The 82,640-nt window shown below is 41.4% G+C and carries 77 protein-coding genes, 1 tRNA gene, 1 other RNA gene and 1 pseudogene (1 of these 80 cut by a window edge); 26 read left to right on the forward strand and 54 right to left on the reverse strand.

Translation table 11 applies throughout. The features are described 5' to 3' along the window. Positions 1 to 37: the beginning of a RidA family protein gene (locus MKI79_RS03555; protein WP_241570692.1), read on the reverse strand. It extends 332 nt beyond the left edge of the window; only the first 37 of its 369 coding nucleotides appear in the window; it begins with the start codon at positions 35 to 37; its stop codon lies beyond the left edge, outside the window. A 252-nt stretch (positions 38 to 289) separates the two neighbouring features. On the opposite strand from MKI79_RS03555, the gene MKI79_RS03560 reads away from it, so the two are divergent. Then, the gene (locus tag MKI79_RS03560; protein WP_241570693.1) at positions 290 to 1,948 is read left to right on the forward strand and encodes an acyl-CoA synthetase; all 1,659 of its coding nucleotides are present in this window, start codon (positions 290 to 292) and stop codon (positions 1,946 to 1,948) included. Positions 1,949 to 2,053: 105 nt separating this feature from the next. Here MKI79_RS03560 and yjgA read toward each other — a convergent pair whose 3' ends face one another. The 9 genes from yjgA to mazG all read right to left on the reverse strand — a co-directional run bounded on the left by yjgA (position 2,054) and on the right by mazG (position 9,133). Beyond that, positions 2,054 to 2,587, reverse strand: coding sequence for a ribosome biogenesis factor YjgA (gene yjgA / locus MKI79_RS03565; RefSeq protein ID WP_241570694.1), 534 nt, complete (start codon positions 2,585 to 2,587; stop codon positions 2,054 to 2,056). Positions 2,588 to 2,589: 2 nt separating this feature from the next. After that, the gene (locus tag MKI79_RS03570) at positions 2,590 to 2,859 is read right to left on the reverse strand and encodes an HPr family phosphocarrier protein (protein ID WP_241570695.1); all 270 of its coding nucleotides are present in this window, start codon (positions 2,857 to 2,859) and stop codon (positions 2,590 to 2,592) included. After that, positions 2,856 to 3,707, reverse strand: coding sequence for an RNase adapter RapZ (gene rapZ, locus MKI79_RS03575; protein ID WP_241570696.1), 852 nt, complete (start codon positions 3,705 to 3,707; stop codon positions 2,856 to 2,858). The genes MKI79_RS03570 and rapZ overlap by 4 nt, the downstream gene beginning before the upstream one ends. Before the next feature lie 161 nt (positions 3,708 to 3,868). Beyond that, the gene (panC, locus tag MKI79_RS03580; protein ID WP_241570697.1) at positions 3,869 to 4,711 is read right to left on the reverse strand and encodes a pantoate--beta-alanine ligase; all 843 of its coding nucleotides are present in this window, start codon (positions 4,709 to 4,711) and stop codon (positions 3,869 to 3,871) included. Positions 4,712 to 4,762: 51 nt separating this feature from the next. Further along, the gene (panB, locus tag MKI79_RS03585; RefSeq protein ID WP_241570698.1) at positions 4,763 to 5,569 is read right to left on the reverse strand and encodes a 3-methyl-2-oxobutanoate hydroxymethyltransferase; all 807 of its coding nucleotides are present in this window, start codon (positions 5,567 to 5,569) and stop codon (positions 4,763 to 4,765) included. A gap of 113 nt (positions 5,570 to 5,682) precedes the next feature. After that, positions 5,683 to 6,252: a 2-amino-4-hydroxy-6-hydroxymethyldihydropteridine diphosphokinase gene (folK, locus tag MKI79_RS03590; protein ID WP_241570699.1), complete on the reverse strand. Its 570-nt coding sequence runs from the start codon at positions 6,250 to 6,252 to the stop codon at positions 5,683 to 5,685. Next, the gene (gene pcnB / locus MKI79_RS03595; protein ID WP_241570700.1) at positions 6,249 to 7,754 is read right to left on the reverse strand and encodes a polynucleotide adenylyltransferase PcnB; all 1,506 of its coding nucleotides are present in this window, start codon (positions 7,752 to 7,754) and stop codon (positions 6,249 to 6,251) included. The genes folK and pcnB overlap by 4 nt, the downstream gene beginning before the upstream one ends. Positions 7,755 to 7,887: 133 nt before the next feature. Beyond that, positions 7,888 to 8,379, reverse strand: a complete 492-nt coding sequence (locus MKI79_RS03600) for a ComEA family DNA-binding protein (protein WP_241570701.1) — start codon at positions 8,377 to 8,379, stop codon at positions 7,888 to 7,890. Beyond that, entirely contained in the window at positions 8,366 to 9,133 is a 768-nt protein-coding gene (gene mazG / locus MKI79_RS03605) for a nucleoside triphosphate pyrophosphohydrolase (RefSeq protein ID WP_241570702.1), read from the reverse strand. Before mazG ends, MKI79_RS03600 begins: the two co-directional genes overlap by 14 nt. Before the next feature lie 168 nt (positions 9,134 to 9,301). Here mazG and MKI79_RS03610 point away from each other — a divergent pair, with 168 nt between their 5' ends. Beyond that, positions 9,302 to 10,072: an SDR family oxidoreductase gene (locus MKI79_RS03610; protein ID WP_241570703.1), complete on the forward strand. Its 771-nt coding sequence runs from the start codon at positions 9,302 to 9,304 to the stop codon at positions 10,070 to 10,072. A gap of 45 nt (positions 10,073 to 10,117) precedes the next feature. On the opposite strand, the gene MKI79_RS03615 is transcribed toward MKI79_RS03610, so the two are convergent. Beyond that, positions 10,118 to 10,834, reverse strand: a complete 717-nt coding sequence (locus tag MKI79_RS03615; RefSeq protein ID WP_241570769.1) for a glutamine amidotransferase — start codon at positions 10,832 to 10,834, stop codon at positions 10,118 to 10,120. 37 nt (positions 10,835 to 10,871) lie between these two features. Then, on the reverse strand, positions 10,872 to 11,519 hold the full coding sequence (locus MKI79_RS03620) for a class I SAM-dependent methyltransferase (RefSeq protein ID WP_241570704.1): 648 nt from the start codon (positions 11,517 to 11,519) through the stop codon (positions 10,872 to 10,874). A 193-nt stretch (positions 11,520 to 11,712) separates the two neighbouring features. Between MKI79_RS03620 and MKI79_RS03625 the strand changes: the two genes are divergently transcribed. Together MKI79_RS03625 and MKI79_RS03630 are read left to right on the forward strand one after the other, a co-directional pair. Next, entirely contained in the window at positions 11,713 to 13,236 is a 1,524-nt protein-coding gene (locus MKI79_RS03625; RefSeq protein WP_241570705.1) for a fumarate hydratase, read from the forward strand. Positions 13,237 to 13,499: 263 nt separating this feature from the next. Next, on the forward strand, positions 13,500 to 14,027 hold the full coding sequence (locus MKI79_RS03630) for a DUF2059 domain-containing protein (RefSeq protein WP_241570706.1): 528 nt from the start codon (positions 13,500 to 13,502) through the stop codon (positions 14,025 to 14,027). Positions 14,028 to 14,125: 98 nt separating this feature from the next. Here the strand turns inward: MKI79_RS03630 and MKI79_RS03635 are convergent, their stop codons facing one another. The 6 genes from MKI79_RS03635 to MKI79_RS03660 all read right to left on the reverse strand — a co-directional run bounded on the left by MKI79_RS03635 (position 14,126) and on the right by MKI79_RS03660 (position 19,322). After that, positions 14,126 to 14,911, reverse strand: coding sequence for a DUF2846 domain-containing protein (locus MKI79_RS03635; RefSeq protein ID WP_241570707.1), 786 nt, complete (start codon positions 14,909 to 14,911; stop codon positions 14,126 to 14,128). 172 nt (positions 14,912 to 15,083) lie between these two features. Further along, positions 15,084 to 16,397 carry an ATP-dependent Clp protease ATP-binding subunit ClpX gene (gene clpX, locus MKI79_RS03640; RefSeq protein ID WP_241570708.1) on the reverse strand — a complete coding sequence of 438 codons (1,314 nt, stop codon included), beginning with the start codon at positions 16,395 to 16,397 and terminating at the stop codon, positions 15,084 to 15,086. Positions 16,398 to 16,424: 27 nt separating this feature from the next. Then, positions 16,425 to 17,030, reverse strand: a complete 606-nt coding sequence (gene clpP, locus MKI79_RS03645; RefSeq protein WP_241570709.1) for an ATP-dependent Clp endopeptidase proteolytic subunit ClpP — start codon at positions 17,028 to 17,030, stop codon at positions 16,425 to 16,427. Between the two features lie 350 nt (positions 17,031 to 17,380). Next, positions 17,381 to 18,460, reverse strand: coding sequence for a DUF475 domain-containing protein (locus tag MKI79_RS03650; protein ID WP_241570710.1), 1,080 nt, complete (start codon positions 18,458 to 18,460; stop codon positions 17,381 to 17,383). A 103-nt stretch (positions 18,461 to 18,563) separates the two neighbouring features. Further along, complete coding sequence (locus tag MKI79_RS03655; RefSeq protein WP_241570711.1) at positions 18,564 to 19,034, reverse strand: Lrp/AsnC family transcriptional regulator; 471 nt, start codon at positions 19,032 to 19,034, stop codon at positions 18,564 to 18,566. A 135-nt stretch (positions 19,035 to 19,169) separates the two neighbouring features. After that, the gene (locus MKI79_RS03660; RefSeq protein ID WP_241570712.1) at positions 19,170 to 19,322 is read right to left on the reverse strand and encodes a hypothetical protein; all 153 of its coding nucleotides are present in this window, start codon (positions 19,320 to 19,322) and stop codon (positions 19,170 to 19,172) included. 388 nt (positions 19,323 to 19,710) lie between these two features. Here MKI79_RS03660 and MKI79_RS03665 point away from each other — a divergent pair, with 388 nt between their 5' ends. The 3 genes from MKI79_RS03665 to MKI79_RS03675 all read left to right on the forward strand — a co-directional run bounded on the left by MKI79_RS03665 (position 19,711) and on the right by MKI79_RS03675 (position 23,073). Continuing rightward, complete coding sequence (locus MKI79_RS03665; RefSeq protein WP_241570713.1) at positions 19,711 to 20,310, forward strand: ANTAR domain-containing response regulator; 600 nt, start codon at positions 19,711 to 19,713, stop codon at positions 20,308 to 20,310. Beyond that, positions 20,301 to 21,353, forward strand: a complete 1,053-nt coding sequence (locus MKI79_RS03670; protein ID WP_241570714.1) for an ABC transporter substrate-binding protein — start codon at positions 20,301 to 20,303, stop codon at positions 21,351 to 21,353. The genes MKI79_RS03665 and MKI79_RS03670 overlap by 10 nt, the downstream gene beginning before the upstream one ends. A gap of 457 nt (positions 21,354 to 21,810) precedes the next feature. Next, on the forward strand, positions 21,811 to 23,073 hold the full coding sequence (locus MKI79_RS03675) for an FAD-dependent oxidoreductase (RefSeq protein ID WP_241570715.1): 1,263 nt from the start codon (positions 21,811 to 21,813) through the stop codon (positions 23,071 to 23,073). A gap of 113 nt (positions 23,074 to 23,186) precedes the next feature. On the opposite strand, the gene moaA is transcribed toward MKI79_RS03675, so the two are convergent. From moaA to MKI79_RS03710, 7 genes are all read right to left on the reverse strand, one after another. Continuing rightward, on the reverse strand, positions 23,187 to 24,224 hold the full coding sequence (gene moaA / locus MKI79_RS03680) for a GTP 3',8-cyclase MoaA (RefSeq protein ID WP_241570770.1): 1,038 nt from the start codon (positions 24,222 to 24,224) through the stop codon (positions 23,187 to 23,189). A gap of 121 nt (positions 24,225 to 24,345) precedes the next feature. Continuing rightward, a complete protein-coding gene (gene mobA / locus MKI79_RS03685; protein WP_241570716.1) occupies positions 24,346 to 25,062 on the reverse strand; it encodes a molybdenum cofactor guanylyltransferase in 717 nt (238 codons plus the stop codon). Beyond that, on the reverse strand, positions 25,037 to 27,844 hold the full coding sequence (locus MKI79_RS03690; RefSeq protein ID WP_241570717.1) for a nitrate reductase: 2,808 nt from the start codon (positions 27,842 to 27,844) through the stop codon (positions 25,037 to 25,039). The genes mobA and MKI79_RS03690 overlap by 26 nt, the downstream gene beginning before the upstream one ends. 91 nt (positions 27,845 to 27,935) lie before the next feature. Continuing rightward, on the reverse strand, positions 27,936 to 29,540 hold the full coding sequence (nirD, locus tag MKI79_RS03695) for a nitrite reductase small subunit NirD (protein WP_241570718.1): 1,605 nt from the start codon (positions 29,538 to 29,540) through the stop codon (positions 27,936 to 27,938). 52 nt (positions 29,541 to 29,592) lie between these two features. Then, positions 29,593 to 32,133, reverse strand: coding sequence for a nitrite reductase large subunit NirB (nirB, locus tag MKI79_RS03700; RefSeq protein WP_241570719.1), 2,541 nt, complete (start codon positions 32,131 to 32,133; stop codon positions 29,593 to 29,595). Positions 32,134 to 32,261: 128 nt separating this feature from the next. After that, positions 32,262 to 33,623 carry an MFS transporter gene (locus MKI79_RS03705; RefSeq protein ID WP_241570720.1) on the reverse strand — a complete coding sequence of 454 codons (1,362 nt, stop codon included), beginning with the start codon at positions 33,621 to 33,623 and terminating at the stop codon, positions 32,262 to 32,264. Between the two features lie 524 nt (positions 33,624 to 34,147). Beyond that, on the reverse strand, positions 34,148 to 34,975 hold the full coding sequence (locus MKI79_RS03710) for a PhzF family phenazine biosynthesis protein (RefSeq protein WP_241570721.1): 828 nt from the start codon (positions 34,973 to 34,975) through the stop codon (positions 34,148 to 34,150). 291 nt (positions 34,976 to 35,266) lie between these two features. Between MKI79_RS03710 and MKI79_RS03715 the strand changes: the two genes are divergently transcribed. Further along, positions 35,267 to 35,437 carry a hypothetical protein gene (locus MKI79_RS03715; RefSeq protein WP_241570722.1) on the forward strand — a complete coding sequence of 57 codons (171 nt, stop codon included), beginning with the start codon at positions 35,267 to 35,269 and terminating at the stop codon, positions 35,435 to 35,437. Between the two features lie 79 nt (positions 35,438 to 35,516). Here MKI79_RS03715 and MKI79_RS03720 read toward each other — a convergent pair whose 3' ends face one another. The 3 genes from MKI79_RS03720 to omp38 (MKI79_RS03730) form a co-directional block, all read right to left on the reverse strand. Next, complete coding sequence (locus tag MKI79_RS03720) at positions 35,517 to 36,620, reverse strand: OmpA family protein (protein ID WP_241570723.1); 1,104 nt, start codon at positions 36,618 to 36,620, stop codon at positions 35,517 to 35,519. Positions 36,621 to 36,819: 199 nt separating this feature from the next. Further along, a complete protein-coding gene (gene omp38, locus MKI79_RS03725; protein ID WP_241570724.1) occupies positions 36,820 to 37,899 on the reverse strand; it encodes an outer membrane protein Omp38 in 1,080 nt (359 codons plus the stop codon). A 238-nt stretch (positions 37,900 to 38,137) separates the two neighbouring features. Beyond that, on the reverse strand, positions 38,138 to 39,241 hold the full coding sequence (gene omp38 / locus MKI79_RS03730; protein WP_241570725.1) for an outer membrane protein Omp38: 1,104 nt from the start codon (positions 39,239 to 39,241) through the stop codon (positions 38,138 to 38,140). Positions 39,242 to 39,735: 494 nt separating this feature from the next. On the opposite strand from omp38 (MKI79_RS03730), the gene MKI79_RS03735 reads away from it, so the two are divergent. Both MKI79_RS03735 and MKI79_RS03740 read left to right on the forward strand, forming a co-directional pair. Then, positions 39,736 to 40,251 carry a GspH/FimT family pseudopilin gene (locus MKI79_RS03735; RefSeq protein WP_241570726.1) on the forward strand — a complete coding sequence of 172 codons (516 nt, stop codon included), beginning with the start codon at positions 39,736 to 39,738 and terminating at the stop codon, positions 40,249 to 40,251. A gap of 146 nt (positions 40,252 to 40,397) precedes the next feature. Next, complete coding sequence (locus MKI79_RS03740) at positions 40,398 to 41,573, forward strand: thiolase family protein (RefSeq protein ID WP_241570727.1); 1,176 nt, start codon at positions 40,398 to 40,400, stop codon at positions 41,571 to 41,573. A gap of 64 nt (positions 41,574 to 41,637) precedes the next feature. Here MKI79_RS03740 and MKI79_RS03745 read toward each other — a convergent pair whose 3' ends face one another. From MKI79_RS03745 to MKI79_RS03760, 4 genes are all read right to left on the reverse strand, one after another. Next, the gene (locus tag MKI79_RS03745; protein ID WP_125280282.1) at positions 41,638 to 42,108 is read right to left on the reverse strand and encodes a VOC family protein; all 471 of its coding nucleotides are present in this window, start codon (positions 42,106 to 42,108) and stop codon (positions 41,638 to 41,640) included. A gap of 208 nt (positions 42,109 to 42,316) precedes the next feature. Then, entirely contained in the window at positions 42,317 to 42,802 is a 486-nt protein-coding gene (locus MKI79_RS03750) for a DUF934 domain-containing protein (RefSeq protein WP_241570728.1), read from the reverse strand. Then, the gene (locus MKI79_RS03755; RefSeq protein ID WP_241570729.1) at positions 42,795 to 44,438 is read right to left on the reverse strand and encodes a nitrite/sulfite reductase; all 1,644 of its coding nucleotides are present in this window, start codon (positions 44,436 to 44,438) and stop codon (positions 42,795 to 42,797) included. The genes MKI79_RS03750 and MKI79_RS03755 overlap by 8 nt, the downstream gene beginning before the upstream one ends. Before the next feature lie 208 nt (positions 44,439 to 44,646). Further along, a complete protein-coding gene (locus tag MKI79_RS03760; protein WP_241570730.1) occupies positions 44,647 to 45,765 on the reverse strand; it encodes a CaiB/BaiF CoA transferase family protein in 1,119 nt (372 codons plus the stop codon). Positions 45,766 to 46,077: 312 nt separating this feature from the next. Here MKI79_RS03760 and MKI79_RS03765 point away from each other — a divergent pair, with 312 nt between their 5' ends. The 3 genes from MKI79_RS03765 (at position 46,078) to rpsI (ending at position 48,090) form a co-directional block, all read left to right on the forward strand. Next, positions 46,078 to 47,109, forward strand: coding sequence for an AraC family transcriptional regulator (locus MKI79_RS03765; RefSeq protein ID WP_241570731.1), 1,032 nt, complete (start codon positions 46,078 to 46,080; stop codon positions 47,107 to 47,109). A gap of 153 nt (positions 47,110 to 47,262) precedes the next feature. Continuing rightward, positions 47,263 to 47,691 carry a 50S ribosomal protein L13 gene (gene rplM / locus MKI79_RS03770; RefSeq protein WP_092619377.1) on the forward strand — a complete coding sequence of 143 codons (429 nt, stop codon included), beginning with the start codon at positions 47,263 to 47,265 and terminating at the stop codon, positions 47,689 to 47,691. Positions 47,692 to 47,703: 12 nt separating this feature from the next. After that, positions 47,704 to 48,090 (forward strand): 30S ribosomal protein S9, encoded by a 387-nt coding sequence (rpsI, locus tag MKI79_RS03775; RefSeq protein ID WP_092619374.1) that lies wholly within the window; start codon positions 47,704 to 47,706, stop codon positions 48,088 to 48,090. Positions 48,091 to 48,326: 236 nt separating this feature from the next. Here the strand turns inward: rpsI and MKI79_RS03780 are convergent, their stop codons facing one another. After that, on the reverse strand, positions 48,327 to 49,130 hold the full coding sequence (locus MKI79_RS03780) for an alpha/beta fold hydrolase (RefSeq protein WP_241570732.1): 804 nt from the start codon (positions 49,128 to 49,130) through the stop codon (positions 48,327 to 48,329). Positions 49,131 to 49,293: 163 nt separating this feature from the next. Next, entirely contained in the window at positions 49,294 to 50,337 is a 1,044-nt protein-coding gene (gene sppA, locus MKI79_RS03785; RefSeq protein ID WP_241570733.1) for a signal peptide peptidase SppA, read from the reverse strand. 155 nt (positions 50,338 to 50,492) lie between these two features. On the opposite strand from sppA, the gene MKI79_RS03790 reads away from it, so the two are divergent. Next, entirely contained in the window at positions 50,493 to 51,446 is a 954-nt protein-coding gene (locus tag MKI79_RS03790) for a lysophospholipid acyltransferase family protein (RefSeq protein ID WP_241570734.1), read from the forward strand. Here MKI79_RS03790 and MKI79_RS03795 read toward each other — a convergent pair. The 3 genes from MKI79_RS03795 to MKI79_RS03805 all read right to left on the reverse strand — a co-directional run bounded on the left by MKI79_RS03795 (position 51,393) and on the right by MKI79_RS03805 (position 56,165). Continuing rightward, on the reverse strand, positions 51,393 to 53,996 hold the full coding sequence (locus MKI79_RS03795; RefSeq protein ID WP_241570735.1) for a DNA internalization-related competence protein ComEC/Rec2: 2,604 nt from the start codon (positions 53,994 to 53,996) through the stop codon (positions 51,393 to 51,395). The genes MKI79_RS03790 and MKI79_RS03795 overlap by 54 nt on opposite strands. Positions 53,997 to 54,202: 206 nt before the next feature. Further along, complete coding sequence (gene lolD / locus MKI79_RS03800; RefSeq protein ID WP_241570736.1) at positions 54,203 to 54,937, reverse strand: lipoprotein-releasing ABC transporter ATP-binding protein LolD; 735 nt, start codon at positions 54,935 to 54,937, stop codon at positions 54,203 to 54,205. After that, on the reverse strand, positions 54,930 to 56,165 hold the full coding sequence (locus tag MKI79_RS03805; RefSeq protein WP_241570737.1) for a lipoprotein-releasing ABC transporter permease subunit: 1,236 nt from the start codon (positions 56,163 to 56,165) through the stop codon (positions 54,930 to 54,932). The genes lolD and MKI79_RS03805 overlap by 8 nt, the downstream gene beginning before the upstream one ends. 25 nt (positions 56,166 to 56,190) lie before the next feature. On the opposite strand from MKI79_RS03805, the gene MKI79_RS03810 reads away from it, so the two are divergent. Beyond that, on the forward strand, positions 56,191 to 56,790 hold the full coding sequence (locus MKI79_RS03810) for a PilZ domain-containing protein (RefSeq protein ID WP_241570738.1): 600 nt from the start codon (positions 56,191 to 56,193) through the stop codon (positions 56,788 to 56,790). Positions 56,791 to 56,813: 23 nt separating this feature from the next. Here the strand turns inward: MKI79_RS03810 and MKI79_RS03815 are convergent, their stop codons facing one another. The 3 genes from MKI79_RS03815 to MKI79_RS03825 form a co-directional block, all read right to left on the reverse strand. After that, a complete protein-coding gene (locus MKI79_RS03815; protein WP_241570739.1) occupies positions 56,814 to 57,716 on the reverse strand; it encodes a DMT family transporter in 903 nt (300 codons plus the stop codon). A 50-nt stretch (positions 57,717 to 57,766) separates the two neighbouring features. Next, complete coding sequence (locus tag MKI79_RS03820) at positions 57,767 to 58,246, reverse strand: YaiI/YqxD family protein (protein WP_241570740.1); 480 nt, start codon at positions 58,244 to 58,246, stop codon at positions 57,767 to 57,769. A gap of 78 nt (positions 58,247 to 58,324) precedes the next feature. Beyond that, positions 58,325 to 59,089, reverse strand: a complete 765-nt coding sequence (locus MKI79_RS03825; protein ID WP_241570741.1) for a 3-hydroxyacyl-CoA dehydrogenase — start codon at positions 59,087 to 59,089, stop codon at positions 58,325 to 58,327. Between the two features lie 200 nt (positions 59,090 to 59,289). Here MKI79_RS03825 and MKI79_RS03830 point away from each other — a divergent pair, with 200 nt between their 5' ends. Continuing rightward, positions 59,290 to 60,231, forward strand: coding sequence for a hypothetical protein (locus MKI79_RS03830; protein ID WP_241570742.1), 942 nt, complete (start codon positions 59,290 to 59,292; stop codon positions 60,229 to 60,231). Positions 60,232 to 60,478: 247 nt separating this feature from the next. Here MKI79_RS03830 and serC read toward each other — a convergent pair whose 3' ends face one another. After that, positions 60,479 to 61,558, reverse strand: coding sequence for a 3-phosphoserine/phosphohydroxythreonine transaminase (gene serC, locus MKI79_RS03835; RefSeq protein ID WP_241570743.1), 1,080 nt, complete (start codon positions 61,556 to 61,558; stop codon positions 60,479 to 60,481). A gap of 504 nt (positions 61,559 to 62,062) precedes the next feature. On the opposite strand from serC, the gene MKI79_RS03840 reads away from it, so the two are divergent. Both MKI79_RS03840 and MKI79_RS03845 read left to right on the forward strand, forming a co-directional pair. Then, positions 62,063 to 62,359 carry a hypothetical protein gene (locus tag MKI79_RS03840; protein WP_241570744.1) on the forward strand — a complete coding sequence of 99 codons (297 nt, stop codon included), beginning with the start codon at positions 62,063 to 62,065 and terminating at the stop codon, positions 62,357 to 62,359. A gap of 334 nt (positions 62,360 to 62,693) precedes the next feature. Next, entirely contained in the window at positions 62,694 to 62,933 is a 240-nt protein-coding gene (locus tag MKI79_RS03845) for a hypothetical protein (protein ID WP_241570745.1), read from the forward strand. A 90-nt stretch (positions 62,934 to 63,023) separates the two neighbouring features. Here MKI79_RS03845 and rnpB read toward each other — a convergent pair. The 3 genes from rnpB to coaD all read right to left on the reverse strand — a co-directional run bounded on the left by rnpB (position 63,024) and on the right by coaD (position 64,277). Next, positions 63,024 to 63,387: RNase P RNA component class A (rnpB, locus tag MKI79_RS03850), an RNA gene on the reverse strand. Between the two features lie 73 nt (positions 63,388 to 63,460). After that, entirely contained in the window at positions 63,461 to 63,715 is a 255-nt protein-coding gene (locus MKI79_RS03855; RefSeq protein ID WP_241570746.1) for a YfhL family 4Fe-4S dicluster ferredoxin, read from the reverse strand. Positions 63,716 to 63,785: 70 nt separating this feature from the next. Beyond that, positions 63,786 to 64,277, reverse strand: a complete 492-nt coding sequence (gene coaD / locus MKI79_RS03860; RefSeq protein WP_241570771.1) for a pantetheine-phosphate adenylyltransferase — start codon at positions 64,275 to 64,277, stop codon at positions 63,786 to 63,788. A 199-nt stretch (positions 64,278 to 64,476) separates the two neighbouring features. On the opposite strand from coaD, the gene smpB reads away from it, so the two are divergent. After that, positions 64,477 to 64,953, forward strand: a complete 477-nt coding sequence (gene smpB / locus MKI79_RS03865; protein ID WP_241570747.1) for an SsrA-binding protein SmpB — start codon at positions 64,477 to 64,479, stop codon at positions 64,951 to 64,953. A 178-nt stretch (positions 64,954 to 65,131) separates the two neighbouring features. Here the strand turns inward: smpB and MKI79_RS03870 are convergent, their stop codons facing one another. From MKI79_RS03870 to queA, 3 genes are all read right to left on the reverse strand, one after another. Then, positions 65,132 to 65,710, reverse strand: coding sequence for a LemA family protein (locus MKI79_RS03870; RefSeq protein WP_241570748.1), 579 nt, complete (start codon positions 65,708 to 65,710; stop codon positions 65,132 to 65,134). Positions 65,711 to 65,928: 218 nt separating this feature from the next. Next, a complete protein-coding gene (locus MKI79_RS03875; RefSeq protein ID WP_241570749.1) occupies positions 65,929 to 67,011 on the reverse strand; it encodes a hypothetical protein in 1,083 nt (360 codons plus the stop codon). 32 nt (positions 67,012 to 67,043) lie between these two features. Next, entirely contained in the window at positions 67,044 to 68,093 is a 1,050-nt protein-coding gene (queA, locus tag MKI79_RS03880) for a tRNA preQ1(34) S-adenosylmethionine ribosyltransferase-isomerase QueA (protein ID WP_241570750.1), read from the reverse strand. Positions 68,094 to 68,288: 195 nt separating this feature from the next. On the opposite strand from queA, the gene MKI79_RS03885 reads away from it, so the two are divergent. Continuing rightward, positions 68,289 to 68,375, forward strand: a tRNA-Leu gene (locus tag MKI79_RS03885). A gap of 235 nt (positions 68,376 to 68,610) precedes the next feature. Then, positions 68,611 to 68,946, forward strand: coding sequence for a TIGR01244 family sulfur transferase (locus tag MKI79_RS03890; RefSeq protein WP_241570772.1), 336 nt, complete (start codon positions 68,611 to 68,613; stop codon positions 68,944 to 68,946). A gap of 274 nt (positions 68,947 to 69,220) precedes the next feature. Here MKI79_RS03890 and MKI79_RS03895 read toward each other — a convergent pair whose 3' ends face one another. Continuing rightward, positions 69,221 to 71,206 carry an Ig-like domain-containing protein gene (locus MKI79_RS03895; protein WP_241570751.1) on the reverse strand — a complete coding sequence of 662 codons (1,986 nt, stop codon included), beginning with the start codon at positions 71,204 to 71,206 and terminating at the stop codon, positions 69,221 to 69,223. Positions 71,207 to 71,402: 196 nt separating this feature from the next. On the opposite strand from MKI79_RS03895, the gene MKI79_RS03900 reads away from it, so the two are divergent. Both MKI79_RS03900 and MKI79_RS03905 read left to right on the forward strand, forming a co-directional pair. Next, positions 71,403 to 72,788: a dihydrolipoyl dehydrogenase gene (locus tag MKI79_RS03900; RefSeq protein ID WP_241570752.1), complete on the forward strand. Its 1,386-nt coding sequence runs from the start codon at positions 71,403 to 71,405 to the stop codon at positions 72,786 to 72,788. Between the two features lie 81 nt (positions 72,789 to 72,869). Continuing rightward, positions 72,870 to 73,406, forward strand: a complete 537-nt coding sequence (locus MKI79_RS03905) for a lytic transglycosylase domain-containing protein (RefSeq protein ID WP_322111810.1) — start codon at positions 72,870 to 72,872, stop codon at positions 73,404 to 73,406. A 2-nt stretch (positions 73,407 to 73,408) separates the two neighbouring features. On the opposite strand, the gene MKI79_RS03910 is transcribed toward MKI79_RS03905, so the two are convergent. Together MKI79_RS03910 and MKI79_RS03915 are read right to left on the reverse strand one after the other, a co-directional pair. Continuing rightward, complete coding sequence (locus tag MKI79_RS03910; RefSeq protein WP_241570754.1) at positions 73,409 to 73,918, reverse strand: methylated-DNA--[protein]-cysteine S-methyltransferase; 510 nt, start codon at positions 73,916 to 73,918, stop codon at positions 73,409 to 73,411. A gap of 110 nt (positions 73,919 to 74,028) precedes the next feature. Then, the gene (locus MKI79_RS03915; protein WP_241570755.1) at positions 74,029 to 76,209 is read right to left on the reverse strand and encodes a TonB-dependent receptor domain-containing protein; all 2,181 of its coding nucleotides are present in this window, start codon (positions 76,207 to 76,209) and stop codon (positions 74,029 to 74,031) included. A gap of 198 nt (positions 76,210 to 76,407) precedes the next feature. On the opposite strand from MKI79_RS03915, the gene MKI79_RS03920 reads away from it, so the two are divergent. Together MKI79_RS03920 and aspS are read left to right on the forward strand one after the other, a co-directional pair. Then, positions 76,408 to 77,193: a DUF4184 family protein gene (locus MKI79_RS03920; RefSeq protein WP_241570756.1), complete on the forward strand. Its 786-nt coding sequence runs from the start codon at positions 76,408 to 76,410 to the stop codon at positions 77,191 to 77,193. Between the two features lie 104 nt (positions 77,194 to 77,297). Continuing rightward, entirely contained in the window at positions 77,298 to 79,082 is a 1,785-nt protein-coding gene (gene aspS, locus MKI79_RS03925; protein ID WP_241570757.1) for an aspartate--tRNA ligase, read from the forward strand. A 75-nt stretch (positions 79,083 to 79,157) separates the two neighbouring features. Here aspS and MKI79_RS03930 read toward each other — a convergent pair whose 3' ends face one another. Next, positions 79,158 to 79,853 carry a YidX family protein gene (locus tag MKI79_RS03930; protein WP_241570758.1) on the reverse strand — a complete coding sequence of 232 codons (696 nt, stop codon included), beginning with the start codon at positions 79,851 to 79,853 and terminating at the stop codon, positions 79,158 to 79,160. A 238-nt stretch (positions 79,854 to 80,091) separates the two neighbouring features. On the opposite strand from MKI79_RS03930, the gene MKI79_RS03935 reads away from it, so the two are divergent. Next, entirely contained in the window at positions 80,092 to 80,892 is an 801-nt protein-coding gene (locus MKI79_RS03935; protein WP_241570759.1) for a prohibitin family protein, read from the forward strand. A gap of 72 nt (positions 80,893 to 80,964) precedes the next feature. Here the strand turns inward: MKI79_RS03935 and MKI79_RS03940 are convergent, their stop codons facing one another. The 3 genes and pseudogenes from MKI79_RS03940 to MKI79_RS03950 all read right to left on the reverse strand — a co-directional run. After that, complete coding sequence (locus tag MKI79_RS03940; protein ID WP_241570760.1) at positions 80,965 to 81,237, reverse strand: type II toxin-antitoxin system RelE/ParE family toxin; 273 nt, start codon at positions 81,235 to 81,237, stop codon at positions 80,965 to 80,967. A 57-nt stretch (positions 81,238 to 81,294) separates the two neighbouring features. Then, complete coding sequence (locus MKI79_RS03945) at positions 81,295 to 81,519, reverse strand: ParD-like family protein (RefSeq protein WP_241570761.1); 225 nt, start codon at positions 81,517 to 81,519, stop codon at positions 81,295 to 81,297. 459 nt (positions 81,520 to 81,978) lie between these two features. Beyond that, positions 81,979 to 82,563 (reverse strand): annotated as a pseudogene (locus MKI79_RS03950) (hypothetical protein); the annotation flags it as partial. Positions 82,564 to 82,640 lie beyond the last annotated feature (77 nt).

Here is an 82,640-nt window from a genome sequence, read left to right on the forward strand (position 1 = left end):
AAAAGCGCTTTGAAACGTGTAAGCGTTGTACCGTCATATTGAGAAATATCCAATCATTTTAATCATCATCTTCTCTCATGGTAACAAGTCATCTCATGACGCAACAAGCCTACACCCATCAAATTTTACGTTTAGTCACGATCTCGAAAAAATCCATATCAATCTGTTGTATTGTTTTAAAACCTAATCAGAGAACTGATTCGTTTTTCTCGACTAAAGTCGCAGTGAGTAATTGCACACATACTTTTACCCTTATTGACATGATTAAAAACCACTTAAGGGAATCATAATGGTGAAGGCTTATGATGAGTTACCGAAAACTCCTGCCAACTTTGTAGCACTCTCTCCACTGCGCTATTTAGAGCGTGCATCGTATATCTACCCCGATCAAGATGCCATTATTCATGGCGATCGTCATATCTCATGGCGTCAGACCTATCAGCGTTGCCGACAATTTGCCAGTCAGCTGAAAAGTCTTGGTATTGAGAAAAATGATACGGTATCTGTATTACTTGCCAATGTCCCTGCAATGATTGAAGCACATTTTGCAGTACCGATGATTGGTGCGGTGCTCAACACCTTGAACACTCGACTGGATGCCAAAACTTTAGCTTTCATGCTCGAACATGCAGAATCTAAAGTGCTATTGGTCGATCCCGAATTTCGCCAAGTCGCCGTTGATGCCTTAGCGATTGTTGCAGAACGTCAGCCTGCACAAAAAATCGTGGTGATTGATGTCTTTGATGCCGAGTTTGACGGAGAGCAAATTGCAATTGGTCAGTTCGAGTTTGAAACATGGATTGCCGATGGTAATACCAACTTTGAATGGCAACTGCCTGCGGATGAATGGGATGCGATTAGCCTGAATTACACATCGGGTACCACTGGCAATCCTAAAGGTGTGGTCTACCACCATCGTGGCGCATACATCAATGCCGCCAGTAATATTATCGCTTGCGGTATGACACCACGTGCTACCTACCTGTGGACATTGCCACTTTTTCATTGTAATGGCTGGTGCTTTGCATGGACGATGGCTGCCAATGGTGGTACCAATATTTGTCTGCGAAAAATTGATCCTGCGCTGATTTTCCAGTTAATTGAACGCCATCAAGTCGATTATTTCTGCGGTGCGCCGATCGTGCTGTCAATGCTCATCAACGCCCCAAAAGATCAACAAATCAATATTCAACATGCTGTCGAAGTGATGGTCGCTGGTGCTGCACCACCTGCAGCGATTATCGAAGGCATGCGCAATCTCGGTATTAACGTCACGCACGTTTATGGGCTGACCGAAACTTACGGACCTTCGGCACTGTGTGCTTCACAAGCAGGTTGGAGCGATTTATCCATTCAAGAACAAGCCAAACTGCATTCCCGCCAAGGCGTGCCATATCCACTGCAAGATGGTATGAAAGTTTTAGACCCTGAAACATTACAGCCTGTCGCTCATGATGGAGAAACCATGGGCGAAATCATGTTTCGTGGCAACATTGTCATGAAAGGCTATCTCAAAAACCCTGAAGCAACCGCCGAAGCCTTTGCAGGTGGTTGGTTCCATACAGGTGATCTCGCCGTCTGTCAGCCTGATGGTTATGCAAAAATCACCGATCGCTCCAAAGATGTCATTATCTCAGGCGGTGAAAACATCTCCTCGCTTGAGGTGGAGGAAGTGCTCTACCGTCATCCTGCGGTGATGACAGCTGCTGTGGTTGCTAAGCCTGATCCCAAATGGCAAGAAGTGCCTTGTGCTTTTATCGAGTTAAAGCAAGGCGTGGAAGTGAGTGTGGATTACTTGCTTGCGCACTGTCGCAATGAATTGGCTCGTTTTAAAGTGCCCAAAGAGATTGTGATTACGGAGATCCCAAAAACTTCGACAGGTAAATTGCAAAAATTCATTCTGCGGGATTGGGCGAAGGAGCGTGCTCAAGCTGAGTTTGGAGAATAGCGCCATCTCCTAATGATTTAAAAAATTGAATCACTGAAAAACAATAAACCCTGAAATGATTCGGGGTTTATACTGTATTGAGCATTCAAATCGGCGTTGGTAAATTTACTCAGAAATTAACGCTACTTGTTGCACATAGTTAATTATATTTTGTTTTAAGCTATTTAAGGTATCTTCATCGACGCCTTGCTGTGCATCACGTTGATAGCGTAGCACATGCTGTCTTAAGGTATGGCGTTCTGCTGCATTATATTGTTTACAGAACTCATTAATCGCTGAATCACCTTGCTCAATAATCCGATCAACCCAACGCATCAATTGTGCTTGTTTTTTTGCACCCTGCTTTGGCACTAAGAAACTCAGTAGCATGGTTTCATCTTCATTTCTGAGCAGTTTGCCAATACGTTGAAATTGGCGACGGCGTGCTTCAAAAGAACTGATACTTTCCAATTCTAAAAATGCATCGACTAATCGTTCATCAACAGGCAATTTTTGCAGTTGTTTTTTCGGCAATTCTGCCAGTTGCTCGGCAAGTGCTGCCATACGTTGCACATGGCGTTTCTGTTCCGACTTACTGGCTCGACCTTCGAGCAAATCTTCAAAATCACCTTCGGTATAAGGGCGTTGACGTCTAGCCATGATTATTCGCCCTCGTGAAATTTTGCAGCAAAAAGTGCTTTGATTTCTTCGCAGGCTTTTTCTTCATCCGTACCATCAACCACGAGTCGCAAGGTCGTTCCTTTGCCTGCACCGAGCATGAGCAGGGACATGATATTCTTGGCATCAATCAGTTCTTTGCCTTTACCCAACTGAATATTGGAGCGATATTTACTCGTCACCTCGATGAGTTTCCCCGAAGCACGTGCATGTAAGCCCAATTTATTGATTACGTCTAAACTCGTGTCGATCATGACCAGTGTTTCATTTCCCGATGCAATACCTGAACCGACCATTTTGCCTTAAGCGCTTTCTCAAGTCTATCGACAAAATATACCGAGCGGTGTTGACCACCCGTACAGCCTAACGACACTGTAATAAAGTGACGATGCCCTTGGCTAAAAATCGGCAACCATTTTTCTAAAAATTGATAAATATCGTCATACATGGCATTGACCGTATCATCAGATGCCAAAAATTCCTGCACCTGTTTATCTAAACCTGTATTACTCCGTAGCGTATTATCCCAGTGAGGATTGATTAAGTGCCTTAAGTCAAATACATAATCTGCATCCAAAGGTACGCCATGTTTAAAGCCGAACGACTGTAAAATAACAATGAGCTTATCGCCCTGACCAAGTTTCACGGACAAGGTATGACGAAGTTCATGTACGGTTTTATTACTGGTATCTATCGTCATCGTTGCACGTCGATAAACTGAGTACAGCAAATCCTCTTCAACTCGGATACATTCCGTCAATGTTTCATAACGGTGAGCCAAAGGATGTGGCCGCCGAGAAGAAGCATAACGTGCAACTAAGACTTCTTCTCTAGCTGTCAGATAAAGTACATCAACTGCACCAATCTTCCTTAACGCATTTAGAACATCTTCAATAGAAACTTGTTCTGGTTGAAGGCTACGAATATCTAGACCTAATGCAAGCTGATCCATAGCCTGATCGGCACTAAGCTTACTGACAATTTCAGGCACTAAAGACAACGGCAAATTATCAATGGTATAAAAGCCTAAATCTTCTAGAACCTGCAACGTCGAAGTTTTTCCTGAACCCGAACGACCTGTGACAAGCAATATCTGTTTCATGGTAATGGTTTCATCGTAAAATCTGTGTGATAACTCGTTTCTGTTGTCGTACTGCGATATTTATATTTTTCTCACATTGCTAAAATATCAGCCCAAACTCAAAACTGTGTTAGTTTTTTGCACAATTCATTTACAGAAAGTTTAGCTTAAGAAAATTGAACTTAAGAATACTTCACCACAAGATTATCAATCAATCGTGTATTACCAAGTTTGGCAGCAACGAATAAAACAATATCTTGATCAAACGCATTCACGGCTTCTAAATCAGGCGTCAAAGCTTCAACGTAGTCAATTTCAAAACCTGCTTTCGTTAAATTCGCTTCGATACTTGTCAAAACTTCTGCCAAGGGTGTTTTTTTACGCAAGGCCTTTTCTGCATCCGTCAAACTTTGATAAATTTTCGGTGCAACTTTGCGTTGCAAGTCAGTGAGATAACCATTGCGTGAACTCAGTGCTAGACCGTCTTCTGCACGAGCGATCGGCACACCAACAATATCAATTGGAAAGCTTAAATCTCGTGTCATCTGACGAATCACTGCCAGTTGCTGCCAATCTTTTTGCCCAAAAAATGCCGTATCAGGTTGCACAATATGAAAGAGCTTGGTGACGACTGTCGCCACACCATCAAAATGTCCTGCACGAGAGCGACCACAAAGCACCTCTGTAATTTCACCCACCACCACTGCTGTACGACGTGGTAAATCGCCATACATCTGCTGAACTGATGGTGCAAACAGCACATCACAACCCACTTCCGCCAAAAGCTGACTATCAGCTTCTAAAGTTCGAGGATAATTATCAAAATCTTCATTTGGACCAAATTGAATTGGATTGACAAAAATACTGACCACGACCACATCACACAGCTTTTTCGCCTCACGGACAAGGTTGAGATGACCTTGATGCAGATTCCCCATTGTCGGCACAAAGCCAATGGTTTTACGAGCCAATCTTGCAGGAGATAGCGCAGCATTCAAACTTTGTATTGTGGTTTCAGTCTTCATTATTTACTCAATTTATTCTGTTCAAAATCTACTATCCAAATGATAAAGCGACTAGAGCTCAACTTGGAAAGTATGTTCTTTTGCTGGGAATGTCTTATCCAATACCGCTTGATGGTAGGCTTTAATGGCATCAACGATTGCATTCTCCCCAGATTGCTCTCGCATAAAGTTACGCACAAAACGTGCCACTCGACCAAAGGTTAAACCTAACATATCTTGGATCACCAAGACTTGACCGTCGGTATCCACTCCTGCCCCAATACCAATCACTGGTACTGCAAACTGCTCTGCCACTTCCTTTGCCAAAGCCGCAGGCACGCATTCTAATAATAGCAAAGCAGCCCCTGCATCAACAACTGCCTGACAATCTTCCAAAAGCTGATCTGCCGCAGAGCGTGTTTTCGCTTGCAACTTATAACCGCCAAAGACGTGTACCGACTGTGGCGTTAGACCTAAATGCACACAAACAGGCACACCATTTCGAGTTAAACTACGTACCGTATCCGCAAGCCATGCTCCACCTTCGATCTTCACGGCATGTGCACCGACTTGCATAACTTTTCGTGAATTGATTAAGGCATCTTCGACCGTGGCATAGCTCATAAACGGTAAATCTGCCATGATAAAAGCATGCGAATTGGCACGAGCAACATTTTGCGTATGATAAACCATATCTTCAATATTGACAGGTAAAGTCGAATCATGCCCCTGAATAGTCATGCCGAGCGAATCACCAATCAAAATCGTATCGACTTCTGCAACTTCTAAGGCTTTGGCAAAACTCGCATCATAACAAGTCAAACATGAGAACTTGCGACCTTCTGCTTTAAAACGTCTTAAATCAGTCAGACTAATCATGTGGCTCTACCTCTATCGCAAAAATCGTATATTTAAATATCGCTTATCTAAAATCATATGCCATGAATATTATCTTGGCATGTCAGGAATCATGAAAATAACACAACTTAAGTTTACTTCTCAGCAACTTTAAACAACTGATCATGAAACCATGCTTTCTGAATCGCATTCTGGTCAGGCAAATCAGAAATCGCAAGTGCTGTTGGATTTTGAACACATGGCAAATCAGATAATCTGACTTCGCAAATCGTCGCCTGTCGCAACACATCAAGCAATGGTAACAGCACAAAATCACGTTCCATTAATCCGACGTGTGGTACATTCAATCGCGGATGCTGTATCTGAACTTGATCGTATAACAGCAAATCCAAATCCAGTGTACGCTCGCCCCAATGGCGTTTGCGTACACGTCCTGCATCGAGTTCAATGGATTGTAATTGATCTAACAAATCTAAAGGCGATAATGTAGTAACCAATTCAACCACTGCATTGAGATAATCAGGTTGATCTTGAGGACCCATCGGCGGACTAGCGTACAGACGAGATACTCGAACTTGACCTATCTTAGATAAAGCCTCAATCGCAAAACGCAAATAAGCAAGCCGATCACCAAGATTGCTCCCTAAACCAATATAACAAATGTGATGTATTTGATCTTGGTTCGAGTAAGTTGATTTAATCATCGTGTAGGTCCAAACACTACTTGCGATAAATCACGTTGTACACGGCGACGACGTGTAATCGGATGGCTGTTTTGGTTTGTACCGAAATCATTTGAGCGTTGATCAGCTGAATTATTCGCATTGCTTCTAGAACCATTTTGCTTTTGCGTAGAAAAGCCTTGATCGGTAGGATTGTTGTTAGACGCACCATTACGCTGTTTGGCTCGGCGTGCAGCTCGACGATTCACTTCCGTTTCCAAGACTAAAGGTACAAATTCTTCAGGTTCATCTGCTGTGGTCTTTTTATGCTGACGATTGAAGTTACGCTTATAGCTAGCAATGGCTTTTTCTTTTTGATCATTGCTGAGTTCTTGGAATTGCTCCCACCACTCGCCCATGCCTTGTGTTGCAGTATCACCCGACTGCTCACGCAGTAATAGAAAGTCAAATCCTGCACGAAACTTGGCATGTCCTACCAGACTCATAATGTGTTGTGGCTTTGGTCTGATCAATCGAGATTGCATCTCCCATACTTCACGGATAAAAGTTTCCGCAAAACGAGGAATAATGGTACGTGAAGCTTGACGTTTTAACACATCAATACCAGCTTGGGCACGGGCTTCCGCCTCGACCACACCACGACTACGATAAAAATCAGCACGTTCTAAATAGGCTTCCCACAGCAATACTGCATAGAAAAATGCAGGATTAATTGATTTGCCAATTTGAATACGTTGATCGGTATTGAACGCCGCACGCTGCATAAAGGTGGTAATTTCAGGTTTTACATCAGCGAACATCTGACGCCAAATATGAAACTTAATCAGCAATGGGAGCAATTGCTCCAAACGTCCCATCGAGAACATTTTTTGCGACTCATCATAGAGACGATGTGGCGACACTTCACGCAATTGCTGTGCACAGGCTTCATCAAAAATTTTGAGAATACTTTGATCAATCTGAAAACCGAGTTTGGCAGCAAAACGTAATGTACGAAGCATACGCACTGGGTCTTCTTCAAAGCGTTGACGTGCATCACCAAGTAGTTTTAATTTCTTATTTTGAATATCGCTATAGGCATTGCAAAAATCGAGCACGATACCGTCACGTGGCTGATAGTACATCGAGTTAATGGTGAAATCTCGACGTGCAAAATCCTGCTCAATCGTGCCCCAATTATTATCTCTTAGAATCATACCTGATGCGCTAGTCACGGCTTTTTTCGGTGGTGCACGGAAAGTCGCCACCTCGATCATTTCTCGTCCAGAATGTACATGTGCCAACTCAAAACGACGACCAATAATACGACAGCGACGACCAAATACTTGTTTGATCTGCGCAGGCGTCGCATTGGTCACCGCATCGAAGTCTTTTGGATGCTCACCGAGCATCAAATCACGCACACCACCACCAACGATATAAGCGTCATATCCCGCTTTGGTAAGGCTATCAATAATGTCTAAAATGGCAGGGCTGAGTTGTGAAGTGGATAGTCCACATTTAGAGGCACGCAAAGTTTGCAAAGAAGCTGGCTCCAGATTGGAATTTAGCTAAAGGTCGATCAAAAAATTACGCCTTCATCATAGCTTTATCTACGTTAAAGGGCAATTTCTTTATCTATCAATTACTAAAATTTAAGCTGTTCTGTTATTTCGCTTAATGTTTTAATCGGATTCTGGAACGATTTTTTGCCAAAGTTTTCTCACCGATGCCCTTGACCTGTATCAACTCATCCTCTTTTTTAAAATCGCCATGTTGCTTTCGATATTGCACAATGGCTTGGGCTTTTTTGCGTCCAATACCATCCAATTTTGCCGTGATTTCTTGTGCAGTGGCTTGATTGATATTAATCGACACTGCCTCACCAAGTCGTTGTGGCTGTATTTGAGTTATGGTCGAATCTGCAACTTGCGGTGTCGTTGTATGTTGCGGTGTGGTCAATAAAGTCTGCGGTGCACTTTGAATAATTGTCGATTGAGCGTGCTGTTCCATGAGGCGCTGATCCATTAAACGTTGGTCAATCCGCTCTTGTCGAGCTTTCCATTGCTCAAAGCTTAAAGTGGTTTTGGCATGCACTATCCCTGCAAATAAACTACAGAATCCGAATAACAGTACAATAATTTTTAAGCAGAATTTACTGACGTTCATGTGCTTTGGCTTCATCCCAAAGTTGATCAAGCTGTACCAAATCACATTGCTCTGGTGTCAGATCTTTCTGTGCTAAAGCTTGCTCAATATAGGCAAAACGATTGCGAAATTTGGCAATCGTACCATGCAAAGCCTGATCACAGTTTTGATCGAGCTTGCGACCAACATTAATCATGGCAAAAAGGCAATCGCCCAATTCTTCTTGAATGTGCTGAATATCACTGGTTTTTGTGGCTTCACGAAGTTCTTGTAATTCCTCATCAAGCTTTAGCCAAGCACCCTCAACATCTGCCCAATCAAAATTCAGCGTGGCCGCATACTGTTGAATATTCTGAGCTTGATCAATACTTGCACCTACTTTTACTTTCTCTAATCGACTGATAGGCTTTTGCTGCTGTTGCTTTTCTTGTGCCTTAATCTGTTGCCAAATCTGATTGACACCATCCTCATCCAAATTTTGAAAATTCGGATCAAAGACATGCGGATGACGGCGAATCAATTTTTCTTTCAATGTATCAACCACATCTTGAAAATCAAATGCACCCTGCTCTGCGTACATTTGCGATTGAAACACCACTTGCAACAGTAAATCACCTAGCTCTTCTTTGACGTGCTCCACATCCCCTGAGCGAACAGCAGCATCGACCTCATAAGCTTCTTCAATGGCATATTTCGTCAGACTTTCAGGCGTTTGTTTCTGATCCCACGGACATTCTCGCCTGAGTGTTTGCATCAATTCTAATAAATCTTGCATTTTTCTCTAACACCATCTCTAATTTTTTTGGTCTTTTGGGGATTCTACTTTACGTCAATTCTGCCCAACTTAAATTGTGATTTTGACATTGTTTCCACATCATCTTCTATGCTAAAACGATCCTAACAATCAATGACATTGACTATTATCAAGACGGATCATCATATCATGGCAAAACGGATTTTTATTTCAGGTGCCGCTCAAGGCATAGGTGCAGCTATTGCCACATTTTTCCATCAAAACAAATGGATTGTTGGCATTTATGATCTTGATCAAGTAAAAGCACAAGCCCTAGCTCAATCGCTCGGCGATGGCGCTTTTGCAGGTGAGCTCAATGTCATTGACTATGCTTCTTGGCAAAATGCTTTGGCTGACTTCGTCAAGCATAGCGGTGGGCTTGATATTTTGGTGAATAATGCAGGGATCTTATATTCTGGTGCATTTGAAGATACACCAATCGAGGCACATCACCGTACAGTCGATGTCAATGTCAAAGGCGTGCTGAACGGCTGTCATGCTGCACTCCCATATCTCAAACATGCAAAAAATGCTCGAGTGATTAATCTGTCTTCAGCTTCAGCGATCTACGGACAAGCAGATTTAGCATCCTATTCAAGCAGTAAATTTGCTGTCCGTGGTATTACCGAAGGGTTGGATATCGAATGGCGCAAACACGGCATTCGTGTTTTTGATGTGATGCCTCTATTTGTACAGACCGATATGGTGACTGACATGGATGCAGGATCTATCAAAAATATGGGCGTCAACTTGCAACCGAATGATATTGCCAAAGCCGTGTGGAAACTCGCAACAGGACATACATTGCTTAAAAATACCCATCACCCAATTGGCACTTCGACCAAATGGATGTACCGTTTAAGTGCGATGAGTCCACAACTGATCAATCGACTGAGCAATATTTATCTCACTCGTAGATAAGTAAAATATTGAAAATTTGGCGTGCTTTTACTTTGGTATTTTGAGTCACTGTAAAAGCACATCAAATTCCTCAAGCCATTCCCTTAACAGTTTTTCACCCGCTTGCGCTAATGTCGCACCAAATCGTTGATTATCTGCACGTAGCTTTGGAATATCAATTTTGGCGTGATTGAGCTCACTACAATGCCCAATTAACCATTGCTCAAAACGGTTTGTATCCGCTTCAGGGTGAAATTGCATCGCTAAAATATGTTTACCCATCGCAAAGGCTTGATGCGGATAATGCTCAGAACTTGCCAAAAGTGTGGCACTTTTTGGTAAATCAAAAGTATCACCATGCCAGTGTAATACATTCACATCGTGTAAGTGTTTGAGTGGACTTTCAAAACCTTGCTCACTGAGTTGTAAAGTAGACCAACCGATTTCTTTGACATGCCCTGCATAGACCTTAGCACCACTTGCCACAACCAACAATTGTGCGCCCAAACAAATGCCTAATGTGGACAATTGATTTTGAATACGATATTTCAGCCCATCAATCTCTTGCTGTAAGTATGGATAAATATCCGTTTCATAGACACCGATAGGACCACCTAATACCACTAGAATGGAATCATCCGTATAAATCGTTTTCGGAATATCTACACCTGCATGATAATAATGAATCTCAAAACCTTGCGACTGAAACACCTTGCCAAAACTGCCCAAATCTTCAAAAGCAAGATGTTGGATCACGTTGATATATTTTTTGCTTTCCATCATTTTATTCACAGCATCACTCACAAACTATTTTTTAGGGCTAAATTTTCTGCGCCAACCACACGGTATGCCCTGCACAATCAGCATCGTTAGCGACCATCTCTAGGACTAGAAAGTCGTGTTGCGCCAACAATTCACGATACTCATCAGGCGACAAACTCGCATGGTATAAGGTTTCGCCAAACATTTCCCCAATCGCTTCACCCTCACTAGGACCAGAAGTAAACATTAACATCGTGCCGATTTTGGAAAATTGCTGAAACTGGGTAAACATCTGCCGTTGATCATCCGCAGTCAGATGAAAAAAACTATCCCATGCCAAGATACCATCGAAAATAGAATCCGTGTTGTGACTAACATTTTCATTAAGCTGAACATTTCTCATATCGCCAAGAATCCAGCGATGATTCGGATAATTCTCCATCGGAAAATTTTGCTGTGCCATTTCCAACATCACTTCGGAACTATCCACACCAGTGATTTCACAACCTTTTTCGCTTAAATAACGTGCAATCGGCACACCTGAACCACAGCCTAAATCCAATACTTTTGCATTGCTCGGCAGTTTTTCACAAAAACGATCCAACCAAGACTGCTCATACAAATATTCGCCTCGCAGCTCAGTCCACGCTCGTCCGTATTTGCGGTAAATGTCGATGATATTTTTTGCAAGATGTTGATTGCTCATACAGTTTCATCAATTTCTTTAAATAGCTGATTACAGCGTATTGTGCCACTCATGACTATATCGGCTATTTTATTAAACGTTTTTCATTAATATACGCCGACCTTTAGCGCAGTTCACCCATTTTTTCACCACAAGGCGGTGAATTTCTCGTATAATTTCCCCCGCTAGCTACCTGCCCGCAAAAGAGATTTATATGACGACCATTATCAAACAAGATGACTTGATCACTTCGGTCAAGGATGCCCTGCAATTTATTTCTTACTATCATCCCCAAGATTTTATCCAAGCCATGAGCCGTGCTTATGACCGTGAACAAAACCAAGCGGCAAAAGATGCGATTGCGCAAATCTTGATTAACTCTCGTATGTGCGCAGAAGGTCATCGCCCAATCTGTCAGGATACTGGTATTGTTAATGTCTTTTTAGAAGTTGGTTTGGATGTCAAATTTGACTTGACTATGAGCCTAGACGACGCGGTGAATGAAGGCGTGCGTCAAGGTTATTTAGAAAATACCAACGTACTTCGTGCATCTGTTTTGGCTGATCCTGCATTTGGTCGTAAAAATACCAAAGACAATACGCCTGCGGTGATTCACTACAAACTCGTCCCAGGCAATACCGTTGATATTACTGTGGCTGCCAAAGGTGGCGGTTCGGAAAATAAATCAAAACTGGCGATGCTCAATCCATCTGACTCAATCGTCGATTGGGTATTGAAAACTGTCCCAACAATGGGCGCAGGTTGGTGTCCGCCGGGTATGCTCGGTATCGGTATCGGCGGTACAGCAGAAAAAGCTATGATGCTCGCCAAAGAATCGTTGATGGAAGAAATCAACATGGACGAGCTACTGCGCCGTGGCCCTCAGAACAACATCGAAGAACTTCGTATTGAAATCTTTGAAAAAGTAAACGCACTCGGTATTGGTGCACAAGGTCTAGGTGGATTGACCACTGTCCTCGACATTAAAATCAAAGATTATCCATGTCATGCCGCAGGCAAACCAGTCGGTATGATTCCAAACTGTGCAGCGACTCGTCATGCACATTTCACTTTGGATGGTTCTGGCCCTGCACATATCCAAGCGCCAAAACTTGAAGACTATCCTGAAGTGACTTGGGATACCTCAACCTCGAAGCGTGTCAACTTGGATACCATTACCCAAGAAGAAATGAATGCGTGGCAACCGGGTGATACATTATTGCTCAATGGTACGATTTATACAGGTCGCGATGCAGCGCACAAACGCATGGTTGATATGCTGAATAAAGGCGAAGAACTCCCTGTAGACCTCAAAGGTAAATTTATTTACTACGTTGGCCCTGTCGATCCTGTACGTGATGAAGTGGTCGGTCCTGCAGGTCCTACGACTGCAACTCGTATGGATAAGTTTACTCGTCAAGTGCTTGAAGCAACTGGTTTGTTCGGCATGATTGGTAAAGCGGATCGTGGTCCTACCGCAGTGGAAGCAATCAAAGACAACCAAGCGACTTACTTGATGGCAGTTGGCGGTGCGGCGTATCTCGTGTCTAAAGCGATTCGTGAAGCAGAAGTCGTTGCCTTTGCTGATCTTGGTATGGAAGCCATCTATAAGTTTGTGGTGGAAGATATGCCTGTATCTGTGGCGGTGGATGTCAACGGTACATCGGTACATGCGACAGCACCGAAAATCTGGCAAGCGAAAATTGGAAAAATTCCAGTGGTGGATGCAGCGAACTAATTAGTTCAAGCCATTTGGAACATCATAAAGCACGACTTCGGTTGTGCTTTTTTATTCTCCTTAGATGCTCAAATGACAACGAATCCAAAAATGTTAAGTTACGAGAACGGATAAAAAACAGCATAAAAATGAGATTAATGGATGAAATCACCGCTTATCAGCTTATTTAGGTCACATCTCTAGAAAATAATTGTACTTTGATCACATTATGCTATGTTGGAATTCATAGCAATTGCTTTTGAATCTCGAAGAAGGAACAGGTCATGCTGGGAATTAAGCCTCTAAATTTTGTCTTATTACTCACAAGTGTATTCATTACACCTACGGCAATTGCCACTCCTGCAAAAGCAAGCTCTGTAGAACATCTACTACAGCTTTCAGAAGTAGATGTTGTCATTCAAAGCACTTTGGCTGAATTACACCCTCATTTTGAAGCAGAATCAGAAAGTATTATTTTGAGAATAACAGGCAGTGATCAACTTGATGCACAGCAACTCATTGCATCACAAGAGATCGCTCAATTGCTTTTTGATACCACTAAGCAGATCATGACTCAGCCTCAAGTGAAGCTCAAAATCAAAGACATTATGCAAACCGTCTATACTGAGGAAGAAGTGCAGGCTTATATCAAGTTCTTGAGTACGCCTGAAGGCCAATCTATCAATCGAAAAGAAACAGAAATCGTCAATCAAATGCAAAACTACTTTCAGAGCCTCGCAGAAAATAGCTTCCATACAGCGAACTTTGAACAGAAGCTTGAAGGTGTCGTGACACGGTTAATGCAACCATAAGCCATATCACCCATAAGCTAGACCACTCTAATCATTACATTGACAAAAAAGACGCCTCGGCGTCTTTTTTATCTTCTATAACTTTTAGACTCTAGAGCTTACCAAGTCAGCGGATTCCATATCTTAAATGGCTTACGCAATACGAGGCGTTCTTTGTCAGAGAGCTCATCCTCATCCACTTTTTGATATTGACCTTGATGAATATTGCCCGCTAACGCTACAGGCTCAATATCATCATATTTGACAAAACTAATTCCTGGGGATTTCAGCTGTGTTTCCATGATTTCACGCAAACCAAGTTGCTCTGACATCAGATAAAATGGTTTTTTATAGCTACCACCTGTACGGAAACCTTGCTCTTCATATTTAATATAATAAGTCTGCCCTGCCTCTACATCAAAGTCGAGCAACTTCGGTTTTTGAAAATGCATATTCATTAGAGGATGACTTGAACTGAGGCGATAGCTTCCAGCAGGGAGTTCAACCCAATAATAGTGGTTATTAATCAAGCTTGGAATACGTTTTCCATTTAAGAAAAAGTTTGGCGCTGCAATTTCTTGTCTATTCCACTGCGTATATGGTCGATACAAATAGACCATTGCTGCTTCAGGATGGCGAATATTGACAGGCTGAAAGCTTTGACCCGGCGTCTGATTGACCCACGCACCCAATGAAAATCCACCAACATGGTATTGCTCAAGCAAACCTGGCTCTTTACTCAAATCCACATCGGGTAAAGTTGAATTATTTGGGGCTTTGTCAGTGGTTACTTCTTCCTTATGGTTTTTATGCCACAACTTATTCCACAGCGACGAATGCTCTTTCCCCGTTGATGCACATCCCACCAACGTGGAGGCACTGATGACAATCCATAGATAACGCATGACTTCCCTCTAGCGTGCTTTTCTTTTTTTAATCTTAAATGGCTTTTTAAATTTGCCACGACACCAACATCAATGTGGTTGTTGCAAGCTTAACATTTCGAGTTTATTTTGCAAATAAAAAACGCATGAATGGATCATGCGTTTTTCAAACTTCAATTTAAATCGTAGAGCATTAAGCTGATCGCTGATCGTTAACTACTTTCAAATCAACTGCCTTATCTGCTTCGCTCTGTGCTGCTTTTGGCAAGCGCTGTTTGTCAAGAACTGGCTTAGCATGATCACGAATCACCTCTTCGGTCACCGTGACTGTACCAATGTCTTTGCTACTTGGTAGATCGTACATGGTATCAAGCAAAACATTTTCTAGGATCGAACGCAGACCACGTGCACCTGTTTTACGCTCTAATGCTTTCTTCGCAACAGCACGTAATGCTTGATCTTCAAACACCAAATCAACATCTTCCATCTCGAATAAATATTGATACTGACGGGTGAGTGCATTTTTTGGTTCTGTGAGAATTTGCATGAGTGCAGCTTCATCAAGCTCTTCCAAAGTCGCAATGACAGGCAAACGACCAATAAACTCTGGAATCAAACCAAACTTGATCAAATCCTCTGGTTCAACTTCACGGAATAATTCGCCAAGCTTTTTCACTTCGTCCTTTTTCTTCACTTCTGCCGTGAAGCCAATACCACCTTTTTCATGGCGTTGTTGAACGATCTTATCTAAGCCAGCGAATGCACCACCACAGATAAACAAGATATTCGACGTATCGACTTGGATAAACTCTTGCTGTGGATGCTTACGCCCACCTTGAGGTGGAATCGAAGCCACTGTACCTTCGATCATTTTTAACAAAGCTTGCTGTACGCCCTCACCCGATACATCACGAGTAATGGATGGATTTTCAGACTTACGGGTAATCTTGTCGATTTCATCAATGTAGATAATGCCTTTTTGTGCTTTAACGACATCATAATCCGCTTTTTGCAGTAACTTTTGCACGATGTTTTCAACATCTTCACCGACATAGCCTGCTTCGGTCAATGTCGTCGCATCTGCCATCGCAAATGGAACGTCCAATAAGCGAGCAAGCGTTTGCGCAAGCAAAGTCTTACCTGAACCTGTAGGACCAATCAACAAGATATTACTTTTTGACAACTCAATATCAGGTTTCGCCCCTGCTTGTTGCGTAATCTTCAAGCGCTTGTAATGGTTATATACTGCGACGGACAGTGTCTTTTTCGCCCAGTCTTGACCAATCACGTATTGATCCAAAGCCTCACGAATCTCTTGAGGTTTTGGCAATGGACGTGAAGCCCAATCACCTGACTCAACTTGTTGACTGGTTTGCACCAAATCAAGACAGACATCGACACATTCATTACAGATATAGGCATCTTCGCCAGCAATTAACTTGCCGACTTCTGATTGCGCTTTACCGCAAAATGAACAGCTTTTTTGTCCTTTCGTTGTTTCGGACATAGACACTCCAAATTCGTTCGATCAGGGTTATGGACGTTTGCTGAGTACTTGGTCAACAAGTCCATAGTCTTTAGCAGCTTGTGCAGTCATGAAGTTGTCACGATCTGTATCACGTGCAACAGTTTCATAGTCTTGATCACTATGTTCTGCCATCAAGCGATTTAAACGCTCTTTAATATATAAAATTTCACGGGCATGGATTTCGATATCAGAAGCCTGACCACGAAAGCCACCCAACGGTTGGTGAATCATTACTCGAGCATTCTCAAGGCAATAACGCTTACCCTTTGCACCTGCATTCAATAAGAATGCACCCATAGATGCCGCTTGCCCCATGCAATAGGTCACCACATCTGGTTTGATAAATTGCATCGTATCATAGATCGCCATACCAGCTGTGACCGAGCCACCCGGTGAGTTGATATAGAGATGGATATCTTTATCAGGATTTTCCGCTTCTAAAAACAACATCTGTGCCACGATTAGATTCGCCATATTGTCCTCAACTTCACCAGTGAGGAAAATCACACGCTCTCTTAATAGACGAGAGAAAATATCGAATGAACGTTCTCCACGTGAAGATTGTTCAACCACCATTGGAACGAGCGCATTATCAACACTTGGGACATACATGAGAATATTATTTCCTTTAATCTTTATGTAGCGATGAATGCTGTATATGCGTCTAGATCTGCAAAATTCAAGTCATTCATGTTGTTCGAATCTTGCAATATAACTTTGAATACAGACTTCATCAAGCACTGCCCTTTATTTCCGTGCAAAAATAATGCAGGGCTTACATTTTGATATACTTTTTCAATGTCAATTTCTGATTCCTATTTTTATCTTAGCTGTTGAATGATGTAACAAATAGCATCTTATCTAGTCCTAAAACAAAAAGAGCACCGAAGTGCTCTTTTCTGATAAGTCAAATTGACCTAGATTCGACTGATCACGATTTGATCTAATATTAATAGCCAGTATTAGCTACTGAGCTTGGCTTGCTCACGCTTTCTATACGCAATAGATGAGAAGACCGCCCAAACAATAAAGATGATCCCGATCAAGCCTGTCACCAACTCAGGCACATGCACACCTGTACCACTTGCGAGCATAATCACTGCCAATGCACCGATCGCATAATGCGCACCATGCTCAAGATAGATATAAGCATCAAGCGTGCCTTTATCGACAAGATAGATGGTCATCGAACGGACAAACATCGCACCGATCGCCAGACCAAGCATGATAATCACCACATCATTAGTGATCGCAAAAGCGCCAATCACACCATCAAAGCTAAACGAAGCATCAAGTACTTCGAGATAGATAAATCCACCCAAACCACCTTTCATGATTGCCTTGCCAACTTCAGCGTTGCCATTGCCTTCTTCACCTTTCTCAGGACTTCCTTCAAGCAGATGACCAATGACTTGTACGCCAACATAGACCACAATGCCCCAAATCCCTGCCATAATCACGACCAGTTTTTGTGTTTCAGGCACTTGCCCAGCCAAGATGATCAAAGCGATTAAGGAAATAAACACCGATACCGCAGGAATGCTACCGAAGTGAGCGGACTTACGTTCAAGCCAATGGAACCAATGTGTATCTTTCTCATCGTCAAACATGAAATTTAAAAATACGAGAAGTAAAAACATGCCACCAAAAGCAGCAATCTCAGCATGATGCGCCATCAGCTTTGCAGAATATTGATCAGGGTCGTTGAGGGCTAAACGTGCTACTTCCATCATACTCATGTCCGCAGTAACGCCAACGATAAGTAGTGGGAAAACCAGTCGCATACCGAACACAGCAATCAAAATACCAACGGTTAGGAATAGCATTTTCCAAAATGGATCCCAACCCTTGAGCACAGAGGCATTGACCACCGCATTATCAAAAGAAAGAGAAACTTCCATCACCGCAAGAATCGCTGTGATCGCCAACGCCTTGAGCATGGTTTGTACACCTGCTTCTGCACCGTGGGTATATCCCCAATAGGCTGAAATCGCTAAGCAGATGATGGTAAAAATAATTGAAAAACGAAAATGTTTAAGCATATTGTTTGCCTACAAACAATTCTAAGAAAATTGCCTGCATCATACACTACTACTACTTTTTTTAAATCTACTGACTCAAACTTCGTCTATAAAATTGTGCAAATTAAATTCGTTGCAACAACCCTGTCGCATTTAGCACATCATATTTTTTAATGACGAAACTGGAATGGAGCGCCACCACATTGTCGATCTTACCCAATCGCTTGAGTAGCACATCACTATAATTATCCATATCTCGGGCAACAACTTCGAGTAGAAAATCTGCCGACTGACCTGTGATCAAAAACGCATTAGTCACTTCGGGAATGTCTTCAACTGCTGCCAAAAACCGCTCAAAAGTTTCACTATCATGACGGCTTAACGACACTTGCAAAATAGCATGTAGACTAAAGCCAAGTTTTTGATAATTAATTTCACGTTTGATCTTGCCAATGATCTGACGATCCATCAAATTTTTGATACGACGATGTACCGAGCTCACCGATAGATGAATCCGTTCTGACAATTCATTCAGATTCATATCCTCATGACTCAATATTTCGATGATTTGCTTATCGTATTGGTCGAGTTCCATGACGGCTCCGTATATGGGAAAAGTGAATTTAAAAAAATGGTTTGCGATGCCGAATACTAATATGAAAAAGACATCATTGCTTTATCGTTATTGATGATTTGGAAGATCGCTAAAAATTTAAAATATTTTGGGATTTTAGAGGGAGTCTAAAGTATAGACTTTATCTTCTGATGCAAATGCACTGGTCTGTGACTGATCGAATTGCTTGTGGCAAATCGCTTGCTCAGTTGCGTCGTGACTTTTTGAGTCATTGCACCATATAAGTTGTGCTATTTTGGTGCGACGCATTCCCTCCACACCCTGAAGACTAATGTATCAATAACTGATTTAAATTATTTCTCGATTTTTTAAACTTTACCAGTGTTTTCGGGAATATATTTGCATTCATTTACTATTTATTAAAATATTTTCTATTTTTATCGTTATTTATCACTTTTTTACCAAAATTCCACCTATTGTGAACGCTATTTTTCCTTAAAGTAAGAAATTAAAATAGGAAGTGTTCCAAAACATGATTTGAATAAAAAGTGATACTGCGCACGGTTCTAAAATTTTGCAATACAAAAAGTCAATTTAAGGCACAGCTTTTGCTTATCAAAAGTGAAGTTTTACCCTATATTTGCTACAGATTTTTAATACTTAATCAACTCAATTCAATTAGCCAACTTATTTTGTCATGTCTAAACTCAAAGTCGTACTGATCGACGATCATCCAGACCGAGCAGAATATGTCGCCAAAACACTAGAACAACAATCGTTTGAAGTGGTTGGTTGCTTTCTCTCCTCCCAAACCAGTTTACTCAATCTAGAGTCACTGGATGCAGACGTGATTTTGCTCGATATGGATCATCCACATCGTGATGTCGTGGAAAGTTGCGTGATGAATTCAAACTTACCGATTGTTTTATTTACCAAGAATACTGACCGTCAAACGATTCATAGTGCGATTGATGCAGGTGTCACAGCGTATATTGTTGATGGTATTGATAATGAGCGCTTACATGCGATCTTAGATATTGCGATTGAACAATATAAGCATCATCAAAAACTCCTCAAGGATCTGAATGAGGCCAAAAGCAAACTTGCCGATCGCAAAGATATTGATCGTGCGAAGGCACTACTCATGCAACTGCACAATATTGATGAAGAAGATGCGTATAAACGCTTGCGCAAACATGCGATGAGCCATCGTATTACTTTGGGTGAGGCAGCACGGCATTTTTACGAAGCCCTATCATTGATCAATCACACCGATCAGGAGCCACCATGTCAGTAACTCAATTTGAATCAGAACAAAATACTGCTGACATGTTAAAGATCGGTTATTTACCGCTCGTCGATAGCATCGCACTACTTTGGGCGCAGCATCGTGGTTATTTTTCTGCGGAAAATTTAACTGTTGAATTGGTCAGAGAAACTTCATGGGCGACCTTGCGAGATCGTTTGGCATTTGGCATGTTGCAAGCAGCGCATTGCCTTTCACCGATCGTCGCCAGTGCATGTAGTACCGCAGATGATATTGGCATTCCGATGCGCACCGCTTTAGTGCTTTCGCATAACACCGCAAAAATCAGCCTAAAACGTGAACTGTATGATGAATTAGCCATTCAAGCGAATGATTTACCCCATCAAAGTGCAGCGAAATTTGTCGCTAAATCAAATGAAATGACGCATAAATTAGCACAAGTCTTCCCTGCGTCATTGCATCATTTTACTTTGCGAGAATGGCTACGCCTTGCCGATCAAGACTTTGCACATCAATGCAAACTTGCCACTTTGCCACCGCATTATATGCTTGATGCCATTGATCAAGGTATGATTGATGGTTGTTGCGTCGGTGAGCCGTGGAATAGTGTCGGTGCAACCAAGCAAATCTCAAAAGTGGTGTGTCGTTCGCAAGATGTGATTCCAAGTATTGCCGATAAAGTGCTTGCAGTGACCAGTGAGTGGGCAACGCAACATAGCGAAGCGCATCAAGCAATGATTCGTGCCTTAATAAAAGCACAGCAAGATTTGTCAAAAAAAGAAAATAGTGCAGTAGCCTATCAACTGCTACAACAGTTTGACATTATCGACACTGCGTTTGATTCATCGCTTGATCCTGCATTTGGTTCAGCAACACTACAACAAGATGTTGAATTATTAATTCTGCAAATCCATCAGCAAAATATGCAACCCAAAGCCACAGATTTTGATTGGATATTGTCACAGCTCAAGGCATGGCTGCATGCAGATTTAGACGCTGGAAAATTTCAGGATTATAGTTTGCAGTGTATTGATTTGGCGTGTTATCAAGAGGTGTTGAGTAGTTTAAATTAGGTCTGTTCATTTTCTAAATTCAGCCTAAGTTCGATGAAGTTTGTATTGTACATAGTCGAAAAGGAAAAACATTTTAGGCAAGGTCTTGCGGTGTATACTTATATTTCTGGATTAACCTTCGGTTCGACTCACTTTTCTTTCGGGAAAAGTAAGCAAAACCATTTGTCAGCCGCAAACTCGGTCATACTCTAAAATTTATCCTATACCTTGAAAAACGTCATTTTGCTAAAGTTGTTCTGCCCTCGAACAATGCGACTGACGCTCCCACGAATCAGATAATTTTTACTCATCTTATGTCGAACTGAGGTTAAATTTCATAAAAATATGTTTAAAAATTATTGAGATGACATAGCTGTCTTCCATCATCTTTTTTGGGTAAGATGTCTATCTTTGTAAAATACTCATTTTATAAATATGACGGTATTAAGCTGTATTCATAAAAAACGGATAGATAACAATGAAAGTTGCCATTATCGGGGCAGGAACAGCAGGATTAGCATTGGCAAAAATGTTGATTCATCAAGATATCGAAGTCACTCTATTTGAACAAGCACCGACCCTCGATCCCGTTGGTGCAGGTCTATTACTCCAACCCTCTGGACTTGCGGTACTAGCCCATCTCGGCATTTTGGAAGAAACACAGAAGCTCGGTGCAGAAGTCACAGGCTTAACAGGTCAATTGCCAAATCAACAGCTAATTGTCGATAGCCATTATACCCAAGCCGATTCAAGATTTTTTGGCATTGGTATCCACCGTGCCACTTTATACCATGTACTAACGCAAAGTTTAGCGAATGAACGCCAACTCACTTGGCGATTTCAACATGAAATCACACATCTCGAAGACACAGGCTCACAGGTCATCGTAAAAGGTCATTGCAAAGATCAGCCTTTTGATGAGGCTTTTGACGCAACCATTATCGCCAATGGTGCACGTAGCCGTTTGCGCCCTGCACAATGGGTCAAGCTAGACAAACCTTATCCGTGGGGTGCAGCGTGGACGATCGTGCCTGACTGTGTATATGGCGATCCAAAAATTTTGCACCAATTCTATGACAGTACTTCGACGATGATGGGAGTTCTACCCACTGGAAGCTTGCCCTCTGATCCGCAAAGGCGATTATCAAGTATCTTTTGGAGCTTACCGACAGGTCAGTTCGATACATTTGCACAAGCACCTTACACAGCATGGTTAGCTAAAATTCAAAGCCGTTGGTCAGACCTTGCAACGTGTTTAGAAGCCGTATTTAAAGACAATCAACCGCAATGGCTGAATGCCCAATACCGTGATGTTGTTATGTCCAAATATGGTCAAGGTCGTATCGGTGTCATTGGTGATGCCGCACATGCGATGAGTCCTCAACTTGGGCAAGGGGCGAACATGGCGTTGCTGGATGCTTGGGCTTTAGCACAAAGTTTCAACAAAGCGAGAACAGCAAAAGACATGGATTGGCACGTTGTTTGGCAACATTACCACGAACTTAGACACTCCTCGATCAACATGTATCAACTGATGAGCCGACTACTCACACCGTTGTATCAATCAGATCTGTGGTGGGCAGGCAGTTTACGAAATATTATGTTTTCTTGGATGAATCAGATTCCATATTTTCAAAAGCAAATGGCTTTCACAGTATCGGGATTAAAAACAGGTGCGTTTGGTCAGATGAGCTATGATGAGATTGCAAAGCCGATGCAGTCTTCAGATAAAGAACTCTAGCCTTCTATAGCCGAAGAAATTTATTTCTGATACAAGGCAACCGAACGAAAGTGTACATATAGTACAGCGAGTGAGGTTAACGCTGTAGCAGATTAAATTGCTTTGGCTATAGATTAGCCGCCGATGGCATGCATGGTAATTTTGCGAAGTGGCGCACGCTGTTTACTGACATAGCCTGCCTCTTTGTACCAGACCACGGTTTTAATCGTGTCGATGATCTCGTTTCGTAGCGCATCATCTTTATTTTTCTGATATTGCTCTAATTTATCTTTAAAACTTAAACCTTGATCGCTAAACAAACAGGTAAATAACTCGCCTGTGGCAGTCAATCGCAAGCGATCACACTGCTGACAAAATGGATTAGAAATCGTTGAGATAATCCCAATTTTATAGGTTTGTTTTGAAAAGTTTTCTTTAACTGCATCATTTAAATTTTGAATTACAAATTGCTTTGCAGGCTCATGATCTTGGGCAATTGCGGTGATCTGAAATTCTTTTTCCAGTGTGCTCAGAATGTCTTGTTCACTGACCACCCAGTCCTTTTGCCACAGTGCATCACCATCGAGTGGCATATATTCAATAAAACGTACACTGACCTTCTGCGCCATTCCCCATTTGACCAAAGGAATGATTTGATCATCATTGATGCCACGCATCAGCACGGTGTTGATTTTGATTTTTAAACCGACCGCTTGTGCAGCAGTAATGCCTTGTAAAATTGGTTGTAGAAATTTTTTAGTGAGTTGTTGGAATTGTTTGGCATCTAAGCTGTCCAAACTAATATTCAAATCATCTAAGCCTGCACGTTTTAAACCTTCTGCATATTTGGCGAGATAATGCGCATTGGTGGTCATCGAGATACGCTTTAAGCCTTTGGCACGCAAGCGACTTAGGTCGTTGATAAAATGCACCACGCCTTGACGCATTAATGGCTCACCACCTGTAATGCGAATACTTTCAATGCCCTGCTCAACCATCAATTCGCAAAAGATATACAGCGCTTCAAAAGAAAGAATATCCTTTTTTGCCAACCATTCGGGATGCTCAGGCATGCAGTACTGACATTTAAAATTACAACGATCAGTCACGGAAATACGCAATTTTCTTTTTTCACGACCAAACTGATCCACCAAGTTTGCATTGCTACGCACTTGTCGCTTTGGCGATTGATCATATCTAGACACGATCTGTGTTTGCAAATCAGTCAACACTTTTACTCATATTCTCAAAGAAAGCAACGCATCGGTTCAGCACGCTTTGACTTAAAATTGGCTAAGGAAGCCTGATGTTTAATTCTGCCCACGCATTAATACTATGTGGTTGCGCACTGTCATTCGTTAATTTTAACACAGAAAATTTAAGCGATTTAAACAGTCGGAATAAGCTACGTTGATCTTGCGCCAAGCTTTGCGCAAGGTGCTCACTAACAGAACGGTGCATTAAACAAAATGGATAGAGGGCCTGCCCATCAATTTCTGCATAACAGAGTTGACTTTGATCTTTCGCAATTTGCTCAGAGAACTGCTCAAGCAATTGATTTGGAATATAAAACAAATCGCATGGCACAAACAGTATCCAATCTCGTTGACTATACAGCCATGCGCTGTGTATCCCCATCATCGGGCCTTGGAAGCCTTTTTCCAAATCAGAAAAAATCCCAATCTCCGCATCTATGGCTTGATAAATTTCACTATCTCGGTGGCTATTGACCCACAGTTTTTGCACTTGTGGTTTGAGATTTTCCCTCAGTCGATCAAGTTGACGACACTGTCCATCAAAGCATTGCAGTAGTTTATTACACCCACCCATTCGAGTTGCTTGACCGCCTGCGAGAATCACCGCATCGGTATTGGCAATGATTTTTTTTGCAACATCATTTTTTGTAACATCACTTTTTCCAATTTCATTCGGAACAAAATTGGTTGCAAGATCAGAAATTTGATTTTCATCAGATCGCTTGTGATCAATTGGCTTCGTTGGACAATTCACTTTCACGCTCCGACTGACATTGTTTAATCAAACCACGGATTTCAGGTAAGCATGAACCACAGTTTCCACCTGCTTTTAGACACGCTGTGACTTGTTTTTCATTGGTGAGATTTTTGGTTTTAATGGTTTCAATAATACGGTTTTTACCGACTTTAAAGCAACTACACACCAATGCACCTTCATTATTCGCCTGACCGATTGGCATACCAGCGAGTAACGCACGACGATGCAAAGCACTCAGACGATTGCGACTAAACAGCCCAGCCAACCAATCCCGATCAGGTAAAAACTCACGAGGTGCAAGATAGAATGCCGCCATCAAACGATCTTCACGTAGCACCACGACATGCAAGGTGTCGGTATGTACATCTTCATACATCAGCCACTCATCATTTTCGGCATCATACGGCAGTAAATCTTGCAGTTTATTGGCGACGTGCAGACTCTCGGTACGATCGACAATTTCAAAGCGAATTGCTTGTGCCGTTTGGATTTTAACCCACCAAGTAAAGCCTTCTTTATCCCACTGATTTTTATCACAGCCTTTCGCTTTATCACTAGGCGCATTTTCCATCCACTCTGGACGTACATACAGCACACCTTGCCAACGTCCATAAAATGGCTGAATCATCACTGGCGTATGCTTAAACTCAGGCTCACCTGAAATCGCATCGACCACAGGATTGACCACCGCACCAACTCGTGCATCGGAAGCGACTTGATCATTCCAATGAATTGGTACAAAAATCTGTCCACGGCGTACTTTGGTCGAGAACTGACCACGAACGATACAACGTCCCCATTCCGAACGGACTTCGACCAAATCAAACTCTTTAATCCCGAACTTGAGCGCATCTTGTGGATGAATCTCACAATATGGCTCACTGCGATGTGTAGAGAGATTGGCGGACAATCCTGTACGTGACATGGTATGCCATTGATCACGAACACGACCTGTATTCAAAATCAGTGGATATTCTGCATTTGGTTTATTTTTTGGTTCGATATTTGGCGTGGCAATAAATTTTGCTTTGCGATCTGCATGACTGAAAATCCCATCGCCATAAATGCGTGGCGTACCCTGCTTGTCCGCATAGACAGGCCATTGAATCGGTTTCAGCGCATTGTATTCGGCTTGGCTAATGTAACTTAAACCTTGCAGATTGAAATAGCGAAATGCAGGCAAGCTTTCACGCTCAGAAGCAAAACCATTACCAATCGTTGAGAGTTTGGAGTGTTCTAAGAAAATGTCATAATTCGAATTAAAATCAAAGCCTTGCCAACCAAGTTTTTGTGCCACTTGGCTCACCGCCCACCAATCCGCCTTGATGGTTTCAGGCACAGATAAGAAAGCATTTTGACGTGAAATACGACGTTCAGAATTAGTCACTGTGCCGTCTTTTTCGCCCCACGCTTGCGCAGGCAACAACACATCGGCAAAGTCCGTCGTATCGGTATCCTTGCAGACATCGGATACCACCACAAATTCACATTTTTCCAAAGCTCGTTTGACTTGGTCACTATTCGGCAAACTCACCACAGGATTGGTCGCCATGATCCAAATTGCTTTAATTTTTCCTGCTTCCACCGCTTCAAACATATCTACAGCTTTTAAACCGACCTTTTGTGCGATGTGTGGACTTTGCCAAAAGTCTTGCACCAGTTGCTGATGCGTTGGATTATCAATATCGAGATGCGAAGCAAGCATATTTGCCAAACCGCCGACTTCACGTCCGCCCATCGCATTCGGCTGCCCCGTCATGGAAAATGCACCCATGCCCTCGCCTGTCACACGACCAGTAAGCAGATGACAATTGATAATGCTATTGGCTTTATTTGTGCCTTGACTGGACTGATTTACGCCCATTGAGAACAGCGTAATGACTTTCTTGGTTTTGGCGAATAGTTGATAAAACTCAAGCAACTTTTCAATGGCAATGCCTGTTTCCGAAGCGACAAAATCGAGGTCTTGCTCGGCTTGACTGACATCGAGCACACGATCCAATTGCGTGGTATGCGCATCAATAAAGGCTTGATCGGCATAACCCTGTTCATTGAGATATTGCAATAAACCATTAAACAGGCAAATGTCTTGACCAATCAAAATCGGCAAATGTAAATCCGCCTGTTCACACGTTGCAGTAAATCGAGGGTCGATGACCACGACTTTTAGATTGGCATTTTCTGCTTTGGCCGCCATGATGCGCTGAAACAAAATCGGGTGACACCATGCCGTGTTTGATCCGACCAAGACGATGAGCTCAGCTTGTTCAAAATCTTGATAATTACCTGCAACGATATCTTCACCGAAAGCACGTTTATGCGCCGCTACCGCAGAAGACATGCAAAGGCGTGAATTGGTGTCGATATTGCCTGTGCCGAGATAGCCTTTGACGAATTTATTGACTACATAATAGTCTTCGGTCAACAGCTGTCCTGACACATAGAACGCAACACTTTCACGTCCATATTGGTCGATACATTGACGAAATTTATCGGCAATCAAATCCGTGGCTTGATCCCAAGATGTTTGCTTACGCGCTGCACCTCGCCCAAGTTGTGGCGTGATCAAACGATGCGACATACCTACGGTATCAGCGAGATTACTACCTTTGATACAGAGCTTGCCTCGATTGGCAGGATGCGACACATCCCCGACCACTTGTAGCCCTTTGGCAGTTTGCTGTGCAGTCACGCCACAACCTACACCACAATAAGGACAAGTCGAATGCACGATTTCATTGCTTGAAATCGTTGGGATGAGCTGTGCAACTTGATTCATCTTTGCCATTCTCCAAAATTATACGGATTCGTAATCTGTTGATCTTAAAAACCAAATTGGAGTAAGTACCAATTTGGCGATGATCAATCTCTTAGCTTGCTTGCTTCAGAGCGAAATCTCGTCCAAACAACAGCTTATTACGGATTTGGTGAATCGGTGTTTGGTCGCTGATCAACTCCGCATACCATGCACCATCTTCGGTATCACCGAACAATACCGCACCGATCACTTTGTCATTTTGGATAATTAAGCGTTTGTAGATTTGACGCTTTTCATCATTAAGCACGATATCTTCACAGTCTTCGGTCGCTTCAATATTGCCTGCCGAGAACACATCAACACCACTGACTTTAAGCTGTGTCGGTGTCGGCAAAGTTTTAAAGGTCAAGCTACCATGTTCTGCCAAGTGTGTTGCACAAACAAAGGCTTGTCCCCAAAGTGGCTCAACCAAACCAAAGACGCTACCACGATGCTCGATACATTCACCGATCGAATAAATACTTGGGTCAAAAGTCTGCATAGTATCATTGACCACCACGCCACGATTGCAACGCAAGCCTGCACTTTGCGCAAGATCGGTATTCGGGCGAATCCCGACCGCAAATACTACGAGGTCGGCAAGAAGCTGTGTGCCATCAGCAAGACGCACGCCAACGACTTTACCATCTTGTCCGAGAATTTCTTGAGTTGAGGCTTCAGTGATGATTTTAATGCCTTTTTCATGGATACTTTGACGCAACATTTGACTGGCACGTAGGTCGAGCTGACGCTCCATGATACGATCCATCAGATGCAATACGGTGACATTCATACCACGTTGTTTCAAGCCATATGCTGCTTCAAGTCCAAGCAAACCACCGCCGATGACGATGGCATTTTGCTTGGTTTGGCTGATCTCGATCATTTTATTCACATCATAAATGTCACGGAAGCTCAGCACGCCATCGAGATCATTACCTTTGATTGGTGGCATAAATGGTTTTGAACCTGTTGCCAAGATCAAACGGTCATAATCTACGGCTAAACCTGATTCGGTGATGACTTGCTTTTTACGGCGTTCAACTTTCACCGCTTTGTCCCCTGCGATGAATTTGATGCCTTTCTCCGCATACCATTCAGGTGCATGCAACATGATTTGCTCAATGGTTTTTTCCCCTGAAAGCACTGGCGAAAGCATGATACGATTGTAATTGCCCCACGGCTCTTCACCAATCACGGTGATGTCATACATCTCAGGTGCCATATCGAGTAAATCTTCGAGGCAACGCATGCCTGCCAAACCATTCCCCACGAGGACGAGTTTCATCCGATCACGTTGCAATGCCACATTGGTTAGATACGTTTTTTGTGCTTCAGGATAAACCCACACTTCACCATCAACGATCTTGGTTGGAAAGACTGGTAAACTTTGACTGCCATCTTCCAAACAACGCCCTGTCGCCAAGCTAAAATGTTGCTTATAAATCGGCGATGCGATGACACGCTCGCCCAAAATATCGCCCAAAATGCCACGTGACATGACATTGGCACCACTAAATGGATCGTGGTTGGAGAGTGCATAAATACGCTTTTCATTGCCAACACGGAACATGGCAACTTGTTGCTCGCCGATCAGTGCGCAAACACCTGTGTTTGGCTGGATTTGATCGAGCAAACACACTTTTTGCCAATCTAAACCTTGCTTCATCTCTGACATAATAATTTCCTTCAATTCTTAAATACTTTTCGCTAACTCGAATGTGTTCACTTTATACAGACGTTACTGCAATACGTTTTGCATCACGCTCTTGTGCATTCATTGGACGGATTTGACCACGCTCAGGCGTAAACTGAATGTGCGGATCAGCTTGATCAGAGTTAATAAAGGTTTGGAAACGGGCACGGACTTTTGGATCAGTGACTGCAGTATTCCATTCGTCTTGATAAGTATTCACCACGTGTTGCATACGATCTTCAAGCTCTTGTGCCACACCAAGCGAGTCATTCACCACCACATCTTTGAGGTAATCCAAACCACCTTCAAGGTTGTCACGCCATACGCTAGTCCGTTGTAGACGATCGGCAGTTTGGATATAGAACATAAAGAAGCGGTCGATATAACGAATCAAAGTATTAGTATCTAAGTCAGATGCAAGCAATTCTGCATGGCGAGGTTTCATACCGCCGTTACCGCAGACATAGAGGTTCCAACCTTTTTCAGTGGCGATGACACCGACATCTTTACCTTGTGCTTCGGCACATTCACGCGTACAGCCAGATACTGCCATTTTTAATTTGTGCGGAGAGCGCAAGCCCTTGTAACGGTTTTCCAAGAAGATCGCCAAGCCCACAGAATCATCCACACCATAACGACACCATGTACTACCGACACACGATTTCACTGTACGAAGTGATTTGCCGTAGGCATGCCCAGACTCAAAACCTGCAGCGATCAATTCCTCCCAAATCGTTGGTAATTGATGTACTTGCGCACCGAACAAATCGACACGTTGACCGCCTGTGATTTTGGTATATAAGCCATATTTCTTGGCAATTTGACCGACAGCGATCAAGCCATCTGGTGTAACTTCACCACCCGCCATACGTGGTACGACTGAGTAAGAACCATCTTTTTGAATGTTACCGAGGAAATAGTCATTACTGTCTTGTAAGCCTGCGTGTTCTTTTTGCAAGATAAAGTCATTCCAGCAAGATGCAAGAATATTCGATGCGGTTGGCTTACAGATATCACAACCCAATCCATGACCGTGTTTTGAAATCAGCTCATCAAAAGAACGAATTTCATTGACACGTACCAAGTGATACAACTCTTGGCGAGAGTACGGGAAATGCTCGCAAAGGTGGTTGTTGACCGTGACACCTTGACGTTGTAATTCCGCTTTCAGCACTTGGGTGACTAATGGCGCACAGCCACCACATGCTGTCGCCGCTTTGGTACATTTTTTCAATGCGCCAAGTGAGGTCGAACCATCGGCAATCGCACTACACAAATCTGCTTTCGACACGTTATTACATGAACATATCGTTGCAGAATCAGGTAACAGATCAACACCTGTGCCACCTGATGATGCGACATTGCTACCGCCGTATTGTGGCACGATCAAGCTGTCTGGATTTTCAGGCAAATCCATGTCGTTGAGCATCATTTGTAGCAGTTCGCTATATTCTTTTGCATCACCAACTAGGACTGCACCGATTAATTTCTTGGTTTCTTTATTGATGACGATTTTTTTATAGACTTGTGCATGGTCATCATTATAGAAATAACTTGCTGCAGACGGGTGATTAGCATGTGCATCACCGATTGATGCGACATCGACACCCATCAACTTGAGCTTGGTACTCATGTCTGCACCAGCAAAGCTGTTGGTCTCTTCTTGCATCACATGTTTGGCTGCGATACGTGCCATGTCATAACCTGGTGCAACCAAACCATAGATTTTGCCCTGCCACAGTGCACACTCACCGATCGCATAGATATGCTCGTCAGAAGTTTGGCAGAAGTCATTAATCACAATACCGCCACGCTCGCCAAGCTCCAGCCCTGACTGACGTGCCAACTCGTCACGTGGACGAATCCCTGCGGAGAAGACGATCAAATCTGTTTTCAGCTCTGTGCCATCAGAAAACTTCATGCTATGAATGAAGTCATCTCCATCCTCAATCGCTTGAGTGGCTTTTTGGGTGAGAACTTCAACACCTAAATCTTCAATCTTATTGCGCAGAACTTTAGCGCCAAGATCGTCAATTTGCACTGCCATCAAGCGAGGTGCAAATTCCACCACATGTGCTTTTAAGTCCAAATCAACCAGTGCTTTTGCCGCTTCTAGACCAAGCAGACCACCACCGATCACGACACCATTTTTTGCCGTTTGACTTGCAGCACGGATCGCATCCAAGTCTTCAATGGTACGGTAAACAAAGCAGTTTTCACGATCATTACCTGGAATCGGCGGGACAAATGGATAAGAACCCGTAGACAGAATCAACTTGTCATATGGGACTTGTTGACCTGATTTTGTCGTCACGACTTGCGCTTCACGATCAATCGCAATCGCTTGGGTATCCAAATGCAGATCAATCCCATAGGCATCCGCAAAATCTTGACGAGCAAGCGACAAGTCTTTTGCCGATTTCCCAGAAAAATATTCAGAGAGATGGACACGGTCATACGCCAAACGTGGTTCTTCTGCGATTACCGTAATCTCAACATCATCGTTCACATATTCAAGCACGCCTTCCAAGAATTTGTGCCCAACCATACCATGACCAACAACTACTAATTTCATGGGAATTTCTCCGCGTTATTTCTACTATGTATATTTGCTATCTTTGGCTTCGATCAACTGACTATCTGCTTCATCACTTCAAGTCAGTTGACCTCTGCTATTTTGGCTATTGAGGCTAAGGTTTATGCTTAGGCCTCTGCAATTGCGTTACGTTCCGCAATCGCTTGTTCAAATAATTTTTGCTCTTTGGCTTTGTGCTCTGGGCTAAAGCGGATGAACAATACTGATACACCTGCAACCAGCACCAACACCCCGATGACCATCAGTGCAGTTTGAATATCCACCATACCTTTGAGCAAGAAACCTGCTGCCACCGCACCGACATTACCACCTGCACCAATGATCCCAGCTACACCACCTAATGATTCACGATCAATAAACGGTACCAGTGCATAAGTTGCGCCACATGCCATGTGAGTGAACAAACCAAAGATTGTCATCATCATGATCGCCGTCCACACCGTAGACATTTGCGAGAAAAGAATCAGGAAAATCCCTTCACCCAAGATCATGATGAGTAATATTTTGGTACGACCATCCAAACCTTTACCGAGCGCAACTTTGTCAGAAATGATGCCACCTAGAGCACGAGCAAACAGCGCAAGCAAACCAAAGATACCTGCTGCTAGACCTGCTTCTTTTAGACCGAGATTAAAAGTATCGACGTAATACATTGCAGCAATGTTATGGATAAAGATTTCCACACCAAAACATGCACCATAAGTCAGGAACAGAATCCACACACGGTAGTTCGATGCAGCTTGTTTTAAGATACCCATGCTACTTTTCTTACCACTACCAGTTTCCATGCCCATTGCACGAAGCTCTTTATAGTCACCTTGTGGGCTATCTTGAGTAAGCTTCCAGTACATGATGCCAACGATGACCATCAAAATACCTGGTACCAATAACGCTGCTCTCCAACCCCAAGCCGCATCTACACCAACCATGATCAAAGCAGCCATTAATAAAGGCATTAACGCTTGCGTCGCACCACCACCTGCATTACCCCAACCCGCAGTTGCTGCATTCGCAGTCCCGACGACATTTGGTGCAAACATCACACTGGTGTGGTACTGGGTGATCACAAAGCTCGCACCAATCGCACCGATCAACAGACGGAAGAATAAGAATGATTCGTAGCTATTTGCAGCAGCTACACCAAATACAGGAATACTTCCGATCAGTAATAAAGCAGTATACGTGCGACGTGGACCGTATTTATCAGTCAATGGACCAATGATTAAACGAACGAGAATGGTGATCGCCACTGCAGCGATATTGATATTGGCAATCTGATCTTTGGTCAGATGAAATTCACCTGCAATGACTGGCATCAATGGCGCGCAAGCAAACCACGCAAAGAAACAGATAAAGAATGCAAGCCATGACATATGGAAAGCACGCATTGCGGGAGTGGAAAAACTAAACAGTTTAATGGATGTTGCTTTTTTTGCAGACAAATCTACAGATGGGAAAGTAACAGACATAATGGCGTCCCCTGAACTAAACATAAATTAATGCAGTAATAAAACTTAAAACCACATATTCGCTTGTCAGAACGGGCGCCATTGACCGATGCAGTTTGGAGTCATCTTTGACTTATCATATGTAATGCAATAGCCATGCCAGAATTTATTTTTTTAATTTAAAAAGTGATTTTCCCAATGAAAATAAAATATAAATATCTGTTTTTGTTTAAATTAAAATAAAAAAAATAAATTTCTATTGGTTTAAAAACCACAAGTTCCTTTTTCTCCACGTAATAGCGAACACATAAATGCTCACAACTTCATCAGTCAAAATCCCATCGTCAACTTGATTGTTTATTTATTCTTATCTTTGCTTACTAACACTCACCTTAAATTTAATTATATGCTGAATTGCACCCTTTTCGTGCAACACAAAGCAAAGCCACAAAATCATACTTTAGATTCAATTTGCATAGAATCCAATTTTACGCATCATTTTAGAGCAACCTAATGCACCACCCATTGAATTAAACATACTGAGCTTAATTCGCAATATTAATCTCAGCAATCATATACAGCCTTGCATAGCCCGCAACTTCCATGCGCTCATCATCTAGGATTTTGCAATATAGCGTTCCGCCTCGTTTTGAGGCTTGATAGGCAACAAGCTCTTGTTTATTAAAACGATCCGCCCAAATCGGCACAATTCCAGTATGAATCGAACCTGTCACAGGATCCTCATCAATACCCATTGCAGGCGCAAAATAACGAGAAACACAATCTACATGCTCATGATCTGCACTGGCTGTGATTGCCACATCACGATTAGATGCTGTAATCGCAGTTCGTAAATTGCCCAATACTTTCAGTTTGGCAAAATCAGGCTGCTCATCCAAGACATCTTGCACAGACTCATATTCCACAATATAAGCTTGTGGGCTGAGATAAACCGCTTTAAATGGCTTAGTTAAACCTTCACGTAACAACTCAGGATAATTATCTATACGTTCTGCACGACGAATCGGAAAATTCATATGAATCTTGCCATCAATAGCTTGATGTACAATAAATTCACCCAATTTACCCACATGAAAAATGATTTGTTGTAAGTCTAAATCAAGCTGAAACAAAATACTGGCACTCGCCAAAGTCGCATGACCACAAAAATCAACTTCTGCAGCAGGTGTAAACCATCGAATCTCAAAGTTTGTCGTATCTAACCTTTTTACAAAAGCAGTTTCCGCAAGGTTATTCTCCATCGCAATATTCTGCATGACAGATTCATCAAGCCATTCCTCCAAGATAATCACTGCCGCAGGATTCCCCTTAAACAACTTTTGGCTAAAAGCATCGACTTGATACATTTTCATGATGACAACCTACTATTTTCATACACATTTGTATCCCACTATATCGGCTTTTATCACTGGTGAGGAGCTTGTTGATTGACAAGTTGTACTTATAGATTAAAATGCGCTCATCTTACGCTGTCTTTAACATTCTTTTAAAGGAGATCGTTATGCTATTAACCCAAGAGTACACATTTAACTAATTCAGCATACGTCGGTATAGGACATATGTTGTATCCAATCAACGTCCGAATGCCAAGACTATCCTTATCTAGCATTCGCTAGATTTTTTATTTTTGGAATGATTAAAAAATGAAACTGAAAGATATGCCTAAAATCAAATCACGTAATCCTGTTGCACTATCACCGCTTTTGCACAAAAGTGGTGTCTTTGAAACTGAAAAACCACAGGCGACTCATCGACGTGAACGCATGGCATCGAAACATCAGCTTCGTAAAACTGATTGGCAAGCTGATAAATAAACTTAATAATTACCAAACTAAAAAAGCAACCCGAGGGTTGCTTTTTTACTTCACATCTATGGTCATTCAACCAATATGATTATTGACCCGGCTGTACAACAACTTTTTTAACACCAGTAATCTGCAATGTTACACGGCGGTCTGGTTGTAAGCATGCTTTCAATTCAGCAGTTGCTTTAGTACCAGTACAGTTCGTGGTTACAGGTTGAGATTCACCCGCACTGTTCACGTTCATTTGAGTTTGAATACCACGACTCGCAAGATATTGTTGTACAGTTTGCGCACGCTTCATACCAAGATTGTAGTTGTATTTTTCAGAACCCAAACGATCCGTATGACCAGTTACATCGATACTATTAATCGTCGTGTAGTTACCATTCACAGCGTCAACAACTTGATCCAAAGTTGCACGACCTTGTGGTAACAAGTCAGAAACTGATGAACCATCAAACTTAAACAATGCGTCAGCAGCTAGGTTAATCGTTTCTTGCTCAACACGTGGTGCTGGCGCAGGAGCAGGTGCTGGCTCTGGAAGAGGTTCAGCTACAACAGCAGGCGCATCAGGCTTCAAATGACCACCCAAAACAACATTCAAACCAGCAAGTGCTGTATAGTTCCAAAACTCTTCATCAGCATTATATGTAGCACGAGCTTCTGTACGTAGTGACAACGCATCATTGAAGCGGTAGAACGCACCAATACCGGCGTTACCCAAAGTACCTTCTTCCTTTAAACCACGACCAGTACGACCCAATGTCGCTTCATCCGCACCATCAAAATCATACTTGTAATGACCAGCACCCAAAAGTACATAAGGCTTAAACTTACTGTCATAATCTTTAGTAATCAAATCAGACGTCACATAAAAGTTACCATTGATTTGACTTTGAGTGTATTCAGCGCCGTTGATTTGCTCACCACCAAGTTCGATATCACCATTTACTTGATTATATTCAGCTTCAAAACCCAACCACGGCGTAAGCTCTACACCAAGTGCAGCACCAACGAATAAATCGTCTTGGATTTCTGCTGCGCTTGTTAAATCACCTTTTTCCCCAGCATTATTATGCTGAGTATCTTGGAAAGTATAACCAAGCATCAAAGGTGTTACGGTAACTCCTGCATTCGCAGCGGCAAATGGGAGCGCTAACATCAAAGCACATGTTAAACGATTTAAGTTCATATCCAACTCCAGAAAATACATACATAAATTAGAAATTAGGTGCACAAAAAATATATTTTTACTTCTATGATGTAAAAACAAAAAAACCTAACTAATTAATAATATTTAATATATTTAATACAACTAATTTTGTCTGTAATCGTTCGATACAAAAAAAGCAACCCGTAGGTTGCTTTTTATTATAATTTAGTTAATGAAATTATTGACCTGGTTGAACCATGATCGTACGGCTACCTGTGATCGTAGCGAATACACGACGGTTCATTGCGCGCCCTTCAACAGTAGCGTTATCTGCAATCGGTTGATCCCATGCAAAGCCTTGAGTACTTAAACGATTAGCATCAACACCAAACTCATTGACAAGTGCAGACTTCACAGAATCAGCTCGCGCGAGCGAAAGACGCTCATTTAATTTACGCGGACCTGTATTATCAGTATGGCCTTCGATTTGAGCGGTTGCATTTGGATATTCAGCTAACTTCTCTGCTACTTTTGCAATCTCTGGTTTATATTGTGGTTTAATATTTGACTTATTAATGTCAAAGAATACACGAAGTTCCATCTTAAGATCTTCGATTATTTCCTGCGGTTGCTCAGGCTCTGGTTGAACAACTACTGGTGCTGGCTCAGGTACTGGCTCAACTTCAACCACAGGAGCAGCTGGTTTTAAATGGCCACCGAGCACAACCTGCAAACCTGCTAAAGCTGTATAATTCCAAAACTCTTCATCTGCATTATATGTCGCACGAGCTTCGGTACGAAGTGATAAAGCATCATTCAAGCGATAAAATGCACCAATACCAGCATTACCCAAGGTACCCTCTTCTGTCATACCTCGACCAACTCGACCCAAGTACCAATCTGGAATACCTTCAAACTCATACTTATAGTGCCCTGCACCTAAAAGCAAATACGGCTTAAAGCTACTCTCATAATTTCCAGTTAATAAATCAGATAAAATATAAAAATTACCATTGATTTGACTTTGCTTGTATTCTGCACCATCAATTGGCACACCCCAAGCTTCCAAGTCACCTTTGACTTGGGTATATTCAGCTTCAAAAGCCAACCATGGCGTCAACTCTAACCCCAAGGCACCACCAACAAATACATCATCTTGAATTTCGGCTAGATTTGTTAAATTACCATCTCCCCCACCATTATTACTCTGAGTATCTTGAAATGTATATCCAACCATAGGGGTAACAGTAACACCAGCATTTGCTAATGCGAATGGTGCTGTCAATAACACAGCAACTGCGAGTTGATTCATTTTCATAGCTCTTTCTCCAAATCCTTAATACAAAAAAAACTTCATTACTGAGATTCTATATACCTTACAATCTCACTATCTAATAATTACACTGAACATAAATTTTCTTATTTCATTACAAATTCAGCAATCATCTTCAATATAATAAATATATTTTTTACATATGTAAATTTTTGATAAAAAAAAGCAACCCGAGGGCTGCTTCTTTTATATATCTGTAACATTATTAATTACAGACACAAATTTATTGACCAGGTTGAACCACTACTGTACGGCTACCAGTAATCGTAGCGAATACACGACGGTTCATCGCACGACCTTCTTTAGTATTGTTGTCAGCGATTGGTTGATCCCAAGCAAAACCTTGAGTGCTCAAACGGTTCGCATCAATACCAAATTCGTTAACCAAAGAAGATTTCACAGAGTTCGCACGAGCAAGTGAAAGACGTTCATTCAACTTACGTGGACCAGTGTTATCAGTATGACCTTCAATTTGTGCAGTTGCATTTGGATATTCGACCAATTTCTCAGCAACTTTAGCAATTTCAGGTTTGTACTGTGGTTTGATATTTGACTTGTTGATATCAAAGAACACACGAAGTTCCATCTTAAGATCTTCAGTGATCTCTTGTGGTTGTTCTGGTTCTGGTTGAACAACAACTGGAGCTGGCTCAGGAACCGGCTCTACTTCAACTACTGGCGCAGCTGGTTTCAAGTGGCCACCAAGAACAACTTGAAGTGCTGCCAAGCCTTGACCTTCCCACCAATTGTTGTCGAAGTTATGGATAGCACGAGCCTCAGTACGTAGTGTCAAAGCATCGTTCAACTGCCAAAGTACACCTGCACCCAAGTTGCCAAGCGTGTCATATGTACGACGATCAAAACCAGGGTTATCTACAGTGATACGTGAATGACCAACACCGATCAAACCATAAGGCTTGATTTTGCTGTCATAGTTACCAGTAAATACGTCAGTAGTTGCAATCGCATTCAAGCTAAGAGTTTCTTGCTTAGCTTCCCATGGTTGACCAAAAGATGTAGCAGCTTCATTCGCAGCAGCATCTGGTTTAGTTTGTTGGTATTCAACTTCAGCTTGTAACCATGGAGTCAATTCTGCACCAATCGCAGCACCAACAACCAAATCACTTTGAAGCGCAACACCGGAACCATTAGTACCAGTAGGTGTAGTTCCGCCATCACGGCTCGTCAATACTTCACGTTGTTTATCTTGAGTATCTTCAGGATACCAGTGATAACCAAGCATTAAAGGGGTAATTGTAACACCAGCGTTTGCAGCTGCAAACGGAGTTGCAACCAACATAGCAAGAGCAATACGACTCATTTTCATGGAATGCCTCCAGATTAAACATTTTGTTGTGTAACACAAGCCTAAAACTTTGTTTTCTGTGCATAGTATATACACATTTTCATATGTTTTTAAACGGCTTGCTTAAAATTTTACAAAAATTGGACATTAAACCTGAATGTCACAACTAATTTGTCAACAGTATTGACAAACTTTTTTACAATTACCATTGTTTTTTGGTAACTCACAATGGATTTTGATACATCCACTGTTCGCAGTCTAGTGCTATTTAAATGCTTTTTCTATATTTTTTTATGAAAGTTTGATTCATATCATGGTTTTTTTGTAACTTTTTAGTTGAGTTCTTTTTTGTAATTGAGAATACTTCACATCCCAAAAAATCCTGTTATAATATATTTTATTTTAAGAACTTTACGATTCAGCATCACAAAATATTAACTGAAATCAATAAACACATTATTCATTAACTTTTAATTTACAAACTTACATATAAAACAAGGTAAAAATAGACATCCATGCGTAAATTTCAAATTGGTATTACAATTTTTGAATTCATTGTAACTGTAATAATCATCGCTGTGCTTTCAACCATTGCTATTCCACACTTTAAAAGTATCCTTGCAAACCTCGAAGCTAAAAAAGTTAACTCTACATTACACACCCTTGTTCGAGATAGTAAACATCAAGCTTACACATTTAAAAGACGAATTGGTATTTGTGGTAGTTCCAATGGATTTAACTGTGAAAATAATAGTTGGTCAAAGAAAATCATCATATTTCATGACAAAAATATGAATCGCATCTTAGATTCAAGTGAAGCTACACTTAGAGCAATCAATTTGGATCTTAAGTATGGTGAATTACAATGGAACGGCTTCAATGGAAGCACTTTATTTTTTCAACCTGATACAGGTCTACCACGGGGATCCAACGGGCGATTCACCTACTGCTCTCACTCACACAACCAGCATTACAAAATCTTGGTTAGTATGATGGGACACTCTAGAACAGAAAAGCTTCAGAGTTGTTAATACTTAATTGTAGGATTCTAACGGATTGTTTCCAATCTTTTCAAAGTGAACCTATAGTTTCGCTTTATTTTTGTACCTTAATTTAAAATGACTTATAGTTTCGTCATCTTTTTATAAGTCACTAGATTTTACACAGGAGTTTATTCATGTCTGACATCGTGATTGTCAATGGTGCTCGTACCGCAATGGGCGGTTTTCAAGGCAGTTTAGCAGGTGTTACTGCACCTGAGCTTGGCGCAGTATCGATTAAAGAAGCGATTGCTCGTGCAGGTCTTCAACCAACTGATATCGAAGAAATAATCATGGGCTGTGTATTGCCTGCGGGTCTAAAGCAAGGTCCTGCTCGTCAAGCAATGCGTCAAGCTGGACTTCCAGACTCTACTGGCGCAGTGACCATTAACAAGCTTTGTGGTTCAGGGATGAAAGCCGTGATGCAAGCTGCTGATATGATTAAAGCAGGTTCTGCAAATATCGTCGTTGCAGGCGGTATGGAATCTATGACTAATGCACCTTACATTCTACCAAAAGCACGTGGTGGCTACCGTATGGGACATGGTGAAGTGAAAGATCATATGTTCTTTGACGGTTTAGAGGATGCAGAAACTGGTCGTTTGATGGGTTCATTTGCCCAAGACATGGCAAATAAAAAATCGTATAGCCGTGAGCAAATGGATGAATTTGCGATTCGTTCGTTGAAACGTGCACAAACGGCTGTGACTGAAGGTTATTTCGCTGATGAAATCGTTTCTGTCACCGTTTCCACACGTAAAGGTGATGTGGTCGTTGATAAAGATGAGCAACCTTTCAATGCCAATATCGATAAGATTCCAACACTTCGCCCTGCTTTTGCCAAAGACGGTACCATCACCGCAGCAAATGCAAGTTCGATCTCTGATGGTGCGTCTGCATTAGTATTGACGACTGCTGATAATGCAGAAGCAAAGGGTTTAAATCCGTTGGCAAAAATTATTGCTTACGCATCAAACTCACAGCACCCATCTGAGTTCACCATTGCTCCAGTTGGCGCAATCCAAAAAGTATTGAATCAAACAGGTTGGGATGCAAAAGACGTTGACCTTTGGGAAATCAATGAAGCATTTGCAATGGTTGCGATGTGCCCGATTGATGAATTCAAACTTGATATTGAAAAAGTCAATATCAACGGTGGTGCATGTGCACTTGGTCACCCTGTCGGCTCTACAGGTTCACGCATTATCTTGACGTTAATCCATGCGCTTAAACGCACAGGTGGCAAGAAAGGTATTGCAGCACTGTGTATCGGCGGTGGTGAAGCAACTGCTGTGGCGATTGAATTGCTTTAATTAAAAACTCTAAACAGAAAATCCCGCAAACTAATGCGGGATTTTTTTATTCGTGACTCAAAATTTATAACACAATATCTTGGCTATCATGTGTCGCATCAAGCTGACAATTCACCATCCATTGCACGCCAAATTGATCAACAAAAGAACCAAATAATGCACCCCAAAAGGTTTTTTCTAAAGGACACTCAATATGACCATGCACCGACAATTGATTGAATAGGCGACGGGTTTCAGTTTCATCATTGACGAGATTGATGGAAATATAATGATTGTTACCTTGAATAAATCCTTTGGCGTTATTTCCACAGAAGGCTTCCATATAGTCAGAACCCATCAGCTCAGTATGTTCGTTAAGTGGCAGTGACACATGCATAATAAAGTTGCGTTCTTCCTCAGTTAAGTTCACACCATCTTCGGGTGGCATATCACGATAACGGGTCATATTCGAAAATGTGCCACCAAAAACTGATTGGTAAAATAAAAACGCAGCTTCGGTTTGCCCCTTGAAGTTTAAGTAATGATTGAGTTGCATTGTTATATCCTCACGTTCCCTAAGTTAGATTTTTCAAAATTGTATAAACAATATACGATGTGTTCATGTAACATCCTATCTTTGAATTGTTATCCGATTATTATTCAATTAGATAGAATTGCGTTATTCAATTAGATAGAATTGCGTTGTCTATCACAAAAAATCCCGCATCAAGGTGCGGGATTTTTATAAACAGCATGAGTTACTTTTAACGGCTGGTTTGGTAGCTTGCTTCACTTACCGCCGTTGAGGCTTGATAAGGATGGGTAAAATCATTTAAACCTGCCACAGCTTCTTGAATATCCTTACCCTCTTTAATCACAAAGCTATCAAAACCTGAACGCTTTAGATAATTCAGCACATCTTTAAAAACATCACCGACTGCACGCAATTCACCTTGATAGCCTTGACGGCGCAGTAACGCTGCAAAAGAGTAACCACGACCATCGCCAAAACCTGCGAAATCAATAAAAATCGCCTCGAGTTGATCCAGTGGGTATGCTGTTGTTTCAGGTGAATCTTCCGCAGTCAAAAATAATGCTTTTTTCCCTGAAACATTCGGTAATTGATCAAGTTGCGCAACGGTTAGTACCACATCACCTTGTGGCAACTGTCCTTCTTCAGAAACTTGCTGAAAGGTATTCTCAAAAATACTGCCATCTTTGCCGAGCACAGGCTGAGTCAAATTAAGCATAAGCGCGCTCCTTAAATGGTTGAATGCCGACACGACGATAAGTGTCGATGAAGTCTTCACCTTCACTACGCAAATCTAAGTAGGTATTTAAAATTTCTTCCACGACATCTGGAATCACTTCGGCAGCAAAAGATGGCCCTAAAATATCACCAATTGAAGCATCATGGTCTGCATGCCCACCTAAAGTGATTTGGTAAAATTCGGCGCCTTTTTTATCCACACCTAAAATCCCGATATTACCAACGTGGTGATGACCACAAGCATTCATACAACCTGAAATATTCAAATCCAGTTTACCAAGATTATAAATGGTATCCAAATCATCAAAACGGCGTGAAATAGCTTCTGAAATTGGAATAGATTTAGCGTTGGCAAGTGAACAGAAATCACCCCCCGGACAGCAAATAATATCGGTAATAAAGCCAATATGTGCGCGCGCCAAGTTGTTAGCATCTAGGACTTGCCACAATGCAAATAAGTCTTTTTGTGGCACATCTACCAAGGCAATATTTTGTTCATGCGTGGTACGCAATTCACCAAAGGTATATTGATCGGCTAAATCTGCAATTAGATTCATTTCTTCGGTTGTCATGTCACCTGGTGCAACACCTGCACGTTTCAATGAAATAGTGACAATACGGTAGCCTTGAACTTTGTGCGCATGGGTATTGATGTTGAACCATTGTTTGAATTTTGGATACTGTGCAAACAGCTCACTAAAATCTTCATCGGCATAGTTTTGATAAGCAAATGGCGTGAAGTTTTCATCCATTTTTTTCAAAGTTTCAGCATCAATTTTCAAGGTTTTCACGGTATGTGCAAATTCAGCTTCAACTTTTTCTGCAAATACTGCTGGAGTTAGGGCTTTTACCAAAATTTTAATACGTGCTTTATATTTATTGTCGCGACGACCATGCAAGTTATAGACACGTAAAATGGCTTCTAAGTAAGCAATCAAATCCTCACGTGGCAAGAACTCACGAATAAAGCTACCAATAATTGGAGTACGACCTAAGCCACCACCAACTTTAATTTTATAGCCAATTTCGCCTGCTTCATTTTTAACAATATAGACGCCAATGTCATGAAACGCAGTTGCAGCACGGTCAATTTCTTCGAGTGCAGACACAGCAATTTTAAACTTACGTGGTAAGAAGGCAAATTCAGGGTGGAAAGTCGACCACTGACGAATTAATTCACAAGTTGGACGTGGGTCGGCAATTTCGCCCGCCACAACACCTGCATACTGGTCTGTGGTGGTATTACGAATACAGTTACCCGAGGTCTGAATGGCATGCATTTGCACGGTTGCAAGCTCTGCCAGCATATCAGGCACATTTTCCAGTGCAGGCCAGTTAAACTGAATATTTTGACGTGTTGATACGTGCGCATAGCCACGGTCATATTCCTGACTAATCTCAGCGATCTTGCGCAATTGCTTGGTATTCATCAGACCGTAAGGCACGGCAATACGCAACATTGGCGCATAGCGTTGAACATACAAACCATTTTGCAGACGTAATGGACGATATTCATCCTCTGTCAGTTTACCCGCAAGATAGCGTTCGGTTTGATCTCGAAACTGGGCAACACGTTGATTGAGCAACTGTTGATCGAAGTCGGTATATAAATACATGGCGTTCAGCTAGTAAGTCATTCTAGAAAGGTGTGTAGCATACCGATATTTACTTCATCAATAAAATGCTTTTTTTGCATACTTTATTTCGGTTTTATTGATATAAGCAAATCACACTTTATCGTGCATTCATCCTTAAATTAAATAACGCTGAGTTTGATTAGATCCCATTTCGAAGCACTTCATCAAGCTCGCAATTACCAATCTATTACCACTCACCTACACCCAAAGCCTGACCAATATAGTCATAACGCATTTTTGAGCGTGAAAATTGAATTGGATTCGCCAACTGACGCTCTAAAGCCGTATCATTTTTATTTAAAGGTACATTAACAACCCACTCCCGCTCAACTGCCAATTCAGAATTTAACGCTTCTGCCAAACTTAAAACTGCCTCTACACACAAATCAAGCTGTGCAAAAAAATCTTGCCAATACGCCAAGTCCTTCCTTTCAATTTTATTTTGAATCGCTTCCTTTACTAATTTCTGATCGTCAGGCAATTGCGATAGGCCTTTTTCAGCAACAATCGGAAGCTCCAAAGCTTGAGCTAAGCCTTGTAAGAACTGTGGCTCTAAGCCTCCAATAGATAGATATCGACCATCGGCGCAGCGATAATAATCATAAAAACTACCGCCATTCAGTGCGGCGGATTCTGCCTCTGCATTGTGATTGGCCGCCAGTTGTGCAGATGCCGCCAAATTATTGAGGCTTACTGCGCAGTCCGTCATCGAAATATCAATATACTGTCCCAAACCACTACGAGCACGTTCAACCACAGCCGCCAAGATTGCTATCACCGCATGCAGTGAACCTCCTGCCACATCAGCAACCTGCACACCCAAAGGCGGTGGGCCAGAAGCTTTACGTCCGCTATGCCCTGCAATCCCTGACAAAGCAAGATAGTTAATGTCATGACCAGCACGATTGCGATATTGACCAGTTTGTCCATAACCTGTAATTGAACAATAAATCAATCGTGGATTGATCCTAGAAAGCGCCTCATAACCCAAACCGAGTCGCTTCATCACATCAGGACGGAATTGCTCAACCACAATGTCATAGTCATTAATTTTAGATTTGATCAATTCAATACAGTTTGCATCTTTTAAATCGAGGGCGATCGACTGTTTATTTCGATTGAGATAGCTATGAGCTGTGGCTTGCCTATTGGCATAAGGTGGCATTACACGCACCAAATCCACCCGAGTTGGCGATTCAATATGCACGACTTCTGCACCCATATCGGCAAACATTAAAGTAGCAAAAGGACCTGGTAATAAAGTCGAAAAATCTAAAACTTTTAAACCACTTAAAGCACCATCCATTTCACATATTCCCTAAATCTTTATTCTGTAAAGCCAGTACCATAATGTATTTTCAAACTAGCAGACAATACGCATTTTGCTCAAATGCCTTGTCATTTTCTGCCAAGCCAAATCTTATTCGACTAAAGTTAATCTTTGATTTCATTCAACGTTAAGTAAATGATAGATAAAAGAATACTGCAATTTTACTTAAATTATGACATATTCCAGAATATAGAATATGCGTTATCATAATTACTCAGTGAACATTTGTATTTTTTAGCAAGAACGAGATTGCACTGATGCAGTGAAATCCAAAAAAAGGTCAAAAACATGAGCCGTGATACGATTAGCATTCATTTTGTCAATGCTGCGCTTACAGGTGTAAAACGTCTAGGTCTAGATATCGACACGTTACTGTCCCACGTTGGCATTGAAGCAGAGTTGCTCAAACAACCCAAAGCACGTATTTCTCCCGATCAATATACCCAATTTGCTCGAATGCTGTGGCTTGTCACCCAAGATGAACACATTGGTTTTGATGTACAACCACGTAAACTAGGCACCTTTGCTATGATGTGTCAGTTGATTATTCATTGCAAAACTTTGGGCGAAGCACTAGAGCGATCCACTGAATTTTATCGTTTATTTGGTGATGAATGGTCGGTAAATCTTGAACGTGATAAACATGAAGCACGTTTGATTCCTGCGATTCCGCCGAAATACGATCCCGATCATTTCGTTACCGAAAGTATGCTGATGATTTGGCACGGCTTAGCCTCTTGGTTGATTGAGCGTCGTATTCCTTTAGAACGTGTTCATTTTGGCTATGATCGTCCAAAGCATGCCGACGAATATGATGCTTTATTTTTCGCACCTGTGATTCAGTTTAATGCACAGCGTACAGAGGTCACTTTTGCAGCAGATTATTTGGATTTGCCGATTCGTCAGACCGAAGAAACTCTCGCAGAGTTCTTAAAAACTGCACCCGCTGGGCTGTTGGTGAAATTTAAAAATACAAACTCACTAACCAATCGCATTCGTGATGTATTGAAAAGCCATATTGGCGAAGAAATGCCAACACTCAATGATGTCGCTGCTATGCTGTATCTGTCACCGCAGACTTTACGTCGTCGCCTTGCCACCGAAGGCAAAAGCTATCAAGCTGTCAAAGATGCGCTACGTCGTGATGCGGCGATTCACTTATTATTGCGCCATGATTTGACTTTGGAAGATGTCGCACAGCAAGTTGGATTTAGTGAAACCAGCACATTCCACCGTGCATTCAAAAAATGGACAGGTGTAACACCAGGTTTATATCGACAGCTTCACGGTGGTTATCGTCATAGTGAAAACTTGGAATAAAAACACCGAACTAAATTGAATTTCAGCATAATATTTGTTTGATCTTTACTTTCAAAGCTCCTATAATTTGCGCTTCTTTTCGTTTGGTCGTTTTGTTTTGTGTGATTACACAATTTAAAAATGAACAAACCAACTATAATAGGTATTTCGTTCATGAAAACTCTCAGTGCAAAACCTGCTGAGGTGCAACACGACTGGTACGTTGTGGATGCATCAGGTAAAACACTTGGTCGTTTAGCGACTGAAATTGCTCGCCGCCTTCGTGGTAAGCATAAAACAACTTTTACACCGCACGTTGATACAGGCGATTACATCGTAGTGATCAATGCGGAACAAGTTCAAGTTACTGGTAACAAGTCACTTGACAAAAAATACTATCGCCACACTGAATTCCCAGGCGGTTTGAAAGAAACTAACTTTGAAAAATTAGTTGCGCACAAACCTGAAGAAATCTTCCAACGTGCTGTTAAAGGTATGTTGCCAAAAGGTCCTCTTGGTTATGCAATGATCAAGAAAATGAAAGTGTATGCTGGTAGCGAGCACCCTCATACTGCTCAACAGCCGCAAGTTTTGGATATCTAAGGGATAAAAGACATGGCACAAAATTATGGTACAGGTCGCCGTAAGACCGCAACTGCACGTGTTTTCTTATCAGCTGGTACTGGTAAACTCGTGATCAACAACCGTTCTATCGAAGAGTATTTCGGTCGTGAAACTGCACGTATGGTTGTTCGTCAACCGCTTGAGTTGCTTGAAGCAACTGGCAAATATGATCTTTACATCACTGTTAAAGGTGGTGGTATCGGTGGTCAAGCTGGTGCAATCCGTCACGGTATCACGCGTGCATTGATCGCATCTGACGAAACTTTGAAGCCTGCGCTTCGTCAAGCTGGTTTCGTTACTCGTGACTCACGTGAAGTTGAACGTAAGAAACTTGGTTTACGTAAAGCACGTAAACGTCCTCAATTCTCTAAGCGTTAATTTTTTCAGAGCTACGGCTCTTTACGAATTACGATTTACAGAATCGAAAAAACCTCGGTATTTCCGAGGTTTTTTTATGGTAAATAGTTAATGACGGATAGTTAATTGCTAGAGTTTATAATGGTAAACTTTGAAGCACCCCTCCTACACACAAAAAATCCGCACAATTAAAACCACACATAAAAAAAGCCACCGTGATGGCAGCTCAGTTTTAAAAAATCAAAATATAAGATGAGTTACAGCAAATCTTGACGAATCAATGATTTGACTTTTTTCACCGTATCTAGCGGATGCTCTAGTGGGAACATATGTCCACCTTCGACTACTTGGAATGGAATGCCTAGCTTGCGTTTTGCTACCTGTGGAAATTTACGTTTTAAGAATTGGCTATCTTGCCCAACGACTAAATCTACTGGAACTTTGGGTTGAGGCTGAGGTAGCCACCATAGCGATGGATTCTTTCTAAAAATTTCTACTTCGGCTGCCTTAGGAATGGTTAAAGTCACACCACCACGCACGGTATCTTCAGTTAAACCATGTTGAATATAAGCATTAAAACATTCAGGATCAAAGTCTTTAAAAAAGCCTCTCCCCGATAAAAGCTGTGCAGCTTGCTCACGACTTTCCCAGTGATCACGACGATGCTTTGACAATCCCGCAGGCGTAATTTGATCAACGAACTTTGGATAAAACAACTTGGACATGTGGAAGACCAAAGATGCTGCGCCCAAGATCAACGGTGGATCAAGCATAATCACCTGACTAATCAAGTCAGGACGTTTATTCGATACCATAAAACTCAGTACTGAACCCAGCGAATGCCCTAATGCAATCACTTTACGACCATTGGCTTGTGATTCAATGCTATCGGTAATTTGCTCTACCAAATAATCCCAATGATTAGTAATCGGATAACGAGGATTCGCACCCACTGGTGTGGTATAGATGATGTCATATTCATCAGACAGCGCATCAAATAGCTTTTGATAAGTTTCAGATGGAATGCCATTGGCATGAGCAAAATGAATCAGTGGTTTCATAGCTTATATTCGTATTGGATTAGACCTTCATCTTCTCCCTCTTGCCGATTTCTGACAAGAGAAAGAACTGAGCGGTTTTACTATTGCAATGAACACTTCTGCAAATGAGATCACGAGATCAACCCGTTATCGCTTTGCAAGCTTATTACTGCAATTTTACTTATTACTGTAATTTTGCTTGTGACTGGGCTTCGATCTGTTGATTAATCGACTGACCAATGCCATTGCCGATAGATGTACCTACAGTACCAAGTAAAGATTCAAACGGACTACGTTTTACGGTGTAGTCTACTTTTTTATCCACTTTCAGTTCACGAGCTAAAGTGGTGAGATTGCCTGCTTTGTCAGCCAAACCAATTTTGATCGCTTGATCACCTGTCCAAAACAGTCCTGAGAACAAATCTGGCGTATCTGCTTTTAGACGTTTACCACGACCTTCTTTCACCGCAGTGATAAAATGCTCATGAACATTATTCAGCAAGGCTTGTACGTGGGCTTTCTCTTCTTCATCGACTGGCTTCGTCCAGCTCAATAATGACTTATGGTCGCCCGAGGTCATGGTGCGATCTTCAACACCTAACTTTTTCGCCAGTTCAGTTACGCCATAATTCGGCATAATCACCCCGATCGAACCGACAATACTTGATGGATTGACATAGATTTCATCAGCAGCTGATGCAATATAATACGCACCCGATGCACCCATATCTCCAATGATGGCATAGACTTTTTTATCGGTGTTTTGTGATTTTTGATAACGAATCTCTTGCCAAATCTCATCCGACTGCACTGGCGAGCCACCCGGCGAGTTGATGTTAAGCACGACTGCTTTGGCATTTTTCGCTTCAAAAGCACGCTTCAATGCTTTATTGGTGTCTTTACTATTTACACTAGTGGCATCGCCTGCGATCATGCCTTGAATATCAACCACAGCAATATGCTCATCGGATACGATCGGCGTACCATCCACTTGCGAACCTGTGCTACACCCTTTTCCGAGCATAATCAAAATAAACATCAAATAGAGGAATGAAAGCAATTTAAAGAAAATGCCCCATCGACGTGCTCGACGTTGTTCTTCAACAGAAGCAAGTACCGCTTTTTCTAATATTTTCCACTCTTGACCTTGCACTTGGTTTTGATCCGAATGATTTGAAGGACTGTTTGATTGTTGTTCTGAAGATGGTTTTGGTGGCCAATCTGACATTATGCTTTCCTAAATAAAGGTTTTGGCACATCATACAGTTAATCAATTCAACTGCCTATATTGATCTGTAAATCTTCTTCATCTCGTTGTTTTTAGCTTATAATTCAGGTAAATTTTTTCATTATTATTTTAGTTTATTGATTTTTCTATGAGTTATGCAAAATAAGTCTAATGGATTAGCTTGGCTAGTACGCCTATTTCATTACACGCCTTTGAAGTTGTTACAACTTTTAGCGGTGATGATCGCTAATATTTTGTCGATTATGCCATCGTTTAAGACCATTCAAACGATTCGGCTGAATATCGAAATTGCACTTGCCGATTTATCAGCCCCTGAACGAGAACACGTTACTCAACAAGCCATCAAAAATGAATTGTGCTCCTATTTTGAGTTCTTCCACGTTTGGAGCAACAACAATCAACAAAACCTCGCATTGATTCATCAAGTCCATGGACATGAACGCCTGAAGCAAGCTTTAGCTGAAGAAAGAGGTGCTGTTCTGATCGTGCCTCACTTTGGCACTTGGGAAGTGATGAATGCGTGGATTTCACAACATACCGATCTGACCATTATGTATATGCCGATCAAAAATCCAAACATGGATCAGATCGTACTCGAAGCACGTCAACGTGAGGGTGCAACACTGGTACAAACCAATGAAACTGGTGTGAAGCAAATCTTCAAAGCACTCAAGAATGGTGGCACGACGGTAATTCTGCCAGATCATACACCAAAGCAAGGTGGTGAGCTCGTGCCGTGGTTTGGTGTCCCTGTGGAAAGTAGTCAGCTCTGTGCAAAAATGATTCAAAAGACAAGCGCACGTGCATTGATACTTTATGCGCTTCGAAATGACCAATCAGGCTTTGATATACATATCGAAGCGATGGATCCGCAGATTTATGATCGTAGTCTAAATGGTACAGCAATCATTCATCAACATATTGAACAGCTTATTCGACGTCATCCGCAGCATTATCATTGGAGTTATAAACGCTTCAAAGCCAACCCTGAAAGCAAAAAAGTATATAGCTTGCCTCATGCAGAAAGTATCAACTTAATCCGCACCATTCAAGCTCGGGATAGCCAAACCCGCACTATGCGAGACTGAATCGTCGGTCGGCTCAAGCCACTTTCGAGCTGCTCGTCGATATTGCCATGACCACGACGCATCAAGCTTTTTTTGTTCAATATGAATGCCACCCATTTGTGCGGTGTCTACATAAGGAATTTCTAAAGCATTTAATCGTGCAATCGTTTCAGGAGTTGGATGCCCATAACGATTATCGATTCCCACAGAGATAACAGCCAATTTCGGTTGAATTTTTTTTAAAAAATCATAAGCTGAACTATGCCGACTGCCGTGATGCCCAAGCACCAAAATATCTGCCGTCAAATCAGGATAATCTCGCATCAATTGGTATTCGGTGAGCCAACCTGCATCGCCCATCATTAATATTTTAAAATCATCAACCACATGATTCGAGGTGATTAAAACCACACATGATGATTCATTCGCACTTTGTAATAAGCCGCTTTGTATCTGATCATTTGGCATGGGTGAAAGCACTTCAAATAATACACCATCCCATTGCCATGATTGACCACGTTCACATTGGATAAATGGCACATCAGGATAATCCGTCACACCGTCTTTTTGTTCATTACTGCGCAGTTGTTTGACTGCGATCTCTCGCACAATCGCATCTGTACCGCCACGATGATCCAGATCGAGATGCGTCAATAATATTTCATCAAGCTTGCGAATACCTTGATCACGCAAATACGGCACAATCACCCGATCACCCATCGTCGGTTGACCTTCCTGCCAAGCACCCATACCTGTATCTAGCAACATATGATGCTTCTGTGTATGTACCGCAATGGCTTGTCCCTGCCCCACATCAAGAATATCCACGGTCAAATGTGCACGCAAACTTTGTTGAAAAAATATCGGAATCAGAAAAAATATTGCCCAATAACGGCTAATCAACCCTTTAGGCAACATCAAAATCGCCACAGCAATCGCAATACACAATAAGCTCATACCAGTGAAAAAGCTCGGTAAATATAACGCCGTCGCAATCGGCTCAATCGCCTTTAAAATCGAATGAAAAATGGATAATAAAAATGCAGATAATCCCCACAGTAATTCACCCAAAGGCTTACCAATAATCGGAACGACTTGCCAAATTAACGCTGATAAAATGTTCAGCGGCACAATCAATACGGTCAAAAATGGAATCGCAATAAGATTCACTAAAGGCGAAAGTACAGATACAGCCTTAAACTGCCACAGCACAATAGGTAGCAAAGCAATAAAGACACGCCACTGCGTCTGCCACAACAACGAAAATGCATATTTCAGATGATCAATGAATGTATCTTCAGGATGCGATTCATGCTTCTGCACTTGTCGATAGATCAGGATCAAAATCCCTGATGCCACAAAAGAGAGCCAAAATGCTGCGGACAAAATCGCAAAGCAATCAAAAATCAGTACGATCACCGCTGTCATCAGCAACATCATCAAAGTTGAAATCTGCCACCGTTGCCACAGACAAATACTCGCAATACAAGCGATCAACCACGTTCGCAATGCTGGAATCTCAAAGCCTGTAAACACCACATAAAAACTGACTAAACTGAGAAAAATCGGGATATAGAATAATTGTCGTGGAAACTTTAAATAAAGATTCTCTAGTCTTCCCATTCGCATAGACAGATGTAACGTTTTCATCAACAACCATGTCAACATCGCCGCTAAAAGCAACACATGTGGTCCAGAAATTGCCAAAAGATGGCTGATACCCAGTACCTGAAAACGCTGTGTGGTAGCGTGATCAATGCCACTACGATCACCTGTCAATAAACCTAAAAGCAGACCGTGCTCTTGGCTATGCCGTGCTATTTCAAGGTCATTGTGATGACTAAAATTGTTTTGCTCTAAAAGCTGTTGCCGAAACTCAAACCGTAACTTTTCAACCTGTAACCGCCAATCATTGAGTAAACCTCGCTGATCCACCACAAAGCGATACCAGCCCATAGATTGAACTTCTGAAGCCGTGATCGACTGATTATAAAGTACCGTTGCTGTGCCTTGAATGCCTTGTTGTAAGAGCCATTTTTCTTGATCAAAGCCACCATGATTAACATAACCATGCGGTGGCTTAATGTCCAAAGTCATCTGATAAAAATGACCCAGTGCCAATTGATCGGTACTCATGCCAATCACTTCACCTTGCGCATCATAAATCCGCTTGGGATAAAGTAATATTTTTAGACTACGATTTTGTTCGGGTATCAAAAGCTGTGCAGGCTGTCGCCAATTTTCTAGTTTGCCTTCGCTGAGCTGTGAAATATAAACAATGCCTTCAACGGTCTGTCGTTCAATCACATCATTGGCAAGTCGATGCTGTAAACGCTGATCGGCATAACTACAAGCCAAAAATAACGTAGAAATAAAAGCAATGGATTTGAGTAAAACGTTTAGCCATTTCCATTGCAACGTTCGATCAAAACGCCAAAATGACAATAGTAATAGCAATGAAATTAGACAAGGAATCAACCAATACAATGAATAAAATTTATCAATCAGTCCAAGTGGCATCCCAAGCGTTACAATCCCGACAATCCATGCCAAACACAACCAGCGAATCACGACCTTGTCGCCTTTTTAGTGCAAGTTATTAAAATGAATTTTTTATAATGAATCACTGCTTGACCATATTTAATATTTTATATTCTGATAAATTTAAAAGTAATTGAAGCCCAGTGAATTGTCGAGCGATTTATTTAAAACTGTTTAGAAAAAAACTGACCCATTTGCATAGATCAGTTTTTATAAATTTCTATCAAGATCAACGATTATTCTGCGTTAAACCATGCACCATCACGCATATGCAAAATTCGATCTGCGGACTGGGCAAGCGATTCATCATGCGTCACGATCAACATCGCCATTTGACGATCTGTCTGCAATTCTTTCAGCAAACTAAAAATGCCTTGTGCCGTTTGACGATCAAGATTCCCTGTTGGCTCATCGGCAAGAATCAGATCAGGATCAGTCACCAATGCACGAGCGAGTGCCACACGCTGACGTTCGCCACCTGATAGCTCACCTGGTTTATGTTCCATACGGTGGCTTAAACCGACTTGCTCAAGTAGCTTTTCTGCTTTCTTTTTTACTTCAAGAAAAGTCGTGCCCTGACGAAGCATCAATGGCATACAGACATTTTCTAAGGCATTAAACTCAGGCAAAAGATGATGAAACTGATAAACAAAACCTAAATGCAGGTTGCGTTGATGTCCACGTTCTGATTCTTTTAAGGTATCAAAGCGTTGTCCTTTGAGGAAAATTTCACCTTGCGTTGGCGTATCCAAACCGCCGAGTACATGCAGTAGCGTACTTTTACCCGAACCACTTGTACCGATGACGGAAACGAATTCACCTTGTTGTACGGATAAGTCTAAGCCACGTAGTACATCAACTTGATTACGCCCATCATCAAAACGACGATGTACATTTTTTGCTTCAAGGACAATATTGCTTTGGCTGTTCATCGCTTGACGCTTTTCATTAGTCATATTTTCATTACTCATAACGTAGCGCCTCCGCAGGTTGTGTCTTGGCTGCACGCAAAGCAGGATAGATCGTTGCAAGGAAGCTGAGTAGCAAAGACAACACCACAATCACTGTCACATCACGCCATAGCAGCTCTGACGGTAAATAATTAATCACATAAGCAGCGAGTGGATTCAATCCTAAAGCATTGGTCACCCAGCTAAATACTGAGCTAATCGACAATGCAACGGTGACACCGAGTATCGTCCCGAAGAATGTGCCGATCACACCAATGACGGTGCCATGCACAATAAAGATTTTGGTAATGGTCGATGGCGTTGCGCCCAATGTCCGTAAAATCGCAATATCAGCTTGTTTATCAGCGACGATCAGCACCAGTGACGATACGATGTTAAATGCAGCAACCAGTACGATGAGGAAAAGTAATAATCCAATCATGAATTTTTCCATTTGGATCGCACTAAACAAACTACCGTGTGTATAACTCCAATCCGAACCATAGAAATGTGGAGGAAGTTGACTTAACGCTTGATCAACCACATCAGGTGCAGCGAATACATCATCAAGCTTCATTCGTACACTTTGTGCACCTTGAGGCAGTCGAAGTAAAGTTGCCGCATCATTCAATGCAATATAACCAACTAAGCCATCAACATCTGCACCCACACTAAAAATACCGACTAAGGTAAAGCGCTTAAAACGAGGCACAACACCCGCTGGTGATGGTGTCGCTTCAGGCAGAATCAAAGTGATTTTGTCATTGACACGTAGTCCAAGCGCATCGGTGAGGCTCTTACCCAAAATGATGCCGTATTCACCTTGTTGCAGGTTATCCAGTGAACCTTGCACCATGTTGTCTTGGATAATGGATACACGTGGTTCATATTTTGGGTCAATCCCATTCACCACAAGCCCTGTCACCTGTCCCTGCGAGGTGATCATCCCTTGCAACTGAGTAAATGGCGCAGCACCTTGTACATGCTCAATGTTTTCTACGACAGGTAATATATTTTGCCAGTCAGTAATGATATGATTTGAAGACACGGTCGCCTGTGGCACCATACCAAGGACACGGTTTTTAATTTCATTTTGGAATCCGTTCATCACTGATAAGACAATGATGAGTACCGCAACACCGAGCATCATGCCAATCATAGAAGATAAAGCATGAAAAGAGATAAAACGATTACTACGACGCGCTCGCGTATAGCGTAAGCCTATATAAAAAGCGATCGGTTTATACATACGATCAAATCCGAGGAAGTAAAAAATGGTTCAAACTCAGCACTCAGCTCCCCACGGCGAACGTCGCGAAAGCTCACGAGCTGATGCATTATTGAGATTTAATTATCAGGAGATCAGCCAAGAACAAGCAGAACTTGATCCCTACAATCCAGAATTTATGATACCACGATATTTTCTTTTACTTTCAGAACTTGCACAAATTGACAGCGTGCTTGAGTGGGAAATTGACGCAATTAAAACAGAACATCCGGGATTTGGACATATTTTCAGTCTGCTCAATCAAAAAATCGATTTGATCAATAACAGCACTTTCGATTCTCTTAAAGGCATGTTGCCTAGTCCAGAACGTATCAATATCTCAGAAAGTGGCTTGTCATTCTTTACCAAATCAGCGATGCAAAATGACAGCTACATCCACCTCACCTTTATGGATACCGAAAACAACTTCCAAGTCGCTGCCACTGCACACGTGGTCTACACCCTTGAGGGTGACGATGGCAAATATCGTATTGGTGCGCACTTTGTCAATCTACATGATGAAGATCGTGAAAAATTGGCGACCTGTGTAGAGCGCATCCACAACGAAGAACATGAAGACGCTGACTATGCTGAAAGCGAGAATTAAATTAGGCTAAAAAGATGATAAGTTCAACGTATGCGCTCACGGAGCATACGTTGAATATCATGATAAAAATAAATCAATAAGCCAATAAAAATCAGAATGATGCCTAAATAGACCTGCATCGACAAATACTCTTGATTGAGCACCGCACCCAAAATCAACGCAATAATTGGTGTCATCACCGTAGTCAATGACAGCGTGGTCGCCGAGATATTTTGAATCAATTTAAAATAGCAAAACATTGCCACAATTGAAGCTACTACAGCCGTAAACAGTAGTGCTGAAATCGATTTCAGCGATGGCATCGTCGTTGGCACTTGATCCCAAATAAATGGGATAAAACCAATCGCAATAATGGTTGAGAAAATAATCGAACCTGAAGCCTGTGCAAATGGTGTGACTGATGCATTAATTTGCTTGACGAAATACATGGAAAAACAATAAATCGTCACACTCGCCAACACCAAGAAAATCCCAATCACATTGAAGTGCATACTCTCTTGCGCAAGCAAACACATGCTACTTAGCCCTGCGAGCGCCACAAACATCCCTAACCACTGCAAAGCTCGGAGCTGTACAGAAAACCAAATTGCACCGACCAGACCAGTAATCACAGGTGCCATGCCAAATACCATCGCAATAATACTTGAAGACAAATGCGCTGTAGCAAGATAGGTAAACGTCTGCGATACAATCAGACTCAGGCTTCCTGCGAGATAGCTCAGACAAGTCTGCCGTGTGAATGGTAGCGGAATCTTCATCAACCACACCAAGCCCAGTGTCAGCGGTAAAGCAAGGAAAAACCGCAGTACCATCGACCACATCGGTGCAATCGTATCCACACTCCAGACGATCGCAAGCGGTGTCGATGCCCAAATAAAAATAAGTGCAATGTAAGTAATCACCGCATTTTGCTTGGAGATATTCATGCTTTACTCAAGAATGTGTATTGTAGAATTTGGTCGCAGATTAAATGATTTTAAGCTTTAGTCGCCCGAATCTGTTTACGAATCGTCTGCTCTAGCGCATTGGCAAACTCACGTTTATCACGCTCATTCATCGCGGCAGGACCACCAGTTTGCACCCCTGCTCCACGTAGGCTATCCATATAATCTCGCAGATGCAAACGTGCTTTAATATTATTGACGGTAAAAATCTCACCACGTGGATGAATCGCCACACCACCTTTTTCGATTACTTGTGCCGCTAAGGGAATATCTTGCGTGACAACAATATCAGTGGCTTGCATACGCTCAACAATGGTTTGATCCGCTACATCTGCACCCGATAATACTTGCAAAGTCTTGATCCGTGTTGATCGTGGAATATTTAAGGCCTGATTCGCTACAAAGGTCACTTCAAGAGCGAAGCGATCTGATGCACGATAGATAATATCTTTAAGTACATTGGGAATGGCATCGGCGTCGATCCAAAGGTGAAATTGAGGTTCAGTAGCCATGAAAAAAATGCAGATTATCTAGAATAATCTGCATTGTAGTCATATTTCGCTGAATTTACCCTATAAAAATAGAGCGTTTTACCGTGGTTGCATCCGAATGCCGCCATCAACACGGATCGTTTCACCATTCATATAAGCATTTTCAATGATGAATTGTGCTGTTTGAGCGATTTCATCAGGTTGCCCAAGACGCTGTGGATTCAACACCGTCGCAGAAAGCGATTCAATGACTTTTTCACCCAAACTATCAAAGAGTGGTGTATGAATCAGTCCAGGCGCAATCGTATTTACACGGATACCATACTGCGCAAGATCACGAGCAATCGGCAAAGTCATGCCGACAATACCACCTTTTGACGCACTATAGGCAGCTTGACCAACCTGTCCCTCAAAAGCGGCGACCGATGCAGTATTAATAATTACCCCACGTTCACCATCGACCAATTCATTTTTTGCCATTTGCTCTGCCGCAAGGCGTAGTACATTAAATGTACCAACTAAATTAATTTGAATGACACGATTAAATTCTTCGAGTGGGAAAACGCCATTTTTACCAAGCGTTTTCACTGCACCGCCCACCCCTGCATAGTTAATACAAATATGAATCGCCCCAAAACGCGCCATGACTTGCGTAATCGCCTGCTGTACAGAAGACTCATCGGCTACATTGGTTTTGACAAATAAAACCTGATCTGAAAATTCAGATGACAGTGTTACTCCTGCAGATTCGTTAAAATCCAAAACCGCAATTTTTGCGCCCAACTGAACAAACCGCTTAACTGTTGCTAAACCCAATCCTGATGCACCACCTGTAATAATGGCTACTTTATTTTCTAAATCCATATACTTCTCACCTCGCTTACTTTGCCACATACACTAGCAGAACAAATGTGTATCCTCTTTAGCGTAAATCATCATTTCACATTGTCATTATCGTCAATAAGTTTAAGTAACATAAATTCTGTTTTACTGACAAACACTTGAAAATAATCATTTATGCCTTATAACTATATAAAATTTCATTGCATAAAAGTCGAGTCCATATGAGCCAACAGTCGAGTAACAAGCAACAACCTGAAATCATCTCTGTAAGCTGTGAGAACTTTGGCGGACATGCCGAACATTGGCGCATCTTAAGCCAACAGCCTGAAAATGAGGTCAGTGGTTGGATGCAACAAGCGCTCGATACTGCAAGCTCGCCAATGGGGCTTTGTGCGAGTGAAGATGATTTACCCAAAGATGTTTGGCTACTTCAAGGTCCACAGCAACCAATTCATCTACAACAAATCATCGCTGTAGAAAATAACCATCCTAAACACTTTATTACCGCATTTCCATCCTTCGACAGTCCGTATAAAGTCAATGCCAAAGTTGGACGTATTCTTGCTTGTCCGAATAACCATGAAGCCGTGCTTCGTCTTGAGCTTGACGATACTAGCGTAATCTATGCTTATGATGCGCTCTATGTAGTCAATCAACAACAATACGATGCCAACACCACTTATCAAGCCGAACTGTCTGCATGGGGCTATGAGCTCGAAGCTGTACCAAATAAAGAAACCATGCTCATCGAAGATCCTGCGGCGATTCGTCACCATCGTGCTTTGAATGATATTTTGGCAGATCATAATGGTGAAACACCTGACAATCTGCAAGATTTACTTGCCGCATGGCAGCCATCAAGCCCTGAAGATGAAATGCCTGTGACCCTCGATATTTCCAAAATGGTCGCTTATCTTTACGGCGAAACAATGGGTCAGGAAGATGAAGCGTGGTTTCAAGGTGATATCGTTGGGAAAAGTCATGGACGGTTTTTTGATAAATCCATCACACTTTATGATGTGGCGATCATGCGTGAAGAAAAAGCCAAACCTGTCATTTTGCGCTTAGCTGTGGCAAAAACTCAGCAAGAATTTGAAATTGGTGAATTTATTCGCGGAAACATATGGATTCAAACAAAAATATATGCTACAACTGTCACCTAAGTCTAATTACTATGCAATTACAAGGCATAACAATGAAAAGCGATGTCCAACAGCCTCAGCCGATGGAAGCCATCTCTTTATCCAGTCTAAAGGTAGACAAGTTTGCATGTCTGTTCTTCTGTTTGGGTATTGTGCTTAGCGCTTGGTTTCTACACAGTTTCATTATCTAAATAAAAAATCGGTACAATGTAATTGCAACCGATTTTTTAATGTCCATGTTTTGATAATGAACAAGCCAATCAACAGATCAACCATACTGTTGTGCAAAGCCCTGCATAAATTCAACTAAAGCTTCCACACCTACCAACGGCACCGCATTATAAATACTGGCACGCATACCGCCCACAGAACGATGTCCTGCAAGATTCAATAAATTGCGTTTTTCCGCCTCTACCAAGAAAGTTTTCTCAAGCTTTTCATCTGCCAAAGTAAATGGCACATTCATGATCGAACGATTGGCTTTGGCAATTGGATTTTGATAAAAACCACTTTGATCAATATAACCATAAAGCAGATTAGCTTTTTGCAGGTTAATTTGATGCATCGCATCTACCCCACCCTGCTCAAGTAACCATTCAAATACCAAACCTGATAGATACCAAGAATAGGTCGCTGGTGTATTCACCATTGAACCATTCTTCGCTTGATCGGCATATTTCAAGATACTTGGGATTTCTGCTTTGCTTTGATCGAGTAAATCATCACGCACGATGACGATGGTCAAGCCCGCAGGGCCAATGTTCTTTTGTGCACCTGCGTAGATCACGCCAAATTTTGATACATCGAGTGGCGCAGACAAAATACTCGAAGAATAATCACACACCAGTGGCGCATTCGCATTTGGAATGCCTGCAAACTGAATTCCGCCAATCGTTTCATTATCAGCATAATGCACATAAGCTACGTCATTTGAGAGATTCCAGGCAGATTGATCAGCGATAGCCATCTTAGCATCGACAGTAGTTACTGCATCAATGACATTGATCTCGCCATAACGCTTTGCTTCTTTGAATGCTTTCTCAGACCAAATCCCAGTATTGATATAGTCTGCTTTGCTATTTTTACCAAGCAAGTTCAGTGGGATCGCAGAAAACTGAAGTGATGCACCACCTTGCAAAAATAACACTTTATAATTCTCAGGAATCGCAAGTAATGTGCGTAAATCTGCTTCTGCCTTTTCTGCCACAGCCACAAAATCATCGCTACGGTGGCTCATTTCCATGATTGACAATCCTTTGCCCTGCCAATTGGTCAACTCTTGCTGTGCTTTTTCTAAAACAGCAGTAGGTAATGCAGCTGGACCTGCACAGAAATTATAGGCACGCATGGGATGTCCTCATAAAATGGGCGAAAAAATAGATGCCTATTTAAGCATAAAGGCAAATCATAAAAAAGAAGACGAAGTGCAAAGAAGGTCTTTTGGATAATCGCTTATTTCAATTAATTGATTGACTTTAATCAAACTAAACACTCAATTTTTATTTTCATAAAAAATAGAGTGAAGAAAATCTGTAAACGCTCTGTTATTTTTATGGCTAATGTTTGATCTATTTTTCATAATTCCTGACAAATTATTTTGCATTTTTGCGTTCGTCATTACGAAGAACTGACAATCTCCATTGTAATGTTATCTTATAACTAGAATTTGTCACCAAACTGTAAACCCTATTCATCATTTCTACATTTTTTACTAGCATGGCTTCCGTACCTTGCATTGATGCCTAATGCAGTACGATTTATTCCATTGCACATTAGAGTGAGCAAGTTTGAGCACTTACATACTTCGATGACTTTGGACATTTTGTTGTAAATTTTTAAAAGGATGTCTATTATGAAACTGATTAAAACATTATTGATCACAGGTTTAACAACGCTTTCTATCTCAGCTTTTGCTGGTGAAACGATTGAGCAAGCACCTGCAACTACACCTGAAGCACAGCTCAACGTACAAGCCGATGCGCAAGCACCTCAAGATGCAACTATCGTATCTACACAAGATGCTTTAGCTCAAGGTACTGCACCAACTGAAGAACAATTGAATCAAGCTGCTGCTGATGTAAAAGCATCGGATAAAACCGGTGACAAAGTTGCTCTAGAAGAAGAGCAAGACAAAAAAGATAAGCAATAAGCTGAAAGTGCTTGTCATTAAGAGTTCATCTTTTTTAAGAGCCCATCTTAAATACTAGCATTTAAAACTTGTCTTAAAACTTTGTTGGGATTGAGATCATCTTTTAATGATCTCAATCTTTGTATTCTCTTATACAAAAAAATGAATCAAAAAATCATTTCAAAATATATGAATTTCGTCACACATTTATGATTTCAGCTCAATCTCACGCTATGTTTAGCAAGCTAGATAACAAGTGCATAAAAAGTAGCGAATAAACCAACCACCTTAATAATGCAAATAGTTAAATTCATAGCGACAATCTATTATTGATCCAAGTTTAAAAGGACACCTCATGAAACTCTTAAAAGCACTTCTTATGACTAGCCTATTCGCTTTCACTACAACGACTTTTGCAGATGATACTTCTGAAGCAACAGAAGCGACTAGCAAATCTAAAGTACAAGTTGAAATTTTTGACGTTGAGGTTGAACCTGTTGAGCAAATCAATGATGAACCAACAGCAGATCATGAACCTGTCGCAGATGAAACACAGCCTATTTATGGCAACCCAGAAGATATATTGACTGAATAAACGCTTTAGAAATAAAAAGCTGAAAATTAAAAATGAGACCTTTGCGGGTCTCATTTTATTTTGCGCTTTTAAATATAGTTATCAAAATCTGATCGAAGTGAGCCGATAAGCCGGGTTCTGTCGTGAACGATCATTCCTCTAGGCGCACAATCACTCATACGCTCCAGCAACCTACCCGAATCCAGCGCGGGTCACGCCTCAGGATTCCTATTTGGTCTTGCTTCAGGTGGGGTTTACCTTGCCATGCACTGTTACCAGCCATGCGGTGCGCTCTTACCGCACCCTTTCACCCTTACCAAATCCCTTACGAGATATGGCGGTCTACTCTCTGCTGCACTTGCCGTCGGCTCACGCCGCCCAGACGTTATCTGGCACCTTACCCTTTGAAGCCCGGACTTTCCTCCCCTACTTCAGTCACGAAGACCTCCGTAGCAGCGATCGTCTGGCTCACTTCGGCGCACATCTTAGCAAAAAACCAAGCAAAAAACTCGGAGAAAAAATATTTTTTGCATCAACTATTTTTCATATCAACTTTTTGCATCGATGATGCGTTGATACTTCTCGAGCAGTTGTTGTTCTGTTTCGATATGCCGTTCATCTTTTGGAATACAGCTGACGGGACAGAGTAATGCGCACTGTGGCGTATCATAATGCCCAACGCATTCGGTACACAGCGCAGGATCAATTTCATAAATGTCCTCGCCCATATAGATCGCTTCATTCGGGCACGCAGGCTCACAGACATCGCAATTGATGCATTCATCTGTGATCGTTAACGCCATAATGGTTCCCTTAAAATAAGTTTAGTTTGCATCGCTAAATACAATTGTCAGTTCAAAGTGCTGTAACGAACTACCAACCTTGTTGATGCTTACGCTCAAACGCCTCTGTCACCACTTTTGGTACAAACTTGCCAACATCACCATTCAATCGAGCAATCTCACGCACCAAAGTCGAAGAAATAAAAGAATACTGCTCCGATGGTGTCAAAAAGACGGATTCAAAATTGCTATCCAACTGACGATTCATATTTGCCAATTGAAATTCATATTCAAAGTCAGAAATCGCACGCAAGCCACGCAGTACAGCCGTTGCTTTTTGTTCTTGGAAAAAATTTACCAACAATCCATCAAAACCGACAAATTCAACATTATCCAAATGGCTCAGTGAGCTTTTAGCAAAAGCAACCCGTTCTTCTAAGCTAAATACAGGATTCTTATGATGCCCGATCGCAATCGCCACCACCACTTCATCAAACATTTTGGATGCTCTCGTCACCAAATCAATATGTCCATTGGTAATTGGATCAAAAGTCCCTGGATAAATAATACGTGTTTTTGTCATGCGATTCTGTGTCATGCTTAGTGTGCCTTGTTCATCACTGTGGCGAATGAAATACTGTGATCATTAAATCAAGCTTTATTCTAGCAAAAACTTGATTTTTTAGCTAAAGTCACCATTGAAAAACAACGCTAAAATAATCAACCATTGTTTATGAGATGGTTTGTTGTTGGTTTTATAAATATTCTGGAAAAATTGATTTATGGCAAATGCAAAAGTCGTCAAAAAAAATAACGCTGGCACCATCGCACAGAACAAACGTGCACGCCATGATTATTTTATTGAAGAAAAATTTGAAGCAGGTTTGTCATTGCAAGGCTGGGAAGTCAAATCTTTACGTGCTGGGCGGATGAGCTTGGTGGAAAGCTATATTACCTTTAAAAATAACGAAGCGTTTTTATTTGGTGCACAAATCCAACCACTACTCTCTGCATCAACGCATGTGGTCGCAGAAGCAACCCGTACACGTAAACTTCTGCTTTCTCGCCGTGAGTTAGATAAGTTACTTGGCGCAGTCAATCAAAAAGGTTATACCTGCGTGCCATTGGCATGTTACTGGAAAGGTCATTTGGCAAAATTAGAAATCGCCTTAGTAAAAGGTAAACAGTTACACGACAAACGCCAAACTGAGAAAGACCGTGATTGGCAACGTGATAAAGCACGCATCTTTCATCAATAATTTTGCGTTGCAAAACTCACAATTTAATAGGTTTTTTTAGTCTCAAATTGAAGCTAAGGTTAGCTTCAATTTCACATCTGTAATAATGTAGTTGATGTAATTTAACTTCAATACAAGGCAACCGAACGATGGTGTACATTCAGTACATCGAGTGAGGTTAACGCAGTAGTGAATTAAATTACTTCGACGACTCAAAATTCGGCTTATAGTCAAAGCCACTATCCATCACCCGATCTTGAAACGGCTTTAACGGCTTTTTGTTTAAGCTCATGCTATTCACGACATTATTCGGGAAAATCTGAATGCTGTTATTGAAGTGCTCAACATTGCGGTTAAAAATACTAATCGCTGCGCCGACATTTTCATTCTGATCGGTGATTTCGTGCATCAGTTTTTGATAAATCTCATTGGCTTTGAGCTCAGGGTAAGCCTCAACTTGTACATGAATGCCTTTCAGCAATTGTGAAGTTTGCTGTTCGATTTGCTCAAGCTTTGCCACATCTTGGGTATTTTGATTGAGGTTTAAAATATTCTGACGCAATGCGCTGATTTGCGTCATCGTGCTTTGTTCAAAATCACCATAACGATCAATCAATGGTTGCAAATCATCTAGGATTTTAACTTTTTGACGTTCAAAACTCGCCACATCAGACCACGCACGTTTTGCCGCATTTTCATTTTTGACGATATTGTTGCGAATCACGATAAAGAAGAAAATGAATGCAAATATTATGCTGAAAAATATAATCCAACCCATAACTTAGTCCCCTGAAGCGTTCGTTCATTTTCAAACGGTTTAAATCTTTTTATTTCTCCAAAGGTCAACACATCATATCGGCAAACCTTCGATTGCTCTAATTGTAATCTATTTTTAGCTAAAATCCATGACAAGCCTTGATGATTTTGCAGATGATTACATGGTTATTTACTTCTAAATTCATGACATTAAAAAAAATCAAACATCACTAACAGACCCTAATAAAATTCAATGTTTTTGTCTTCTTTTATAAAAACACGCTCATCCATAAAACTTCGAATAATCGCCTGTAGGCTTTTTTGCATACGCTCATAATGTGGTGCTTTTAAAGTGCGCAGATGCCCACGAAGCTGTGAAATATCATCAATCGACTTAGATCGTGCACGTGTCTGGAAAATATCTTGCGTGCTGATATAGCAAAAAGCCTGCATCTGATCGTGAAACATCAATGTACCACGCATATGATCAAGCTGACTGGCTAAAGTGAGAATACGACTTGGCGTTAAATTCTTCGCGAGTTCAAACTCTTGCTGCCCATAGAGATGAAAGTCCCGATTGAACTGCGCATCGCTACTCGTCCAAGAGATCGGATATCGTTCATATTTTTGTCGCTCATTACTTACGCAAAATGCCAAATTTGGCATATCAAATACACATGCGCCCCAAAAGTTTTTTCTAATCTCTTTGGTAATGGGCTCGCCTTTACTTGTTGGAATTTCAACTTCAGTCACAGCCACATATTGGAATAGTAACACTGGAAAATCGTGACCTTGAACTTGCCACGATGTCGCTGCAAAATCCACAATTTCATTACCCGCATTACCCTGATTTAGACTTGCAAAGCCTTGTCGAACCCGAGCCAACATATAGTTTGGATTCATGCCTGCTTGGGTGTTAAAATTTGGGAAATGGGCAAACCGTACATCATATTGATATTGAAAAGTGAGTGTTTCTAAGGATTTGATCACGCCTTCCACATTACTCTGATGCTCTATGGACAAATAAGCAAAACATGCCACCGCAATGCTCAACAACCACACTGTAATCAATAAGGCACCGTGATTGTACAAAAATATTGACGTAAATAAGATGCTTCCTGCACAACACAATAATAAGAAATAACTGAATAAATTGTTGTAACGCAGATTGGTCGATACCCGCCAAGGATGTAGACCATCCAAAATCGCCTGTTTGGATTTGGCAGTGTTGTAAAGATCAATAAGTTTCTCAATATTATAGGCGACTTTCTGATTCATCCGTTGATGAAAGTGCCAACGCTCATAGATTTTATTGACTGGCATGACGATCCCAATTGTTATTCAGTTATTTAAATTTATGCTGACTTTATCGCACTTAATTTATCGATTAACATCGCATCACCATAACTAAAGAAACGATACTTTTCCGCTACCGCATGTGCATACGCAGATAAAATATGTTCACGACTCGATAGTGCAGAGACCAACATCAATAAGGTCGATTCTGGTAAATGAAAATTGGTAATTAAACGATCAACTACCTTAAACGCAAAGCCTGGATAAATAAAAATTTGTGTATCGCCAGACCACGCTTTCAACTCACCACCATGTGCCGATGCCGCACTTTCTAGGGCACGTGTTGCGGTTGTTCCGACTGCAACCACTTGATTACCTCGTGCTTTGGCTGCTCGGATTTTTTCTACTGTCTGCTCAGGCACTTCGCACCATTCAGCATGCATGACATGCGTTTCGACTTTTTCCACCCGTACAGGTAAAAATGTCCCTGCACCAACGTGTAACGTAACAAAATGATATTCAATGCCTTTGGCTTTTAATTTTTCTAACATCGCTTCATCAAAGTGTAAACTTGCCGTCGGTGCTGCAACACTGGCAAGTTTATCAGGATCATGAAATACCGTTTGATAACGCTCACGATCGATCTCTTCTGCCTCACGGTTAAAATAAGGCGGAATCGGAAGCTGTCCATATTGTTCTAAGATCGGCAAGATGGGCTGTGAAAACTCAACAATAAATAAATTCTCATGACGACCTTGCACTGTCGCAGGAATCGCATCTTCTCCGATGAAAATTTTTGCGCCTGCTTTTGGCGTATTACTTGCCTTGATATGACAAAATGCTGTGCGATCAGATGTTAAACGCTCTACTAAGACTTCAATCGCTCCACCCGACGCACGTTTACCTTTTAAGCGTGCCTTCATCACTTTGGTGTCATTGAGGATCAGCACATCACCTTCATTCAACAAATCCAAGATGTCAGTAAACTGATGATCATGATACTGCCCATCCTGATCAAGGTGTAATAAGCGGGAAGCACTGCGCTCTGCCAGTGGATAATGCGCAATCAGCGCTTCAGGTAAATCATAAGAAAAATCGGACAGTTGCATAATACGTCATCGAATAAAAACTCAACTCATTATACGTGATAAACGAGGCATTGACTGGTAGTATACCAAGCATCGCTTAAATGCTATTCAAAATGATATAACAACCTCTTAAATGTACTAAAATTAATCACTCAAACATTAAAATATATTGACAGAATTTCAGAACAACGTAATATGTGCATCACTTCCTGCCTTCCCGAGGTGGTGAAATTGGTAGACGCGGTGGACTCAAAATCCACTGTCAGAGATGACGTGTCGGTTCGAGTCCGACCCTCGGGACCATAGTTCGAAAATCGTAGGAAAACAAAATTTCTAAAACCCTAAACTTAAATATGAGTTTGGGGTTTTTCTTTTGCGGATTTAAAAATTACTTTAAACCCAGCCAGACAATTTATCACTGGTTATCGTAGCGATAAGCATCTGCAAGTCGTTGTAAAAGTGCTATGATAAAACCTCTACGATTAGGTACTTTCTAATAATATTTTGCTTTATTGAGGACATGAATATGACACAAGCTATGCAAAATCCTGTTGGCTTTGCAGGACAAATCTCTGCTGAACAAATTCCTCAAGTCGTCGAAAAAGGCTTTCGCTCTGTAATCAATAACCGCCCAGATATGGAAGGTGGTGCAGAACAACCAACAAGCGCACAGATCGAAGAAGCTGCTCGTACAGCAGGTTTAGATTATGTCTATCAACCTATTATTGCAGGTCAGATCACTGAGTTTGATGTCCGTACTTTTGCCAATCATTATAATGAGCTACCAAAACCGATTTTGATGTTTTGCCGTACGGGCAACCGCTCCAACAACTTGTATCAACTTGCTAAACAAATGGACTTATTAGACGATTAAGTGGGTTCGATTTTCCTTTAATAATAATCCATTACAAGATATACACGACTTTTAGCTATTCTTTTCGACATAAATTTTGAATCATGGTTCTTTTCATTTGGATCAGAATCATGAGAACTTTATTAATTTTATGTTGTCTTTTGAGTATTACCGCCTGCTCGTCAATGCAAGTTCGCCCGACTGCGTCGGTCAGTGTTGGTGCGGGGCTTTGAATTTTTAATTTAGCAACAAAAAAAACAGCACCGTAGTGCTGTTTTTTTAAAAATTACATAACTTAAGGAATGCTAACATCCAATTTCGTTACTTTCCCATTAGGCGCTGTTACAGTAATTACTGCTGTATCTCCTCTTGCACATTCTTTGAATGCATAACGATAATAGACTTGTGATGTCCCCTTAAAACCGCTTGGAGTTAGAAAATTAAATAACCCCAATAATTCACTACCTTCTCGATGTTCAATACTACAACTTAGCTCATTATCTTTTGTATTATCTGTGGCAGAACCAGATACTGTTGTACCTGTAGGCATTGGTACTGACAATTCACTATTACCATACATATAAAAAGTTAAAGCGCTGTCATCTATATCCACTTCATCAAATGTCGGCGTATCTTCCGAAAATGAAACTACCATCTGGTGACGAAGCACAGCATCTAGATTCTGGTCGCATGTATCCGCAATATTAGGTTGAGTAAAAACTGTAGATGATAGTGCTGGTGTACAAGCCCCTGTAGAACCTCTTCGATAAACAAACTCACCTTTGTCAAAGGTACGATTCTCATTATCATCACGATATAAGTCACCAATATTATTGATGAGTGTATCCTCTGATGTAAAGCTATTACTACCATCATTATCACTATATGCTTTATCACCTTCTACATACGCTAACAAACTCACACGATTATCAATTGGACGCGGATTTTGTGTTGATAAAATAACAGAGCATTGGCCATTTGTGGTCGCACAGCTTGGCGTGATGCTACCACCTTCTGTTACAAAACTAACCACCGTCCCATTTGGTACTGGGTTACCCACTCTATCCGCCAGTCTAGCAACTACAGTAGCTGTATCACCATCAACATCATTTTGTAATGCATTTTTGGACATTGATAAGCTCAAACCACTTTGATAAGCACGTCCAGTTGCAACAGCGACATTTTTTGATAGCACAGTTACGTTTGTATTTGCTACTAAAGAAGCCTTGACCTCTACTGGACCTGGCAATGTTCCAGGATACAAATCAACTGTAACTCTACCATTTGTATCACTCGTCAATTCAAGAGTTTTTAACTGTGAGTCAGAGTCCAATGATAAATCTGATGGTCCCTTCACAATCTCAATACTCACTTTTTGATTAGACGCCTCATTTCCATTCGCATAAACAGTAAACTCAATTTGACCTGAAGCCGCTGAACCACTATTTTTAGTGACTAAATTCACTGCATCTGCTGTTGTATATACCAAGGCATTTGCCGTAATAGCAGCGATGTTTACTGAAACATTTTTTGTATCAGTACCATCACTTGTCGTTGCAGTAATTGTTTGTGCTCCTTCACACAAAGAACCGCTTGCACTTACTGCATTATATGTAGTTGTTACATCACCTTGATTCGAAGACACTACCGAATCAGTATCAAAGGATCCACAACTTGTAGAAAAATTGACAGTAATATTGTTTTGATTTGCACCGCTACTCGCATCCTGAGTCTTCATTGTAATATTAGTCGACCCGCCAGATTTCAAACTTGTGGAAACAGCCGTCATATTTGCTATTGTGATGTTTGCAGCTTGCAATGTTAGATAATATGGCGAACTATTTGCTGTTAAACTATCCAAGCTCGCTGTTGCTGAAATCGCATAGCTACCTGTATCAGTCGAGTCAGCAGGGCGGATTGAAATACTCGCCTCACCATCTGCATTTGACAATACTGATCCGTTAGAAGTTCCAAATGTAACGCCATCACCTGAAAAGGTCACTAAGGCACCACCTACTGGACTCCCAGAAGCATCTGTCACCTTTACCTTAGCAGTCACACCAGCTGTACTCACTGTCTGAGTAGCGATACCATCCTGATTAAAAACTTGAATTGTGGAAACATTTAATTCCGCAGTAGATGTTTCACCGCCTGTATCTGTACCAGAGCCATTTGATGAGCCGTTGTTATTATAATAACCATCACTTCCACCACCACCACAAGCAGAAAGCGAAATAGCTAATGCTAATGCTGTAATTTTGAATAAATTATTGTTTAACATCGAGTACCCCATAAAATCCATGTTATTAATCTGCATATTCAGATATTTGTGACTTCTACCAAACTTAGAAATGCCGTTTAGATTTGGCTAATTTCTGTGATTAAATGTAATTAAACTATGTTTCCATGCAAAAATCTAGTAAAGATACATTTAATTTAATCGGTTAAAATATCAATTATTTTATTATATTTAAATTATGCACAACCTCATTATCATCGGCGCTGGCACAGCAGGAATGAGTGCCTACAAAGAAGCCCTCAAACATACACATAACATCCGCCTGATTAATGACGGTGCATGGGATACTACATGTGCTCGTGTCGGCTGTATGCCGAGTAAGATTTTGGTTTCAACAGCAAATCGATTGCACAATGCCAATCATGCAGATCGAGTCGGGCTAAATCTACAAATCGAATCCGATACCAGTCGAGTCATGACACACGTACAGGCACTTCGTGATCGTTTTACTCGCTCGGTGATTCGAGATGTAGACTCATGGAATCCTGAACATAAAATTTCAGGGCAAGCCAAATTCATTAATGCCAATACCATTAAAGTGAATGGTGAACAATTACAAGCCAAGGCTTTTATTCTAGCCGTCGGGTCGACACCCCGCTTTGATCAAGACGATCAAAAAGCATTGGGCGATCGATTGATTAGCTCCGATGATATTTTCGAATTGCCCGATTTGCCTAAGCGACTGGCGGTGATTGGTAGTGGTGCGATTGCGATTGAGCTGTCGCAAGCCATGCACAATCTCGGTGTCGAAGTCACTACATTTGCGCGTAGTCGCCATGTGGGGATTCTGTCTTCTGACAATTTGCAAAATATTGCCCAAGCACACATCAGTCAAAATCTAAATATCTTATTTGAAACGCTACCCACGTCGGTGTCACTTGATGGTGATGAAGTGGTGATCGACTATCAAGATCAGCAAGGACAACCTCAAACGATTCGGATAGATTATGTTTTGAGTGCAATTGGTCGAAATTCTTTACTCAGCACTTTAGATTTGCACAAAGTCGATGCGAGTTTTACCGATGTAAAAAAACTGCCAATCCATGACGATACCAAGCAGCTTGGCGATTATCCAATGTTCGTAGTCGGCGATGCGTTTAGCAAAAACCCAATTCAACACATTGCCTCTTTCACTGGCAAGCATGTCGTTTCAAATGCGTTAAATTATCCCCAAGTCGAAGCTCTACCAAAATTATCGCCATTAGCAATTGTGTTTAGCAATCCGCAAATGGCGATTGCAGGTCAGTCGAAAAAGGAATTGGAACGGAAAAATATTGACTTTATTACAGGTTTTCAGTCTTTCGAGAATCAAGGGCGGGCTCGCACTTTAGGTAAAAATTTCGGCGGTATCGAAGTGTATATTGAGAGATCTTCACAGCGTTTACTCGGCGCGGAACTCTTTATGGATTCCGCAGAACATCTTGCACATATGTTGTCATGGATGATTGCCGAGCAAGTGACATTAGAAGATATACTTGATTGTCCATACTATCATCCAACTTTGGAGGAAGGTTTACGTTCTGCGTTAAAACATGCACGACGACAATTCCGTGAGCTTGGTTAATTTTATGCATTTTCAAGCTCGAAAACACGTTGATCTGTGCTATGTTAATCAACTCATGGATTGATCTATTTTATTGTGCAGATGATGTTTTCACCAATTTTTAAAGTTTTTTGTATTGTCAGTTTGATCACAATTTTTGCCACAGGCTGTAGTACGCTTCGTGGCAATGCACAACAAAAAAGTCAAAAATTAGCTCAAGGCATTCAGCGTGCCTATGCCATCAATCCCAGTACGGCACAGCGCATTTCACCTTATATTATCGAGGGTTCGGAAAAGTACGATATCGATCCAATCCTCATCGCAGCCGTCATCAAACAAGAGTCCAACTATCGGGGCAATGCGCGCTCACCAAGTGGTGCAGTCGGTTTAATGCAAGTCATTCCAAGCTATTGGCGGTCGATTTGTGGTAGCAACTTGTATGACGAACGCACTAATGTACTTTGTGGTAGTCACATTTTAGCGGATTATCATGACAAAGCGGGAAGCTGGAAAAAAGCCACAGCATATTATAATGTTGGACCTGCGGGCTATGAGCGAAGCTTTTGGACACGTTGGAAAGTGCGCAAATATGTCAAATCAGTCAAAAGCTTTGAAAAAAAACTTAAGGACGAACTGTGAGTTTAGAACAATCTCTGCTGAGATTGTTCTAAGGAAAGTAATTTCTGTTTATTGCCTAGCCCGCCTGCAAATCCCGTCAGACTGCCATTTGCGCCAATTACTCGATGACACGGTGCGATAATCGAGATGGGATTTTTACCGTTGGCTGCACCAACCGCGCGCACCGCTTTCGGATTATTTAGCGACTGTGCAATCTGTAAATAACTTCGTGTTTCACCAAAGGGAATTTTTAGTAATTCTGCCCAGACGGATTTTTGAAAATCCGTACCATAAAACTCTAGTGGCACATTAAACTGCTGACGCTCACCGTGAAAATATTCGTGTAATTGTTGTGCTGTGAGTTTTAAGATCGGATGATTTGGCTCGTGTTGCATTTCACCAAGCAACACTCGATTAGGTTTGTCCGCTTCCCATAATACTGCGACCAGAGCGCTGTCATTGGCAATCAGCTTGAGCTGTCCAACAGGTGATTCTATCCATTGATAAGACAATTTTGGAAGCGGTGTGAGCATTTCTGATATTCTATTTGCGATGCTTTAAAGTCTAAAGCAAAAATGCTTCAAACCTGAGGTTTGAAGCATTTTCTAAACAAATAATTTCACAAGAAGAATATCAAGCGGAATTAAAAGCGGAAACGAATCCCTGAGGTAAAATTACGCCCCTGCTGTGGAATACTCGACAGATAAGAAGCGTGGTTATAATAGGTTTGATCGAACAAGTTATTGGCTTTTAAATAGATTTGATAAGACCACGAATCACTTGGCTGTTGCTCATAGCTGATGTCGAGATTCAGCAGATGATAATCTGGTGTCCTTTCTTCAAAATCAGCGATACGATCTTGTTCAAATCCATAAATATATTCTACGCCACCATGAATGCCGTCCGCAAAATCGGCATCAAAACGCATACCTGTGCGTGTTGCAGGAATACGTGGTAAATCAGAGTTGTCCTTAAATTGGGCTTGGACATGATCTGCAAAAATCTTACCTCGATAGAGTGGGCTAAATTGATAGCTGACCTGCCCTTCCGCACCGATAAAGTCTGCATCACGTTGTTGATACTCGACCAAACGGAAGTTCTCATAGCGATCTAAAGTATTCGCATAAATATAGTCATCGACTTGGTTATAGAACGCATTCACGGCGAAACTAAGATCGCCCTCATCTTTACTCAAGCCAATCTCGATATTGTGTGATTTTTCCTTGCCTAGATTTTCATTACCGATTTCATAAGTATTGGTGGCAAGATGAACGCCATTAGCATAGAGCTCTTGTGCATTTGGCATGCGTTCGCCATAGCTATATGCAATGCTTGCAGCATATTCAGGCGCAAATTGCCACTTTGCCGATGCCGAAGCTGAATACGCAGTGTCGTCATAATCTTTTAAACCACTTTCGGTAGCATCGATCTGCTGTTGTTCTACACGTGCACCGACTTCGAAATGCACATCATTCCATTGATAATGCTCAATTAAAAATCCTGCTAAATTTTCAGTGGTGGTTTTAGGCAAAAATGCTTCATCACCGAGGGCTTGGAATTCTGAATTGCTATATTGTGCGCCAAACACACCTTCCCAACCTGCAAGTGGCACATGCACAAACTCTAAGCGTCCATCATAGCCTTTATTTTTAAAGGTTGTACTGACTTCGCCCTCTTCAATTTCGTCATGCTGATAGTCGGTGTAGCCTGCTCGTGCACGGACAGTTTCAATCCCAGCAAAGGGCTGTTGATACTCCGCACGAAAATCAACTCGTTTCGATTTCAGATCAACCCACGGTGCATCTTCATGTGCATGCTCTTCATGATCGTGGTCGTGATCATCGCCATCCTCTTCTTCATGATCGTGATCATCATGTGAGCTACAATGTAAATGCGTACCATGCGGATGACAGCTTTCATATTCATGGCTATGCCCAGGCAAAGCATATTGGTCTTTGCGCTCGCTATAGGCAACACCTGCATAGCCTCGATCACCAATCCACGATAAGCCTACCGTAGCGTTTTGACCTTCATTCCACGTGCCATCGACACGCTTTTCTTTTTCGCCATCATGCGTATAGCCTGAAACCGCATAGTCGTCCGCCTCTCGCTTATCCCCTTCTAAACGCAAAGCAAACTGCTCTCCCAAACCGATCGTGATCCCTGCTGCGCCGAGCTTTTCATTGGCAACCGTGTTTCCTCGCAAATGTACCTCACCATCCACAGCACCCTCAGGCATTTGCGTTGGAATTTTTTCATCAAGAACATTCACCACACCACCGACTGCACTACCGCCATAAAGTAAAGTCGATGGACCACGTAAGACTTCAATTTTTCGAGCCAATGCAGGATCGACCGTTGACGCATGATCAGGGGAAATTTGCGAAGCATCCATCACCTCAGATGAATCGGTCAGGACTTTGACTCGTGGCACAGTTTGCCCTCGAATCACAGGACGACTCGCCCCTGCACCAAAGTTGTCACTGTGAATACCCAACTGACCATTGAGCGCATCGCCCAAAGTCGCCGCACCTTGGCTGAGTTGCTCTTTCTCAAGAATATTACTGGTTTGAACCAAATCATTTTCATTTTGACTTAAAGGATGGGCTTGTACAGTAATCACTTGCAATTGATGGACTTGTGGTGTTGTGTCTTTTATCGCTGTGCCTTCTATAGTTGCATCTTTTGGCGTTGTCGCTTTTTGTGATTCCTGAACTGTCGTTTCGGTATCGACTGATTCTAAATAACCAACTTTTGCATGAGCAATGCTACTCAATAAAATGGCTAAAATTGCAAGACTTAAAGGTGTGTAAGCCACACGCATGATGATTCCCCAGAGTTGTTTAAATTAATTTCTGTTATGTTATAACGTATTTTTATTTTTTCAAGACTTTTCTTTATTGCGAGCCTTATGACTTCATATATGATCTTTAAGTGTTACAATCTGTGAAGCATGTTGTAAATCACCTTGTTGACACCTAATATTTCACCTCCCTATAAACAACATTCCACACTTGAGCTCATGGCTTATACAATTTCCCACACTATAATTGCACCTGCCATATATCACTTTTCAAGACAGCAACTGCCATTAGCTGCAATTGTTATTGGTTGCATGTTGCCTGATTTAACACGATTTTTTATTGACGAAACTTTTAGCCATCATTGGTTGGGCATGTTAAGTATTAATTTATGCTTTGGTATTCTGATTTTTCAATTATGGCAATTCTTCTATCGACCCGTAGTTTATGCTTTTGCAGATGTCCAAGCCCCTATTAGATTCAAACTAAATATTGACGGTATCTTTGTTTTAATCCTTGCTTTGATTTTAGGTAATGCTAGCCACTTAATTTGGGATGGCATCACCCATTTGGATCATCGCACTTTCATTGCAACTGAATTTTTATCAGAGCAAGTTCCTGTTTTAAACATACCCATGCATCTCGCTTTGCAATATGCAAGTTCAATCATTAGTGTTCCTCTACTCTACTTTGTTGTAAAACCATTTTTAGAGCAAATAAAAATACAAAAGACAAGCCAAAAGACCTACGTAACCTTTTCGAGCTTTTTTAGTTTAAAAAGTGCCTTTCTTTACACATGTGTATGCATTGCTACTGGCGTATTCTTTGGTATATACCTCTACCTCTTTGACCCAAGCTGGAGAGCGCCCAATCCTTTCACCATAAAAACTTACGGTGTAATTGCATTTTTCGCAAAGTCCATTTCACTGGCAATCTTTTCAGCATTTAGCCTGATTTGTCTTGCCCTTTATATCCATTTAATCTCATTCCACAAAAACTCGACTTGAGCCAAAGCACACAAATAGGCATAATCGCTAGTTCACAGGCGGTACGCTGTTTACGTATACGCCACAACACCCAATATAGTTTGGAAAATAGGTTTAAACATAACATGATGCGAACTCATTACTGCGGTTCTTTGACAGAAGCGCAAATCGATCAAACCGTAACATTATGCGGTTGGGTACATCGTCGCCGTGACCACGGTGGAGTGATTTTCTTAGACATGCGTGACCGTGATGGTCTAGTGCAAGTGGTGATCGACCCTGACACCCCAGAAGCATTTACCACTGCGGATAAAGCACGTTCAGAGTTCGTATTAAAGATTACAGGTCGTGTGCGTCGTCGCTACGAAGGCACAGAAAATGCCAATATGGTGAGTGGTCAAATTGAAGTGTTGGGCAAAGATATCGAAGTGCTGGCTCAATCTGAAACGCCTCCATTCCCATTAAATGATGAAAACACCAATATTTCAGAAGAAATTCGTTTGAAATACCGTTTCTTGGACATCCGCCGTCCAGAAATGTTAGAGCGTTTACGTTTCCGTTCTAAACTCACCAACCTTATTCGTAACTATTTCGAAGACAATGGTTTCTTAGACGTTGAAACGCCGATTCTCACTCGTGCAACTCCTGAAGGTGCACGTGACTATCTAGTTCCAAGCCGTGTATCTAACGGTAGCTTCTATGCTCTGCCACAGTCACCACAATTATTCAAACAATTGTTAATGGTGGGTGGTATTGATCGTTACTACCAAATCGCAAAATGCTTCCGTGATGAAGACTTACGTGCGGATCGTCAGCCTGAATTTACCCAAATCGACGTTGAAACATCGTTCATGAGTGACGATGACATTATGGATTTAATGGAAACGTTGACGGTTAAGATGTTCAAAGAACTTCTTAACGTGAATTTCGACAAATTCCCACGCATGACATACAACGATGCGATGCGTGACTATGCGTCTGACAAACCAGATATGCGTATTCCGTTGAAATTGGTTGACGTTGCAGACTTGATGCAAGACGTTGAATTCAAAGTATTCGCAGGCCCTGCCAAAGATCCTAAAGGTCGCATCGTCGCTTTACGTGTACCGGGTGCTGGCTCACTGCCACGTTCTGCAATTGATGAATACACTAAATTCGTCGGCATCTATGGCGCACGTGGTTTGGCGTACATCAAAGTCAATGAACTTGAAAAAGGCATCGAAGGCTTACAATCTCCAATCGTGAAATTCATCGAGCCAATCGTACTTGATCTATTAAAACGTGTTGGCGCTAAAAATGGCGACATCGTATTCTTCGGTGCGGACAAAGCCAAAGTCGTCAATGATGCGATGGGTGCACTGCGTGTCAAAATCGGTCACGATTTGAACCTTGCAACCTGCGAATGGGCACCGCTTTGGGTTGTAGACTTCCCAATGTTTGAAGAAACTGATGATGGTAAATGGACCTCTGTTCACCACCCATTCACACTGCCTAAATCAACTGTTGAAGAAGTGAAGAATAACCCAGGCGCTGCGCTTTCAGTTGCTTATGATATGGTATTGAACGGTACTGAAATCGGTGGTGGTTCACTGCGTATTTATAATCTCGAAATGCAAAAAGCAATTTTTGAAGCCCTAGGTATTGGCGAAGAAGAAGCAGAAGAGAAATTCAGCTTCTTACTCAACGCATTACGTTATGGTGCGCCACCGCACGGTGGTTTGGCATTCGGTCTTGACCGTCTAGTGATGCTCATGACAGGTGGTTCTTCTATTCGTGACGTGATTGCATTCCCGAAAACCAAGACTGCTGAATGTCCACTCACGCAAGCGCCTGCGCCTGTAGAAGCAACACAACTGCGTGACTTGGGTATTCGTTTACGTGAACAACCGAAGAAAGAAGATCAGGCTTAATTGATAAAGCCTTGATTTGAAAAAAAAGAAGCCTTGCAATTGCAAGGCTTCTTTTTTGACAGCTACATATTTCCATTAATCAAAAATTTCTGCTGCCGCTTGGAATGGTGAAGTGATCACATCAAATGCCACAGCGAATGGCAACAATACCAATTTTTTAGCAGGGTTGTTGCGACTACTGGTATGTTCCATTTCTTTTTTATTGGTATAGATCGACACGTGATACGGCTTGCTCAATTGCTTGAGATTTGAGTTTAGACGATCGAAGTTCTTTGCCTGCGGATAAGTCACACCACTGAGCGGAATTTCAAAACAAAACCGCTGTGCGTTCATTTGCTTATCACTATAACTACTGCACTCTTTGGCATCATTTTCAATAAAGAAGTTTAAATCGCTCTTGCTAATATCTTCTCTCAGTGCCACATAGCTCAGCTCTAAAACCCCTGTAAAGGTGCCATCATTTTTTTCAGAATAAAAATCTAACCCTCTACTTACCTTTATATTTTTAGGATTTAAACGGCTTAATACCGTGACAAAGTTCTTCCCACCGCTTGTCAGTACATAGCTATATTGTTGACCAACGATGACCACATTATCATTCGGCATATCTCGTATTGGCTTGGCAGGTTGCGCAAAAGCCACGACGGTATCTTGTAGCAAAGTTTCACGTACTGTCTTTTCGTAGCTACGCCCTGTATCTCGCATTAAAGTTGAGGTCGCACACCCCATACAACTCACTGCCAAAGCAAAAATTGTTAAACTTTTCTTCATGTTGAAACTCCTGACTTTATTTTCAATTCCATAACTTATTTTCAATTTCTTACATCAATATAGCAAAACAGCTTTTCTTTCAGAAGTACATTGTTACAATGCTACATTCTGTATTTAAATATATTCCTTGAATGTATAAAAAGCCTTTAGGCTCTGAATTTAAACAGTATTTTTGAGAAGATTTTTTAACAACAAGCTGAAGTATCAGCAGACCTCAGGACACATGATGAAAAATATTATGTCTAACACACCAAAATTCCCACAATGGACAAAATGGCTACCTATTGCCATTCCGGTTTTTATCCTACTTTTTTCTGCGATCTATACCGTTCAAGCAGGCTCTCGAAAAGTCGTCATGCGATTTGGTGAAGCGATTGGGGTCAGTGGTGAAGGTGTTCATCTCAAGATTCCATTCATCGATTCAACGAGAACAGTCGATATCAAAACACAAAAAGTTGCTACACCAACGACTGCGGCGAGTGCTGACTTACAGAATGTACAAACCGAAGTTTCACTAAACTATCGCTTGGATAAAGATAAGTTGATTCCGATTATTCGAAATACTGGACTTGATGTCGATGAAAAAATTATCGCACCTCGTATCCATGAAACGGTCAAAAGCGTCACTGCAAAATTCACAGCGGAAAAACTACTGACAGAACGCCCTATCGTAAAAGCCAATATTGATCGAAGCATGCGTGAATCCTTGAGTAAATATCACATCATCGTCGAAGATGTACAGCTGACCGATTTTCGTTTTTCTCGGGAGTTTGATGCTGCAATTGAAGCCAAGCAAACCGAAGTACAGCGCACACTGAAAGCAAAAAACATTCTTGAACGTACCAAGATTGAAGCCGAACAACGTATTACTCAAGCCGAAGGTGAGGCTGAGGCGATTCGTATTCAAGCCGAAGCGATCCGTGCGCAAGGTGGTCGTGAGTATGTCAACCTCAAAGCCATTGAAAAATGGGATGGACGCTTGCCGACCTATGCAGGTGGCGATGCCGTACCGATGATTAATATTGAGAATATTAAATAAGTTCTTTTTAAAGCTTAGCGCATAAAAAAACCGAGTGCATTCATCACTCGGTTTTTTTTATCATTTTCAATTTTATCGCTTTAAATCTCGATAAAAGTTCTCATGACTACCTAGCTTGAGCAAATACAACGTAATACTTAACTCATCGACCGAATAAGCCAACAAAACCAATTGCCTATCCATTTTGAATTTATAGACCGATACCCCAGCCAAGTCGCCAACTTTTGCGATACCAATCGTTGGGTTCGCACAGATCGCCCGAACTGCATGATCTACATCTTGTTTTTGTTGTTTGGTCAGTTTCTTAATAGTACGTTCAAATAATGGTGATTGTTGTATATTCATTTTTGATCATTAACTGAATTGGTTTTACTGAAATTGTTTTGAAGATAAATCCATCATTTATTCGTCAAAATGATACGGTGTGGTATTCCCTGCTTTGACTTGTGCCATACTCAATAATAAATCTGAAATATCCTCAAAAGTGAGATCGGGATTATCTTGTGCAATTTTGCCAATTCTTGCCCAATATTCTACTTGCTTGGTTGCACTGCGACTTTCTGCTACGCCATAGATTTTTGCAGACTCTACTATCTCACTGTCAATTTTAACCGCTGTATACGCCATGATTATTCTCATAACTGATTTTTAATGATCAGATTTTAATCTTCAATGCAACCTTTTGCAACTATAAAAAATTAATTGACACTTCATAAAATACATATATTCAAGACATAAAAAACCGAGTGCATTCATCACTCGGTTTTTTTTATTGATAAAAATCAATATTTGAAACTGGTACGCCCAGCGGGACTTAAACCACAAATTCAAATAATTGTTAAATATAGATTTATTTAAATATATAATAATCAATACCCCCAAAAGTACCCCCAATTTATTTTTCTTGATAAATTTTGACTATTCACTGATGTGGTTCCGTTAATTAGACCACTCAATTCAGTTTTATAAGTGATAAGTGCATATTCCTATATAAACCTACCATTTATTCCTATTCGTAGCCTACCAGTCATTACTATTCCAAGTAGGCCACTAATTGTAAAAATAAAATGTTTAGATGCCTATTTATCATTTGATGGGGGGAGACAACTTTCGTCCTGTTGATATTACAAACCCTTCTGGTAATGGCTTGAATTTATCATCATCTTGAGTCCAACGAGTTGACCTACTTTGAAAAGCTCTTAGTTCTTTAATATCAATTGTTGCTGCAACAACAAAATCATTTTCTCCACCTCGCACCCTTGCTAAATCACGATTAAAAGATTGTTTAGCAGGTACACGAATACGACTATCGCCATATGATCTATTATTTACAAGAATCGTATAAGCATGGACATCAAGAGCAGCTGACTCTATCAATGTAGAGAATGTCTCTAAATCTTGATTCCAACTAAGTACTGAAAGAGCATCAACTTTTCCTTGAAAACTAATTCTTGATTTACTATTTTGCAATTCAGAACAAACCATAACCCCAAAATGAAAATTATTATGTATATATATTGGCTTTTTTAGAACTTTAAATTGACCTTTTTTATTCTTATACTTCGTTCTAGAAAAATCCCACTTTTTACCATATAGACCAATCAATTCTTTGTCTTCACTTACTGCCGGTTCAAGTTTAGGTTGCCAAATTTTAGCAAATGCATAATGACCGGTAATCCCCCCTAAAAATAATAGGATCTAAAAGTAGAATTTTCTCTTAAGATACGAGCAGGAGATTCTGCATGAAA

Origin of the sequence: Acinetobacter sedimenti (assembly GCF_022601685.1) — a bacterium.
GTDB lineage: Bacteria > Pseudomonadota > Gammaproteobacteria > Pseudomonadales > Moraxellaceae > Acinetobacter > Acinetobacter sedimenti.

Excerpts from the sequence above, each read along its gene's own strand:
- serC (WP_241570743.1), bottom strand. The coding sequence starts at position 61,558 with ATGCGTGCCTATAATTTCTGTGCAGGTCCAGCTGCATTACCTACTGCT.
- smpB (WP_241570747.1), top strand. The coding sequence starts at position 64,477 with ATGGCAAATGCAAAAGTCGTCAAAAAAAATAACGCTGGCACCATCGCA.
- MKI79_RS03740 (WP_241570727.1), top strand. The coding sequence starts at position 40,398 with ATGTCTGACATCGTGATTGTCAATGGTGCTCGTACCGCAATGGGCGGT.
- nirD (WP_241570718.1), bottom strand. The coding sequence starts at position 29,540 with ATGTCAGAGATGAAGCAAGGTTTAGATTGGCAAAAAGTGTGTTTGCTC.
- MKI79_RS03875 (WP_241570749.1), bottom strand. The coding sequence starts at position 67,011 with ATGCCAGTCAATAAAATCTATGAGCGTTGGCACTTTCATCAACGGATG.
- MKI79_RS03765 (WP_241570731.1), top strand. The coding sequence starts at position 46,078 with ATGAGCCGTGATACGATTAGCATTCATTTTGTCAATGCTGCGCTTACA.
- MKI79_RS03745 (WP_125280282.1), bottom strand. The coding sequence starts at position 42,108 with ATGCAACTCAATCATTACTTAAACTTCAAGGGGCAAACCGAAGCTGCG.
- yjgA (WP_241570694.1), bottom strand. The coding sequence starts at position 2,587 with ATGGCTAGACGTCAACGCCCTTATACCGAAGGTGATTTTGAAGATTTG.
- coaD (WP_241570771.1), bottom strand. The coding sequence starts at position 64,277 with ATGACAAAAACACGTATTATTTATCCAGGGACTTTTGATCCAATTACC.
- MKI79_RS03945 (WP_241570761.1), bottom strand. The coding sequence starts at position 81,519 with ATGGCGTATACAGCGGTTAAAATTGACAGTGAGATAGTAGAGTCTGCA.
- MKI79_RS03570 (WP_241570695.1), bottom strand. The coding sequence starts at position 2,859 with ATGATCGACACGAGTTTAGACGTAATCAATAAATTGGGCTTACATGCA.
- MKI79_RS03710 (WP_241570721.1), bottom strand. The coding sequence starts at position 34,975 with ATGAAAATGTATCAAGTCGATGCTTTTAGCCAAAAGTTGTTTAAGGGG.
- MKI79_RS03755 (WP_241570729.1), bottom strand. The coding sequence starts at position 44,438 with ATGTATTTATATACCGACTTCGATCAACAGTTGCTCAATCAACGTGTT.
- MKI79_RS03920 (WP_241570756.1), top strand. The coding sequence starts at position 76,408 with ATGGCTTATACAATTTCCCACACTATAATTGCACCTGCCATATATCAC.
- MKI79_RS03600 (WP_241570701.1), bottom strand. The coding sequence starts at position 8,379 with ATGAACGTCAGTAAATTCTGCTTAAAAATTATTGTACTGTTATTCGGA.
- MKI79_RS03660 (WP_241570712.1), bottom strand. The coding sequence starts at position 19,322 with ATGCGTCGCACCAAAATAGCACAACTTATATGGTGCAATGACTCAAAA.
- MKI79_RS03625 (WP_241570705.1), top strand. The coding sequence starts at position 11,713 with ATGACGACCATTATCAAACAAGATGACTTGATCACTTCGGTCAAGGAT.
- clpX (WP_241570708.1), bottom strand. The coding sequence starts at position 16,397 with ATGTCCGAAACAACGAAAGGACAAAAAAGCTGTTCATTTTGCGGTAAA.
- MKI79_RS03655 (WP_241570711.1), bottom strand. The coding sequence starts at position 19,034 with ATGGAACTCGACCAATACGATAAGCAAATCATCGAAATATTGAGTCAT.
- MKI79_RS03890 (WP_241570772.1), top strand. The coding sequence starts at position 68,611 with ATGCAAAATCCTGTTGGCTTTGCAGGACAAATCTCTGCTGAACAAATT.
- MKI79_RS03790 (WP_241570734.1), top strand. The coding sequence starts at position 50,493 with ATGCAAAATAAGTCTAATGGATTAGCTTGGCTAGTACGCCTATTTCAT.
- panB (WP_241570698.1), bottom strand. The coding sequence starts at position 5,569 with ATGATTAGTCTGACTGATTTAAGACGTTTTAAAGCAGAAGGTCGCAAG.
- MKI79_RS03895 (WP_241570751.1), bottom strand. The coding sequence starts at position 71,206 with ATGTTAAACAATAATTTATTCAAAATTACAGCATTAGCATTAGCTATT.
- nirB (WP_241570719.1), bottom strand. The coding sequence starts at position 32,133 with ATGAAATTAGTAGTTGTTGGTCATGGTATGGTTGGGCACAAATTCTTG.
- MKI79_RS03630 (WP_241570706.1), top strand. The coding sequence starts at position 13,500 with ATGCTGGGAATTAAGCCTCTAAATTTTGTCTTATTACTCACAAGTGTA.
- MKI79_RS03900 (WP_241570752.1), top strand. The coding sequence starts at position 71,403 with ATGCACAACCTCATTATCATCGGCGCTGGCACAGCAGGAATGAGTGCC.
- MKI79_RS03825 (WP_241570741.1), bottom strand. The coding sequence starts at position 59,089 with ATGGATTTAGAAAATAAAGTAGCCATTATTACAGGTGGTGCATCAGGA.
- lolD (WP_241570736.1), bottom strand. The coding sequence starts at position 54,937 with ATGAGTAATGAAAATATGACTAATGAAAAGCGTCAAGCGATGAACAGC.
- MKI79_RS03840 (WP_241570744.1), top strand. The coding sequence starts at position 62,063 with ATGAAACTGATTAAAACATTATTGATCACAGGTTTAACAACGCTTTCT.
- MKI79_RS03560 (WP_241570693.1), top strand. The coding sequence starts at position 290 with ATGGTGAAGGCTTATGATGAGTTACCGAAAACTCCTGCCAACTTTGTA.
- MKI79_RS03830 (WP_241570742.1), top strand. The coding sequence starts at position 59,290 with ATGAGCCAACAGTCGAGTAACAAGCAACAACCTGAAATCATCTCTGTA.
- MKI79_RS03780 (WP_241570732.1), bottom strand. The coding sequence starts at position 49,130 with ATGAAACCACTGATTCATTTTGCTCATGCCAATGGCATTCCATCTGAA.
- rplM (WP_092619377.1), top strand. The coding sequence starts at position 47,263 with ATGAAAACTCTCAGTGCAAAACCTGCTGAGGTGCAACACGACTGGTAC.
- MKI79_RS03820 (WP_241570740.1), bottom strand. The coding sequence starts at position 58,246 with ATGGCTACTGAACCTCAATTTCACCTTTGGATCGACGCCGATGCCATT.
- MKI79_RS03705 (WP_241570720.1), bottom strand. The coding sequence starts at position 33,623 with ATGTCTGTTACTTTCCCATCTGTAGATTTGTCTGCAAAAAAAGCAACA.
- MKI79_RS03690 (WP_241570717.1), bottom strand. The coding sequence starts at position 27,844 with ATGAATCAAGTTGCACAGCTCATCCCAACGATTTCAAGCAATGAAATC.
- MKI79_RS03675 (WP_241570715.1), top strand. The coding sequence starts at position 21,811 with ATGAAAGTTGCCATTATCGGGGCAGGAACAGCAGGATTAGCATTGGCA.
- clpP (WP_241570709.1), bottom strand. The coding sequence starts at position 17,030 with ATGTATGTCCCAAGTGTTGATAATGCGCTCGTTCCAATGGTGGTTGAA.
- omp38 (WP_241570725.1), bottom strand. The coding sequence starts at position 39,241 with ATGAAAATGAGTCGTATTGCTCTTGCTATGTTGGTTGCAACTCCGTTT.
- MKI79_RS03720 (WP_241570723.1), bottom strand. The coding sequence starts at position 36,620 with ATGAACTTAAATCGTTTAACATGTGCTTTGATGTTAGCGCTCCCATTT.
- MKI79_RS03615 (WP_241570769.1), bottom strand. The coding sequence starts at position 10,834 with ATGATGGAAAGCAAAAAATATATCAACGTGATCCAACATCTTGCTTTT.
- MKI79_RS03870 (WP_241570748.1), bottom strand. The coding sequence starts at position 65,710 with ATGGGTTGGATTATATTTTTCAGCATAATATTTGCATTCATTTTCTTC.
- MKI79_RS03665 (WP_241570713.1), top strand. The coding sequence starts at position 19,711 with ATGTCTAAACTCAAAGTCGTACTGATCGACGATCATCCAGACCGAGCA.
- aspS (WP_241570757.1), top strand. The coding sequence starts at position 77,298 with ATGATGCGAACTCATTACTGCGGTTCTTTGACAGAAGCGCAAATCGAT.
- MKI79_RS03650 (WP_241570710.1), bottom strand. The coding sequence starts at position 18,460 with ATGCTTAAACATTTTCGTTTTTCAATTATTTTTACCATCATCTGCTTA.
- MKI79_RS03715 (WP_241570722.1), top strand. The coding sequence starts at position 35,267 with ATGAAACTGAAAGATATGCCTAAAATCAAATCACGTAATCCTGTTGCA.
- MKI79_RS03805 (WP_241570737.1), bottom strand. The coding sequence starts at position 56,165 with ATGTATAAACCGATCGCTTTTTATATAGGCTTACGCTATACGCGAGCG.
- MKI79_RS03750 (WP_241570728.1), bottom strand. The coding sequence starts at position 42,802 with ATGCTTAATTTGACTCAGCCTGTGCTCGGCAAAGATGGCAGTATTTTT.
- panC (WP_241570697.1), bottom strand. The coding sequence starts at position 4,711 with ATGAAGACTGAAACCACAATACAAAGTTTGAATGCTGCGCTATCTCCT.
- folK (WP_241570699.1), bottom strand. The coding sequence starts at position 6,252 with ATGATTAAATCAACTTACTCGAACCAAGATCAAATACATCACATTTGT.
- MKI79_RS03670 (WP_241570714.1), top strand. The coding sequence starts at position 20,301 with ATGTCAGTAACTCAATTTGAATCAGAACAAAATACTGCTGACATGTTA.
- MKI79_RS03815 (WP_241570739.1), bottom strand. The coding sequence starts at position 57,716 with ATGAATATCTCCAAGCAAAATGCGGTGATTACTTACATTGCACTTATT.
- MKI79_RS03635 (WP_241570707.1), bottom strand. The coding sequence starts at position 14,911 with ATGCGTTATCTATGGATTGTCATCAGTGCCTCCACGTTGGTGGGATGT.
- MKI79_RS03810 (WP_241570738.1), top strand. The coding sequence starts at position 56,191 with ATGGTTCAAACTCAGCACTCAGCTCCCCACGGCGAACGTCGCGAAAGC.
- MKI79_RS03910 (WP_241570754.1), bottom strand. The coding sequence starts at position 73,918 with ATGCTCACACCGCTTCCAAAATTGTCTTATCAATGGATAGAATCACCT.
- rapZ (WP_241570696.1), bottom strand. The coding sequence starts at position 3,707 with ATGAAACAGATATTGCTTGTCACAGGTCGTTCGGGTTCAGGAAAAACT.
- rpsI (WP_092619374.1), top strand. The coding sequence starts at position 47,704 with ATGGCACAAAATTATGGTACAGGTCGCCGTAAGACCGCAACTGCACGT.
- mazG (WP_241570702.1), bottom strand. The coding sequence starts at position 9,133 with ATGCAAGATTTATTAGAATTGATGCAAACACTCAGGCGAGAATGTCCG.
- sppA (WP_241570733.1), bottom strand. The coding sequence starts at position 50,337 with ATGTCAGATTGGCCACCAAAACCATCTTCAGAACAACAATCAAACAGT.
- MKI79_RS03930 (WP_241570758.1), bottom strand. The coding sequence starts at position 79,853 with ATGAAGAAAAGTTTAACAATTTTTGCTTTGGCAGTGAGTTGTATGGGG.
- MKI79_RS03935 (WP_241570759.1), top strand. The coding sequence starts at position 80,092 with ATGTCTAACACACCAAAATTCCCACAATGGACAAAATGGCTACCTATT.
- MKI79_RS03845 (WP_241570745.1), top strand. The coding sequence starts at position 62,694 with ATGAAACTCTTAAAAGCACTTCTTATGACTAGCCTATTCGCTTTCACT.
- MKI79_RS03855 (WP_241570746.1), bottom strand. The coding sequence starts at position 63,715 with ATGGCGTTAACGATCACAGATGAATGCATCAATTGCGATGTCTGTGAG.
- MKI79_RS03940 (WP_241570760.1), bottom strand. The coding sequence starts at position 81,237 with ATGAATATACAACAATCACCATTATTTGAACGTACTATTAAGAAACTG.
- MKI79_RS03915 (WP_241570755.1), bottom strand. The coding sequence starts at position 76,209 with ATGCGTGTGGCTTACACACCTTTAAGTCTTGCAATTTTAGCCATTTTA.
- MKI79_RS03610 (WP_241570703.1), top strand. The coding sequence starts at position 9,302 with ATGGCAAAACGGATTTTTATTTCAGGTGCCGCTCAAGGCATAGGTGCA.
- MKI79_RS03735 (WP_241570726.1), top strand. The coding sequence starts at position 39,736 with ATGCGTAAATTTCAAATTGGTATTACAATTTTTGAATTCATTGTAACT.
- MKI79_RS03620 (WP_241570704.1), bottom strand. The coding sequence starts at position 11,519 with ATGAGCAATCAACATCTTGCAAAAAATATCATCGACATTTACCGCAAA.
- queA (WP_241570750.1), bottom strand. The coding sequence starts at position 68,093 with ATGCAACTGTCCGATTTTTCTTATGATTTACCTGAAGCGCTGATTGCG.
- MKI79_RS03760 (WP_241570730.1), bottom strand. The coding sequence starts at position 45,765 with ATGGATGGTGCTTTAAGTGGTTTAAAAGTTTTAGATTTTTCGACTTTA.
- omp38 (WP_241570724.1), bottom strand. The coding sequence starts at position 37,899 with ATGAAAATGAATCAACTCGCAGTTGCTGTGTTATTGACAGCACCATTC.
- MKI79_RS03905 (WP_322111810.1), top strand. The coding sequence starts at position 72,870 with ATGATGTTTTCACCAATTTTTAAAGTTTTTTGTATTGTCAGTTTGATC.